The sequence below is a fragment of the Niallia sp. M35 genome (assembly GCF_050971705.1).
GTDB classification, from domain to species: Bacteria; Bacillota; Bacilli; order Bacillales; family Cytobacillaceae; genus Niallia; species Niallia circulans_A.
Genome location: NZ_JBPCEP010000004.1, coordinates 173,015 through 288,357 on the forward strand (window position 1 = coordinate 173,015; position 115,343 = coordinate 288,357).

Consider the following 115,343-nt stretch of genomic DNA (forward strand, 5'->3'; position numbering starts at 1 on the left):
GAATCCAGATAAGCAAATTCAAATTAAATTTACTGTCTATCCATATGCAGATATGCATACGAAACTAACTTTATCCGTCCAATCAGGAGAAGGGATTCCTGATTTAGCAGATGTAGAAATTGGCCAATTTCCTAACTATTTAGATGGAGAAGTTCCATGGCTGGCATTAAACAGTTATGTAGAACCGTATAAGGCTGATTTGGTGACATCTCGATTAGATGCTTATGAAAAAGATGGCAACTATTATGGAGTACCGACACATGTTGGGGCTACTGTCATGTACTACAATACAGAGATTCTCGAAAAACATGGAATTGATTATACCAAAATTAAAACATGGGATGACTTTGCAGCAGCTGGTGAGAAGTTAAAAGAGGCTACTAATGGAGAAGTTTATATGACCTCTGTTGATACTGGCGGTGCGGATTGGCTGACATTAGCAATGTCGGAACACGGAGAATCTTGGGTAAAAGATCCATCCAATGCAAATGTGAAGCTGGATTCATTAAACAATATGCTAACAATGCAGCAAGGCTGGTTAGAAAGCGGGATTGCCGAAGTAACTCCAGGGGGACAAATTGATACAGAACAAGGCTATGCGACAGTGGCAAAAGGTGAAGTGGCTGCCTTCCCTAAAGCTATTTGGTATATGTCTCGTTTTACAGATTATATGCCAGAGATGTCTGGCAAATTTGCTATTGCCCCAGCACCTGTGTTTGAGGAAGGTCAAAAACGTTCAAATGGTGCAGGTGGTACAGGTACAGTCGTATATAAAGACTCTGAAAATGCTGAGCTAGCAGCTGAATTTATGACTTGGGCAAAGTTAACGGAAGAAGGCGGGGAACAAATCTGGAATATTCTTGGTTTTGATCCGGTTAATACAAAGGTTTGGACTAATAAAGATATCACTCATAATCCAGACAATGAGTATGTAAAGTACTTTGTTAATAATCCATTTGATACATTATTGGAAATTCAAGATGAAGTAAATTTGATTAAAACGGTGCCAATTACGACTACTATCAATGAAGTATTTAATTTAACCACTTTAAATGAGGTTCTAGAGAATGGTGCAAATGTAAAGCAAGCTCTTGAAGATGCACAAGCGGAGGTCGACTTTGAGCAAGAATAAGTGACGTCTTTAAGATTACCTTTACGAGGTAGTCTTAAAGACACTGACGAAAAGGAGAGGAATGAATTTGAAGAAGATCCAGGCTTTTTTATTCTCTCAGAAAATAGCACCCTATGTGTTTATATTGCCGTTTATTGTTAGCTTGTCATTCTTCTGGATATATCCAATGTATTCGACTATAGAGATGAGTTTTCATAATATTGGGAACGGATATAGCGAATTTGTTGGACTTGCAAATTATGAAAAGTTGTTAGGCGATAAGGTATTTCATATCGCTGTTAGAAATAGTGTTATCTATACAATATTAACGTTAATCATTTTAATTCCGATCCCTATGCTCTGCGCATTTTTATTAAATTCAAAAAGTGTAGTAGGGAAAAGAGTCTATAAATCGATTATCTATTTGCCAGCATTAGTTTCAGTCGTAGTAGCAGGTATTTTATTTCGCTATATGTTTAGTGAAATGGATTCTGGTCTCATGAACCAAATCCTTCATTTTTTTGGACTGGAGTCAAAACAATGGCTGAAAAATTGGGGTACGGGCATGTTTGCACTCCTTTTATTAGCAACATGGAGATGGATGGGAGTAAATACTCTATATTTTGAGGCGGGACTAAGCTCAATTGATGAGGTTCTTTATGAATCGGCAAAAGTAGATGGCGCAAATGCTTGGCAAAGATTTTGGCATATCACTCTGCCGTTACTTAAGCCGACAAGAATTTATGTGACAACCATCAGTATATATGCCGGATTAGCCATGTTTCTTGAAAGCTTTATGATATATGGAAGCAATAATTCTCCCAAAAATATTGGGTTAACGATTGTTGGTTATTTGTATAGAAGGGGAATTGAAAAGAATGATTTAGGATATGCCTCTGCTGTTGGCTTAGTATTATTAATTGTTGCTTTATCCATTAGCATGGTGTACTTGCTTTCAAGCGGCATGTTTAAAAAGGAGGCCAAATAAGTATGGGTAAGAATAATCATTTAGCAAGCTCCTCATTAGAAATTAAAAAAGGGAAGAAAGAAGGCAAAAATCCTCTAGTAAAAGTTTTAATTAACGGCTTTTTTATTATTATGTGTGCTAGTGTTGCCATCCCCTTTATCTCAGGACTGTTTGCATCCTTTCGCCCAGGCCAAATGTTAATTAGAAACGGCTTAAATCTAAACTTAGATTTTGAAAATTGGTCATTTATCAACTATAGCTATCTGTTTGATGGAAGTACTGGGTACTTGGACTGGTATAAGAACAGTTTGATTATTACCATTGTTTCGGTAGTTTTAACATTAATTATCTGTTATTTTGTTGCCTATGGCTTTGCGATGTACCATTTTAAGTTTAAAAACTTATTGTTTTTCCTCGTTATAGCAACAATGATGGTTCCCTTTGAAATATTGATGCTGCCATTATATAAGCAAATGATCAGTTTTGGACTAATAGACACCTATGCTGGCGTTATCCTTCCTGGATTAGTACATGCTTCAACCATTTTTTTCTTTAGACAATATCTTTCAGGCATCCCAAAAGAATTATTAGATGCAGGAAGAATCGATGGCAGTAGCGAGTATGGAATTTGTGTGCGCATTGTTATGCCAATTTCAAAACCTGCTTTTTCAGCAATGGCAATTCTGAGTTCTATGGGGGCATGGAATAGTATGTTATGGCCATTAATTGTTTTACGGTCAGCAGAAAAATTTACATTACCTATCGGGTTAAATACATTATTAACTCCTTATGGAAATAATTATGATGTCCTAGTGGCTGGATCTATTTTCTCTATTCTGCCTTTATTTATTTTGTACTTGATATTTAATAAGTACTTTGTAGAAGGTATGACAGCAGGCGCAGTAAAAGGATAAAGGAGCGGAGATAAGGAGGCGAGAGCGATGAAAATTAAATATGATTCACCTTTTTGGGAACGGATGGGAAAGCTCTATTCTATTATTGCTTTAAACTTCTTCTGGATATTGTTTAGTCTTCCATTAATTACAATTGGTCCATCCACTGTCGCACTCCATCGGTGTATGTTTTCTCTAATTACTGGAAAAGAAACGAATGTTTTTACAGAATTTTACCAATCATTTAAGACGAATTTTGTTAGAAATATGATGGCTGGATTGATTGTTGTTGGTTTTGGAATGCTGTTACTATCTGTACGTAATTTTTATTTTGAAATGGCAGCAAATACATCACTAACCATTTACTACTTTTATATTCTCTTAGTTTTTCTTTTTGGTTTGTTCTTTGTTACTGTCTTTCCAGTTTTATTAACATTTGATGGGACGGTTTTAGAGCTATTACGAACCGCATTTTTTATAGCAATTAAAAATTTACCAATGAGCATCTTGATGGTAGTAGTAGCCTGCTTAATCATTTATTTTTGCCAAATGTTGATTCCATTAGCCTTAATCGGAGTTTCCCTAATCGTGTTTATCAACAGCCATATTTATTGGAGAAAAATTGATAATAATTTAGTTATTGATGAAGATAATTTTTGATGATATCAATAGCACTTGTTTATTTCTGAAAAAATTCATTTATGTAAATCAAAATACATCGGAAAAGGAATGAGAGAAGTATGACTGAAAATATCAAAACTGCAAAAATGGTAATCGATAAATCTTTTAAAATATCGGAAATAGATTCCCGTATTTATGGTTCGTTTATAGAGCATTTAGGACGGGCGGTTTATGGAGGTATTTATGAGCCTGGACACCCTTCTGCGGATAAGAATGGTTTTCGTCAAGATGTAATCGAGTTAGTTAAGCAATTACAAGTTCCTATTGTGCGATATCCGGGAGGGAATATGGTATCTGCTTATAATTGGGAAGATGGAGTAGGACCAAAGGAAAAACGCCCGCGAAAATTGGAACTAGCGTGGAATTCTATCGAAACCAATGAAGTAGGTACAAATGAATTTTTTGAATGGGCAAAACAAGTGAATTCGGAAGTAATGATGGCTGTAAATCTTGGAACGCGCGGCATTGATGCAGCCCGTAACCTTTTAGAATATTGCAATCTACCAGGAGGGACCTATTGGAGCGATTTGAGAAAAGAACATGGCTATAAAGACCCGCATAATATTAAAGTTTGGTGTTTAGGTAACGAAATGGATGGTCCATGGCAAATTGGTCATAAAACTGCCTATGAATATGGAAGACTAGCTGCCGAAACAGCAAAAGCAATGAAAATTGTAGATCCAAGCATTGAACTTGTAAGTTGCGGAAGCTCCAATACAGCGATGCCAACATTCCCTGAATGGGAAGCCACCTCATTGGATCAGACATATGATTACGTTGAGTATGTATCACTGCATACGTATTATGGTAATAGAGACAATGATACAGCGAATTTCCTCGCAAAATCATTAGATATGGATGATTTTATTAAAACAGTTATTGCAACCTGTGATTATATTAAAGCGAAGAAGAGAAGTAAGAAAAAACTTCATTTAAGCTTTGATGAATGGAATGTATGGTTTCACTCAAATGATCAAGATAAGCAAATAGAACCTTGGAGTGTAGCGCCACCACTTTTAGAAGATGTTTATAATTTTGAAGATGCATTGCTTGTAGGCAGTTTATTGAATTCTTTAATTAACCACTCAGATAGAGTTAAAATTGCTTGCCTTGCCCAATTAGTTAATGTTATTGCGCCAATAATGACGGAAACAGGTGGAGGGTCTTGGAAGCAGACTATTTTCTATCCATACTATTACACATCTGTTTATGGGCGTGGAACAGCAATCCAAGCGATTGTAGACTCACCAAAATATGATTCGACAGATTTTACAGATGTACCATATTTAGATCAGTCTATTGTCTATAATGAGGAGAAAGAGGAGCTTGTCATCTTTGCTGTTAATAGAAGCTTAGATAATCAATTAAATGTAGAGGTAGATATTAGGTCGTTTGAAGGATATTCCATTGTGGAGCATATAGTTCTTGCAAACGATGATCCTAAAGCAATTAATACACTTCACCAGGAAGCAGTTAAACCTGTTGCTTTTCAAGAATCTTATATGGAAAATGGCAATTTAATACTCATTCTGCCAAAAATGTCTTGGAATGTTATTCGGTTGGGAAGGAAGTAGTAAAAAAGGCAGGAAATTTAGAATTTTTAAAAAATAAAGTTGTGGTAATCAGCCTTAGACAGAAGAAACATCGCTTTCCAAGGGAGAGCGATGTTATTATTACTTCAAATTTCGACTCAAAAAAGCTTTTGTTCGAGGCGATTGTGGGTTTGTAAATAGGTTGATTGGCGGACCAGACTCTTCAATGACACCGTTGTCCATAAAGATGACTTTATTTGCTACTTCTTTGGCAAACCCCATTTCGTGGGTAACAACAACCATCGTCATTTTTTCTTTGGCTAAGTCTTTCATAACCTCCAATACTTCTCCAGTTAGTTCAGGATCTAATGCAGATGTCGGCTCGTCAAACAGTAAAATTTCTGGTTCCATCATTAATGCTCGAGCAATTGCCACACGTTGCTTTTGTCCTCCAGATAGTTTAGCAGGATAGACATTAGCAAAATTAGATAGACCAATTTTTTCGAGGATCGTCATACTTCTTTCTTGAAGGGAAGAAGCAGCTTCTTTCTTCACTAATTTTGGTGCAAGCTGAATATTGTCTTTTACAGTAAGATGTGGGAATAGATTAAAATGCTGAAAAACCATTCCCATTCTTGCTGTAATTTGTTTGACTTTTTGCTGCGGAGCATATATTCCATCTTTCACTAATTCGTCTCCAGAAACACGAATCGTTCCTCCATCGATTTTCTCTAAATCGACAAGACATCGGAGCATTGTGCTTTTTCCAGAACCAGAGGGACCAATAACAGCCACAACATCATTGTTATTGACATTAAAGGTAATCTCCTTCAACACTTCGACCTTATCGTATGATTTTTTTATATTCTCTATTTCAATGATTGCCATAAGTATCCGTCCTTCTTATTCAAATTTAAATCTGCGCTCCAGCCATTTAAATAATGCTGTTAATAGCAGGGTCATGATGAGATAAATAATTCCAGCAATGAAAAAGGGCATAATCGTAAAATCACGGTTTACTGCCGTTTGGGCAAAGTGCAGTAACTCAGGTACAGCAACAGCATAAAGCAAGGCTGTATCCTTCACTAGTGTGACAGATTCATTTGCTACAGCAGGAAGGGCAATTCGAAACATTTGTGGTAAAACAACGCGTGTGGTGGTTTGCCATTTACTTAAACCAAGCACTTGAGATGCTTCATACTGACCTTTATCAATTGCAAGTAAACCTCCACGGAAAATTTCGGCAAAATAGGCTGCATAATTCAAAATAAATCCTAAAGAGGCAGCGACAAAACGATCTAGGACTAAATATTCTCCAATTCCTGGAATCATTGGTAACCCAAAGCATATAAACAATAATTGCAGCAATAGCGGGGTACCGCGCATGATGTAAATATAACAGCTTGCCAGCCATGCGATTGGCTTGATGCTAGATCGGATGGCGAGTGTTAACAGGAAACCTAGTGGAATGGACACTACAATAGCAATAAGAAATAATAGGACGGTTGCTTGGGCTCCTTCTAACATTGGTTTTAGTATGGATATAATATAATCAACTGACATTTCTATTCCTCCAACAAAACAAAACAGGGTTTCGGAAAGAAATCCTGTTTTGTTTACGATTCATTTGCGATCTTAATTTAATACTTTATTTTCACCAAACCATTTTTCGGAAACTTCAGCGGCTGTGCCATCTTCATTCATCTCATCAAGTGCTTTTTGAAGCTTCTCTAATAATGCTTCGTTTCCTTTTTTAACCCCAATTCCGTACTCTTCTGGAGCAAGTGATTCATCAAGGATTTTAAAGGAATCTTGTTCTTTTGTCATATAGTAATCAATAACAACTTCATCAATGACAACTGCATCTAAACGACCTGACTTCAGATCATTTAATGCTAATACGTTATCGGAAAACTCGGTAACTTCCTTAATTTTTGATTTAATAGGACTACTATTTAATGCATCGGATGCAGAAGAAAGAGATTGGAGACCAACAACTTTTCCTTTTAAATCATCTAATTTGGTTATTTTTGAGTCCGCTAATGTTACAACAACTTGTGTATTTTTTAAATAGGGCTTTGTGAAAAGAACTTTTTCTTTCCGTTCATCAGTAATAGTATAGCCATTCCAAATTAAGTCAATCCGACCGCTGCTTAATTCTGACTCCTTTGTTTTCCAATCAATTGGTTGAAATTCAACTGACATATTCATTTTTTTTGCTGCAGCTTTTGCATAATCAATATCAAAGCCGACAATTTCATTATTGTCATCTCTAAACCCCATTGGAGCAAATTTATCATCAATACCAATAACTAATGTATCTTCCTTTTTATCTTTAGAATTGTTGGAACATGCTGTAAAAACGAAAAATACAGATGCCAAAATAACTAAATTAATTGCTAAACGTTTCATCTTGCGAAAGCCACCTTTATAAATTATGTTTTCAGTACAATAAATCTATAAAACTAAAAAATCCTTTAGTTCGATAATATATTAGAGTGATAAACTAATGTATAAAATTTACCATACCAAAAAAGAGGTTGTCAATAAAATAATTTAACATATTAGTAGAGTAAAGGATTTCGTGGTGAAATATGTAAAAAGTTCGTACGAGCTTTTGGAGTCTAATGGGAATTATAGAGATCAGATTTAAAGTTTAATAGAAGTAAAAGATTGCAGGAAGAGGAATGGAGAATATGAAGGAGTAGGAGCAATTAATAAAGACTGTAATGGCTCCTACTCCGCTAAACGATTGATTACGTATCAATCAAGTTCAATTGTCGGTTTTTTATAAAAGGGTGTATCTGTTATGTATTTTTTTGATGACATAAGCTTATCACCTTTTAAAATATAAGGATGAGTCTCGTGTAAGATAGTTTCTAAGGCATTTGGAATTTTCCATTCTTCATACGCACAAATTAATGGAAAGGAAATATGGTTGAAAGCGTTATCAACTATTTTCTCAAAATTTCCGATTAAATGAAAAGGCTCTTCCATCGTTGCCCATTCTACATGTGCCCATGAGCGAAAGGGAATACTTTGATCCAGATAAGGCTGAACCATTTTATTAAAATAATCTGTAATAGCTGATGGATGATAACTTCCACTTGAAAAGTAAAAATCTAAGCTATTTACATAATGAACCTGTTTTAATTGCGTGGATGTAAGTTTGGTTTTTAATTGTTCGAATATCCTTTTGAAATTTCGATCATTATCGATAAGGATTACATATTCTCTTGCTTCGATACCAGCATAAATAAAGGGAAGGACTTCTTCCATATAGTTTCGCATGCTTGTATAAAGGAATAAAACATGTAATCTTTCCTTCCCTTCAAGAAATTGCTTCTTTTTATTTTCCAATTATGCACCTCTTTATTAAAGAATAATTCCATTATAGAGGATTTTCATGGAAAGATACTGATTAAATAGGAAAAATAGTTAAATAAATGGATAAGATGAACATCTCACAGTTTGACAAAATTATCGTACTTTTTTCCACTTAAGAGAACCGCAGCCGTTATGAGGATGTGTGCTGGGATAAACTTTGTTTAATGTTTCTTTTAATTCAGGAATAGAGAGATTTTGTAGCATTTCAGAGGAGAGACCGCTACTGCAAACAATCTTTTGGATCAATATATTTTTAACGGTTTTCGATTTATCATAGTAAACCATTTTATATCCTCCTATTAATAAGTGAATTTGAGTGCACTAGAATAATAATTATTAAGTTTGCCGGAACTTTCTTTTATTATATAACAAATAATCGACTATTCATAGTGGTTAAGAAGGAATTAAAATAAACAATCGTATTTTTTTGTATGGCAAAATTTCTATTGAGGCGAGTGGAACCATTCGTTATAATAGGACAAAAGGATGAGAAGATTGAGAATTTTGAGTTTTTTCAGTATAGAAAAAGAGGTGTCTTAATGGGGGATTATCAAATAATATTATTTGACTTAGATGGTACGATTTCAGATCCTAAAGAAGGAATAACAAAATCTATTCAATATGCCCTACAAAAGCTTGGAAAAGAAGAATCTGATTTACGTAAACTAGAAAGATTTATTGGACCACCTCTACAAGAATCATTTATGGAATATTATGGTTATACTCAAACGATAACGGATCAAGCCATTTCCTATTATAGAGAGAGGTTTACGCAGTTAGGAATGTATGAAAATGAACTATATCCTGAAATTATTCCATTACTTGAAAGCTTAAGAGCAAAAGGCTGTATTATGATTGTGGCAACTTCAAAACCAACTATATTCACAGAAAAGATTTTGAAGTATTTTCAAATAGAAACGTACTTTACCCACATAATCGGAAGTAATCTGGATGGTACTAGATCTTCGAAAACAGAAATAATTCAATACATATTAGATTTGTATCCTGCGTATAAGCCTGAAGAGTTTGTGATGATAGGAGATCGGGAACATGATATTATTGGAGCGAACAATGCAGGAATAGATTCAATCGGTGTTACTTACGGCTATGGGTCCTATGACGAGCTGAACAAAGTACAGGCAACATTTATTGCAGGAAGTATTTCTTCCTTAAAGGGTATCTTAATAGATAGGAAGCGAAAAGAGCGGATAAGGCTTGTGACAGAAGAAGATGCTCCGATTGTTCATAGACTAATGCTAGAAGCATTTGAAGATTATCGTTATAGCGAGGTACCTTCTAGTGCACTAACGGAACCAGCTGACAAATTTCTTTATGCTCTTAAAAATGGAACAGAGCAAGCAATCATATGTTGGATAGATGATGTTCCCCTTGGTTCTTCTCGTCTGCAGCTTCAAGATGATTCTCTCTATTTTTCCAGACTTTCTGTCATTCCGTCAGCAAGAGGGAAAGGAATAGCTAAAAAACTGCTAGCTTGGATAGAAGAATATGCCATCCAAAATGGCAAGCAGAAAGTAGTATGCAAAGTAAGAGCGAATGTCCTGAAAAATATCCAATTATACGAAAAAATAGGATTTGTTATAACAAAAGAAGAGACAGCTCCTAATCCTAATGGGCTGTCAGTCAAAGCGGTAACGATGGAAAAAAGGATAACAAAGATCACTCCATCCAAAATATAATTTTCTTTATAAGGCTATTCTCTATAGAAGAGAATGGCTTTTATTTTGCCATTAATCACTATTATCTTAAAAAACAATATATTCAAGATTAGAACATTACTCTATAATAAATGAATATACTGAAAATTCCGCCTAATAGGAAGAGGGGAATAGACATAAGGAGGATAAAATGAATTATAAATTTGCTAATCGAATAGAAAGAGTAAAGCCATCAGCTATTCGCGAATTATTGAGATTAGGGGGAGATCCAGCAATTATTTCATTTGGGGGCGGATATCCGGACCCAGAAATTTTTCCTATTGAAAAATTAAGAAAGGTATATGATCAGGTTTTGCAAGAAGATGGAAAATTAGCGCTTCAATACACAGAAACAGAGGGGCTGACGTCATTAAGAGAAAAGCTCGTAAGTCGAGTAAAAAAGATTGGGATAAGCTGTAGTGTTGATAATCTTTTTATTATTCAAGGAGGTCAGCAAGGTTTAGATCTTGCAGCTAAAGCATTTATCGATAGAGGAGATATCATAATTACAGAGAATCCGACTTTTCTAGGAGCACTTGCTGCGTTTAATCCATATGAACCGGAATATGTAGGTGTTTCGATGGATGAAAATGGGATGCGCATGGACGAGCTTGAAGCAGCATTACAGAAGCATCCCAATGCAAAGCTTATTTATACGGTTCCTGAATTTCAGAATCCTACAGGTGTGACAATGAGCTTAGAGAGAAGAAAGGCCCTAGTAAGCTTAGCAAATAAATATAATGTGGTTATCGTAGAGGATAGTCCATATCGGGAATTACGTTATGAAGGGAAGGATTTGCCAGCGATTAAAAGTTTTGATACAGAAGGAAGAGTGATTCATATTGGCAGCTTCTCAAAAATTCTTAGTCCAGGTCTCCGTCTTGGTTGGTTAATTGCTAATCGTGATTTAGCGGAAAAACTAAGCCTATTGAAAATGGCTTCCGATACACAAAATTCAACCTTAAATATGTATGCAGTGAACCGATTTATGGATATGTATGATTTAGATGAACATATTGCCCATATTCGTGAAACGTATAAACAGAAAAAAGAAGTAATGTTCCAAACATTACATGAAACTTTTCCTCCTAGTATCATCTATACGAATCCACAAGGAGGATTGTTTACATGGCTTACTTTTCCAGAGCATATCGATACAAAAATACTCATGCAGGAACACAGTTTACCAATCGCTAAAGTGGCCTATGTTCCTGGAGAGAGCTTTTTCCCTAATAAGCAAGAGAAAAATCATTGCCGAATAAATTATTCTTATATGTCAGAAGAAAAGATTATAAAGGGAATTACAAATTTGGGGGAAATAGTCAGGGGCATTTGCTAGAACTTTTAATTAACACAAGGTACAAGTTAGTTACTTTTAATAACTTTTTGAATAATAGTAAGTGTTTTTGCTTGCAATTAAATAATCTCAGTATTAGGATAAAAAATGTAATAATATTTTAAAAATTTGGAGGTTAGATGATGAAAATTGGAATTATCTTAGGCAGCACTCGTCAAGGAAGAGTAAGTCCACAAGTTGGGGCATGGGTAAAGGAAATTGCTGACAAGCGTGGCGATGCCGAATATGAAATCGTTGATATTGCCGAATTTAACTTACCGTTTTTAGGTGCAGCTGAAGGACAAGAGAATGTTGCAGCATGGAATGAAAAATTAGCAAGCCTTGATGGTTTCGTATTTGTTGTAGCGGAATATAATCACAGTATTTCTGGCGCATTAAAAAATGCATTAGATTCTGCAAGAGAAGCTTGGAATAATAAAGCAGCAGGAATCGTAAGTTATGGATCCACAGGTGGTGCACGTGCAGCAGAACATTTAAGAGGAATTCTGGGCGAATTACATATTGCAGATGTTCGCGTTCATCCTACCCTTTCACTATTTACAGATTTTGAGAACTTTACAACCTTTAAACCAGCACCTCTACATTTAGAAAATATGAATGCGATGCTTGACCAAGTAGTCGCTTGGAGCACTGCATTAAAAACCATTCGTGGATAGTGCAGTACAGAGAGTAAGCCTTTTAAAGACTACTCTCTTTTTCGAGAAATATCGAAGAGGTAAAGCCTTGTAAAATTTTTTAGAAGTCATTTTAAGAATAAGACAAATGGGTAATATATAGAAGAAAAAAATTTTTTACTGGAGGAAAAAATGAGTGCATTTTTAGAAGCAATAAAAAATCGTCGTTCCTATTATGGTATAAGCAAAGAAGCTGTTGTGTCGGATGAAAAAATCCAAGAAATAGTAAATGAAGCTGTGCTACATACGCCTTCTTCCTTTAATTCTCAAAGTTCAAGAGTGGTGATTTTATTACAGGAACAGCATGATAAACTATGGGATATGACAGCAAGTGAGTTAGAAAAAATTGTTCCTGCCGAGAATTTCTCTTCTACAAAAGAAAAAATAAATTCTTTTAAAGCAGGATATGGAACGATTTTGTTCTTCGAAGATCAGGAAGTGATAGAAGGACTACAAAAACAATTTGCCCTATATGCTGAGAATTTTCCCGTTTGGGCTAATCAAACAAATGCCATGCACCAATTAGTCATTTGGACAGCTCTGGAGGAAGTGGGATTCGGAGCTTCTTTACAGCACTACAATCCACTTATTGATGAGGCAGTACAAGGGGAATGGTCGATACCGCCTTCTTGGAAGCTTGTCGCCCAAATGCCATTTGGCAAGCCATTAGCAGAACCAGGAGAAAAAGAATTCAAGCCATTAGAGGATCGTGTGAAAATATATAAATAAGCCTGAAGGACTCCTGTAACAGGAGTTTTTCTATTGGTAAGAGATGGGCTGTGTGACCTAAAGCAAAATAGAAGTAATATTTCTATTGGTGTGATAGGATTATAGGATCATTATGAAGAAGGTGAAAAGATGAAAATAGAAGTATGGTCAGACTTTGTGTGTCCATTTTGTTATATAGGAAAACGCCGTTTAGAGATTGCTTTAGAGCAATTTCCTTATAAAGATCAAGTAGAAGTTGAATTTAAGAGCTTTGAATTAGATCCAAATGCTGAAGTCTACACTGGTAAAAGTATTCATGAAGCACTTGCTGGTAAATACAGAATGAGTATCGAAGAAGCCAAAAATGCTAATAACAATGTTGGAAGTCAAGCTGCAAGCACAGGCTTGAAATATGACTTTGATAATATGAAACCAACCAATACATTTGATGCCCATCGACTAACAAAGTATGCGAAAACGCTTGGAAAAGATAAAGAGCTAACCGAGCAGTTATTGCATGCCTACTTTACAGAAGGAAAACTAATTAGTGATCCAGATACATTGGTGGAAATAGGGAAATCAGTAGGATTGGAAGAGGAAGCTCAAAGACAAGTATTGGCTGATTCCACAAGCTTTGCTAATGATGTTAGAATAGACGAAGCGCTTGCTAGCCAAATCGGAGTATCTGGGGTCCCGTTCTTTGTAATCAATCAAAAATACTCTGTTTCTGGTGCGCAGCCTACAGAGACTTTCGAACGAGTGCTTGAACAAGTGTGGCAGGAAGACCATCCAGTCCCTAAATTTCAAGATCTTTCAGGAACAGATGCTGAAGGTGCTATTTGTACAGATGACGGTTGCGAAATTCCGAAGAAATAACCGATATTCGATAAGAATAAAAATAGAGAAGAGCAAGGGATAGTCGTATAAGAGACGGCTATCTCTTTTTGCTGTTTTTGAAGGCATTTTGAAAATAAGTATACGTTTTATAAAAAATGTACTATACTATAAATAGATATACTAAGGGTTAGTTTTAAAAGTATAGACTTTTAAATATAAATGTTTATAATTAAAATGGCGAATAACATATTTAGAATTATTTCTTCTTAATTAAGGTGGCTCGTGTATGAACAAGTATGAAGCAATTGCAGTCGAAGTAAAACGTCGAATTAAAGAAAATTATTACCCATTAGATCATCCAATACCGGATGAAATATCATTATCTAAAGAGTTTTCTTGCAGTAGAATGACAATGAAAAGGGCATTGGATAAACTAGTGATGGAAGGGCTGCTCTATCGAAAAAGAGGGCATGGAACCTTTATTGTGCAATCGGCTTTGCATACTAGCAGAGTAAATGTGTTAACAAATGAAATAACTGGCCTCTCCAAGCTATTGGATGGCGAAAAGATCGATAGTAAAATTATTAAATTTGAAGTCCATTTTCCTTCAGAGGAGGTTGCAGCCCATTTAGCGATAGATATTAAAACACCTGTATATTATATAATCAGATTAAGATCTGTAAATAATGAACCATATGTTTTAGAAATTACTTATATGCCAACGACAGTTATTACGGGATTAAATGATGATGTGTTATATGGATCGGTTTATGAGCATATTACTAAAAGATTAGGGTTAACAATAGCAGGGTCACATCGCAAAATAAGAGCATGTAAATCAATAGAATTAGATCATGAACATCTGGAATGTGAATTAAATGATCCAATTCTGGAAGTAGAGCATGTAGGTTATTTAAACAATGGTGTACCATTTGAGTATTCCTTTTCCCGTCACCGTTATGATAAATTTGAAGTAACAACTGTAAATTTAAAAAGATAAATTGATGGCTAACACTATAGGGGGAAATTTATTTAATCCGTTTTAATATCATTGGATACAAACAAGGGGAATGACGAAATCCTTTTCTCTAACTAATTAAATGAAAGATTGATTGTCTTTAATCAAAAAAAGTAGTTATCCTTCTATGTGATAACTACTTTTTTGTTTAAGTATGAAAAAAACTATTTGCATTAACGTTACGTTAATCTTTTATGATGGAATCGTCAGGAGATGAAAAGATGGAATATACCGTACAGGCATTAGGAAAGTTAGCGGGAGTAAGCACAAGAACATTACGATATTATGATGAAATTGATCTTCTCAAGCCGGCGAGAATCAATTCATCAGGATATCGAATTTATGGGCAAAAAGAAGTAGATAGATTACAGCAAATTCTTTTTTATCGCGAATTAGATGTTCCATTAGAAACAATAAAAAAAATGATGGCTTCCCCTTCTTTTGACGTCAAAGAAGCGTTAAAGGAGCATCACGAAAAACTTCTGGCAAAGCAAAAACAGTTAATACAATTGATTGGAAATGTCGAGAAAACGATGAAAACACTGGAAGGGAGAATGACAATGTCTGATAAAGAAAAGTTCGAGGGCTTTAAGAGTAAGCTGGTTTCTGATAATGAAGCAAAGTATGGGACAGAAATACGAGAAAAGTATGGCGATGAAATTATCGACCAATCTAATGCGAAACTCATGAATATGACTGAGGAAGATTACCGCCATATGATAGAGATAGAAAATAAGCTTTTTTCCACTCTTAAAGAAGCGCTAAAAGAAGGAAATCCTGCTGGGAAAACTGCTCAGAATGCTGCTGATTTACATCGCCAATGGCTAACCTTCAATTGGCCAGAATACAAGAAAGAGGCACATGCGGGACTTGCTGATATGTATATTGCTGATGAACGATTTACGGCATATTACGATAAAGTGCAAGTAGGTGCGACAGCGTTTTTACGTGAAGCTATTTTAATTTATACCGGTATGGCTTTTGATTAATAGCTAGTTAATGAAAAAAGCTCTTTGAAAAAATCAAGGAGCTTTTTTACCAAGTTATCGATTAAGAAGCGTTTCGAACTTTTTTTTCATCCGCTTTGCGCGATGCAGTATATCTCCAGCCGGTGAGAAGCAAACCAATGAAGCAAAGGCTGCTGGATACAAGAAATACGACATGCATACCGCTAAGAAAAATATCAGGTCTACCAGGAATCAGGGCGGTTACTCGGTATCCTGCTTTCATGCTCATAACTGAGAATAATATGCTTGTGGCAAGAGAAATACCAACAACCATTCCTAAGTTTCGAACAAGTGAATTAATACTTCCAGCTATTCCTAACTGCTTTCGCTCAACGGTTGACATAATGAGCGAATTGTTAGGGGATTGGAAGAGACCCGAACTTGCTCCAAGCATAATGATCCACAAAGCAAGGTTAGTTATAGAACTTCCTTCATGAAGAAATGTTAGGCCAATTTGTGCAACAATCATTACTAATAATCCAGCAAAAGTAATGGCCTGTCCACTAATTTTGTCCGATAATGAGCCGCTAATTGGAGCTACAATGGCCATCGTAATCGGAAAGAGCATTAGAATATATCCGGAATGTAATGCAGACATCCCAAGAATGTCCTGTGTGTAAAATGGTGATAGGATATTAAAACAGAAGTTAGCAATGAAAACAATAAAGGCACAAAAAATACTAATAGAAAAAAGTGGATTTTTAAAGATCGAGAGCTCTAGCATTGGGCTTTCTCTTCGATATTCCACCATGACAAAACTGATGAATGCAATCAAACCGATTAGGATAGAAGCAATAATCATCCAGTTGTTGTAGCCATATTGCTGACCAAGCAGTAAGCCGCCGATAAGGAGAATAATCGCAAGGCTGAATAATATACTTCCAGCTACATCGATTTTTGTCTTAGTTAGTGTCATATCTTTAGGCAAGGTCTTCCATGCTAGCGATATAGCAATAATACCAATTGGGATGTTAATCCAGAATATGTATTCCCATCCTAAACTCGAAATAATAATTCCCCCTAAGCTTGGTCCAGTAATACTTCCTAGAGAGACAAAGGTACCAATAAGACCTAGGGCTTTTCCTCTTTCCTTAACTGGAAAAATTTCCGTCACAATCCCTTGGCTATTTGCCATTGTCATAGCTGAACCAATTGCTTGGATAATTCGAGAAAAGACTAAAAAAGCAAGCGAACCACTCAAGCCACAAAGAAAAGAACCAATAATAAACAGAACAGATCCCCATTTAAAAACTTTGATTTTCCCAAAGACGTCCCCCATTTTTCCGAAAAAAAGGATAACGGTACAAATGGTTAGTAAATAACTAATCACAATCCATTGAGAGTTAGCAAAAGCAAGGCCTAATTCTTTTGAGATAGTCGGAAGCGCAATATTAACAATACTCGCATCGAGCGTCCCCATAAATGTGAATATATTTAAAACAATAAAAATGAGCCATCGGCGTTGATGACCTTCGTTTTTATTTTCAGTTACAGAAGCATGCAAATAATCACCTCATTTATTTAGTTGCATAAGCAACTATTATTGCTCTATTTTAAAATAAGTTAGTTGCATAAGCAACTATTATTTTGTATGCTACAATCAGTGATTTTAGTGTTCGCTTTTCAAAGCGAAACTATCCGAGGGGGGAGGAACATAGTGAGCGATATACCAATTGGAAGGATTATATCGATGATTCACAGGCAGAATCAGAAATTCCTTTCGAAGGAATTAAAACCTTATGAAATAGGAAATGGTGGGCAGCAAGCTTTTTTGAAAACAATTATTGCAAAACCAGGAATTAATCAAGACGAACTTTCCACTGTTTTAAAATTTGATAAAGCAACAACAGCTAGAGCGGTAAAACATCTAGAAAGCGTGGGATATATTGTTAGGCATACAGATGATAACGATCGGCGTGCCAATAATTTATATCCAACTACAAAAGCAATGAACATTTTTCCAGAGATACAAAAAGTGCTAGAAAGATTAAATAAAGAGATGACGAAACATCTAACGGAAGAAGAGGAACAGCAATTACTTTCCTTACTAATGAAAATTTACCCAGAATTAAGGAGTAATATGGTGACGACGAAGAAAGAAAAAAATGTGGAAAAAGAGGGGGAATAAAAAATTCCCCAGCTACTTTCATTGTTCTGCTAAATATTCGACCAAGCTTAGCCAATTATTCTCGATTAAGGTTGGAAGCAGGGAGGTATTTCCCTTTTCTATACATGCAATAATCTCTTGATGCTGTTCGATCGATTTTTTCCCATCAATAGTATTAAACTTTAATAATTCTAATCGCCGAATTTTAGGAAGAAGTCGTTCTAGAGCGATAACTATTTCTGGATTTTGAGATGCCTCTAAAATAACGGCATGAAATTGGTCGTCTTTTTGGATAGCTTTATACTTATCCTCAGATTTGAGTGCCTCACTAAATTCGTTATTAATGACCTTCATTTTTTCGACCTCGGTGGAAGACAAAGTAATAGAAGCTAATTTAGCTGCTAATGCATGGAGGGCGGCAACGACTGTTAAGGCATGCATTGCTTGGTCTACTTCTATTAGGCTGACAATGGTTTCTGATCCTGGAGAAGTTACAATTAATCCTTCATCCTCCAATTTTTTGATTGCTTCTCGTACAGGGGTCCTGCTTACACCAAATTGTTCAGCCAGTGCCTTATCGTTAATTTTTTCCCCTGGTGTTAATTCAAGATGAATGATTGCTGATTTTAACTGTTCGTATACTTGATCTCTTAATGATTGACGTGGGATTTGCCTAATACTTTTCATAGCAATAATATATCATAATTTGGTTATATTAGAGAAAAAGAGTATTTTTCACTAATTTGTCATACTTTTTCGTTTACATTTATACTATACGGGGGTATGATATAAATATAAGATGAAATATGGAGGAAGGGGGTAGACTTATTGGAGAAGAATGAACAAGGAATGGACAATTGCCATATTACGAGTGACCGAAAAAGTCATCATTCAGATAAAGTAAAGCAAAATTTAGTCACTAGGCTAAATCGGATTGAAGGCCAGATCAGAGGCATAAAAGGGTTAATTGAAAAAGATACGTATTGTGATGATGTTATTACGCAAATTTCTGCGACTCAATCTGCTTTAAATAGTGTAGCAAAGATTTTATTAGAAGGACATTTAAAAAACTGTGTTGTGGAACGTATCCAAGAAGGCGACATGGAAGTAGTCGACGAGGTGTTAACAACTATTCAGAAATTAATGAAAAAATAAGGAGTGTTTTAAATGGAAAATGTAACATTAACAGTAGAGGGCATGTCTTGTAATCATTGTGTTAAAGCGGTAGAAGGAAGCGTAGGAGAGCTTAGTGGAGTTTCTGCTGTCAAAGTTCATTTAAAAGAAGGTCTAGTTGATGTTTCATACAATGAAAATGAAGTAACTCTCGACACGATTAAAGAAACAATTGATGAGCAAGGTTATGATGTAAAGTAATTTAAAGAGGAAATGTGCTGTTTTTTGCACATTTTTATTTTCAATAAAATATACCCTATATAGGTATAAGGAGTTTTGTGATATGGCGGAACAAAGTGTCATGAAAAGTAAAGAGCAAGTAAAGGAACAAACCTTTGAAATTACGGGAATGACTTGTGCTGCTTGTGCAACTCGTATTGAAAAAGGATTAAATAAAATGCAAGGTGTAGAGAATGCTACTGTAAATTTGGCGCTGGAAAAAGCGACAGTTAAATATAGGGAGGATGAACTCTCCCCAAGTGAAATTAAAGAAAAAGTGGAAGGGTTAGGTTATGGAATTGTTACGGAAAAAATTGAATTAGACATTTCAGGAATGACCTGCGCAGCATGTGCAACAAGAATTGAAAAAGGACTTAATAAAATGGCCGGGGTGAATAAAGCAACCGTTAATCTGGCTTTAGAAAATGCCACGATAGAATATAACCCAGCAACTGTTGTACCTGATGAACTAATTGGTAAAGTAACAAAGCTTGGTTATGGGGCAACGAAGAAAGAATCCAAACAAGCATCCATCAATCAAAAAGAAGCAGAATTTAAGAGACAAAAACGAAAATTTATCTTCTCGATGATTTTATCACTGCCTCTTTTATGGACAATGGTGGGCCACTTTTCCTTTACTTCGTTTCTGTATGTTCCAGATTTATTAATGAATCCATGGGTCCAAATGGCGCTGGCAACTCCTATTCAATTTTTTGTCGGGAAGCAGTTTTATGTAGGGGCATATAAAGCATTGAAAAATAAGAGTGCTAATATGGATGTTCTAGTTGCACTAGGAACTTCCGCAGCCTATTTTTATAGCGTTTATTTATCCTTTGAGACACTTGGACATTCTGGTCACCCTGTAGGGCTTTATTTTGAAACAAGTGCGATTTTGATTACCTTAATTCTATTAGGTAAATTATTTGAAACCAAAGCAAAAGGAAGATCTTCTGAGGCAATAAAAAAACTAATGGGGCTTCAAGCGAAAACAGCGGTTGTTATTCGCAATGGGGAACAAATGGAAATACCGCTTGAAGAAGTCGTGGCTGGTGAGATGCTACTTGTAAAACCAGGTGAAAAAATCCCTGTTGATGGAGAAATTATTGAAGGGCAGTCAGCCATTGATGAATCCATGTTAACGGGAGAGAGCATTCCAGTTGATAAACAGGCGGGGGACACCGTTATTGGTGCCACCATAAATAAAAATGGCTTTTTAAAAATAAAAGCAACAAAGGTTGGCAAAGAAACCGCGCTTGCACAAATCATTAAAGTGGTTGAAGAAGCACAAGGTTCTAAAGCGCCCATTCAGCGTTTGGCCGATCATATTTCTGGTATTTTTGTGCCTATTGTTGTGAGTCTTGCGCTGATTACTTTTCTTTTCTGGTATTTTATCATTACACCTGGTGATTTTGCGGAAAGTCTCGAAAAGCTAATCGCCGTTTTAGTTATTGCTTGCCCTTGTGCATTAGGGCTTGCGACTCCAACATCTATTATGGCTGGATCAGGAAGAGCGGCAGAATATGGGATATTATTTAAAGGTGGGGAACACCTAGAAATGACCCATAAAATTGATACGATTTTATTAGATAAGACAGGAACTGTAACAAATGGAAAGCCAATCTTAACAGATATAGTAACGGAATGGCAAGAAGAAGAATTACTTTCGTTAGTGGGAGCGGCGGAAAGCAAATCCGAACATCCCCTTGCAGAGGCGATAGTCAAAGGAATTACAGAGCGAGGGATTGTTCTGCGAGAAACTGCAGACTTTGAAGCAATCCCAGGCTACGGAATCCGTGCAAATGTGGATGGCCGTGAACTATTAATCGGAACACGCCGATTAATGGATCGTTACCGGATAAATGTCGGGAAAATTCTTCCGATGATGAAAGACCTGGAATCCCAAGGGAAAACAGCGATGCTTGTAAGTGTTAATGGCAAATATGCTGGACTTCTGGCTGTAGCCGATACGATTAAACAAACTTCTAAAAATGCCATTAAACGATTAAAACAGATGAACATTGATGTCATGATGATTACAGGAGATAACCAGCAAACAGCGGAAGCCATCGGACGACAGGCAGGAATTGACCATATTATTGCAGAGGTATTGCCAGATGGAAAAGCAGAAGCTGTGAAAAAACTACAGCAACAAGGAAAAAAAGTGGCAATGGTTGGAGATGGAATCAATGATGCTCCTGCACTAGCATTAGCGGATATCGGGATGGCAATTGGAACAGGAACTGATATTGCCATGGAGGCAGCTGATATTACACTTATCCGTGGAGATTTACAAGCTATTGCAGACAGTATCTTAATCAGTAGAAAAACGATAACAAATATTAAACAAAATTTATTCTGGGCTTTTGGCTACAATACGCTTGGCATACCAATTGCGGCAATTGGTCTGCTTGCGCCATGGCTGGCTGGTGCTGCAATGGCTTTTAGTTCCGTATCTGTTGTGCTAAATGCTCTTCGCTTGCAGCGTTTAAAACTGTAAGAGTAAAACAATTTTCTATTTGCTTCATAATCTTTGCCACTTTATCTCATACTAGAATAGTACGTAATTATTTCTAGCGGGAGGTAATGAATAATGGCGAAGCAAAAAAAGTCTGAAGTAAATAACCAATGGGCAACTGCTAATACAGAAGTTACAAATAAAAAGCAGCATAAAACAGCAACAGATAACCAGTGGGCTTCAACTAATAAAAAGCAATAAAATTTGATGAAAATAGGTTGGAACAAGTCTCTTTAAGTAAAAAAAGTGAAGTCGCCGGGTGTGATTTCACTTTTTTTACTTACTCTAAGAATTTTTTGCAAAATATTACCTCTTAATGAATAGCACGCAGCTATTAAAGGTTAGATCAGTTTTATTTTTAATATCTTTTCGTAAACAAGTAATTGCATTAAGTAAAGAGAGAATAAACTCTTATCTGGTATAATATTGAAGAATGATCCTATGAAGAATGGATATAGATCAAGCGAAGAAAATTTTTTAGATTCGTCTCATTAAATAATTTATCTAATCTTAAAACTTCCTATTTTTCCATATCTTAGATATAAATTTTTTTGAAATAATAAAAAATTTACATGATTAAGATTTTTAGTGGTGAATTTATAGAAAAAATTGTTTTTAAATGCACTTTTAGGTAAAGGAGAGGTATAGTTTTAATGATGTTAAACCCAGATGAAGAAAAAAACAAAAATTGAAAGAAATTGATCGACAACTACCTTGGTATTTAAGAAGTGGTTGGTCCATATTTTTTGGCTTGATATTTCCACCACTTTTATATATTTTTATATATTTAAATTTAAAAAAGTTAGATAAAGAAACATTAGAAGATCGTTTAATTTGGGCTACATTAATTCTTTCAATATGGTTTTTGAAATTATTACCAAGGGATAATGTTTTTTCAATTATCCTTATATTCATAGCTTTTGCTTTCTCAGCATTATTAATAGTTATTAAATTTAGTGGAGGGCATTTAAAGGATAAAAAGTAACTATAAAATGGAGTAATACATTGATAAAACGATTAGAGAGATTCTATTGTACGTAGAGATTATGAGTGAATAAATAGAAATATCATTTTATCTAAAGAACAGGTAGTTTTTTTGGGGGATATTTCCGTAAGAAATAAATAGAACTCCAATTGTTAAGAAGGGCATATGTGCTTCCTATACAATTGGAGTCTTTTTATGACTTTCACATCTGCTTTAAAGATATATTTTGTCTTATAAATTGATTCATAGATTCCAATGTAAAATAACTAACTATCTTCCAGTCATTGATTCTATTTACCATTTATTTTTTTGATTAAGACGAATTTCGTTCATATTCAGGTAAATTCCGTCTTTAGACGTTTAGGAAATAACGAGAAAAATAGCTTGATAAAGATAATTATTCAAATACTTTGTAGCTACTTCTGGAACCTATCCGTTTAGTATATTCTTTTTGTTCTTCCCATTTTTTATTCACTATTAGCTTATGATTCCCTTTTCTTTTTTTAAGTTAGGATAAAAATAAGGATAAAGGGAAAATTTAAAATTTTCTAGAAATAATTAGCGATTTAAATTTAAAAGAATTAATAAGCATAGAAAAACAGCTTCAAAAGGTAACTGTCTGTCTTCTTTATTTAAAAAATAATGAGGGAGGAATACATAATGATAAACTCAGGTAGTTTATATCAAATTAGTAGCAGTAAAGGTTACCATCCTAAGGTTACTGCTTATTACTTCAAAGAGTGGGATGGATTTTATATGGCCTATCATACGCATTCTTCTATGGAAATTATGTATGTTATATCTGGTGAATGCCGGGTGGAGGTAGAAAGGCAAGATTTTCAAATGAAAAAGCACCAATTTATATTTATTGATAGTGATGTACCCCACCGTTTGATTGTTGAAAAAAATAAGCCTTGTAGAATGTTGAATTTGGAATTCGCATTAACTGAAATGAATCGTACATTTCCTCCTATTAATGAGCTTGCAGAAGAAAGCAAAGAATTACAAGAATTACTAGTAATGAAAGAGGCCTATCATTTTTTGAAAGATAGAAACGGTGTTTTTCACTCATTAAGAAATCTAGTGTTGGAGTTAGACAGTCAGATGAATGATACAAGCGACAATTATTTAATGGTTCATATACTTTTTACCCAGTTATTATTACTTATTGCAAGAAATGTAGTACAAGCTAAAAATGAATCCACACAGCTATCGAATCCATATTTAAAAAAGGTAATTGAATATCTTCATGAGAATTATGATTATGATATAAGAATAGAGCAGCTGTCTGCTATTACTCACCTTCACCCTAACTATATCCATCGAATTTTTAAGAAGGCAATGGGATGTACCATCATTGATTACTTAACCAAGATTAGAATAGAGAAAGCAAAAATGCTTATTACACAAACGGATATACCGATCACGAAAGTTGCTAGTTTTATTGGGATGAATAGTAGTCAATATTTTAGCAAGGTATTTAAAAAGCATATTGGTATAACTCCTTCAGCGCTAAGAAAGAAGGGGATCATAGACTAAATTTTAACAGGTTAGAATAGTACACAAAAATCTAAAGAAGAGATGAGATTTTTTAAAGCGTTTACATTTTGCCGATGTTAACATAAATATAACGAAAAGGAGGGTTAAAATGGCATTTAAAGTTACATTTATAGGCGCTGGAAGCATTGGTTTTACTAGAGGTCTATTAAGAGATTTACTCTCTGTACCAGAGTTTAGAAACATGGAAGTATCTTTTACTGACATAAATCAAGATAATTTGGCTATGGTAACGCAACTATGCCAACGTGACATTAATGAAAATGGTTTGAAAATCACTATTCATTCTACCACTAATCGCAGAGAAGCGTTGTTGGGTGCAAAGTATATTTTTAATGTGGTTCGTATTGGAGGACTGTCTGCATTTCAAAAAGATATTGAGATACCATTGAAATACGGAATAGATCAATGCGTTGGTGATACATTAAGTGCTGGCGGAATTATGTATGGTCAACGAGGAATAGCTGAAATGTTAGAAATTTGCAAAGATATTAAAGAGGTGGCAGAAGAGGATTGTCTTCTATTAAACTATGCAAATCCGATGGCGATGATAACATGGGCTTGTAATAAATATGGTGGTATCCGAACTATTGGCTTATGTCATGGTGTACAAGGCGGGCATAGACAAATCGCCAATGTATTGGGAATAGACAAAAATGACCTTGATATTATTTGTGCTGGTATTAATCATCAAACTTGGTATATCAAGGTGAGCTATAAGGGACAGGATCAAACTAGTAAACTATTGACTGCTTTTGAAAATCATCCAGAATACAGCCAAACAGAAAAAGTAAGGATTGATATGCTACGCAGATTCGGTTATTACAGTACAGAGTCCAATGGGCATCTCAGTGAGTATGTTCCATGGTATCGAAAAAGACCAGAAGAAATAAGGGAATGGATTGATTTAGGGTCATGGATTAACGGAGAAACTGGAGGGTATTTAAGGGTTTGTACAGAAGGGCGCACTTGGTTTAAAACTGATTTTCCTAATTGGTTAAAGGATCCTGCTCTTGAATATAAACAAGAGAATAGAAGTGAAGAGCATGGTTCCTATATTTTAGAAGGACTTGAAACAGGGAGAGTGTATCGGGGCCACTTTAATATGGTTAACAATGGAGTTATTTCAAACCTTCCAGATGACGCAATTATCGAAGCACCAGGCTATGTAGATAGAAATGGTATTAATATGCCTCTAGTTGGAGAATTACCACTCGGATGTGCAGCAGTATGTAATGTGAGTATTTCGGTACAACGATTGGCAGTGGAAGCTGCAGTGAGTGGGGATGATCAATTATTACGTCAAGCGATGATGATGGATCCACTTATTGGCGCGGTTTGTAATCCGAAAGAAATATGGCAGATGGTTGATGAATTATTAGTTGCGCAAGAAGAATGGCTTTCTCAATATTCAGAAGCAATTGCAGAAGCGAAAATTAGATTAAAATCTGGTAATCTTTTACCAACAAAAGAATATCGAGGAGCCGCAAGATTAAAAGTAAAAACAATTGAAGAAATGGAGAAGGATAGGGAAGCTGCAAATAAAAATGCAGGGGAAGCAGATAAAGCAAAAGAACGCCCCGTAAGTAAGCAGATAAAGGAGTTATAGTTTAGTTAACGGTAACTATAAGTTGGGAGGTAACTAGATGAAAATTAGTAATCCAATTAAAAGTGGGATTTGGATACTTTTAGTTATGTTTATTGTAATCGGTTGCAGCAATAATAGTACTTCCAGTGGTAAAACCAGTTCAGGAAATGGAAAATCAATTCAATTAACGATGCAAGCATGGGGAAATCCTGCAGAATTAAAAGTTTATCAGAAAGCAATTGATGGGTTTATGGATAAAAACCCTAATATTAAGGTGAAACTAGTTCCAGTTTCAAGTGATCAGTATGATCAAAAGCTAATGACTTCTTTACAAGGGAGTAAGGGGCCAGATGTGTTTTATGCACATGAGCCAACTATGCCGCAAATGATAGAGGCAGATGTGGTACAACCATTGGATGATTTTTTTAATAGTGAAGCAAGTTATGTGAACTTAAAGGAGTTTCCTGAAGGATTATTTGGTCCAGCAAGACAAGACGGAATTACCTATGGAGTTGCTCCAGATGCAAACCCGATGGTTATCTATTATAATAAGACCATTTTTAAAGAGGCTGGTCTAAAAACGCCACAAGAATATTATGAGGAGGGCAATTGGAACTGGGATACATTTATTGAAGTTACTAGTAAGATTAAGGAATCCGGAAAAGAAGGATTGATTATGGAAAACTGGCAGGGGCATTGGTATAGCTGGATTTGGTCAAATGGAGGAAGAATCTTTGATCAAAAAGGTAATTTTGTATTACCAGAAAATGAGAAAGCGAAGGAAACCTTTCATTTTTTACATGATTTAGTTTCCAATGGAAATGCAGTATATGCAGGTTCGCTACCACAAGGTCAAGGGGTTGATGCCATGTTTATGTCTAATCAAGTAGGTATGGTAGCAGGTGGTCGCTGGTTTACTCCCCAATTCGATCAAAATCCTAGTTTAGATTACGATTATATCTATTTTCCGAGTAACACCAAAGAAAAACAAGAAATGGTAAGTGTACCAGTGGCATATATGTCAGTAAATAAGAAAAGTGAACATTTGGAAGAAGCGATGAAATTTGTATCTTATTATGTTGGTAAAGAAGGGCAAGAAGCAAGAACTGGTAAAGGCGGAAATGCACTCCCATCTCTTCCTGCCGCAGATGAAAATGCATTAGAAGGTAATAGTGAAAAACATATGGAGTATTTATTTGATGGGCGGAATAATGGTTTTACACATGGTTCAAACTTTGCACGTGATGCCCAATTTGCAGGATTAACGACTGAAATATCGGAGACAATTGACTTAATGTTCCTTGGTAAAGAAGACGCTGATACTACTATTGATAAGGTAATTAAGATAATTAATCAGTATGTGGATAAATAATTCTATCTTTCTAAAAAGAGAGAATATACCAAGAAGATAAACCTTCTTGGTATATTTTCCTAAAGGGGTGTGGGGCAGTTGGCTAGAAAAAATGCGAATTTATGGGGTTTTCTTTTTATTAGTCCTCAGTTATTAGGGTTGCTGTTTTTTTCGTTAGTTCCATTAATCTATGCCTTTTATTTAAGCTTTACAGACTGGAGTGGATTTGGGAGTAGCAGCTTTATTGGAATATCTAATTATATTAATCAAATAAATAACCCTGATTTTTGGAAGGCAATGGTTAATACAATCTATTATATGTTTTTAGTTGTACCTATTGGAATTGCGTTAGCGCTAATTTTAGCTGTTGCCCTTAATAAAGTAAAAGGTAAAGCAATCTACCGTGTCTTTTTCTTTATGCCTGTAGTAACAAGTTCAGTTTCTGTAGGGATAATATTTATGTGGATTCTAAATGGGGATTTCGGTATTTTAAACGAATTGTTATCCTATATTGGGATAACTGGACCTCATTGGTTAACTGATACTAAGTGGGTAATACCTTCCATTGCATTATTAAGTATATGGTGGGGACTTGGATATAACATGGTAATTTTCTTGGCAGGACTACAAGGCATATCAAGGAGCTATTATGAAGCTGCAGAAATGGATGGGGCAAATGCTATTCAGAAATTTAGGCACATAACGTTACCATTACTAACACCAACTACCTTTTTTGTAACAATCATGACCATCATTTCTTCCTTCCAAGTATTTGACCAAGCATTTGTTATGACAAATGGTGGACCTGCAAAGGCAAGTTATACCATTGTCTTCCACATTTATGATCAGGCATTTGTTGATTTTACGATGGGAAAGAGTGCCGCTGCTTCCATGATATTATTCGTTATTATTTTAATCTTTACACTTATCCAATTTAAATTTCAAAAAAGGTGGGTGTTTTATGGAGAATAAATATGAATTAAATACTGGTACTAACTTTGACATCCCAAAAGCACGTAAGAGACGAACATTTATGCCAAAATTAGTTCTGCATTTTGTATTAGGATTTGGTGCACTAGTGATGATATTCCCGTTTATTTGGACGATCCTTAGTTCCTTAAAGGATATGTCCCAAATATTTGTTATTCCGCCAAAATGGATTCCTGACCCTTTTGTTTGGAGTAATTTTCTTAATTCTTTACAGGCAATGCCCTTTAATTTAGCGTATTTTAATAGCTTTTATATTACTGTTATTATCGTGGGCTTTACATTATTCACTGCTTCAATGGCAGCTTATGCCTTTGCAAAAATTAATTTTAAAGGTGCCAATCTTCTTTTTATTTTATTTCTGGCTACGATGATGATACCAAAGCAGGTTACAATGATTCCTTTATATTTGGTAATGGATAAATTAGGTTGGTTAGATACTCATTTAACATTAATTGTACCAGGAGCACTATTTAATGCTTTTGCAGTATTTTTATTAAGACAATTTGTTATGGGGATTCCAAAAGAGTTAGAAGAGGCAGCTATTATGGACGGTGCAGGATATGTTCGAATATATTGGAATATCATATTGCCATTACTTCGACCTGCTTTAGCTGCCATTGGTATTTTTACTTTTATGCAATCTTGGAATAACTTTCTTGATCCTTTGATATATCTGAATTCTCCTGAGAACTTTACTGTGCCTTTATTATTAAATTCTTTCAAAGGGTTATATACAGCTGACTGGTCGTTAATGATGGCAGGTACAGTCATATCTATTATTCCAGTATTAATTGTGTATATTATTGCACAGCGTCATATTATTGAAGGAATATCCATAACAGGCATGAAGGGATAAGTATATGGGGTTAATAATTTGATTGTTTGTTTTAATATATCTTAAGCTCCTGCAAAATCTTTTCCTGATAAATGCACAGAACTATATTGTGTTTGGTAGAGTGGTAGGAGGTTATACGCCTCCTACCATTCTATAATAGACTAAATATAGGGACATTATTTTGAAGCAGCTTCCTGCATTGCTTTAAACCGTTCGATATCATCAGGATTCCCAAAGCTCCGTTCGTTTGTATCGAGGGAAGTAATGGTTTTTATATCTTCTGAATCAAGTGCAAAACCAAATAAATCAGCATTTTCTATAATACGATGCTCATGAACAGATTTAGGAATAATGATGGTATCACGTTCTAAATGCCATCTTAGAATTACTTGAGCAACTGTTTTATTGTGTTTTTTAGCAATCTCCGTTAAAGCTGGTAAATTGAATAATCCATTCTTACCTTGTCCAAGCGGAGCCCAAGCTTCATGTGCAATATTGTGTTGTGCTAAGTAATTTCTTAGTTCCACCTGTTGGAAAAGAGGATGTGTCTCAACTTGATTTAGCATAGGGGTAATTCTTGCTGTTTCCGCTAATTTTTCTAAATGATGGATTTGGAAGTTGCATACACCAATTGCGCGAACTAACCCTTCTTCATAAAGATCTTCCATTGCTCTCCATGTTTCTTCAAATCCTGGTGCAGCCCAGTGAATAAGATAAAGATCTAAATAATCTAACTGAAGCTTCTTTAAAGATTCATGAAATGCCTTCTTAGTTTCTTCATAACCAAAATCTGTTACCCACACTTTTGTGGTGATAAACAATTCCTCACGAGAGACACCAGCAGCTTTTATCGCATTGCCTACAAATTCTTCGTTTTCATATCTTGTAGCGGTATCAATGGAACGATAACCATTTTTTATGGCAGTAAGGACACTTTCTTCACATTCTTTTGGATCTTTTACTAAGAAAACGCCAAAACCTAAATACGGAATTTCTACGCCATTGATTAGTTTCTTTGTTGAATTGATTGATAATTCCATCTTTTCACCTCGTTAGAATATAGTTTTTCTATTTTAAGAGTAGCGCTTTCTTGAAGGATTATCAAATAATTGAGATGAAATGGATCGATTGTACGATGGGAAGTCGCAAGCAAAAAGCGGAAAGTCGCAAGCAAAAGGTTTGGAGTCGCAAGCAAAAAGCGGAAAGTCGCAAGCAAGAAGTTCGGAATCGCAAGTAAAAAGCGGAAAGTCGCAAGCAAGAGTTCGGAATCACAAGCAAAATGCCGAAACTCGCAATTATATGCCAAAAGCAGCAAGCATTAAGGCAAATGCCGCAATGAAAATAATTCCGACAAAATAACTGCTACAGATTTATCATAAAAATACGTTTGTGTCTAATTCAAAAGGGGTACTGTATCAACAAACAACAGGTTGTAATCTTTTTAGTGTTACAACCTCCTCCAAATAGAAAAGAAAAACCCTCAAAAAAGAGGGTTTTTCGCCAATTATTATTATTTTACTGTTTCGGGAACACTTAGACCCAAGCCTTCAGCAACTTTTGTGCCGTATTCAGGATCTGCTTTGTAGAAGTGACCGATTTGACGAAGCTTGATTTCTTCTAATGCTACAGGCTTCATTGCACCAACAATGTTTGCGACTAATCTTTCGCGTTCTTCTGTAGTCATTAGACGATATAAATCTCCTGCTTGTGTGTAGTGATCATTATGATCATATGCTGCACTTTCGGCTACTCCAGATACTGCAAATGGCGTTGTTTTGTTTTCAGGTGTTTCTTTTGGACCACTAAAGCTATTTGGCTCATAATAAACAGAACCGCCGCCATTGCCATCAAAGCGCATTTGACCATCACGCTGATAGTTATTTACTTCGTTGCGAGGACGGTTAATTGGAAGGGCATTATGGTTTGCACCTACACGGTAGCGATGTGCGTCACTGTAAGCAAATAAACGGCCTTGTAGCATTTTGTCTGGTGACACTTCTACACCAGGTACTAATGTTCCAGGAGAGAATGTAGCTTGCTCCACTTCTGCAAAATAGTTTTCTGGGTTGCGATCAAGTACCATACGACCAACTTCGATTAACGGATAATCTTTTTGTGACCATACTTTTGTTACATCGAATGGATCAAAACGATACGTATCGGCATCCTCTAATGGCATAATTTGCACATAAAGTGTCCAAGCAGGAAAATCTCCTTTTTCTATTGCATTAAATAAATCTTCTGTATGATAATCAGGATTCTCTCCAGCAAGTTTAGCAGCTAAATTAACATCCAGGTTTTTAACCCCTTGTTCTGTTTTAAAATGATATTTAACCCAAACGCCTTCTCCCTCTTCATTTACCCATTTAAAAGTATGGCTTCCGAAACCATGCATATGACGTAATGTTGCTGGAATACCACGATCTGACATCAGGATAGTTACTTGATGTAAAGATTCAGGTGAATGAGACCAGAAATCCCATACAGCTGTTGGGTTTTTTAAATGTGTTTTTGGATCTCTTTTTTGTGTATGGATGAAATCAGGGAATTTAATGGCATCACGAATAAAGAATACAGGTGTATTATTACCAACGATATCATAATTTCCCTCTTCTGTATAAAACTTCACCGCAAATCCACGTGGATCACGAACAGTATCCGCAGAACCTAGCTCCCCTGCAACTGTTGAAAAACGGATAAACATTGGAGTTCTTTTTCCTACTTCAGATAAGAAGTTAGCTTTTGTGTATTTCGTTAAGTCATTTGTCACTTCGAAGTATCCATGAGCTCCAGCCCCTTTAGCATGAACAACTCGCTCAGGTACACGTTCTCTATTAAAATGAGCTAATTTTTCAAGTAAATGTACATCTTGGATTAATGTTGGTCCACGATGGCCAGCAGTAATAGAATTTTGGTTGTCCCCAACTGGTGCTCCCCAGCTAGTCGTTAATCGATTATTTGACATATAAAAAATCACCTCATAATTTAGTTCTTTAGCATATGTATATTATAATATCATCTATAATTAAAAAATCAATATAATTTTATAATAATTATAAATAAGTTCTAAAATAGTAATTTACAAATTGCGTTTAACCATTAAAACTATGTAATACTTGATAGGATTAGAAAATTGAAAAAATAGCTAATAGAGAAAAGAGGTGTATGAATGAGAATATAGGTTAGAAGAAGAACGGATTTTTCGAAAGAAGCTAGCCTTTATCCACTGCATTATATGTGAGATGAAACAGATTTATTCCGATAATCTGCTAGGATATAGACTCGATTTCCCTTATAATGAAAAGAAAGATTTTGCCGGATATAGTTATAGGGGGCTTCATTTCATGCTGCAGAATGAATCAATGAAAGAGAAAAGTATTTTTTTAATAGGGTTTATGGGAGTCGGAAAAACGACGATCGGAAAAGAATTAGCGAAAAAGCTTCAGCGCGAATTTGCGGATGTTGATCATCAGATAGAAGAAAAGTATAACATGACCATTCCAGAAATTTTTAGCCATTATGGAGAAGCTTTTTTTCGAAAAAAAGAAAAAGAACTAATTAAGGCGTTATCGGAACAGAAGGGGAAAGTGATTTCGCTTGGAGGAGGAGCTTTTCTACAAGAAGATATTCGCAATGTTTGTCTAGAAAAGGGGATTGTTATATATATCGATATGTCCTTTGAGGCATGGAAAAAAAGAATCCCATTTATTATTGATAGTAGACCTGTACTGCAAGGAAAGACTGAAGATGAAATAAAGGTATTGTTTAATGCGAGAAAAGAAATTTATAGGAACCACCATCTGAAAGTCACAACCGATGGAAACAAGGTAGAGGAAACTGTTGATACTATTATAGATTCTTTGGATATTACTTAGAAGAAAGCTGTTGGAGGGGAAAATGGTGAGTAAAAGCATAAAGGTAAGAGAGGTTATTATTGGAGAAGGAATCCCCAAAATTTGTGTTTCTCTTATTGGTAGAACAAAAGAAGAGCTAAGGGAAGAAGCAGCAGCCTTAAAGGAGCTGAGGATAGATATCCTTGAATGGCGTGCAGATTATTTCACAGAAATAAATAATAAAAAAAGGGTAATAGAAATGCTGCAGCAAGTAAGAGAAATAATTGGCAATATTCCTTTACTATTTACATTTCGTACAGCAAAAGAGGGGGGCGAAAGACAAATAGAGGAGCAAGAATATTTCTCGTTATACAAAAGTGTGCTAGAAACAGGACTGATTGATTTACTAGACATAGAGTTATTCATGGAGGCGGAAGCCATTAAAGAAGTTGTAAATATGGCCCATTCTAAACAAATTGCCGTTGTCGTATCTAATCATGATTTTGACAAAACACCATCTAAGGAAGAAATTGTTTCACGCCTACAAATGGCGCGCCAGCTAGGTGCTGATATTCCCAAAATTGCGGTCATGCCAAAATCAGTTAAGGATGTTATAGCATTATTAGATGCGACTGTTACGATGAAGGAAGAAGCCCCCAATCAACCGATTGTCACGATGTCAATGGGAGGAAAAGGAGCTGTGAGCAGGATGGCAGGAGAAGTATTTGGGTCTGCAATTACATTTGCTGCAGCAAATAAGGCATCTGCACCAGGACAAATTCCATTAGAAGAGTTGAGAACTATTTTAAATGTTCTACATAAAAGCTTATAACAAGGATTTCGTGTAAGAAACCTCATTCTTATACGAAATCCTTGTTGTTATTTTTTAACTGTGTTTTTTTAAACTTGCTTATAGGAAGAATTACTTGATACACTCATCATTAAAATAATACCCATTAAGGGAGCGTAAATAGAAAATGGAAGTAAATCAAAGATTAGAACAAACAAATTCATTCTTTTCGACGCAAGCAACATTGCCCCTTGCTTTTCGAATAGAACAGCTGGAAAAATTAAAAAATGCTATTTTAGAAAAAGAACCTCTTCTTATAAAGGCATTGCAGAAAGACTTGGGAAAGCATCCTTTTGAATCCTATGCCTCTGAAATTGGCTTTGTACTTCAGAGTATTCGTCATACAAAGAGACACTTAAAGAGATGGATGAAGCCCCAAAAAGCAAAAAGTACATGGAGTCTATTTCCTTCAAGGGGGAAAACTGTATATGAGCCATATGGAACGGTGCTTATTATCGGTCCATTTAACTATCCTTTTCAATTATTAATCGAGCCTTTAATTGGGGCCATCGCCGCAGGAAATTGTGCGATCTTAAAGCCTTCAGAGCTTGTACCAACAGTTTCAGCTGTTGTAACAGACATGATAAATAATATCTTTGAGCCTGCCTATATTAGTGCGGTAGAAGGGGGGATAGAAACGAATCAAGCATTGATACAGGCTAATTTTGATTATATTTTCTTTACAGGCAGTACGAAGGTAGGGAAAATTGTGATGGAAGCAGCGTCTCAGCACTTAACACCTGTAACGCTTGAATTAGGTGGGAAAAGTCCAGTAATCATCGATGAGACTGCAAATTTAAATATAGCGGCCAAACGTATTATTTGGGGAAAAACGTTAAATGCCGGACAAACATGTGTAGCACCAGATTATATTATGGTACATGAGTCAGTTAAAGAACCCTTGATTGCTGAAATGAAAAAGACACTAGGGAACTATTTTGGAGAAGAGATTGAAGATAAAGAAGACTTTGGCCGAATTGTGAGTGATCGACATTTTCAGCGTTTAATAGCAATGCTAGAAGCTGATCGGAAGACCATCCTTTTTGGCGGGAAGAACAATCGAGATACACGTTTTATTGAACCCACGCTACTGGATGCTACGTGGGATTCCGCAACAATGCAAGAAGAAATCTTTGGACCGCTTTTGCCTATTTTAACTTATACAAATCTAGATGAAGCAATGAAGTCGATTAGGAAGCTGGATAAACCGTTAGCACTCTACCTTTTTACAAACAATAAGGAAACAGAAGCAAAAGTGATTCGTTGCCTATCATCAGGAGGTGTTTGTATTAATGATGTGTTAACCCACATTGTCCCGCCTAGTCTGCCTTTTGGCGGTGTAGGCGCCTCGGGAATGGGAGCTTATCACGGTAAATACAGTTTTAAAACATTCTCTCATCAAAAAAGTATCCTTAGGAAAAGTACTAAAGTAGATATTCCGTTTCTTTTTCCACCATACACGAAAAGGAAAGAGAAGGTAATTCGCAAAGTACTTAAATAATAATGAAGTGAAGAACCCCAATGACATGTATATAAAAAACTGAAAGAGAGTGGAACTTCTTAAAGATTAGTTCCCTCTAAATTCAGTAATTCCAAAAGTCTGCTCATAATTATAGCCATTAAAATAAATATCTAAATCGTGGAAGTAGCGATGCAGATTCCGCATGGCGACACGATCATCTTTCTCTGCCACTATTTGAGCATTTGTGCTAATATCACTAATATCCTGCTTAATTTGCTCATTGTTAACCTTTATATTCTTTATAGCCTCAAGGATGGCTAAAGCTGCTTCTTTTTGTTTATCATAGTTTGTTGTTTCCAGTCTGCCCCAACCTAATGTTTCATTATAAAAATTATGCCATTTAGAAATAAAGGTGTGTCCACTTGTACCATCTGCCAGAACAACCACTTCCTCATTGACTGGTGTATTGACCTGTTCTTTATCAAAGCTTTCTTCTGTCTCCGATGAAGCTTGTTTTACAACTGGACGGTCGTTTTCTTTCTGCATGGGGGATTTGCTGTCAAATAATGATTGGAAAATAAAATAGGAAGAAACTCCTATTGCGGTAACAGATAGTAAAATTATAATAGTCCAAGTCCAAAATTTCATATGTAAAATTTTGCCTCCCTAAGTAATATTCAACTATCAGTCTATCATTTGCGAAAAGGGAATACAATCATGCAAAACCCTTTGAATGATTATCTTGCTTGTATAAATTCATTAAAGCTGGACAAGGTAACAAAAAAAGGGAGTGTTGGTATGGAAGGAGACAACCATTTACCTAATGAGTTTAATCAGGAGATGCATCAATTATTGGAGGATTTAGAGGCGGAACTTAGCGAACTAAAAAATACGCTGGATGAAAAAGATTGCTGTATTTTAAACGATTTTGAGGAAGTAAATAAGTTATTTAAAAGTATTCATCATCGTGCAGCTACATTTTATTTACAATTATATTTAAAGCCATATACTAAGAATTTAGAAATCCTTACTGCTAGCGCCCAAGCTCTTTCTGATAAACGACATGGAGCGTTAATAGCTATTAAGCGTAAGGATTCTTTAGACAGATTGATTCATTCTGGAATCCCCTTACACGCAAAATTATCTGCTTCTTTACTAGAAGCAATTTTTTATCCTGGAAACCCATTGCACGATGGGGGAGTGTTAATCGAAGAGGATTCGATTATTTCTGCAGGCAATATATTTCCAACTGCAAGTAAATTTAACGGTAAGGATAAATTAGGAACAAGACATAGAGCAGCCATTGGGTTAAGTGAAATATCAGATGCATTAGTGATTGTTGTATCAGAGGAAACTGGGAGAATATCGTTTACATTGGATGGAGTATTATATCCCATTCAGCCAGGTGAGATAAATATAACCTAGCAGTATAGGAGTAGAATTAAAAAATTTGCATGGGGAAATACCATTCAAAAATAAAGAAACCTAAATACACGGTCGCCCTCCATAGAAGCTGTTAGAATGTCCGAATCCTTTTAGTATGAAGCGAACTAGCCTTCGCCTCTTAGGAAGCAAGGTGTATTCAGGTTGAAGAGTTGAATTTCAACTTATATTCAGATTACTATTTACAGATGATTACTATCTACAGTATTTTCAATAGAAACCTTAAAGAATATTCTTTAAGGTTTCTTGGAGGGTGCCTCTAGTTTCAGCATTTTTTTCAAAATGAATACCGGCATGCACCATTTTTTTTACTAACTCTGGTCTTAGTCCAGTAAGGATGGCATTACAACCCATCATAGAAATACCAGCTAATACTTTTTCAAAATAATCAATTACATCCATTTCCATTTTTGCTGTACCTGAAAGATCTATTACTAATGTTTGGATTTTTGAATCTGATATATCGTTTAAAACTTTCTCCTCAATTACTTTAATTCTATACGAGTCAATGGTACCGATTAATGGTAAGACGGAAATAGACTGTTTAATAGGAATAATGGGAACAGATAAATGTTCAACCATTTTTCTTTGTTTATTCAGCATCTCATCTTTATAATGCGTATAGCTAAGGAAAAAATTATTTAAAAATTGATCTATCTTTTCATTAAATAATTTTTCCATGCCATAATAATCCTCGCGATTATGAATGATATCCTTATCCTCATCAATCATTCTAATAAAATGCCATAATGTTCTTCTGATGGCTTGAACCCATTCTAGCTTTAACTCTAAGGTCAAAGAGTGTTTAGCCCATGCAATTCCTTCTACTTTGGCAAAAGAAATTAAATCTGCCTCTTGTTGATCTACTGTGTAAAATATCAATTTTTTGGCGTTTTTTAATAAATCAATATTGCCTTTATTTAATATATCAGTAATTTTTATCGATACGTTTGTTGCTTCTGTCAGTAATTTTTGATTGAAGGTGTTCCCATTCTCATTAATGAAATTTTTTAATTCGTCCTTTATGTACATTATTGTGTTCATTTTCGTTACTCCCATGGATTCAATTTAAGTATGAAAAATACTAAACTACACAAATAATAGTTTTTAATAAAACATCTTTACCCTATTATAAACATATTTAAACCTCAAATATTAAAATATTGATTTAAAGTTTAAAAAAGAAGGAGATAAGCTGACTATATCACTTATCTCCTTTTTTTATTTATTTTACTAATTCTAATGATTGGTCTAATTTTTCTTTATCATGCTCTAATTGTTTATCCACATCATAGGCATAGTACATATTATTTTTAATCATATAGTTGGCGATTTTAGCATGATTGTCAATCGCTTCATTGAGTTGTTTCTTAAGGATTTCTCTTACTTGTGGAGAAGCTGTCTCTGTTAAGGCAACGGCGTACGTTCTTACCGTTGCTTTAGCAGAAACCAGTAGCTCCGTAGCAATTAACTCATCACTCATTTTTCCAGTGGCCTTTAATTTATCCATGAAACTCATTCTAATCACCTTCCCTTTATTGTTTTAGAATTTGCTGCAGTTCTTTGATTGCTTTCTCTGAACTGGATACATCATTATCTAGAATTGCTTTTAAAGTATCATCTTCAACCAGGGATTGTAATGCATAGGATTTTACTAGACAACTCTGTTTTAACGTCAGTACTTCATGTAATTCTAACGTTTCATGTATTGCTAATTTAGTAGAAGCCATGTTTCCTCTTCCTCCTCCTGCTGGACTTGTCTTTTCTGTACTTGATATAGCCGCAATTGGATAGATTTAAACCAATTGCGTATCCGATAGGAGTGAAATGAGCCGGTTAATTATTTCTATAATTGGTATATTATAGAAATTTTTCGATTGATTTTCCTTATCTTTACACTAGGATATGTAAAGGCTTACAAAATTAGTGTACAATAGTTAAAAATATAATAAGGGAGATGGGAGATTGGTACACAGTTTAACAAATGGTGTCTATAAGTTTTGTGAATGGGTAACGCGACTAGCTTATGTAAATTTACTATGGATCTTCTTTACAGTTTTAGGATTGGGATTTTTTGGATGGATGCCAGCAAGTATTGCTCTGTTTTCCATTACAAAAAAATGGGTGAATGGGGAAAATGATATCCGCATTTTTCCTCTATTTTGGGCCAGCTATAAACAAGATTGGTGGAAAGGTAATATTCTTGGGATGATTTTCATGCTTATTTTTCTGTTGCTTTATTTGGATTTTCGGATTATTGGTATATTGGATGGCCCCACAACACTTCTTCTTTTTTTTATTTTTGGATTATTTCTTTTTTTTAGTACGACTTTTTTATATCTTCTACCAGTTTATACATACTACGATCTCAAGTTGTTACAGTGCATAAAATATGCATTTGTTATCGGATTTCTACGGCCTGCCCATACAGTAGGAATCTTTATGGCTGTATTTAGTATAGCTTTTCTGGCATCACTTCATATAACGCTTCTTCTATTCTTTAGTATTAGTACCCTTGCATTTGTTATTACCTGGCTGGCGTGCAAAGCTTTTGGCAGTATTGATCATCGTTTAAAGAAAGTGACCCAACAAAGGATTGGTTAAAAGGAAAAGGGGTTAACGATGAAACATTTCATTTTATCTATTTTAAATAAATACCGACAGTTAAAAATAAAGAAAAAGCTGACGTTAACCATTTTATTCATAATGGTTGGTTCTCTATCCTTTTTATTAATTGGATTTCAATATGCCTTTCATGTATATGATCAATTATATTATCAAAAGACAACAGAAGCATTGCATATGTCATCCAAGCAACTAGAAAAGGAATTAAAAAGTATTGAGGAAGTTTCCTTTTCCCTTATGACAGATAATAAAATTCAAACCATTTTATCGGAAATAAAGCTGGATTCCAATCCATATCAGCGATATCAGCTGGATAATCAGCTTTGGGATCTGCTGACAGAGTATGTAGGATCTTCAAAATATATACATTCGATTCATATATTTGATGCTAATGGGAGGGAATATCGAGCTGGCGGGTATACATCATCCATTATTTCGAACAAAAAGGAGAAATGGATCGAGATAGGAGAAAGAAAAAAAGGAGCTAATCAGTGGGTAACAGAGACAGACAGCAATAAGATCTTTGCTATTCGCAAAATCAGAACCCATCAGAACTTGAGTTTAGATAATTTAGGCACACTCCTTATTCAAGTCAATGTAGATAAAATTGTAGAAGACAGTGTATCAGAAAATAATAAAGTGACAAGTAATATGATGATTAGCGGAGAAGATAATCAATTCTTTTATAAAGGAATATTCAAAGAAATAGAAAATATCCCCTATTTGCCGAATCAGAAGGTCGGCTATGAAATTCAGTCAATAGGCGGTCAGAAATACTTTATTACCCATACTTCTTCCTCCTATGTTAACTGGGTTTATTGGAATATTGTGTCATTTGATTCGATTATTGCAAAAGTGCAAACAACAAAATACACTATGCTGGCGATTTTCTTTTTGCTGAACTTAGTTGTTTTATTTATGGCAATCGTTTTTTCTAGTAAACTGACAAAGCCGATAGAACAGTTAGTGTCTGCGATGAAAAATGTCCAAAAAGGAGATTTGTCCATAAAAAATACATTGCAGCCTATGCAAGCGAAAGATGAGATCGGCATTCTTACTGATCATTTTATCTTGATGATTGAACGTATTAATACATTAATCAAAGAAAACTATGAGAAACAATTATTAATTAAGGATACAGAATTTAAAGCATTACAGGCACAAATAAACCCCCATTTTTTATACAACACATTGGAATCGATTAATTGGCAGGCAAAGATGAATCGGCAAACTGATATTTCCAGTATGGTGGAGTCATTGGGTTACTTATTGCGGAATGCCATTAGTGCAAAAAATGATGCAGTTCTGTTAGAAGAGGAGATATTTATTGTAGATCATTATATAAGAATACAAAAATATCGATATGGTGACCGCTTAATTTTTCATAAAATGATACCTCCAGAGACGAAGAATTGCTATATACCTAAATTGATGATTCAGCCGCTCGTAGAAAATGCTATTCATTATGCACTCGAACAGATGATAGAGCCTTGCAAAATAACGGTCCATGCTGTTCTTAGAGAAAATAATTTGCATATTACAGTAGAGGATAATGGACCAGGAATGGAGGAGGAATTATTAGCAAAAGTTAGAAAGCAGGAAGTAAGAACAAGAGGAACTGGAATCGGCCTCTATAATATTGATTCACGGATAAAGCTTCTATACGGTGAGGAATTTGGTTTAATAATTAAAAGTAAACGAGGAACAGGAACACAAGTACATCTAATTATTCCAAATAAATGGCGGTGAGAACATGTATAGGGTAATTCTAGTAGATGATGAAAAAATCATTTTAGATGGCATTTCTAGTATTATTGACTGGGATATGTTACATACAAGGCTCGTGGGTAAGGCTGCCAATGGGATAGAAGCCTATCAATTAATTAAAAATTTACAGCCTCATATTGTTATTAGTGATATAAAGATGCCGGGATTAAATGGCATTGAGTTAGTTTCTAAAATTAAAAAGGAATATCCTTCTATCCATTTTATCCTTCTATCTGGATTTTCCGAATTTCATTTTGCGAAAAAAGCAATGGAGTATGGAGTTAAACATTATTTATTAAAGCCTTGTAACGAAAAGCAAATTATGGAAGCGATCCAACAGACGATTAGTGAAATTCGGATTAAAGAAAAAAGAAAGCGTTACTTGCTAGAAATGAAAAAGAAAATGGATACTGTGCAGCCTTTTGTAAAAAAGCAATTGCTGACAGAGCTTGTTACTAGTAAAAAATCAGAAAAAAACGTTTTAGCCTATTATCAGAGAATTTTTCATACTAGATTAGAAGATAAGAAAGTTTGTGTTGTGCTGTTTCATCTCGAAGGAGATTTTAACTATGAACATTTATTTATGTTAGAGAATGTTGGAAGCGACATTTTTGGATCACCCATTTTTTCGTCTAATATCGGAGAATATATATTGTTTCTAGTAGATGAAAATAATGGACAGGAAGAATTACAAGAGAGAATTGAAGAGATCCGTAAAAATTTCTATGCTGTCTACGAAATGGATATGACGGTTGCCGTGAGTGGAGCAGGTCCTATTACATTAACGCGAAAACTTTATCAAGAAGCGCTTGAATGTCTAAGTCATCGTTTTTATTTAGGAGAGGGAAGCATAATAACAAAAAAAGATATTCAGCAGGAACAGGAAATAAATAACTTGGAATTTGGGGATTTACCATTGTTTTTAGAAATAAAATCAGGAAATTGGAACAAAGTAAAGCAAGAGATGGACGATATATTCCAGCAAATTGCGGTTAAAAGAGATCCAATTCATTTGACAAGAACCTATGTTATTCAACTTTTTCTCACCATGATCCAAGCATGCTGTGCAAAAAGCCTGTCTGACTATATGGGGAAAATCACCTATTTACTAGAAGTGGATAGTATTCAGGCCATGAAGGAGTTTCTACTCCATCATACAAAGGAAATCACCTTTATCTATTATGAAAAACATAAATCTTCTCAGTCGCATATAATCGAGCAAATGAAAGAAATAATTAATAGTGAATTAAGCAATCCAGCCCTTTCCTTAAAGTGGGTTGCCAAACAGGTTTATATGAATGCAGATTATTTAGGCAAATTATTTAAGCAAGAAACAGGGGAAAAGTTTTCGACATATGTGACGAAAATGAGAGTGAATAAGGCAATGGAAGAAATTCAGAAGACGGATGATGTAAAAATACTAACACTGGCAGAAATGATTGGATTCGGCGATAATCCGCAATACTTTAGCCAGGTATTTAAAAAACATACTGGCTATACTCCTTCTGAATATAAGAACGCACGGTAGAAAAGCTCCTCATCTCTTTGAGAAAGAAGAGATGAGGAGCTTTTTTACTGATGGATTTTCTAAAATGAATACCTCTGTTTTTTAAACAGGATTTCTCTATTTTTTATATTCCATCATGTGATAATAACAATTAGAATCATAATGAAAGCACTTACAATAAAGAAGGAAGAGGGGGATTTGGTGAGGAAGATTCTCATTTTAGCCTTAAGTCTGTTTGTGGTAACAGCATTTAGCGGTTGTAGTGCATCTAGCAGTAACGAATCAGATGGAAAAAATGGCAGCGACAAGATTACCATCCGGTTTGCGTGGTGGGGTGGACAGCCTCGTCATGATTACACAACAAAAGTTATTGAGATGTATGAGAAGGAAAATCCTAACGTGAACATCGAGCCAGAGTTTGCTAACTGGGATGATTATTGGAAAAAGCTAGCTCCGCAGGCTGCAGCAAACCAATTACCTGATGTAATTCAAATGGATATGGCCTATTTATCTCAGTATGGAGAAAAAGGACAATTGGAAGATTTAACACCTTATCTTGAAAATGGAACAATAGATACAGCAAATATTCCTGAAAATAATATTTCAGGAGGAAAAATTGATGATAGCCTTTATGGGTTACCTGCAGGTGTGAACGTATTATCTGTTATTTCAAATGATCGCTTATTAAAAGAGGCTGGAATTGAGTTTGACAGCCAAACTTGGTCATGGGATGACTACGAAAAAACAGCCTTGCAGCTACAAGAAAAACTAGGAATCTATGGTTCGAATGGGATGCATCCCCCAGATGTATTCTTCCCATATTATTTAAGAACACAAGGGGAGCGTTTTTATAAGGAAGATGGTACAGGGTTAGCTTACAAGGATGATCAATTATTTATTGATTACTTTGAAAGACAATTGCGCTTAATCGAGGCAGATGCATCGCCAACTCCAGATGAACAAGCACAAATAAAAGGGATGGAAGATGACTTTATTGTAAAAGGTGCTACTGGATTTACATGGAATTACTCTAATCAATACTTAGCATTTTCTCAATTAACCGATGATTCACTTACTATTAACTTCCCTCCAGCACAAGAAAGTGCCTTATTCTTAAAACCAAGTATGTTATTCTCTATTCCGAAAAGTTCGAAGGTAAAAGAAGAGGCAGCAAAATTTATTGATTACTTTGTGAATAATGTGGAAGCAAATAAATTGATTAAAGGAGAAAGAGGGGTACCAGTTTCTACTGAAGTATCTGAGGCAATCAAGCCAGAGTTAAGCGAGTCAGAAACAAAAATTGTCGAATATGTGGAAGCTGCGGCACAGCATGCAACCGAGGCAGATCCGCCAGATCCAATTGGAAGCGCAGAAGTAATTAAATCACTGAAAGATGTTTCTGATCAAATATTATTTAAACAAATTAAGCCAGCAGAAGGGGCAAAGAAATTTAGAGAACAAGCAAATGAAATTCTAGGAAGAAATAAATAGGGAGCTGCTTAACCACACTATTGAAGCACATAATTTCGTTAAATCATAATATGTAAAACTTGAACTAGGCAAAAAACATATGCACGAAAAGTTCTATTTTGAATGATTCGTGCTTTATTTCTGATTAGAAAGGAGTTGGATTCGAAATGAAATCACGTGCATTAAAAGATAATTTATCCGGATACGCTTTTATATCACCATTTATTATTGGATTTACGACATTTACCGTTGTGCCGATGCTTATTTCCTTATACTTATCCTTTACTAATTATGATTTATTTACAACCCCGACATGGATAGGGCTTGGTAATTATAAAGAAATGTTCTTTGGAGATGAAAAGTTTTGGAAATCATTAAGTGTTACTTTTTATTATGTACTTGCAGGCGTTCCTCTTCGTTTAATGTTTGCTTTATTTGTAGCGATGCTTTTAAACCAAAACATGAAAGGAATAGGGATTTACCGCGTACTTTTTTATCTTCCATCGATTATCGGAGGTAGTGTGGCAGTTGCGATTATGTGGCGTAATATTTTTGGAAACGAAGGAGTAATCAATGCGTTATTGTTCTTTATGGGGATTGATAAGAAAATTCTGTGGTATCAAGATCCTACAAGCGCGTTATGGACATTGATTCTACTTGCTGTATGGCAGTTTGGTTCTTCCATGCTTATCTTCCTGGCAGGGCTAAAAAATATTCCGCCAACATACTATGAAGCGGCAAGTGTAGATGGCGCAAATGCCATTCGCAAATTTTTCAAAATCACATTACCACTCTTAAGCCCCATTATTTTCTTTAATTTAGTCATGCAAACAATATCTGCCTTTATGACTTTTACACCAGCTTATATTATTTCAAAAGGGGAGGGTGGTCCTTTAGATGGTACTTTACTATACCCGCTTTATTTATTCCAAAAAGCATTTAACTTTTTCCAAATGGGATATGCATCTGCCATGGCCTGGGTAATGTTGATTATCGTAGGTCTCACCACACTCATTCTATTTAAAACATCATCCTTATGGGTTTATTACGAGTCAAAGGAGGATTAATAAAGGTGGAGACAATTAAACAAGCAACAAATAATGTTATCGAACCAGACATCAGGCCAACAATAGAAAAGAAAAGGAAAAAAATCAGACCGAAAAAAATACTTTTTCATCTGATTACTAGCATCATTGCTATTATCATGCTCTATCCTGTCATATGGTTAATTGTGAGCTCCTTTAAAGAAAGTTCTTCTATCTTTGTTACTGCTCATTCGCTTATTCCGGAAAAATTTATTTGGACCAACTATGCAGATGGATGGCAGGGAATTGCTGGACAGTCCTTTGGTACTTTTATTAAAAACTCCTTGATTATTGTTGGACTTTCCACCATTGGTGCGGTAGTTTCGTCTGCGCTAATCGCTTATGGATTCGCGAGAATTCAGTTTAAAGGCAAAAGCTTTTGGTTTGCATGCATGATGGTGACGATGATGCTTCCACATGAAGTATTAATGATTCCTCAATATATCATCTTTGCCAAAATAGGCTGGATAAATAGTTTTAAACCAATCGTTGTTCCACAGTTTTTTGGGCATGCCTTTTTCATCTTTTTAATTGTCCAGTTTATTCGTACCATCCCTGTAGAGTTAGATGAAGCAGCTAGAATAGATGGATGCGGCCGCTTTAGTATCTTCTTTCGCATCATATTACCTTTGATAACACCGGCGTTAGCTACCTCTGCTATTTTTTCGTTTTATTGGAAATGGGAAGATTTAATCAATCCGGTTTTATATTTAAATAAAGCAGAATTATATCCAGTTTCCCTAGCTTTAAAATTATTTTTAGATACAGAATCAGCATCAAATTGGGGAGCAATGTTTGCCATGTCTGTTGTCTCATTATTACCAGTTATTTTGATATTTTTCTTATTCCAAAAGTATATTGTGGAAGGTATCAGTACAAGTGGCTTGAAATAGCACTGGGAAAAGAAATCTTTATAACTGAACATTTTCTTTATTCTTTACATGGAGGGAAAGAGATGGTTGATACAGGACTTTTGTTAGAAAAACAAAAAGTGGTTGGTTCGATAGAAAAGTTGATGGAGAATTTAGCGAGTATTAAAGATCAAACAGGTGAGTACTTACTACATTTTGATGGAGTTGTGGTGGATGATAAAAGCTGGGAAGTATGGAATTGGCCACAGGGTGTAGGCTTATATGGAATCTATAATTATTGGAAAATCTCGAATGATCAAAAGGCAAAGCAAATAATCACAGAATGGTATTACCGAAGATTAAAAGAGGGAGTTCCACCTAAAAATGTCAATACGATGGCGCCTCTGCTTACCTTGGCATACCTCTATGAAGATACAAGGGATCAAACGTATTTACCTTATTTAGAGAAGTGGGCTGACTGGGTGCTATATGAAATGCCAAGGACAAAAGAAGATGGACTTCAGCACATGACCTATGGACCTGAAAATAAAAATCAGCTATGGGATGATACACTAATGATGACTGTTTTACCTCTTGCAAAAATTGGAAAACTGCTTCGTAACCAAATGTATATAGAAGAAGCGAAAAAGCAGTTTCTTATTCATACAAAATATCTTTGTGATCGAAAAACAGGATTATGGTTCCATGGCTGGACGTTTGAGGGGGATCACCATTTTGCAGAGGCTCTATGGGCACGAGGTAATTGCTGGATTACCATTGCTATTCCTGAAATAATCGATTTGCTTGAACTGCCAAAGGGAGATTTCTTTCGTGAATATTTATTAGAGACACTAACTAGGCAGATAGAGACATTAAAAGAATATCAACATGAAACAGGTATGTGGCATACCTTGATTACCGACCGATCCTCCTATTTAGAGGCATCCGCCACGGCTGGCTTTGCGTACGGAATATTGAAAGCAGTTCACAAAAGGTACATTGGCTCGGAATATAAAGAGATTGCTTTAAAGGCAGTACAGGCAATTATCCAAGAAATAAATGAACAAGGTGCTTTACAAAAAGTATCAATAGGAACTGGAATGGGAGAAACACTGGAATTTTATCGCCAAATTCCGATGACTACGATGCCATATGGACAGTCATTAGCTATTTTATGTCTATCCGAATTTTTATACACTTATTGTTAGCAGACAGTTATAAAGAGGAGGAAATAAATTTGCAAAAGCTATATCATGGTGCGGCTTTCTATCCTGAGCTATGGGATCAAAAAATTATAGAAGAAGACATCCAACTAATGAAAGAAGTAGGAATTAATGTGGTGCGTATAGGTGAATTTATTTGGTCCTTTATCGAGAAAGAAGAAGGAAATGTGAATGTATCTTTTTTGAAAGAAGTGATTAAGAAATTGAAAGATAATGGTATTGATACTATCCTCTGCACACCGACTGCAACACCACCAATTTGGATGTCCTATCAACATCCAGAACGTATGCATGTAGATAAAAATGGTACTATTATGAGCCATGGAGCAAGGCAGCACGTTTGTACAAATAATGGCTATTTTCGTGAAAAGGCAGCCATTATTACGGAGACACTGGCAAAGGAGTTAGGAGAGTTGCCTGGTATCATTGCCTGGCAGTTAGATAACGAATTTAAATGTCATGTTGGAGAGTGCTTTTGTGATACTTGTAAATCTGAATGGCATCGTTGGCTAAAACAAAAGTATGAAACGATTGAAAATTTAAATGTAGCATGGGGCACACAAATATGGAGCCAATACTATCAAACATTTGAACAAATTCCACAGCCTAAACAAACACCTTTCTTGCATAACGCATCTTTATCAACAATGTATAAATTATTCACACATGAGAAAATAGCAGAGTTTGCAACAGAGCAAGCAGCTATTATTCGTCAACATTCAAATGCGCCTATTACACATAATGCAACAGTCTTTTTTGATCTGGATCAAGCATTGTTGTTTGAAACTCTAGATTTTGCCTCTTTTGATACATATGCGGTCCAGGAAAATGCTAGTTCCTTTATGATGCTGTGTGATTTGTATAGAAAAATAAAGAAAGATAGACCATTTTGGCTGATGGAAACAAGTACTTCTTTTAGTGCCTCACTGGAAAGATATGCAAACCCACATTTAGATGGTTATTTGCAGGCAGAAGCAGCATATGCTTATGCTGCAGGAGCTGAAGGTTTTTGCTACTGGCTTTGGAGGCAACAGCGAAGCGGTTGTGAGATTTCTCATAGTTCTGTTATTAGTGCTTGGGGAAAACCAACAATTGGTTATAAAAATGTATTAGAAGTAGAACGAATTCGAAAAGAATTAGAACCGCTTCTGCTTCGGACGAAGCCAAAGCAAGCAGAGGTGGCGATTTGCTATTCGGACCGGGCTAAAGCCTATTTTCAAACAGAGCCATTTAATGGAGTTCAATATAAACAGATGTTAACGAGTTTTTATGAACGCTTCCTTTCTTTAGGGATTCAACGTGACTTGATTATGGAAAAAACAGACTTAGACGATTATAAACTATTGTTTACCCCATTTATTCCTTATCTTTCAACAGAGTATATAAAAAGAGCTGAAACATTTGTTGAAAAAGGAGGAATATGGATTGTCGGCCCCCTTACCGCAGGACGTACGAGTGAACATACTATCCATACGAATTGTGCACTTGGCGAGCTCGAAAAGGCAGCAGGTACGGAGGCTTTATTTACAAATCCATTAGATGGAACGAATACAATAGGGGAAGCGTTTGGAATCACGGCAGAGTTAGGCTTATGGAGCTCAATTTTTAATACTGATAAAGGAGGAAATATTGGCTTAATCAAAGAAGGACTTGGTGCTGGAAGGGCATTTATCAAAGAGACTAAAAGGGGCAAAGGGAAAATAGTCATGCTTGGCAGTTTGCCACTTGGCAAATCAGGAGAAGAAATGCTTGAGGCATTAATTCAACATTATGCAGAAACAGCAGCTATTAAAAGGGAAATAAAAGCCACTCCTGGAACGGTTCTTATCCCGAGAGTTGGAGGGAATGCCACCTACTGGTTTGCGATAAATATGGATGGAGGAACTGGTGAAATAACCGTACCAGAAAATAGTTGGGAATGGGAAAGTAAGAAAAAGTTAGAGGAGGGAACATATAAAATTCCGGCATATAGCTACAAAATAATAAAGTCCTAAATATGATGATTATAGCTCCTAATAACCAAGTAGTATTAGGAGCTAGCAATTTAACTATGTTGTATTTTTTTTTAAGGATATGACAAAAGGATACTTTTAGAAGATTGATATTTAGGGATAGTTCCTTTATAATCAAAATAACAACGTTGTTATTTTGGTTATTCTCTCTATTTTTTGATATCCTCAATTGTAGATGGTGCACATCAGATAGCTTCATTATTTATCTATAAAATGTAATCGTTTTCTTTGTGTGTGTTCCGTATATGCAAAGTTTCTGATGATTATTGATGTGGCTAAAAACAAAAAAGAGTTCATTTAGTTTATGTTAGGCAATAAGCAAAATGGTTAAACAATAAGGAGGAAAAATCATGAAGAAGAAAACATATGCATTAGTTGGTACAGGTGGACGGGCAGAATTTTTTTATGGAGCAATAGCGCGGGATTTTCGAGATACGGCCGATTTAGTAGGTTTTTGTGATTTAAATCAAACGAGAATGGCTTATGCCAACCATCTATTAGAATCAAAGTATAATTATAAAAAGGTACCAACATATACAGCAGATCAATTTGAACAAATGCTGAAAGACCAAACCCCAGATTACTGCATTGTTACAACAATGGATCGCACCCATCATACATATATTATAAAGGCGATGGAATTGGGATGTGACGTTATTACAGAAAAGCCATTGACGATTGATGAAGAAAAGGCACAGTCTATTTTAGATGCAGTGAAACGTACAAATAGAAAACTACGAGTAACTTTTAACTATCGCTATGCTCCCCATAATACCAAAATTAGAGAATTAATTGAAGATGGAGTAATTGGAGATGTGCATGCTGTACATTTTGAATGGCTACTGAATACAGAGCATGGAGCAGATTATTTTAGAAGATGGCATCGAGATAAACGGAATAGTGGCGGCTTGCTTGTTCATAAATCAACCCATCATTTTGATCTTGTTAATTTCTGGCTGCAGTCCTATCCAGATACTGTTTTAGCAATGGGGGACTTGATGTTTTATGGAAGAGAAAATGCGGAGAAACGTGGGGAAACTAAGTTTTATCAAAGAGCTTATGGCAGTAAATATGCAATATCGGATCATTTTGCCTTACACTTAGAAAAAAATGAACACTTAAAGGAAATGTATCTGAATGCCGAAAAAGAAGATGGGTATCAGCGAGATCAAAGTGTGTTTGGAGATGGCATTAGCACCGAAGACACATTAGGATTAATAGCTAAGTTTAAAAACAAAGCAATTCTTACGTACTCTTTACATGCTTATGCACCGTGGGAAGGGTTTAATGTTGCCTTTAATGGAACAAAAGGAAGAATTGAAATGAAAGTAATCGAAAAATCGTATGTTAATTCTGGTGGGAATAAAGAGGAGGAAGGGGCGCTATCCTCCATGAGTATAACTGTTCATCCAATGCTAGGAAAGCCTTATGAGGTAGAGATTAATGAGGGGGAAGGGGGGCATGGCGGTGGAGATCCTGTTTTACTTCGAGACATTTTTGGGGAACCAATCGAGGATCGGTTTCATCGTGCCGCCACCCATATTGACGGCGTGAAATCTATCTTAACAGGAATTGCCGGAAATATTTCTATAAAAACTGGCATGCCGGTAAAACTAGATTCATTGGTGAGATTTTAGATAAAGTGATAGTTTGTAAGAGGAAATTTCTAATTTCATAGAAGTCTCCTCTTTTTATCTAGGATAATTTGTGCAGGAATTTGTAATTTTTAATTCTGGTTCCATAAAAATTTTAGTTTCTACTTCTTCGTCATTAATCACTTTCATCAATATTTCAATCGTTTTTTTACTAATTTTGTCTAATGGAACTCCGACTGTCGATAAGGGCATATCAAAATGCTCTAGTGCTGGAAAGTTATCATAACTAATAATAGAAATATCATTTGGTATGGATAGTTTAGATTCAGAAATAGCTTGAAGAGCACCGCGCGCAAGATCATAACTTCCTGTAAGAATGGCAGTTGGCCGTTTAGGTAAAGTAAGTAATTGCTTAGCAGCCTCATAACCGTCATATTGATCAAAATTATTCACTCGTATTTTTTGAAAAGAAAAAGTCGGTAATTCTAACTCTAAAATCGCCTCTTCAAAACCCTTGACCTTTTCTTTTTGCAGTTCATCACTTTCTACATCTCCAATATAGCTAATATAATGATGACCAATCTTATGAAGATATTGTACCGCATGATAAGTTGCTTTTTGGCGATTTACATCAATAACAGGATAAGGCGTTTGCTTATTTGCTAGTCCATGCATAACAATAGGAACAGCTGAATGAGAAGAAACAATGGATTGACTAGTATCAAATGCTAGTATGGCATCTACTTGATAGCGGCTGAAGATTTTTAAAGCAGACTCTACTTCATTTATAGATATCAATGTTGTATAAGAAAGCTCCTCCAATTCCTTGTTAATAGTTGTAATAAGCTTTGAGAGAACGGTTTGTTCAATGGTAGGCCAAACAACACCAATAGTAAAAGATTTTTTGGAAACGAGGCTTCTTGCTGCAATATTGGGTTGGTAACCTAATTCCTTAGCAACTGCCATAATGAGATCCTTCGTAGGTTTTTTTACTAATGGACTATCGCGAAGTGCCTTTGAAACAGTGGAATAGCTTACTCCCGCGCTTTTAGCTATATCTTTAATGGTGACACTCATCTTCACCCCTCCGATTCATTCATAAATAAAAATAACAACGTTGTTTTCATATTATTATATCGACTGCTTTGCCTTTTAACAAGAAGGCATCTTCGATAGAAAGATACTTGATAAATTAGTGAATATTATTTTGATTCGAAGTTTACTGATTTTTCTTGTGAAGTATGTCTGATAAAGGTATAATAAATTTATCATACAAAGAAAAGAGGTGGGAAAGGATGTTAAGTTCAACCGTTTTAGTGCAAGGTTATATGATGGAAAGTCTCTATATTAACCGTGCGAAATTTGCGATTGTAGTTGTTAACGGGATAAGTGTGCCCTTTTTTAAACAACTAAATAGCAAATTAAAACGGTGAAAACATCTCTTACCCACATCTATATGGACGGTAAAAGGAGTGCATTTTCATGCGCTCCTTTTTGCATGGATTTTCGAAAATCAGAAGTCTTTAGAAAAGTACATGGAAATTTTTTATAGCCATAGATGTAGCAGGTTATATGGATAGAAAAGAGGATAGGTCTTTTCTATAGCAGATAAGTCATGGAGAAATTGTTTTTCCATGGCTTTTTGTGTTGCTTTAAATGGACTGGAATCGTCCGTTTAGAGGTTGGGAAAAGAGATAATCATAACAAAGGAGAGCGGTAAAATGATTATTTGCAGCGTAAATAAGATAGCGAAAATGTATGGAGGAAACACGATATTTGAAGATATTTCTATAGAGATCAAGGATAAGGAAAAAGTAGGTCTTGTTGGCAGAAACGGAAGTGGCAAGACAACCTTGTTTAGGCTTCTAGCTGGGAAGGAAACACCAGATGCTGGGCAAATACATTGGAAAAAAGGCATGAAAATTGGGTATTTAGAACAAATACCAGAATTTAAACCAGAATGGATGGCAAAAGATGTTTTAAAGCAAGCATTTTCAAATCTAGTTATCATCGAAGAGAAGATGAAACAGATGGAGCAGGAAATGGCGAAGGACAACTCTCCAAGCCAATTACAGCTTTTAATCGAGGAGTATGGAAAACTGCAAGAATTTTTTACAAATGCTGGCGGGTATGAGATGGATGCCAAGATTGAAAAGATTGTAAACGGGTTAAATATTCAGCATTTAGTAAACAAAAAATATGGAGATTTAAGTGGAGGAGAACGAACTAAAATTGGTTTAGCCATGATTCTTCTGGAAGAACCAGATTTCCTTTTATTAGATGAGCCGACAAACCATTTAGATTTAATGGCAGTGGAGTGGCTAGGAAGGTTTCTTCAAGATTATAGTGGAACCATTTTACTTATTTCACATGATCGCTACTTTTTAGATGAAGTAATTCAAAAAGTTATCGATTTAGAGGATGGAGAAGTAACGACCTATCATACTAATTTCACTAATTTTACGAAGGAAAAGGAAGAAAGGCTTTTAAGAGAATTTCAAGCATACGAGGAACAGCAAAAGAAAATCAAGAAAATGAGGGAAGCGATTAAACGCTTGCGCGAATGGGCCAATCGTGCCAACCCGCCTAATGAAGGACTTCATAAGCGTGCGCGAAACATGGAACGGGCTTTAGAGAGGATGGAAAAATTAGCCCGCCCAATTATTAATAGAAAGAAAATGAATTTTGAAATGGAATCAAGTGATCGAAGTGGGAAGGACGTAATTCAACTTCGCAATGTTTCAAAAAGTTTTGGAGGGCAAATCCTATTTAAAGATGTACAGATAAAGATTAACTACAAGGATAGGGCAGCTATTATTGGAGAGAATGGTACAGGGAAATCAACTTTATTAAAAATGATTCTTCAGCAAATCAAGGCAGATGAAGGAGAAATCAAGATTGGAAGTAATGTTAAAATCGGTTATCTTTCTCAGCATACCTTAACAGAAATGGAAGGAGAAACAGTTATCGAGGCTTTTCGAAATGCAGTATCTGTGACAGAAGGGGAGGCACGACATATTTTAGCGCAATTTCTCTTTTATGGATATTCTGTTTTTCGAAAGACTGCCAATTTAAGTGGCGGAGAAAGAATGAGGCTACGATTAGCCCAGCTGATGCATCAAGAAATTAATCTGCTTGTTTTAGATGAACCAACGAATCATTTAGATATTGATTCTCGTGAAGTATTGGAAGACGCTCTTGAGAATTTTGATGGTACTATACTGGCTGTTTCCCATGATCGCTATTTTTTAAATAAGCTTTTTCAGAAGATTTATTGGATTGAGTCACAAGAGATTCAATGCTATGAAGGAAATTATACGTATGCACGAGAAAAGTCACAGGAAAGGAAAAGGACACAAGTGCATATAGACGAAACAATAACATCGAAAAAAAAGATGCAGCCGATTAAGAAAAGCCAAAGAACCGAATCAGCCGTTAATCTAGTGGATTTGGCAAATGAACTGGAAGAATTGGAGAAGGAGATATCAGAAGTAGAGAGAAGAATAGAAACAGAGACGGAATGGGAGAGCTTAGCACAATTTTTATCGGAAAAGGAAGGGCTGGAAAGAAGATGGGAAGAACTATATAGCCTTATGAATAGCAAATAAAAAGGAGAAAGGCTGCCAATAATCAGCCTTTCTCCTTTTATTTCACATTAATTATTTTGCACAACGCTTACGAATATATCCTTTATCTTTATGATAGAGAACTAATGCAATAATTAAAATGATGGCAGATATCCAGATAGCTTTAGTGCCAAATTGAGAGGTTGTAAATGTTCCTAGTAACGCTCCGAAAATAAAAGAGCCGATTATAAGGGAAAACTCTTTAAATTGGGTTCTTGCCTCTTGACTTTGCTTGATAAAAGCAGCATAAGCCGCTTGCGTCGCAGTTCGTAAATTACCTGTAGTCATTGTAGAATTATAGGCCCATTTATCGAGTTTATTAAAAGTAGATATTTGTAAGGATGATACAAAGGAAATACTTGTTGTCACAATAATGTTTGGTACAGATGCCGGCAAGAAGCCGACGATAATTAAGACAATACATTCCAATATTAGAATCGACCGTCTATAGCTGTATAAGATCTCTCTTAAAGAAGGAATCTTCACAATTTCTGAGACTAGCACTCCTAAAACAAAAGCTATTAATGGGGGAATATAATGAAGGGATTCTCTCCATTCGCCAGTTGCTGCGTTCACTGCAAACAAAACAATATTCCCTGTTTGCGCATTGGCGAATACGCCGTCCCTGCTAATAAAAGTATACGCATCTAAAAAGCCGCCAACCATTCCCAATAAAGCGGCTAAGAATACGGAATTAGAAGATAAAGAGGGAATTGGTTTTAATTTATCAATCATGGTATTACGCTCCTTGCAAGATAATTCTTTCCTGAAATCTATAAGGAAAAACATTACTATCTTAACATAAAACATTTCAAGAGGAATTGGATAAAAACCGAATTTTTTATGGATTTATATATTAAACGCTTTCTCTGTGTTTTAAACAAAGTAAAAAATGTCAATTATTCTTTTAAAAATTAAATGTAAATTTTTCGTAAACGATATTAATTTCATGTAAATAATATTCAAGGATAGTGTAAATTCTTGTCGAGTGTTGTTATGATAACTTGGTATCTGTCTTAACAGTATAAGGATTTAGGGGGGGACAAACATTTGGAAATAAATTATCAAGAGATGATCTTCCAGTTTCTTGGAGGGTTAGGGGTATTTCTTTTTGGTATTAAATATATGGGAGATGGTTTGCAGAATGCTGCAGGTGATCGTCTTCAAGAAATTTTAGACCGGTTTACGACAAACCCGTTTATGGGAGTATTGGCTGGGATTTTTGTAACGGTCTTAATTCAGTCCAGCTCAGGAACAACAGCCATAACGGTAGGATTAGTAAGTGCTGGCTTCATGACCTTACGCCAAGCCATTGGGGTTATTATGGGGGCAAATATAGGTACGACGGTTACGGCTTTTATTATTGGAATTGATATTGGAGCATATGCCTTACCAATTATTGCAGCGGGTGCTGTTCTTTTATTCTTCTTTAAAAATACAAAAATTACTTCATTAGGACAAGTTGTATTTGGTTTTGGAGCATTGTTTTATGGATTAGAATTAATGAGTACAGGCATGAAGCCGTTACGTTCTTTAGAAGCATTTCATGAATTAACAGTAAATATGAGTAACAATCCAATTTTAGGAGTAGTAGTTGGAACAGTCTTAACATTAATTGTTCAAAGTTCTAGTGCCACTATTGGAATTTTACAAGAGTTATTTGCAACCGATGCTATATCGCTGAAAGCCTCTTTACCAGTATTATTTGGAGATAATATCGGAACAACAATTACAGCAATTCTTGCTGCCATTGGTGCTTCTGTAGCTGCAAAAAGAGCGGCGATGGTGCATGTACTCTTTAACATTATTGGGACAGTGATATTTGTAATAATTTTGGTGCCATTTACGCATTTTATTTCGTATTTACAGGGTGTTCTTGGATTAAATGAACCAATGACAATTGCCTTTGCGCATGGGATATTCAATGTATCCAATACAATTATTCAATTTCCTTTTATCTTTGCACTAGCTTGGCTTGTGACAAAGTTAATTCCTGGAGACGATGGAGCAATTATTACGAAGCCTCAGCACTTAAATACAACATTTATTGAGCATTCTCCTTCGATTGCTTTAGGACAAGCAAAGGAAGAGCTAGAGAGAATGAAGGAATTCTCGATAAAAGGTTTAGAAGAAACATTTAAATATTTGCAGACTGGAGAAAAGAAATATAAAGAAAAAGCACTGCAATACGAACAAGGGATAAATAATTTAGATAAAGAAATTACCAAATATTTAGTCGAACTTTCATCTAAAGCTCTTACACCTCATGAAAGTGAAGAATTTTCTATTTTAGTTGATTCTATTAGAGATATTGAAAGAATCGGGGATCATATGGAAAATATCGTAGAGCTTGTAGAGTATAAAATCAATAAAAAAGTAGAATTTTCAGCAGATGCAAAAGTAGAATTAGAAGAAATGTATGATTTTACAGTGGAAACGCTAAAAACTTCATATGAAAGCTTTTTTGCAAATGATAAGGAGCTTGCTAAAAAAGCTATTACGAATGAAGAAGAGATTGATAAAATGGAGAAAAGATATCGAAAAAAGCATATCAGTCGCTTGAATGAACGAAAATGTAGTGGGGATGCAGGAATTGTTTTTGTCGATATCATTAGCAATCTAGAAAGAGTAGGAGATCACGCTGCAAATATAGCAGAAGCGATAGCTGTTTCTAAATAAAGATAGTATTGGATCACATCGTTCATTTACATGTGGTCCTTTTTTTAATAGACATTAATAGATTACGAAATTCTCTATTTCAATTGATAAATTTACAATTGACTAATATAAATTTCACATGATTAAGTTATCTTTAGTATAAGTAATTACCATTTATACAATAGTAGAGAAGGAAAGCTATTGCCAGATACTGTAACAATAGCTTACAATTTAATCAAAGTAGCAATAGTATTGTTCGTAATAAGAAATAGTTGTTTTAATAAACTATAAAAGAAAGGCATAGGATGATATGAAGTGGACTAGATGGTTATCCCTCCTGCTTATATTAGGTGGAGTACTTTTTATTGGATATGGCGTTTGGAATATTATGGATACGAAAGCGCAAACTAAGAATTCTTTATCCGAAGCTAAGGCAGCCATTAACAAAGGGAATGAAAAGTGGGTGGATAAAGAAAGTAAACGTTTTGTCCCATCTATTGGAGATGCTGTTGGACTATTAAAGATCGACAAAATTGATGGGGAATTACCAATTGTAGAAGGAACAGATCCAGATGATTTGGAAAAAGGGGTTGGACATTATAAAGGCAGCTTCTATCCAGATGAAAATGGACAAATCGTCTTATCGGGCCATCGTGATACGGTCTTTAGGAGAGCAGGAGAATTAGAAATAGGCGACGAGCTTAAAATTGTTTTACCATATGGAGAATTCTCTTATCAAATCACTGCCACTAAAATAGTCGAGGCCGATGATCAATCAATTATTACACTAGATGATACACAAGAAGAACTTATCCTGACAACATGCTATCCATTTCGCTTTGTTGGCAATGCACCGCAGCGCTATATTATTTATGCTAAAAGAATAGAGTGATTATACCAATTCTTAATTCCCATAACAAGGGAATTAAGAATTTACACATATTATTTTATGCGTACACCACTTAGCCATTAGTGGTGTATTTTTTATAAGCTTCTAGTTAAATGTTTTAATATTAATAAAATATTAAAAAAATGTAAAGGCGGAACTTTACATAATAAAGTTCGTATTATTAATCTCTAATTTAATCTTTATAAATTAGATAATGCCGTTAATTGGAAGGGGAGAGATGAGATGGCATGGCTGCTTCTACTTACCGTTATTATGATTTGGATTATTCTATTTTTGCGCACAAGACTCACCTTTAAATTTGGCGCATCTCCTAAAGTATTAGAGATTCAGCCAATTAAAGGATTAAAAAAACTAAGTGATGACCTAGAACAATCTCTTACTAGAAGTTATATGGAAAATGTAGAAGAACGAGTAAGGAGAGAGAACAAGTTAAGAGAAAATGAGTATGAATGGCGCTTACTTGATTTAAAACGATATTTTGTTTTAACCTCTCTTTTAAAAGAATCTCCTATGTTTAGTGTGAAAGTTGATGAATTATGGCATCAGATGCTCATGTTTACCCGAGAATATAAGGATTTCTCCCATAAATACTTAGGCTCAACTCTCCATCACAGTCCTAATGTAAAAGGGAAATCTAATCCTGATTTACGAGGATTTTTTGATTGGGTTTATGCAGAACTTTTTCTTATAAGAAAAGAGAATATCTATTTATATAAGGGATTTTTTCGATATCCTGTTCATCCAACTATTATCGAAGACTTTAAAAACTTATCTGAAGACGAATTATTTAATCGATATTTTAAAACGGATACGAAATATCATACTACTATTTATGCGCTGATTACCGCTATGAAAAAATCGGTAAAGAAGGTTAGAGATTATCAAAAAAGTACCATCTATGACAAAATGAAAAAAAGTAAAAGGGAACAAAAATTCAATTCCATGCTTGTTCCTTATTTATCTGTATCTTATTTTCATTACGCAGAATTTTCCAGTTATATGAAAATGAGTAGTGATAGTTCCGCAAGCTGCACAAGCTGTGGAACTGGATCGGTATTCTGTTCATCAGACAGCTCTTGCTCCTCTGATAGCTCCTGTTCAAGCTGTGGTGGAGGTTCTGATTAGTAAAAGAAAAAGGATAGATTTAGCATATGAAGGATGCTTTATCTATCCTTTTCTTTTTTAGGAAAAATCTATTCTAAATTAGCATGCTTCCCATACATTTTACTGGAATCTAATTCTTTTATTTCCATGTATTTTAAAATTACACTATCCAAGACGATAAGGAGTAACTGTTCGAATAAGGAACCCATTGGCTGAATACTTTTCGCTTCATTATTTCCTCGATCTTTTGGTGAACCAGGCATTTTAATAACTTGATCAACCAGCTTCCCAATAGTAGAATCAGGAGAAATAGTTAGGGCTGTAATATTTCCACCAATACTTTTTGCTTTTTCTACGATGGTTATAATACTTTTTGTTTCACCAGAACCGGTTCCTACAATGAGAAGATCATCCTTTTCATAAGTAGCAGTAACCGTTTCTCCAACAACGTAAGCATCAATTCCCATGTGCATCATTCGCATCGCAAATGATTTAAGCATAAACCCAGAACGGCCAGCTCCATAAACGAAAACTTTTTTTGATTGAAGAATACGTTCGACAAGCTTTTCTAAGTCCTCATTTGCAATAAGTGCTCCTGCCTCCGTTAATTCTTGAATGACTTGGTCAAGATAATCGCTTGTTTTCATTTACTTATCCTTGAGCAATTAGTTCTTTAAATTTAGATGCAGCTTCACTTAAGTTCTCTTGGCTAGTAATTCCTCCGCCAACTATAACTAAATCTGGTTGAGCAGCAATCACTTCTGGCAATGTTTCTAGTTTAATGCCACCTGCAACTGCAGTTTTAGCATTTTTGACAACACTCTTAATTGCTTTTAAATCTTCAAAAGAGTTTTTACCAACTGCTTGTAAGTCATATCCAGTATGAACACAAATGTAATCAACACCAAACTCATCAAGTTGTTGTGCGCGTGTTTTAATATCTTTAACAGCGATCATATCGACAAGAATTTCTTTACCAAGCTTTTTCGCTTCAGCAACAGCACCTTTAATGGATTCGTCTTCAGCCACAGCTAAAATAGTGACAAGGTCAGCACCAGCATTAACCGCTTGGCTTACTTCATAACCAGCTGCATCCATAATTTTCAAGTCCGCTAATACAGACAAATTAGGAAAAGCTTCTTTTAATTGCTTAACAGCGTGAAGACCTTCATTTATTACTACAGGTGTACCAATCTCAACGATATCAACATATTGTTCAACCTGAGAAACAACCTCGATTGCTTGTGGTATATTAACTAAATCTAATGCTAATTGTAATTTCATTTTGATTAGCTCCTTTTCTTTTTTTCGTTTTATCTTGCACAAAGAAGACTGAAATATGTCTAATTTCTGTACAACCGTTATTATACGTTTTATAATCCATTTAAGTAAGTACGCACTTTTTTTTTATATAGTGTCTAAAAGTATACTAAGTATCATTTAAGGAAAGAGGAATGATGATGGAACGAATGGCAGGCAAAGAATTTAATTGTGAGAAAGAACTAACCTTAAGCATAATAGGCGGAAAATGGAAAATGCTAATCCTTTGGCATTTGGGTAAAGAAGGAACAAAGCGATTTGGTGAACTAAAAGCTTTAATTCCCGGAATTACACAGCGTATGCTTGTCAACCAATTGCGTGAGTTAGAAAATGACTATATAGTAAAACGAGTTGTCTATCCAGTTGTCCCTCCAAAAGTAGAATATTCCTTAACAGATGAAGGGAAATCGCTTATGCCCATTTTAGATGCTATGTATAGCTGGGGACGAAATTATATGGATACGGTACTTGAAAATCCTCCGATGATAAAGGAATTAGAATCGATAGACAAATAATGTTAGGATAATAAATTGACTGATTTTTTTCTAGAGAGTCAATAATGAATGAGAATATATGTGACAACATAGGCACAGAGAGTGATTCTCTGTGCCTATACTGTAAAAAAAGGGAATATAAATCCTGTCATCTAAATATTTTTTATTGATATAAAGCTCTTCCTATGGTATATTCTACATATGTTAGTGCAATCGTTTGCACAAAAGGTGAATGATAAAACAATTTTTTTAATATAAAATGATAGCGTTTACCATTGTAGTGCTGAAAATAACGGAGGGGAAAGTATGGCAGTAACCATTAAAGATGTTGGTAAATTAGCAAATGTTTCTCCATCCACTGTTTCAAGGGTACTGGCGAATCATCCGAAAATAAGTGATGAAACGAAGCGCAAAGTACGGGAAGCAATGGAGGAATTAGGATATCATCCGAACCTTCAAGCAAGAAGCTTAGTAGTTAAGAGTACGAAAACAATCGGAATTGTCATGCCACACTCGACAGAGAGAGTGCTAGAAAATCCATTTTTTCCAGAAGTTTTAAGAGGTATCAGCTTGGAAGCAAGAAAAAGTCAGTTTGGCATTTATTTAACAACTGGGGCATCAGAAGAGGAAATATTGCAGGAAGTAATCGAGATGGTACAGGGAAAAAGGGTAGATGGCATTATTCTATTATATAGTAAAATGAATGACAAAATTATGGATTATCTTTTACTAAATAAATTTCCATTTACTGTTATTGGGAGACCCTATCAAAATGCTGAAAGAATTACATTTGTGGATAATGATAATGTGTTTATTACGAAACAAATTACCGAGTACTTAATTCAATTAGGTCACCAGAAAATTGCCTTTATTGGAGCCAATATGGAAATGGTTTTTACGATTGATCGTTTGAAAGGTTTTAAGCAAGCATTAAAGGAAAATGGAATTGCTTATCAAAAAGAATTAATTATTTATGATAAGGAATTAGTGGATCGAACAAAAGAGAAGCTTATGGAGATTTTGAATTTGGAGAGTCGACCGACAGCGTTTGTTGTCTCAGATGATTTTATTGCGATTGAATTAATTAGCTATGCAGAGGAACTTTCCATATCTATTCCAGAAGATTTATCCATTGTCGCATTTAATAATATTTCAACTGGTAAGTATATGAAGCCTTCCTTAACAAGTGTCGATATTAATATTTTTCAGCTTGGTGTTGAAGCAACCAAATGCTTACTAGATGATATTAAATATCCTAATGCTGTAACTAAGCGAATTACCGTACCTGCGAAAATGGTGGAAAGAAACTCTTGTTGTCGAGTAGCGGAATAAAACAACCTTTAATGTGGTAATAAAACAGAAATTAGATGTAGAAAGGGAGAAATTATAGTGACTCAAAAGTGGTGGAAAGAGGCAGTAGCTTATCAGATTTATCCTAGAAGTTTCATGGATTCAAATGGAGATGGAATAGGGGATTTAAAGGGAATTATAACTAAATTAGATTATTTAAAAGAACTTGGGATTGATTGTATTTGGATTTGTCCAATGTATAAATCGCCAAATGATGATAATGGCTATGATATTAGTGATTATCAAGATATTATGGATGAGTTTGGAACAATGGATGATTTTGACTTGCTTCTATATGAAGTACATCAACGTGACATGAAGTTAATTATTGATTTAGTAATTAATCATACAAGTGATGAGCATGAATGGTTTGTAGAATCTCGGTCTTCCTTAAATAATCCGAAAAGAGACTGGTATATTTGGAGAGATGGAGTAGATGGGAAGGAGCCGAACAACTGGGAAAGTATATTTGGAGGCTCTGCTTGGAAACTGGATGAGGCAACTGGACAATATTTTATGCATATTTTTTCAACAAAACAGCCAGATTTAAATTGGGAAAATGAAGAAGTAAGAAAAGCTCTATACAATATGATTAATTGGTGGCTTGACAAAGGTATTGACGGTTTCCGAATTGACGCCATCAGTCATATTAAAAAAGAAGAAGGATTAAAAGATATGGATAATCCACTAGGCTTAGACTATGTCCCATCTTTTGATAAGCATATGAATGTAGAAGGAATTCAACCATTTTTAGAAGAGTTAAAGAATGAGACATTTGCTAAATATGATATTATGACGGTCGGAGAAGCCAATGGTGTAAAGGTGGAAGAAGCAGAGCTATGGGTGGGAGAAACAAAAGGGAAATTTAATATGGTTTTCCAATTTGAACATTTAGATTTATGGGATAACGAAAAAAATTATGGCGTCGATGTTATGGAATTGAAACAGGTTTTAAATAAATGGCAAAAGGGTTTAGAAAACAAGGGATGGAATGCTTTGTTTATTGAAAACCATGACAAAGCAAGATCTGTTTCTACATGGGGAAACGATAAGGAATATTGGAAAGAAAGTGCCAAGGCGTTAGGAATGATGTATTTCTTTATGCAAGGAACTCCATTCATTTATCAAGGGCAAGAAATAGGAATGACAAATGTTCAATTTCCTACGATAGAGGAATATGATGACGTGGCAACGAAAAACCTGTATAAATTGAAACGGGAAGAAGGATTTAGTCATAAGGAAGTAATGGAGATTATTTGGTCTACTAGCCGTGATAATTCCAGAACTCCAATGCAATGGTCAAGTGATGAATATGCTGGTTTTTCTGATCATACACCTTGGATGGGAATGAATCCAAACTATTTAGATATCAATGTGGAAAGTCAAAAGCAAGATCCAGATTCTATCTATCATTTTTATAAGAAGATGATAGAGTTGAAAAAATCAGGTCCAATTTTAACATATGGAACTTTTGATTTAGTGGATGAAGAGAATAAACAGGTTTTTGCTTATACTCGGACCCTAGATGATAAGAAGATGGTGATCATTTCTAATTTATCAGCAGAAGAGGCAGTGTTTGAAAATCGTGTCGTCGAATTGGAGCATGAAAATCTACTGTTAGCAAATTACCCAGTTGAAGAACATGAGCCAACTACTTCTATTTCATTGAAACCGTATGAAGCAAGATTGTATACTTGTAAATAAGATATAGATAAGAGAAAAGTGCACGTAAAAATCAATTTGCTGATTTTTACGTGCACTTTTTGTGTTGATTGGAAAAATAAGTGCTGAATGGGGGGAGAAAATTGAAGAAATCAGCCAAAGAGAGGGAGGAATCAGCCAAAGTGAGTGGGGAATCAGCCAAAAGGAAGAGAGAATCAGCCAAAGAGCCGAAATATCAGCCAAAAGGAGGGAGGAATCAGCCAAAGAGCCGAAATATCAGCCAAAAGGAAGAGAGAATCAGCCAAAGTGAGTGGGGAATCAGCCAAAAGGAAGAGAGAATCAGCCAAAGTGCCGAAATATCAGCCAAAAGGAGGGAGGAATCAGCCAAAGAGCCGAAATATCAGCCAAAAGGAAGAGAGAATCAGCCAAAGAGCCGAAATATCAGCCAAAAGGAGGGAGGAATCAGCCAAACTCCTGAAATATCAGCCAAAGAGAGGGAGGAATCAGCCAAAGAGCCGAAATATCAGCCAAAAGGAAGAGAGAATCAGCCAAACTCCCGAAATATCAGCCAAAGAGAGGGAGGAATCAGCCAAAGAGCCGAAATATCAGCCAAAAGGAAGAGAGAATCAGCCAAACTCCCGAAATATCAGCCAAAAGGAAGAGAGAATCAGCCAAAGAGCCGAAATATCAGCCAAAGAGAGGGAGGAATCAGCCAAAGAGCCGAAATATCAGCCAAAGAGAGGGAGGAATCAGCCAAAGAGCCGAAATATCAGCCAAAAGGAAGAGAGAATCAGCCAAAGAGCCGAAATATCAGCCAAAAGGAAGAGAGAATCAGCCAAAGAGCCGAAATATCAGCCAAAGGGAGTGGGGAATCAGCCAAACTCCCGAAATATCAGTCAAAAGGAGGGAGGAATCAGCCAAAGTGCCGAAATATCAGCCAAACTCCCGAAATATCAGCCAAAAGGAAGAGAGAATCAGCCAAACTCCCGAAATATCAGCCAAAGGGAGGGAGGAATCAGCCAACCGCCCACAAATATCAACTAAAATGAAATTTCACCTCCCAATTCCTTAAAACAACCTATTTCTCTAAAGAAATTACTGCCAGCGTACACCGTGAGATGCATATTAATTCCTTTTTATCATTCGCTAATTTAATTTCGTAAACCATACTGGATTTTCCTTGATGAATAACTGTAGCAGTTGCGGTTACAAGACCTTCTTTTACCGAGCGAATATGGTTTGCGTTTATTTCTTGGCCAAACACCGCTTGTTTTTTGGGATCAATTAGACTAGCTGCCCCAATGCTTGCAGCAGTTTCTGCTAAAGCTACGGAAGCTCCGCCGTGTAGATAGCCGAAAGGTTGTTTTGTTCGTTCATCTACTGGCATCGTCGCAATGCATACCCCATTTTTTACTTCAACAATATTGATTCCTAGACTTTCCATAAGTGTATTTTTCATTGAGATATTTGTAAACATATTCTTATTCTCCATTAATTTTTTACTTATTATAGCATAATCAATTAATGGAGGAAGTATTGCATTCTTAGTGCTATTGTTATTTCTTTTTTGGCATGAAAATTTTGTATTGACATAAAAATAAAAATAAAGTTAAAATGTTTAATAGTTAAACCCTTTAACTAAATAGATGTGGGGTGAATATTATTAATCGAGCAGAGATAAATCAGATTATTGATCGATATGTAAGTATAAATTTTTCTGTTAATCGTAAATTTGATCAGTTAATTAGACAAGAAATAGGAGATGTTCTAACAACAGAACAGCATTTTACAATGCGCCATATCAACAATGTGGAAGTATGTACATCTACAGAGCTTGCGATTGTATTTGGGGTGAAAAAAAGTGCCATTACTCCGATCATTAACCGCTTAGTTGAAAAGGGATGGGTTGAGAGAACAAGAGATGAAAAGGATAGGCGTGTGATTTATTTAACTTTAACTCCAGCAGGAAAAGTGATATTTGGCGAGATGGAGAAAAAAATTCAAAGTGTGATTGTGTCTGTTATTTCACAATTTGATCAAGCTGAAATTCAAAACTTTATAGACACGTATGCCAAGCTAGATAGATTAATTGAAGAGAAATAAAGAATAGAAGCTGGAGGGGAATAAAGTTGAATGCTATTTTAAAAGGAAAATGGTTTATCCTTGGAGCGTGGATTATCGCTATAGTCGGCTTATTTATAATAGCTCCAAATATGGGAGATTTAGTGAAGGAAAAAGGGCAGATTACCATTCCTGATGAGTATTCTTCTTCTGAAGCTGGAAAAATTCTTGATGAGATTCAGAATCAGAAAAATGCAGGAGAACAGTCAACAGTGGCATTAGTTTTTCATAATGATAAGAAGTTGACGGAAAAAGATATTGCGGAAGCGAAAAAAGCAGTGGATGCATTAGAAGCCAATAAGAAAAAGTTAGGAATTACAGATATACTTTCCTCGTTTGAAAAGGAGGAATTAAAGGACCAATTGGTTTCAGATGATGGAAAAACCATCCTCACATCATTGACTATTAGTTGGAACGATAGAGAAGCGGAAGAGGTTAGCAACGCATTATATAAAACAATTGAAAAATATGATGTGGATCACTATTATACCAGCAACTGGATGATTGATCAGGATTTAGTAAATAGTTCTCAAGAGGGATTAAAGAAGACAGAAGGAATCACGGTTGTCTTCATTCTGGCTGTATTGTTAATTGTTTTTAGATCGGTAGTTGCGCCATTTATTCCTTTAATTACAGTAGGACTTACATACTTAGCGTCCCAATCTATTGTATCTATTCTAGTAGATAAATTTAATTTCCCACTTTCTACGTATACTCAAATTTTCTTGGTTGCTGTTCTCTTTGGAATAGGGACGGATTATTGTATTCTACTATTAAGTAGGTTTAAAGAGGAAATGATACATCGGGAAAGTATTTGGGAATCGATAGTAGAAACATACAAAAATGCAGGAAGAACGGTCTTTTTTAGCGGTGTTGCAGTAATGATTGGTTTTGCCGCGATAGGATTTTCTAAATTTGTGCTTTACCAATCTGCCTCAGCCGTAGCAGTAGGGGTAGCTATTTTACTCATCGCCTTATTTACGGTTGTACCAATTTTTATGCTGTTATTAGGGAAGAAATTATTTTGGCCATCTAAAGGGTCGGCAGAGCATGGAGACAGCAAAATTTGGGAAATAGCAGGTAATTTCTCTATAAAAAGACCGCTGCTATCTTTATTGGTTGTAGCATGTATTTGTGTTCCATTCCTTGTTACTTATGATGGTGATATTTCTTTTAATTCTTTAGAAGAAATTGGGGATGATTATTCTTCGATAAAAGCATTTAATGCAATTGCGGACAGCTTTGGACCAGGAGAGTCCATGACAACAACGGTTATTTTAAAAAATGATGACGAATTAGATACAATAGAGTATTTATCTTTAGCAGATACGATTACAAATGAATTAGCTAAAGTAGATTTAGTCGATAAAGTTCGGTCTGTAACGAGACCAATGGGAGACTCCATTGAAGATCTTTATATTTCTAATCAAGCGAAATCCTTGGAAGAAGGTTTGGGCCAAGGAAAAGAAGGAATTGATCAAATAAGTAAGGGGCTTCACAGTGCCGGAGATGAACTGCAAAAGTCAGGACCACAGTTGAATGATGCAGCAGATGGGATTAATGGGCTCATTAAAGGCACAAATGATGTGAAATCTGGTTTGGGAGAAATTCAAACTAATTTAGAAAAAATTGAACAAGGCATTCGCCAAGGGTCTGCTGGTTCTGATCAAATAAAGTCAGGATTACAACAGGCAAAAACAGGGGCAGAAGCACTGTTGAATGAGCATAATAAATTACAAGCTGGATATAAAGAGGCAGAGAAGGGTCTATCCGCTATTCTAGGGGAATATCAAAAAATCAGTTCAGGTTTAGAGCAATTAGCACAAGGCCTAAATAAGGTCCCAAAAGAATCATTTGGTTCCTTAGAAGGAACTTATGCTGGAATAGCTGATAACCCAGCATATAAAGGAATTAAAGCAGGATTTTTAGGAGCACAACAACAATTACCCGTAATTAGTGCTGGTATCGATCAATTAAATTCAGAGTTAGCTAAATTACAAACAGGCATAAGTAAAGCGAATGCAGGCTATACAGAAATATTAAAAAATCAAGCAAATATTTCGACTGGACTGCAGCAATTACTAGATGGCATTGACCAACAGCAAAAGGGATTAGACCAATTAGCAGATGGTCAAGGGCAGATCGTGAACAATATGCCTAAATTAACGAATGGATTAAGTAGTATTAATGATGGGCAAAAGCAATTACTAGATGGCTTTAATAATATAGGTGGTCAGATTGGCCAATTAACGGATGGATTATCACAAAGTGCTGAAGGATTAGATCAAGTATCAGATGGCTTAGGTTCTGCTACGGATTATTTATCTGGATTATCTAAAAACGAAACAAACAGTTTCTACATTCCAGATGAAGTATTAGCGAGTGATGAATTTAAAGGGGCTTTAGATACGTACCTATCCCCAAATCGCAAAATCATGACATTTGATGTTGTATTCTCCGACAATCCATATTCAAATGAAGCAATTGATCAAATTGATAGGATAAAAGATAGGGTTGATCAAGTAACAAAGGGAACTAAGCTTGAAAATGCGGAAGTTGCTGTTTCTGGTATTACTAGTACCAACGCAGATCTTCGCACTATGTCCAATGGCGATTACACAAATACTGTTATTTGGATGATGATTGGGATTTCGATTGTTTTAATCTTTTTATTCCGGTCTATCATTATGCCAGCTTATATTATTGGATCGTTAATTTTAACATTCTATACAACACTTGGAATAAATGAGGCAATCTACGTGAATCTGCTTGGTTATTCTGGGATCAGTTGGGCAGTACCATTCTTTGGATTTGTTATTTTAGTAGCTTTAGGTGTGGATTATAGTATTTTCCTTATGGATCGATTTAATGAATATAAGAATTTAACGATAAAAGATGCGATGTTAGAAGCAATGAAGAAGATGGGAACAGTCATCATTTCTGCGGCTATCATCTTAGGGGGAACATTTGCAGCGATGATGCCATCAGGAATGTTATCTTTATTACAGATAGCGAGCATTGTATTAGTTGGATTATTCCTATATGCATTTATCATCTTGCCATTGCTTATACCTGTTCTTGTAAAGAATTTTGGAGAAGCAAACTGGTGGCCATTTAAACGAGTAAAGGATTAATAAGCAAGAGGAAGGCATTTAGGGGGATAACCTTAAAGCCTTTCTTTTCATATGGACTGTGATTTTGTTGCAATTGGAAATTGGATAAAGCAGAATGGATTAAATGGAAATTTTTCTTTAGATAATGGAATTGAAATTAATCTGTGAAAAAACAAACATTTTTTCTTGTTATTTTTCATTTTTGGATTAATAATAAAGGATAAAGAAAGGAAATTTTATTGTAGTTAGGTATTTTAAATCGTCAGGAGTCTTATGCATGGAGATGTTGCTTCATTTTTTTCAAAAAAAAGCAGTAAAAAGATTTTTAATTTTGTTTTTAATTGGTTTGATCCTTTACTTTGTACGTAGTATGGTAAATCTCATTTTATTTACTTTTATATTTTCTTACTTAATGGATCGACTTGTTCAGTTTTTTACAAGCAAATTTGCGATAAAACGAACGATTGCAGTTATTTTGCTATATTTTACTGTGTTATTTTTGCTCATATATGGGATTTCCACCTATTTACCTGTTGTCATCCAGCAAATCTCGATTTTGGTTATCCAAATCACAGACTTTTATATGCAGCCACATGACAATGCAGTCTTGAATTTTATAGTTAATACAATAAATAATCTTAGTGTAACGACCTATTTACATCAGGGCTTTACCTTTATATTTAAGTATTTTACAAATATATGGGGAAATCTGCTTCAAGTGTTTATGGCGATAGTATTAAGCCTATTCTTTTTGTTGGAAAAAGAAAGATTACGGGTGTTTGCTACTCGTTTTCATACAAGTAAAATAGCATCCATTTATTTTGAATGTAAATATTTCTGTAAGAAATTTGTGGCAACCTTTGGAAAAGTAATAGAAGCACAATTTATAATCGCTCTTATTAATTGTGTGTTAACGACCACTGCTTTGTATTTCTTAGGCTTTCCTCAATTATTTGGATTAGGTATTATGATTTTCTTACTAGGTCTAATACCAGTTGCCGGGGTTATTATTTCCTCTATCCCATTATGTATTATCGGTTACACGGTCGGAGGAATATCACATGTCATTTCAATTGTTATCTTAATTGTGGTAATTCATGCGCTTGAAGCATATATATTAAATCCTAAATTAATGTCTTCTAAGACCGATTTACCAGTTTTTTTCACATTTATTGTTTTAATATTTTCCGAACACTTCTTTGGAGTATGGGGATTAATTGTAGGCATTCCGATTTTTATATTCTTGTTAGATATATTAGAAGTGAAGAGTGAAAAACAACGAAAAGAATCTATAAAGAAAAATAGGTGGACATAAACAAAAAGTCATCTCAGAGGAGATGACTTTTTGTTTATAAATATTATTAAATAAACACAACAATGATAATGATAGCAAGCACAATACGATAAATCGCAAATGGTGTTAATTTAATTCGATCGATTAGCTTTAAGAAGAATCGTATAGAAATTAATGCGAAAATAAACGCACTGATAAATCCAACGATAAAGAATGGGAGAGCAGCAGATGTGATGTATTCCCAATTTTTTAGTAAAGAGATAAAGCTTGCACCAGCCATAATCGGTACTGCCATGATAAAGGTAAAGTCAGCTGCTACCCGGTGGCTTAGCCCCATCAGTACACCGCCAGATATCGTTGATCCAGATCTTGAAAAGCCTGGCCATAGGGCGATACATTGAAATAAACCAATAAAAAATGCTTGCTTATTTGTAATTTGATCCAACGAAGTCGTGGTTGGTTTCTTCTTCTTTTGCGTAAAGTCTGCGATAATCATTAGGATTGCACCCACAATTAAAGCATATATAACCGTTTTAAAATTAAATAGATGTTCATCTATGTAATCATTAAAAAGAAGTCCTAAAACAGCAGCTGGAATTAACCCAATAATAACTTGTACTAAGCTTAATTTATGTCCGACTACTTTTTCACCATTAATTGTTTTTTTCAAACCAAGAATATTTAAGAAACGATCTTTAAAGATGATTACTACTGCCAAAATCGATCCTAATTGAATAACAACTTTAAAGGTATTAGCTACTTCAGGTGAAAAAATTTCCCCTGACTTTAACCATAAATCATCGACTAGTATCATATGTCCAGTTGATGATACAGGTGCAAATTCCGTCAAACCTTCTACTATGCCCAAAATAAAGGCAACTATTAAATCCCATAAATTATCCAACATTTTTTCACTCCTATTTTATCCATTCATTCCCAAATTATATTCTTACTCGAAAACATACGCCTATCTATCATATCAAAATTTTAGCAAAAGCTGAATGATATATTGAATATAAAATTAGACTTAGTTGTAAATTCCATTTTTTTGATGAAAAAATACATAAAGTATAACGTAGAAAGAAATACAGAAGTTTCATTAATTAATATTAGCGAAAGAAATAAAAGAAGATATACTAGAAAGATAGAAAAAGATAGAGAGGAAGAATCACGAAATGGAACGAAAAGGAATCCTGTCTCTTGGCGATGCGTTTATCGATTATGTTTCACAATCGAGTGATAATAATTGTTTTGAAAGAAGTTTAGGGGGAGCTTCTGTGAATGTTGCAGTACATATCAGTAGATTTGCTATTCCCAGTTTTTATCTTACGAAACTAGGAAGTGGAGAAGATAGCCAATTTGTCGAAAAGGAAATGTTAAAAGAAAAAATAAATCTTAAAGACAGCGTTCGTACACCAACCAAGCAAATATCGAAAGTATATGTTCATTTAGATGCATCTGGAGAGAGAGAGTTTCATAAATATGAAAATGAAACGCCGAATGAAGTGGTATTAGAATCAGATCTTAAGGAATCATCTTTTGAAAATAAATCGATCTTTTATTTTGGTTCTGGGACACTCTTTCATCCAAGTGCAAGAGTAGCAACAAAGAAGGCGATTGAAATCGCAAAGGAAAAAGGCTTAATCATTGCTTTTGATGCAAATATTCGGATTAAAAGATGGAATAATGAAGAGGAATGTAGACAAGTGATCATGGAATTTTTGTCTTTTGTAGATATCCTAAAAATGTCAAAAGAAGAACTTCTCTTTTTATTAGAGATTCAATCGGTAGAGAAAGGCTTAGCAAATTTGGAGAAGTTCCAAATACCTTTCAAGTTAATTACTTTGGGTGAGAAAGGGGCAATTGGACAATTATACGAGGAAAAAGTCCAAATGGCTGGAAAGGTGATAAAGGCAATAGATACGAATGGTTCAGGCGATGCGTTTATGGCAACGATTCTTGCTTGTATTTATGAAAAGGGATTTCCAGCTTGTAAAAAAGAGATGGAGTCTTATATAGATCAAGCCAATAGGTTGGGGGCAATAGTAGCAACAAAGGTTGGTTCCTTGCCGATTCTTCCAGATTACCAAATGATTATGGGAAGAGCTGAATCACCATTACTCAATGAGAACGAAGTATAGGGAAATTGTGGTTACACAGATACTGTGCTAGAGTTGAAAACTGGCAAAGAAAGCATGATTTTTTAAATAAGGCACACTTACTTATAGAGAATTATTATCTTTCTAAGTAAGTATGCTTTTTATGTAACTTTTTTAAGTCTAAAGACGTAGATAAAAATAATACAAGAGTTTGTTTCCAGTCGGCGGTTAACTCTATATGATATCAAAGAGGAGTCTTAAAGATTATAACTTTTGCTTAAAAGTGTTTACAAAGGAAGCAGCTATTTCGATAAGAAAATTATAATGTGAAGGAGGGGTGTTTGTGTGACTGAAAGAAATGTATATATTATTTTAACGGATACAGGCACTTTATTTACACGTTGTATTAAATTTTTTACAAGAAAGCCCCATAATCATGCATCTATTTCTTTTGATCCGCAATTAAATGAAGTTTATAGTTTTGGAAGAAGAAAGCCAAGCAATCCATTTATCGGGGGATTTGTGAAGGAAAATGTGCAGCATAGTTTTTTTCGAAACAGTAGGTGTATTATTTATTCCATTTCTGTGACGCAAACACAATATGAAAAAATGAAGAATAAAATTGAGCAGATGGAGAAAGAACAAAGCAATTATCGATACAATTTACTTGGGCTTTTATTTATTTTACTAAAAATCCCATATAATCGTAAAAATGCTTATTTTTGTTCGCAATTTGTTGCATCGATTTTGCATGACAGTGGTGTTCTATTTTTTAATAAGCCTCCATGTTTAATGACCCCTTATGATTTATTAGATGAATACAAAATGCAAAAAGTCTATGAAGGGAAATTACATCAATACCCACTCGTTTTTCAAATAGCAGTAGCTTAATCCATTATTATTTATTATCATTTTCTAATGTAAGTGAATGTTTAATGGGACCGGATAGTTGTAAGAGTGCTGAGAAGAGGCAGCACTCTTTTTTTGCACTTATTTCTAAGATACAACACTTTGGTAAAACGACTTTAAGCAGAAAAAATATGAAAGAAAACTCAATCCTAGTTGTGAAGTCTCAATCAATAAAGGATTTATTAGCAAGGAGCTGTATGTTGGCAAAAAAGTGATGAATCCTCACTAAAAAGGCTCTTTCTTTAGATTCACTTCTTATATTTATATAAAGGAGCTCAAAAGAATGCAGTCTTTTAAGCAAAAGAAAAAAACTAATATCTTTTTCGTTTAGATGAACTTGGAATTCCCATTTCAACGCGATACTTTGTAACAGTACGACGAGCGAGGAGGATCCCTTCGTTCTCTAGTAATCTAACTATTTGCTGATCTGAAAAAGGTTTTTGTTTATTTTCTTCTCTAATGAGTTTTTCCATTTTTTTCTTAATGTCAAAGGATGATTCTGATTCGCTGTTTAAACCATCAATGCCTGTTGTAAATAAGTTTTTTAATAAATATAGTCCGTGGTTAGTTTTAATAAATTTATTACTTGTCACTCTACTGATTGTTGATTCATGAAAACCAGTTTTCTCTGCGATATCTTTCAATTTCATAGGCCTCAAGCGACCTAACCCAAATTGAAAGAACTCATTTTGTATTTCGATAATGGCATTGCTGACTTGGAAAAGGGTTTGTTTTCTATGGGTAAGACTGTTAAGCAAGAGCATAGCATCTTGATATTTCTTCTTTAGATACTCACTGGACTCATGATTATTTAAACTATTTTTATAATACTCGTTGATTGATACAGTAGGTAAGAATGTATCGTTGATTTTAATAATTAATTTGCCATTAACATTTTCAATAATTATGTCAGGTATAACATATTGTGTGAGATTTTTACATTCAAAAAATTGTCTACACGGTTTTGGGTCAAGAGTAGCTATGTAATCTGCGGCGTTTTGAATTTCATTTACGCTGACATGTAGTATCTTGGCCAACTTAGGATAGCGTTTGGCAGCTAAATCTTCTAAGTGATTTTCTACAATAGAATAAGCTAGTGATTGGTTTTGTTTATTTGCTCTCATTTGAATTAATAAGCAGTCCATCAGATTTCTTGCCCCCACACCAATAGGTTCAAGTGTTTGTAAAAGGTTAATTATCCTATTTACTTCATTTTCGCTTACAGATAAATAATAAGAGGCATCAGCTGAATTGATTTCTAAGTAGCCATCTGTATTCAAATTTCCAATAAGAAATTTGAATATTTTTATTTGAAGAGGGGATAAATTTTTTAATAACATAATTTGTTCGATTAAATATTCCTCTAATGAGATTCTTGTATCTGAATAAAAATCAAAAGGATCATATTCTGTATCTTTGTTGTAAGAATAATTGGAAGGGGTGTGATGACAGTTGAATATATTTTCAATTGAACTTTCTGATATTTCTAAGATGGGATTCTCAATAGTCTTCAATTGAATAAAATCAACTAACTCCTGTGATGAGTACTGCAATATGTCAATTGCTTGTTTAAGTTCAGGTGTTAATTTAAGTTTCAATGTTTGAGATTGGGATAAATCAAATCCTATTTGCATAGTTTTCACCTATTCAAAAAAATTTTTATCACTTATCTGTAACCGTTAAAAAATATTGAATAATCTGACTTTTGTTTTCAAAAAAATGCTCTTGAAAAGAGAAATTGCTTTTAAATTTTGAATTTCTTATAAATAAATATCACCGTAATCGGATTGGAAATTTTATAATTTAATTTTCTAGTATATTGGTTAATCGGCCTATTCCGTATAAATATTTCTATCAATATAACTGAAATAATTAAAATTTTCAAGAGTAATATTATTTTGTTTTATTATTTTAATATTCTATTTAAGTACAATAGCAGTTACATTATTTTTAATGAAACCATGGCTTAATGTGTTTTAAATGCAAGTGTTGAATTTGCTTCTTATTGTTAATAGGGAGAGAACAAAACATTTTATATGATTGTTTAGTTTTTTCTTCCGTTTCATCTTTTCCTAAAATCTTTTGAGTGCCTGTTCATTGGCCAACTTTGCTTTGTTGGTGTCTTTTTCGCATATGAAACAACAGAAAAAGCATGAGGATATCCAAAATAAATGTGCACCAACTACAAAGACAAATTTACTTTCTTCTTTATAGTTCCTCTCAAAAATAATCGATGCAGCATTTTCGTTGTTATCTGATCCAAAAGAAATTTGTCTTAGTTGATATCATTTTTCTCATGGTTGACATAAGTGCTTTTCAAGCATGAGAAAGAGTAATAAAACTGCCAATGAAATATCTAGTTCTACTGGGAATTTAAAAAAATAAAAATTTAAAAATATTGGCACGGATATTGCAAGGATAATTAATGAAAGGAGATTAATATATGAATTGGAAAGATTGCACAACCTTAATTCACGGTCAGCCAGATCATAAGAAAACAGGTCCTATTGTAACGAAGATTATTCCTGCTGTTGGGTATTCCTTTCCTGATACAGAAACTGCAATAGCAACTGTTTCAGGTGAAATTAAAGGAACCTATTACGGAAGATATGGAAATCCAACAACAAATAATCTCCAAAAAAAAATTGCCTCTTTGGAAAGGGGGGAGGCGGCTCTTGGGGTTAGTAGTGGGATGGCGGCGATATCAAGCACCTTATTAGCATTTCTTCAATGTGGGGACCATGTAATTTGCACGAAAGATGTTTATGGAGGAAGTTATAAGTTTCTAAGAACTTTGGCTCCAAGATTTGGTATAGAAACAGATTTTGTTGACTGTACTAATTTACGAGAAGTCGAGCAGGCAATAAAGATTAACACAAAAGTTTTATTTATCGAAACACCATCAAACCCTTGTCTCACAATCTTAAATATTCGTGAATTAGCTGATCTCGCACACTCATATAATATTAAAGTCATTATTGATAATACTTTTATGACTCCCTATTTACAACAGCCTTTGAAAATGGGAGCAGATTTGGTTGTTCATAGTGCTACTAAGTATTTGAATGGCCATGGAGATGTAATTGCAGGTTTTATAATTGGAGATTTAGAGTCCATCCAATTTATTCATCAAAATATAGTTGGAGATTTAGGTCAAGTATTGAATTCCTGGGACTCCTTTCTTATTGATAGAGGTTTGAAAACACTAGGCGTAAGAATGAAGCAGCATTGCCAAAGTGCAATGATGATTGCAAAATTCCTGGAAACTCATCCTTCTATTGAAAAAGTATATTATCCTGGATTAACTTCACATCCACAACATGCACTTGCTAAAGCGCAAATGAAAGATATGGGGGGAATGTTATCGTTTGAAGTGAAAGGGGGATATTGTGCGGCAAAGAAATTTATTGATTCTTTGCAATTGGCACTAATTTCTTTTAGTTTAGGTGATCCTGAAACACTTGTTCAACATCCAGCCTCTATGACTCATGCTTCTATGCCGCAGATGGAGAAATTAAAATGTAATATTACTGACGGCTTAATTCGATTATCTACTGGTTTAGAGGAGACAGAAGATATAATTTCTGATTTACACCAAGCACTATCACAGATATAGTATTTTACAAGTAGTTAAATACTAAAGGGGTGTGAAAAGGTGAAATTAGAAAGACTTTCGCATTTAATAAATATTGTAAAGAACGTTGAGTATGAAGTCAGACACGAAATGGGATTTGACGAAATGGTACAGAAATTCTCTGAATCTCTGAAATTTGATGTAGTGGTGCATGATGAAAATGGCGAAATAATAAGCGGAACAGGGCGCTATCAAAATAGTTTTGGTGATGGAAGAAATAATGTAGTAGTTCAAAGAGTTTTGAATAATCTAGAGCCTTATGTTATTTATGATTCAAAGATTAGTGAACTTGGCTGTAAAAATTGCAAATATAATAATGAATGTGTTGGATATGGAGCGATTGCCTATCCCATAAAAGATCAAGATAGTGTGATAGGAGTTATTAGCATTATAGGTTTTTCAAATGAACACAAAGAAAAAATAAGATTGAATCTTGAAAATTACATGTGCGAATTAATCGATTTCAGCAAGGAACTGGCAACAAAATTAAATATGCTACAAGCACCTTATCATAATAGACTAATAAATAGTGATGAAGTTAACTTTAGAAGTATTATTGGTAATGAAACAGGCCTAAAGAATCTAATTCAAAAAGCTAAGAAAGTAAGTAACAGCCTTTCCACTGTATTAATCAGAGGAGAGAGCGGTACTGGAAAGGAATTAATAGCACGTGCCATTCATAATGAAAGCTATAGGAAGAATCATCAATTTATAGCAATAAATTGTGCTGCAATTCCAGAAACCTTGCTTGAAAGTGAATTGTTTGGTTATGAAGGAGGCTCCTTTACAGGTTCGAAAAAAGAAGGAAAAAAGGGAAAGTTTGAACTGGCGGACAAGGGGACAATATTCTTAGATGAAATAGGGGATATGCCAATTTCTTTACAGCCAAAGTTATTACGTGTCTTACAAGAAAGAAAAATTGAACGTATTGGTGGAAAGTCCTCAATACCAATAGATGTAAGAGTCATTGCAGCAACACATCGAAATTTGGAAGGCATGCTACAAGAAGGAAGATTCAGAGAAGATTTGTATTACCGTTTGAATGTTATTCCATTATATACGATGCCACTCCGTGAGAGACAATCAGACATTACTCTATTTTGTAAATATTTTATTCGGAAACATTGTCAGCTTTTAAACAAGGAACAAATGAAGCTCGATCCTAATTTAGAGAAATGGTTCCTTCAATATGAATGGCCAGGGAATATAAGACAATTGGAAAATGCCATAGAATATATGGTCAATATGGCCGAATCGGATATCATTGGTTTTCATGATTTACCAGATTATCTTCAAGAAACAGCTGGTATGCAAAATGTGCGATTAAGTTTGGAACAAATGATTGCTCAATATGAGAAAAAGATACTACAAAGTTATTTTGTTTTAGAAGATTATAAGAAAGATAAAGGGAAAGTGGCAGAGGAATTACAAATTTCCCTTGCGACATTATACAGAAAACTAGATAAATATGATTTTTGTTTTGATGATTCGAAATAAAGTGAATTTATCATTTTACGATAGTTTCATTCTTACTAATAGATTGAAACCTTCGAAAAACTTATAAGGATGTGTTGATTTTTGTTTAGATCAAAAATAATTAAAGTTGAAGATTTCAGAACAATTGAAATATTTGATTTACCTACACAAGCACTTGAGGTAAAGAACAAAATTATCCAATCTTTATCTAAAGTAGTTAATAAGTATTCAGAATATGAAGAAGTAGCTGATTATGTAAAAAAAGGAGATCTAGTTACGTTAAATTTGGCAAGTGCTACTGAAAAATTCAATAAGAAAAGTCTCCCAGTGGTAGTAGGGTCCAATTTATTTAATAGCTCGTTTGAAGAGCAAATTGTCAATATGATTCCTAATCAGATGGAGTTAATTAAATTAAACGGAGATATTATTGAAACAATAGTAACGAAGATTGAAAGAAAAAAAATACCAGAGTTAACAGATGAATTAATCAGAGAAGAGAATATTGACGGCGTTTTAACTGTAGAAGATTACAAAGATTATTTATTTGACACAATCGTAAGTCAGCAGGTGTCTGAAGTAGCTGAAAAAGTTATCGATAGGGTAATGGAAATTTCAGAGTTCGAAATTAGCAAAGAGGACATCAATCGACTATTTGAAGGCGATGTTTCTAAGATGACTTTTCTTAGTCAAGAAGAAGGGAAAGTTTTAGAGGAAATGACGGAGATGGAAATTGGGCAAAGAATTGGCGAGCCCTCATTGGCAGCATTTGAGGTAGAATATAAAAATAATAGATACCCAAATTACCTTAAAAGAGCGCTAATAGGGTTGTCGATTGCACAAGATGATAATGTAACTTTCAATGAATCTACCTATGAATCATCATTTGAAAGCAGCGAATATTATAAAAACTATTCTTTAAGTGAATCAAAGAAGTTATTCCCATATTTCAACTATTTAACCTATTCCTATTCAGCTTATGCACATGAAAAGATAGCTGGCTTTTTTAAAGAAGCTTTTGAACAAAATAAATTATTAGTAAAATAAAAGTGAAAATGGAGGGACGATTATGGCAATCAGAAAAGGAAATAATAACAATTTTGATCAATTAACTAGTGAGGGATTTGCGTTAGTTGATTTTTATTCAGATACATGTAATCCATGTAAGATTTTAGCAGTGATTTTAGAGGAAGTGGATAAAGATTTACCTTTTATTAATACTGTTAAAGTTAATATTACTGATGAAAAAGAAATGAGTGAGAAATTTGGCATTATGGCAGTACCTACTATCGTCTTCATGAAAGATGGGGAAGAGGTAGAACGTCATATAGGAGTATTGAGAGAGGAAGAAATAAAAGAAAAAATCTCAAAATACTACTACTAAAGTTGTATTGTTTAGTTGTTAATAGATATAGGAGTACGAGTTATTTTAGCAGTTCATGTGGTCGCTGCGCTTGTAAATATTCGAAAATCCCAACTTGAATAAGTTTTTAATCAATTATTCGAGTTATTTATACAGTGATATACTGCACCCAAAATGTTAGAGAAGAAAGTCTAACTTTTTGGGTGTTTTATTTTAAGAATAAGCAATAAAACCACCGCTTAATTCGGAATATGTATTCATTATTAAAGCTTCTAATTTCAGTATTTCTCATAATTGATAATCACTTCTTTCATGGTTGAGAAAGTGACAGCTGAATTTTTTATAGCTTTACAAAATTTACTTAAAAAACACATAGGTAATATTAAATACATATAATCATCAAGGTGTAATATTGAGAATTTTTTGTTTATTATAAAATTTGGCACAATTATTGCATTGATATATTAATAAAGAGGTAGTAATTTACAAGGAGGAGGAAGTATCTAAAGGAATCGACGAATAGCTTTGCAGTAGCTATTACCTTCGTCATGAAGTAATGTTGGAAAAGTTATAACGGGTTTAGGAGTAGAAGGCGGTAAATTAAAACAGAGTAAAAATATTATTAGAGAATCTCTTTTGAAGTGCAGATGTCTTTTTAATCAATAATCACTGGAAAAATTAGAAGAAAATGGAGTTATTTCTTTGATCTTTGGCCACTCCTTACAGCAAGGAATGAAACTGTAAAAAAATAATTTTTAATTCATCTTCTAAAATGCTTTTTTGGTAAAGTTGGGGGGATAATCGAGTGTCAGTACCTTTAAAGACGAATAAAAAGATGGCTATAGTTACTGGAGAAAAGCCGGGGAATTTAGATAAAGGAATTTGGAAAAGGTTTATAAAGCTAATCTGGAAATCACACCTTCCGTATGTATGGATACTTGCCTATATCCTTATCATGATGTTTGCAGTAAAAATTGGCATTATGGTGCCCTCATATACTGCAGAATTATTTAACGGCAATGTTAGTGTTACCCTTGTTACGTCGTTAGTGTCCGCGACGATTCTTTCAAGCTTGATTGGGCAGCTGTCTAGTATAGCACAAGGAATTGCTGAGGCCAAAATTGATATGAATCTAAGAAAAATGCTTTGGAAAAAAATGTTGTGCCTTCCAGTCGAGTTTTTTGATAAAAGTAAACCAAGAGAGATGGTAAGCCGTATTACAACTGATACAGGAATAATAAGCAGTTTAGTTATGCAGACGTTGATTGGAGAAATTACAACACTTTATCTCACCTATGAAACGGCAAAACAGCTTGCCAATTATGACATTAAATTGATGTATTCGATATTAGTAGTTATACCAATTCTAATTATAATTAGCATCGTTTTTGGAAGATTACAATTTAAAACAAAAAGAAAAGAGCAGTATAGAGTATCCAGACTAACCCAAGTGCTAGCTGAATTAGTGTCAAATGTACCGCTGATTAAATCTTTTGCTAAAGAAAACAAAGAAAATGAGCGGGGAAAAGCTGCAATTGATCAATTATATAAGGCGAGTATATCCAATGGGATGATTGGCATACTTTTTACTCCAGCACTTTCCCTTGTCACATTGGGACAGACAGTGTTGATTGTAGTAATTGGGATAACCCTTTTGAATAATGGTGAGATTACTACGACAATGTGGACAGCGTATTTTCTCTATGTGGGAAATTTAACGACTATTATTAATTCGAAAGCAGGAATTTGGACGCAGATTAAAACAGCACAAGGAGCCACAGATAGAATCAGCAGACTTTTAGAGCAAGCAGAAGAAGAATATTATACAGGAAAAGATGATGATCTGCTTCAGGGAGATATTATGCTTCATAATGTTTCCTTCAATTTTGGAGAACAGCAAGTCTTAAAAGATATTTCATGCAATTTTAAAGCAGGAAATATAACGGCATTAGTTGGTTTAAGCGGTTGTGGAAAAACAACCATTTTAAATCTTATAGATAGGTTTTATGCTCCTTTAGAGGGTGAGATAACACTAGGAAACCAAAATATTAATAGCTTTTCTCTCAAACATTATCGTCAATCCATTGCATATGTTTCCCAAGATAGTGGGATCATGTCCGGTACGATAAGAGAAAACCTTCTTTATGGAATCAAACGTGAAATAAGGGAGGAGGAAATTATTCAAGCCGCAAAACTCGGAAATGCCTATGAATTTATTGAAAAGTTAGAGAGTGGCTTGGATACTGAGGTAGGAACTATGGGGAATAATCTTTCGGGAGGGCAAAAACAACGGCTTGCAATTGCGAGAGCTATTTTGAAAGACCCGAAATATCTTTTGCTGGATGAAGCAACTGCAAATTTGGATGCTAATACAGCAGACCAGGTTTTAACTGGACTGAAAAATTTAATGAAGGGGAGAACTGTCATCATGGTCACTCATGATTCAAAGTCCTTGCAAGTTGCTGATGAAATAATAGTTTTAGAAAGTGGAAGAGTTTCTGCTTTCGGTACGCATGAAGAATTGATAGAAGCAAATGCCTATTATCGCGCAATGATGGAGAAGCATGGAGAGGAGTGAGATGATGAGTAGTTCTAAAACAACGTTAAAAATGAAGTGGAAACCATTTTTGAAGATATTTGCAAAAATAAAAATACCATGGATTTTATATATTTTATCATTTTTATCGGGATTATCCCTAACATGGATAGCTTTAAAACTAGCTCCAATTCAAACTAAAATACAAATAGGCAAATTTTTTGAAGATAATGCAATTTATGTTTTTGTCGGACTGACAATTGCCACTATTTTGGCGAGAATGGTTCAAAGTGGAGCAGAACTTTTTGGAAATGAAAAAGTAAATCGTAGTTTAAGATTTGTTCTTTTAAACAAAATTCTAAAAACAACGATGAAGGTGGTTAACGAGAAAAAGCAGGGCGGCTTGGTTTCAAGAATAACGAACGATGCAGCTACTGCAAGTGATGCAACAAGTATCGTAACTCGTATTTTTGCTTCTCTATATAGTTTTCTCGGAGCTTTAGTCGGTATGTATTCATTAAATCCAACCCTTACATTTACGTATGCATTAATGATTCCTTTGGTATTTTTCATATTTTGGCTTATCGGTCGTCTTCAATTTAATATCCAATATAAGATCTTTCATACCTATGGTGTAATGACAGATTACTTTTCAGAACATCTTATTAATATGAAGCATATAAAAGCTCAAGCTACAGAGGATGAGGAGCTGAATGATGGAATTGAAGCAATAAAAACGAGGTATAGGGCAGATCTATATAAAACCTTTATGGGGGGAATTCAAGCAGTAGTTGGGAACCTAATAACTACATTCTCTATGATTATTATTTTTGCAGTAGGAGCCTATTATGTTAGGAATGGGACGTTTAAAACGAGTGATTTAGTTACTTTTAACAATCTATCAATGATTATGCTGCCAGGCTTATATGAACTATTGTCGCAATTTCAGACAATTAAGGGAGCACAAGGCGCCACTGCAAACATTGCAAATCTCATGGAAGCAGAGGAAGAACAGGTCAAGAGAAAAATCGCAATTGGACCAAGCGAAGAAGATATTATTTTTAAAAATGTGGCCTTCGGCTATAATGAGCACCAAATCTTACATGATGTAAGCTTTACTGTTCCAAAAGGAAAGGTAACTGCCATTTTAGGTGGGAATGGTGCTGGAAAATCAACCATATTCAATCTCATTACCAGATATTATGAACCGACAGCAGGATCAATTATGTTCGGCTCGCAGGACGTAAAAGATATCCATCTAGATGAATGGAGAAGGACAATGGTGTATGTTTCACAAAGTAGTCCTATTCTATCTGGTACTATTAGGGACAATATCCTTTATGGAGCTAGAAGAGAAGTATCCGAGAAGGAACTGATCAGAGCTGCAACACTTGCAAATGCCTATGAATTTATTCAAAGCTGTCCAAGTGGTTTTGATACAGATGTTGGGGAAGCAGGAAGCAGGCTGTCGGGTGGTCAAAAGCAGAGGATTGCTATTGCAAGAGCTCTCATTCTCAACCCTGATTATTTACTTTTAGACGAGGCAACTAGCAATTTAGATACAAAATCTGAACGATACATCAATGAAGCGCTAGCTAATTTAATGGATGGGAAGACGATTATTAAGATAGCACATAACTTACAATCCGTTCAAGGTGCAGATAACATTGTCATTATTGATAACGGCCATGTTGTAGCAGAGGGAACACATAATGATTTGTGTGAGAAAAATGCCTATTATAAAGGCTTTGTTGATTTGCATAAGTGAAGTGGATAGTTTGATAGATAAAGAATTTTAGAAAAAAAAAGACTTAATAAGAACTATGGATTATTGCAGGTGGAATAACTTTATTATTTAAGAACAAGTGAATTCTAGATACAAGTGGACGTATGGAAATTAGACTTTATAACAACTGGAGGGCTAACATTGGAGGAATATAACGGTTTTCGTATAGAACAGAAAGAATATATACAAGAAATTAACGGAAATGTCTATATAATGACGCATGTAGGAACTGGCGCAAAGGTAATATGGGTAAATAATGATGATGAGCATCAGGGATTTTCGATTGGTTTCCGTACACCAGCAATGGATGATACAGGTGTTTTTCATATTTTGGAGCATTGTGTACTTAGTGGTTCGAAGAAATATCCAGTTAAAGAACCTATAGTTGAATTGATGAAAGGATCGATGAAAACATATTTAAATGCTTCTACTTATCCTGATAAAACACTGTTTTCTCTTGCAAGTGTAAATAAGAAAGATTTTTCGAATATGATGGATGTATTTTTAGATGCGGTTTTTTTTCCGAAGTTACATGAACAAAAGGAAATTTTCCTTCAAGAGGGATGGCATTTAGCTTATAGTGAGGAAACGAATGAGCTTATATACAAAGGAATTGTTTATAACGAAATGAAAGGTACCTTATCTTCACCACAGCAACGTTTTATACACACCTTATTTAAAGCTTTATATCCTTCTTTTCCTCATGCCAATTTTTCTGGCGGAGATCCGAAGGAGATTACAAACTTAACTTATGAAAAGCTTTTGGAAGCTCATCGAGATTATTATCATCCTTCCAATAGTCTTCTTTATCTTTATGGGGCTATGGACATTGAAGAGAGACTACAGCAGCTGAATGAAGTGCTTGGTCAATTTGAAAGGAAAGAGAATAAGCCTTTAGCACTTGATAAGATCTTCGAAGGAGAACGGAAAGAATTTACTAGCGAGTATCCGATTTCTGAAAAGGAGATAGAAGAAGAAAATACCTTCTTAGCTTTTGCGTGTAAGGTGGAGGAAAAAGCTGATGAAAATTTGGGTATCACTCTAAATGTTTTAAATAAAATTTTGCTGGAAGGAAATTCAGCAATTTTAAGAAAAAAATTACTGGAAGAAAAACTAGGAAAGGATGCCTTTGGTTTAGTTGATTCTTCCCTTAAATATCCGCTTTTTGCTATTTGCTGCAGTAATGGGGATGCCGAAAACAAAGACATGTTTATCAAGATTGTCCAGGATACTTTGCGAGAATTAGTGGAGAAGGGGATAGATAAAAAGTTAATCGAAGCTGCTATACTATCAACTGAATTTGAGTTAAGAGAAGCAGACTATGGTACCTTTCCAGAAGGGTTATTTCATGGCATTAACGCCGCATCCAATTGGGCTGCAGGTAAACCACTTATTAAAGCCTTCCAATATGAAGATAGTTTGGAAACAGTAAAATCTGCATTGAGCGAGCCATATTTTGAAAGGTTTATTGAAAATTACTTATTAAATGGGAAGCAATCTGCTATCGTAGTATGCAAGCCGTCAAAGCAACTTTCTAATATAGAATATTTACAGGAACAAGTAAAATTGAAGAGGATTAAAGATGGTATGAAAGAAGCAGATTTACAAGCCTTAATTCAAGAGAATGCTGAACTGAATAAATTTCAATCTATATCTGATAGTGATGAAGCAAAAGAGACATTGCCTACTCTGCTGTTGTCAGACATTGACCCAAAACCAGCTGATCTGCCTTTGCAGGAAATAGAATGCAACGGTTCTAAGGTTTTATTCCATGATATTTATACAAAAAAAGTAGTTTACTATAATCTCTATTTCGATGCAATAAATGGAAAAGATGATATTTCCTACTATAGATTATTTACTGAATTGTTAGGAAAATTAGGAACTTCAGAATATACTAGTGAGGCGCTGGCAAGCGAAATTGCAATGAAAATTGGGATAGTCTCATTCGAAAACTATTTGTACTCTAGCAGCGTTGATACCTGCCTTCATAAAGTAGCGGTTAAAGTCAGAACAATGGAAAAAAATATGGAAAAATCTCTGAAACTTGTTCATCATATTCTAACTGAAACCGAATTTGATAATAAGAAAAAAGTGAAAGAGCTTATCGGCAATCTAGTGAGCAATATGAAAATACAATTAAATAGTAATGGTAATATGTTTGCGGCTATTCGAGTTAATAGTAGTTTAACGGCATTAGGTTATATCAATGAACACTTAAGAGGAATTTCTTTCTATCAATTTCTCGTAAAATTGGAAAAGGATTTTGAACAAAGGTATGACTCATTTATTCAAAAAATGAAGGGAATTGCTAATAACCTATTTTGTCGAAAAAATTTAGTTGTTGGATTAACCGGTGATTTGGATGCGATGAAAGTGTTTTCTAATGCCTTTTTAAACTTCGATTTACCAGATGGGAACAAAGTAGAGACTTTTGAATTTCAGATAAATAATGATATCAGCAAGGAAGCATTTACGAATAGTAATTCCATCTTATATGTAGTACAGGGCGGTAATCTAAAAAAAATGGGTTATGAATTTTCCGGGCAGATGCTGGTGCTAGCAAAAATACTGAATTTAACCTATTTATGGAGAAATTTGCGAGTTTTAGGTGGTGCATATGGTGGAGGGATAAACATCTATATGAATGGTAATATATTTTTTTATTCTTATCGCGACCCCAATTTGCTTGAGACAGTAGATATTTATAATACAACAAGTGATTTTATAATGGATTTAGATTTACCAAGATCAGAATTGCAGAGGTATATTATCGGCACAATAGCAGATCTAGATAACCCGATGAATGCAAGGATAAAGGGAGAACAGGCAGAAACAAATTATTTTATAAATAATACTTATGAACAACGACTAAAAGTAAGACAGGAGGTTATAAATACTACAATTGATGATTTAAGATCTTTAAGTGAAATGTTTAAAGCTCTTCTGGGAAAACAATCATTATGTGTAGTTGGGAATGAAAGAAAGATCGCAGAAAATAATCAATTATTTGATTATTCATATCCTTTGTTTTCCTAATCCCATTGAAGATAATCAAAGTAGAATGAACAAAGAGAATGATAGTAAAAGTCCTTCAAGCAGTCGAAACGCTAAATTTTTTTAGCTAATGCAATGGAGCACTGCTTTTCGAGGAAAACATTACTTCTATCTTAATCAGAGAGGCTATTTTGAGAAAAAATAAAGAATATTCATTCTTTCTATATCATGCAGCTACAGTCAGTCGTAAAGAAGTTTAGTGATATTAATAACGAGTTTATAAAGTAACAAACAAATTTACAAGTTAAGAGATATGGAGGCAGATTATGAAGAGGAAAAAGAAATTTAACCTAACGTTTCTAGTATTTTGTTTAATTCTAGTACTTGCAGCCTGCAGTTCACAAAATAAAGCGGGAAGTAATACTACTGATAAAGCACCTGTTGCAAAAGATAAATCGACGGAGGAGGTTACTAAAGATAACGTTAGTGATCCAGCGTCTATAGATTCGGAGTCTAACGGGAAGGATGCACAAACGAAGCCACTTGCAGATATGACGCTTGACGATTTAACGGAATATTTCAAAAAAGTAAATTTAATCAAAGAAAACAGCGAAACTTCTAAATTATGTTGTATTGGTTCAGATACAATTAATTATAAAGATGTAGGCGTTGAGGTATATTGGTATGATTTAAAGAACATGAATGAAACACTTCAAAAGGAATATGAAGGTGCGAAAAAAGATGGCTACGTTACACTAGGAAATAGTCAAGTTTTAGTGCAAGTACATGGACCATTTGCAGTAAATGCCAGTGCTTCTACAAAGGCTGAAGAATTTGTAAATGCAGTTAAGGAGCTTAAATAGCATAATAAAGTAACAGAGCAATCATTTTCTGTTTAATCCCCCCAGCTAGATATATTGGGGGGCTATTGTTATCTCCGTTTAGCGCATTATTATTGCTGATTGAAGCTTGAATTAACTTTTGAATCATTTTAATAGGTATTCCTTTAACACAACCTCGACAATTCCTCACACTGAAATCACATAAAAAAACTCCAAATAATTCCGACTTCGAATTTCACTTTGATTCCTAATCTTATCAGTAGTTTGAGAATGTACTACTGTAGTTATTGATCCGTCTTGCTATGTTTAATTTCTCTCTCTAAAAATTACGATCAACTTCATACAATTACTCATATTTTAGGAAGCATTTCACTATAATATCCTTTTAAATGCTTTACTAACTAGAAACTATTAAATGCTTAATGAATAAAAAAATGTAATTTAAAAACAAAGTTGACTGGAGGGATAAGAACGAGGTTTCCCTGTTTTTTTTGGTATCAAATGGATATAATCCACATGGTTAATGTCAGAACTTTTGGTGAAAATAAAAAGGAGAATCAATGCTTTGACAAATGGTAATCCCCTATACTATGATAGCTATTGCTGACAAGTCTTATCGGAATAAGGAGGAATAATATGAGAAAATTTAGTATATTGTTAAGTTTATTAGTAAGTCTTACCATTGTATTAGCTGCTTGTGGTAGCAATTCAGATAAGGGATCAAAAGATTCTGCAGATAAAAAAGCTGATAGCAACGCAGATTTATTGGCACAAATTAAAGATAAGGGCACATTAATAGTTGGTACGGAAGGTACATACCCTCCCTTTACTTTTCATGATAATTCTGGGAAGCTAACTGGATTTGATGTGGAAATTGCACAAGAAGTGGCAAAACGTTTAGGAGTGAAAGCAGAATTTAAGGAAACACAATGGGATGCCATGTTTGCAGGCCTTGATGCAAAGCGCTTTGATATGATTGCAAACCAAGTAGGGATTAATGATGAAAGAAAAGCAAAGTATGCATTTTCTGATCCTTATATTTCTTCTGCTGCTGTTCTTATCACAAGAGAAGATTCAGATGTGAAGAGTTTTAAAGATATGAAGGGATTAAAGTCAGCACAATCATTAACAAGTAATTATGCGGAAATCGCCAAAACGAATGGCGCAGAGCTAGTTGGAGTGGATGGGTTTAATCAAGCGATTGAACTTCTTAATGCCAAACGAGTAGATGTTACCGTTAATGATAAATTATCTTTCTTAGATTTTAAAAAGCAAAAACCTGATGTAAAAGTTAAAATTGTCGATACTGCTGATGATGTAGCGCATAGTGGTTTAATGTTTAGACAAGGAAATGATACGTTAGTTGAAGCGGTAAATAAAGCACTTAAAGAAATGGTTGATGATGGTACGTATAAATCAATATCTGAGAAATGGTTCGGAGAAGATGTACTTAAATAGCATTTTTACTGACCCAGAAGCATTCCAACGATATTATGATATAGCAGTTAGTTCCCTTCTCCCTTTGGTGAAGGGGGCTATTTTATATACGCTACCACTATCCATTATATCCTTTATTATTGGGATAATTTTAGCTGTATTAACCGCTTTAGCTAGATTATCCAGTATAAAAATTTTTAAAGTGATTGCTGGAATCTATGTTTCCATCATTCGCGGAACACCATTACTCGTACAGCTTTTCATTATTTTTTACGGGTTGCCCAATGTTGGTATTACGCTCGAACCTTTTGTAGCAGCTATTATAGGTTTTTCATTAAGTGTTGGAGCGTATGGATCGGAAATTGTGAGAGGATCCATTTTAAGTATCCCTAATGGGCAATGGGAAGCTGGCTATTCCATTGGGATGAGCTATGTTCAAAATTTAAAAAGAATTATTTTGCCACAGGCTGCACGTGTTTCGATTCCACCATTATCTAATACATTTATCAGTTTAATTAAAGATTCGTCTCTAGCAGCCTTAATTCTAGTAACAGAAATGTTTCGAAAGGCACAGGAAATCGCAAGTACGAATTATGAGTTCTTATTGCTATATTCAGAGGTAGCCCTATTGTATTGGCTTATTTGTTTCCCTCTTTCTATTATCCAGCAAGGACTGGAAAATCGATTCGGCCGTCACTTGAGTAAATAAAAAAGCTTCTATTAGGCAGGAAGACTAAAATAATCGATAGAAGAAGGAGCGAGCATCATGATTTCAATTAAAGGGTTGTCCAAGCATTTTGGCGATTTACAAGTATTAAAGGACATAAATTTAGAAGTGGAAAAAGGGAAAGTCATTGTTGTTATTGGTCCTTCAGGATCAGGAAAAACGACGATGCTTCGATGTTTAAACATATTAGAAATACCAACTAGTGGTCATATTACAATAGAAAATAAGCAATTGGATTTCTCGACGAAAGTAACGAAAAAGGCTATAACAGATTTTCGGAAATTAACAGGTATGGTTTTTCAAAGCTACAATCTTTTTCCCCATAAAACTGCCATTGAGAATGTGATGGAAGGTCCCATCACGGTGAAAAAGCAATCAAAAGAAAAGACAAGAATGAAAGCGGCAGATTTACTAAATAAAGTAGGACTGGGGGATAAAATCGACTTTTACCCATTTCAACTGTCAGGCGGGCAGCAGCAGCGAGTTGGCATTGCCAGAGCGCTTGCGATGGAACCAGAAGTAATGTTATTCGATGAACCAACATCTGCGTTGGATCCAGAGCTTGTTGGAGAAGTTTTAAAAGTAATAAAACAACTTGCAAATGAAGGCATGACGATGATTATCGTTACACATGAAATGAAATTTGCGAAAGAAGTTGCGGACGAAGTGATTTTCATGGATGGTGGCTATATTGTAGAGAAAGGTAGCCCGCATGAAATCTTTTCTGAGCCAAAAGAAGCAAGGACGCGACAATTTCTTCAATTAATTCAATAAAAAAAAGAGCTGATCAGGAATATCTCAAAAGCGAGAATTAATCTGAAACAGCTCTAAACAAAAGGGGGAATTACACTTTGTAGTATCATTGTGGACCCCTTTTTCTTTTTTTATACATAAAAGAGTAAATTATTTTAAAAAAAATAAAGTCAATGTTCATCATGGATTTTCTTATGGATGACCTCTTCTTCTAATAAACTAATGAAGGCTACTAACACCCCTGAAATCAAGGAGGCAATAGTAAAAACGGATAAACCAGTCAGTATATAAAAAAGAGTCGTCGCAAAGACAGTCAACAAACAACAATGGATGATGGAGTTTACATATAAGGTGTTTTTCATTTAGAACCTTCTTTCCGCTAATCTTTATAATGTAGTATATGTCCGAATGATGAAATATACTACCGCTAAAAACGCAAAAGGATGATTGCCCTTTTTTATCGATAAAGGGGATAAGCCCTCACTGATTTTATAAAAAAGCATATCTAATAAGTATAAAGAATAGCTTGTATCACCTTCTTAGAAGCTGAATGCACAGCATATTCTTTATACCGTAACCCCATAACCTCCTCTCACTTTGGGTATAGCCGTACGTTTGGCTATACTCCTTTTTTTTTAGAAAAGGATAAAAATTGCTTAAATACACTATTTTTTGTAAAATGGGTATAAACAACTATTTTTTGTTTGTGATATCTATGTATATAGATCTTATTACATAATTTATAGGGTTTTACGCGATATAAGAACAGGTATATATAACTATTAAATTAGAAGGGGAACTCATATGAAGAAACGAAGTATTTTTCGCAGTTTACGTACAAAAATGATTGTCATTATCTTTTTTGCTACATTATTTAGCACCATGATATCCTTTAAGCTTAATGAGATGATTCTGGAAGCCGGCGTCTTCCCACAAGAATTCAGTATTTTTGTTAATACTGTCATTAATTTAATTTTTGTAACAGTGATTGTTGCATTATTTACACGAAGAATCATAATTTCTCCTCTTAAGAAATTATTGTATTCAATAAAGAAAATTACAGAAGGCGAATTAGAGATTGAAATTCATAAAACTTCTAATGATGAAATTGGCCAACTAACAGATGCGTTTATTTTGATGAAAGAGTTTATTCGCAACTTAGTACAAAAAGTGAATGAAACATCTGAACACATAAATGCTTCTGCCGAAAAGCTGACTGCTAATACAGTAGAAACAAACCATGTATCAGAGCAGATTTCAGCTGCCATTCAAAGTGTTGCTGCTGGTTCTGAAGAGCAGACAAAAGGAATGGATTTCATTGTTGATTCGGTTGCTGTTGTGAATAATGAAATTAAAGATATTGCGAAGAATACAGAAGATATGGTGAAAAGCACCCATAATACTGTATTGAAAGCTAAAGAAGGACAAGCAGTTGTTGATAATACTGTAACGCAAATGAGTTTAATTCAAAATTCAGTGCAAGAATCGAATGACTCTATTGTATTATTGCAAGAGCGTTCCCAGGAGATTGGTCAATTCTTAAATGTTATAACAGAAATTGCTGATCAGACAAATTTATTGGCATTAAATGCAGCCATCGAAGCTGCTAGGGCTGGTGAAGCAGGAAAAGGCTTTGCAGTAGTAGCAGAAGAAGTAAGGAAATTGGCAGAACAGTCCAATCAGTCCGCTAAGCAAATCGCAGTTCTAGTGAGTGAAATTCAAAAAGATACTCTATCTTCTGTTAAAACAATGAAACGAGTGACAGAGGAAGTAAAAGACGGCATTAATATTACCAACGATACTAAAGAAAAGTTTACGATAATTTCGGAATCAATGTTATCCATGAGTCAGCAAATGGAAAGTATTTTAGAGGCTGCACATAATATTTCTACGAATATAGTTGAGGTTGCAGGTTCGGTGGATCAAGTTAGTGGCATTGCTAAGGAAAACAGTCAAAATTCAATGAACGTGTCAGAAGCCTCTCAGGAACAATTGGCGGCAATGGAAGAAATTACTTCTTCTACTAAATCATTAGCTAAAATCGCAGACGATTTAGTGGAGTTGACGAAAACGATACATGTAGAAGCTTAAATAAGAGAGTGGTCAAAGTAGTAGTTAACATCCCAGAATATTTTTCTAGGAGTGGAGCTATTTTGATCATTCTCTTTTTTTGGGGGAAAATAAAAAGAGTAAGTTATATGACATTTTAAACAGTTTTTTATTAATTTGGTTAAAGTTAGAAATCAAAATAAATAATTTTATAAAAATGATTGTCGAAAGTTGTTATTTCATGCAAATACAAATATAATGGAGAATTGTAAATGTGTGTGTGACCCTATTCATTTGGGGGTAAATATAAAATGGTAAAAAATGATTATTTATGAATTGAAGAATGATAACCTGTTAAAAGTTTTACTGAACAAGGAGCAATGACAATATGTCCCCAAAAAATTCATCGAAAATAGATTATACACTTGTTCTAATATTAATGCTTCTATGTTTAACTAGCCTTATTGCTATATATGGAGCAAACTCATCCTATGTGTTAAAGCAAGTTATGTATTATGTAGTTGGTATAGGTATTATTATTGGAGTAATTCGTTTAGATTCGGATCAGTTGAAGAAACTGACCTGGTATCTGTATGCTTTTGGTCTTTTCTTATTGGTATTGCTTATATTAGCACCGCCCAGTATTGCCCGAGAAATTAATGGTGCAAAAAGTTGGTTCACTTTACCTGGTTTTTCTCTGCAGCCTTCTGAGTTTGTAAAGGTATTTTTAGTACTGGCACTATCGAGAATCATTGTAGATCATCAGGAAAAGTATATAGTAAAGACGATACAAAGTGACTTTTTTCTCTTATTTAAAATTGGAGCTGTAACAGCATTTCCGCTTCTTCTTGTCATGAAGCAGCCTGATTTGGGAACCTCCTTAGTTTTTCTTGCTATTATGCTGGGGATGATTTTTATATCTGGTATTTCGTGGAAGATCTTGACGCCGATTTTTTCTAGTTTTGCTGTGATTGCAACAGCTGTCCTATACCTTGTTATTTGGCATCCAGATTGGATCACCATGTATTTTGGAGTGAAGGAGTATCAGATGGGAAGAATTTATTCCTGGTTAGATCCCTATACATACCAAAGTACAACGGGTTACCACTTAACCCAGTCTTTGCTTGCAATTGGTTCGGGCCAGACAACAGGAAAGGGTGTTGGCACAAGTGAAGTAGTGCTTCCAGAAAATCACACTGATTTTATTTTTAGTGTAGTCGGCGAGGAATTTGGCTTCATTGGAGCAAGTATTATCATTAGTTTATTTTTCTTGCTTATTTATCACATAACAAAAGTGGCCTTAGAAACAAAAAATACTTTTTATACATGTATGAGTGTAGGGATTATTAGTATGCTTTGTTTCCATGTTTTCCAAAATATTGGGATGACGGTAGGGATTCTTCCTATTACCGGGATACCACTTCCTTTTATAAGCTATGGAGGTAGTTCTTTGATGGGAAATATGCTTTCGATGGGATTGATTTTTTCCATTCGATATCATTATAAAAAATATATGTTTTCTAGTGATGAATAACGGTTTTTATGTAACGACAAAAAGAGGCTGACAGGGAAGCAGCCTCTTTTTGTGTATTCTTTCTCGATTCTTTAAATGAGGGGGAAAGAAAAGGAAAGAATATTAATTATGGGAAGTTAATGATATTGATAATCATTATCATTAGGTGTACTCTTATAATAAAACAATTCCATCATGTTGTCAATGAAAATAGAAGGGAGAGAAGAAAATTGGACGAGAAATTTCAAGAGGAATTTGACTCCTTGTTGAGTAATTATACGGAATTACTTCTTGGAGAAGAAAATGAGGAATTAAAGGAAAAAGTGCAAGTATGGATGCTCTATACTTATATGTCCAAAAATATGCCAGGCTTAGTAAAGCATTGGAATGCTAAATTCCCTGATGGGAAACAAACAATTGTTCAAATTGTATCAGAAATTAAAAAAATGAATGAGATAAGAAAACAAAATCAAAAATAAAACATATGCTATAAAGAAAGCTGGACAAAGCGTAAAAATACCACCCATAACGATGTCGTTTTGGGTGGATAAAATGAGGGTTTTACTGAATAGTGGTGTTTCCATATGGAAATTGGTTACTGTATCCTTTGAATTGTTGATAAGATTGCTGGATTTTTTGTTGCTCAGCAGCTTCAAGCTTATACCATCCTTTTTGAAACATTAAATCATACAATTCTCTTTGCATATTTTGTGTTTCGGTAAAAATGGATAATAAATCTTGATAAAATGTTTCATTACTTGCTTCATTTAAAGCTGTTGAATAAGCATCCGTCATGTATTTTTCTGTTGAAAGCATGTCGTTTGTAAAATCGCGATCATTCATTTGCGGTGTTTTTGGAACCTGTGACTCAGGATTTTGAATTGGTTTTTGTTGATCCATTTTCTTTTTCCTCCCTCATAAAATCATTGTTTTAGTAAGATGATTGCTTATTCAAAGTCCTTTAAGAAGAATAGGTGCTCATTCTACAAAAGGCAGAGTCAACTTAAAAAGGTTTGGCAATCTCTTTAGCAGAATGAGCAAATTGAATAAACAATCACTAATTTTTTCGTTACAATCTATTGCTGTTGCTGTGCCATTGGCTGACTGTTAGCATCTAAGTGACTAAGTATTCTTTCATAGTGATGCTGATGCATTTGTCCACATTTTTCAAGCTGTGATTTAATCGTTGGATCTTGGGCATGTTGAGCAAAAAAATGCGCTTTTTTCATTGCTAGTAAATTCCAAGAAAGCATATCTGTTAAGTAAAGGGAATCTTTGACTGTTACCATAACAGGTGGTTTCATCATCATCCCGTTAGGTTGAGTCATATTATTTTGTTGTTGCTGCATCAAAATCTACCTCCTGTTAAACTATTGCTTTTTATATTGATTATTTTGACTGTTTACTTTTCCGCCACCATCTGTTTCAACTGTTGGACCAGCGTTGCCTTTTACACTTGCCGCACTAACTCCTGCTTTAGAAGGGTTCTTCTTAAGACGAGCCATTTATTTATACACCTCCCTTTACTCATTCCTTACTAGCATTTCCTATTTTTTTTATTTAATGAGTACACAGCATGGAGAAAAAACGAATAATTTGCCACAATTTTTGTTAAAAATTACGTCACTTGGACGTACAAAGAGTAATGGTGTGTTTTAGAGCCATTTGAATTCCATCAAATTTTAATACATTTTTTCAAGGAGGATGCATGGTGAAAGAGATAAAATCAGCTGCGGTTATTGGTTCTGGAGTTATGGGGGCAGCGATTGCAGCACAATTTCTTAATGCAGGAATTTCTACGGTTCTGCTGGATATTGTACCAACTAAGTTACTATCCGAAGAAATAGAAGCAGGACTGACATTAAAAGATGAGGTTGTGAGGAATCGATTTGGCAGGCTTGCTATTGAAAGAATGAAGTTAGAATCCCCAAGCCCGCTTACATCTTTAAATAATTTAGCGCAACTAACAATTGGGAATCTAGAAGATGATTTTGACTTATTAAGAGAATCGGATTGGATTGTAGAAGCAATTATTGAAGATATGCAAATAAAGAAGGAGCTCTTTAAAAAGATAGATCAATACCGTAAAAAAGGATCTATTATCAGTAGCAATACTTCTGGTATATCGATTAACCAGATGAAAGAAAATCTTTCTCCAGATTTTCAAGCACATTTTTTAGGTACACACTTTTTTAATCCACCCCGTTATATTAAATTACTTGAAATCATTCCTACTAAAGTTACCGCCCCAAATGTTGTAAAAACCATCAGTCAATTTGCGGAAGAAGAATTAGGAAAGGTAGTAGTAAAAGCGAATGATACTCCTAACTTCATTGCAAATAGGATTGGCTCCTTTGCTTTTTTAAATATTGTGAAAGAAATGATAAAGGAAGATTTAACAATCGAAGAAGTTGATCAATTAACAGGTCCACTAATTGGTCGTCCGAAAAGTGCCACCTTTCATACATTAGATATGGTTGGTTTAGATACTTTTTATCAAGTAATTCATAATATGCAAGGGAAAATGAATGATACAGAAGAAATAGAGATGTATCAAATTCCTGCTTTATTAGAAGAAATGCTCAAGAAAAAAATGTTGGGCAGAAAGGTGCAAAAGGGATTTTACCGAAAAACGGAAGAAGGGCTGCAAGTTCTTGATTATCATACGTGGACATACAAAAATTTGACTGGAACAAAAAAGAAAGCAGATCATCGATCGCTTCCTCTATTCTTAGAAGAAAAAAATCCAAAAGCACAATTTCTCTGGAAAGGAATAGCCCCATTTTTACTATATTCAGCCAAAATGGTTGGGGAGATTTCCGATTCTATTTATGAGATAGATCAAGCTGTTCAGTCTGGATTTAATTGGAGAAATGGGCCGTTTCGTTTATGGGATGAACTAGCACTAAAAGCTACAGTAGAACGAATGGAAAAAGATTCACGGGAGATACCTGGATGGATTAAAGAAATGTTGGATCAAGGATTTGAATCTTTTTATAAAGTGATTAATGGAGTAGAACATTATTACCATCAAGGAAAATATCTGCCAATTCCAAAAAGCGTGGACCAAATATGCATACAAGAATGGAAGAAGCAAAGAGGCGTGCTTCTTTCCAATGATGGAGCAAGTTTAATGGATATTGGAGACGGAGTATTATTACTGGAATTACACAGCTCCAATATGAGCATTGGAATGGACATTCTTGTGATGATTGATAAGGCGATCGAAAAAGTAGAGTTAGAAGCATATAAAGGACTGGTTATTGGCAGTGAAAAAAAGAACTTTAGTCTTGGGGCTAATTTAGCTTTAATGCTATTAGAAGCTCAAAATGAGGATAATGTAGAGCTGCAGATAGCCGTCCGCCGTTTTCAGCAAGCAATGAAGCGCATAAAATATTGCCAGAAGCCAGTTGTAGCTGCCCCTTATCAAAGAACATTAGGAGGAGGAGCAGAAATTTGTCTGGCGGCAAATAAGGTGCAAGCATCGTTAGAAACGTATCTTGGACTAGTAGAAACAGGGGTAGGCCTTATCCCTGGCGGTGGAGGAACAACAGCCTTATATTGCAATAAATGGAAGGAAAATCAACAACTTTTACCAGAAGAAATGCTGCAGCTTACTGCAGAAGTATTTCAGACCATTTTGACTGCTAAGGTAGCTACCTCTGCCGTTCAAGCGAAAGAACTAGGCTTCTTAACAGAGAGAGATGGGATAACTAATAATGATCGATTTTTATTAAGAGATGCTAAAAAAGCGGTTCTACAATTAGCGGATGAAAAGTTTCAAGCGGCTAAAAAAGAAAAGATTATGGTTACAGGTAAATTGGGTTATGACTTCTTAATGCAAGAAGTTGATAAGCTCAAAAAAATAGGTTTTATCTCCGAATATGATGCCGAGATTGCCAGCAATCTTGCTATAGTTCTTACTGGTGGCAGTGTAGAATTTGGTGCATTAGTGGAAGAGGACTATTTATTAAATTTAGAGAGAGAAGCGTTTATCCAATTAATACAACAGCAGGAGACGCAAAAAAGAATGCTCTATCTATTGCAAACAGGAAAACCATTAACGACGAAAAAGGAATAACATTTTTATCATAAAAATTAAGTGGTGGAGAAAGGAAGGATAGGATTACTATGCAAAAGGGTGGGAGTTTTTTAACGGAACAGGTCACCGCAGACGCAATTTTTACCCCAGAGGATTTTACAGAAGAGCATGAGATGATTGCAGAAATGACAAGTGAGTTTGTTCAGAAAAAAGTACTACCTCATTTGGCAGAGATGGAAAATCATCAATTTACAATAACAAAACAGCTGATGGAAGAGGCAGGGGAACTGGGTCTGTTAAGTTCAGATATCCCAGAACCATATGGCGGTTTGGGTTTAGATAAAATCAGTACAGCCATTATTTCAGAAAAAATGGCTGTTGCAGGCGGATTTTCTGTAACCCATGGGGCTCATATAGGGATTGGTTCATTACCAATTGTTTTATTTGGTAATAAGAAGCAGAAGGAAAAATATTTACCGGATTTAGCCGTTGGTAAAAAAATCGCCTCCTATGCGTTAACGGAGCCTTCAGCGGGATCCGATGCTCTTAGTATAAAAACAACAGCAGTTTTAAATAAGGAAGGGACACACTATTCACTTACTGGCGAAAAACAGTGGATTACCAATTCAGGAATTGCCGATATCTTTATCGTCTATGCAAAAGTAAACACAGAACATTTTACTGCATTTATTGTAGAAAAAGACTTTCCAGGTATTTCAATAGGGAAAGAAGAAAATAAATTAGGAATCAAGAGTTCTTCCACCTGCGCCGTTCGTTTTGATCAAGTAGAAGTACCAGTGGAAAATGTGTTAGGAGAGATTGGAAAAGGTCATTTAATCGCATTAAATATTTTAAATATTGGTCGCTATAAGCTTGGTCTGGGAGCAATTGGTGCTAGTAAAGAAGCATTAAAAAAGACGATTGCTTACACGGATAAGCGAGTGCAGTTTTCTGTTCCATTATCTCATTTTCCGCTTACGCTTGAAAAGTATGCAACAATGGCCTCCTATATTTATGCGGCAGAAAGCACTGTCTATCGTACAGCAGGATTACTGTCTACAGCAATGGATGAAGTAGATGCAGATATAGAATGGACGATAATGGCGAAAATCATAAATGAATATGTTATAGAGTGTAGCTTAAATAAAATTTTTGCATCGGAAGTATTAGATATGGTAGTAGATGAATGTGTGCAGCTACATGGTGGCAATGGATTTATGGAAGATTTTGATATCGCTAGAATGTATCGTGATTCACGTATCAACCGCATTTTTGAAGGAACAAATGAGATTAATCGCTTATTAATCCCTCCTACCTTGGCTAAAAAGAGTGTCAAAGGAGAAATCCCGTTATTGGCACTAGCAAAAATGACGGAAAAGGAAATGCTCTCCTTTCTACCGGAAGAGCCAGATGATAAGTTATTATCCCAAGAAAAGATGCTTCTTTCCAATACTAGAAAAATCAGTTACCTACTATTTGGAATGATGCTGAAAAAATATAAAGAAAAATTGGAAGAGCAGCAAGAGATAATGGTTAATCTAGCAAATATTTTTAATGCGGTATTTGCGATGGATTCTTGTATTCTAAGAACGGAAAAGGCAATGGGGAAAAATGAGCAAGAAGAAAAACAAAAAATATTATATACCGAAATATATTGCCAAGAGGCTTTTCAGCAAGTAATCACAGAGGCGATAGATACGTTAGCCTATATGCTAAGCGGTGATGAACTAAGATTAGCACTATCTGTATTAAAGAAATATACTAGATACACACCAAAGCCAATCATTGCAAGGAAAAGAGAGGCTGCCAAACATTTATTAACAGCTGGAGAGTATCTTGGGTAAGGCGTAATCATAAATAGTCAAACAGGTTCTTCTGAAATAAACGAATCAGAAGAACCTTCTTTTTAGTCAATCGAATGAGGGATTCACCTAGTTTGATTCTGTCGTAATCTATCCTACTTAAAGAAATAGCTGAAAAATGCAAGAAAGGAAATAACAGTTGGCACAAGTGGGCACTGATTGAAGTTTTACTTTATATCAAATTGTGATAATATTTAGTTGAATGTTTCAAAATACATAGATTATGGGTGATGGAATGAAAGTTACTTTTTATTGGTATCCAAAATGCTCAACTTGTCGCAAGGCGAAAAAGTGGCTGGATGAAAATCATGTGTCATATGAAGAAGTACATATTGTGGACAATCCTCCTTCTCGTGCGTTATTAGAGGATTTGTATAAAAAAAGTGGCCTTGAAATAAAGAAATTCTTCAATACTTCAGGTCAGAAATACAGAGATCTTGGATTAAAGGATAAAATAAAGGAAGCGTCGGATGAGGAATTATTAGATTTGCTTGCTTCTGATGGCATGTTAATTAAACGCCCTTTAACTACAGATGGAAATAAAGTAACATTAGGCTTTAAAGAAGAGATGTTTAAAGAAAGTTGGGCTTAAGCGACCTGCTTTTTTTAATAGTAACTCTGTTTAACAGAGTAAAAATGATAAATACGGAGGGGTTATAATGGCAGTACCAAAGGATTTGCGATATTCAAAAGAACATGAATGGGTAAAAGTTGAAGGAGATAACGCACGTGTAGGTATTACATATTTTGCACAATCTGAATTAGGCGATATCGTATTTGTTGAACTACCAGAAGTAGGCGATGAAGTAACAGCAAATGAACCTTTTGGAAGTGTGGAATCTGTTAAGACAGTTTCTGAATTATATGCTCCTATCAGCGGAAAAGTTGTTGAAGTTAACGAAGAGCTTAGTGACAATCCGGAATTTGTGAACGAATCTCCTTACGAAAAAGCATGGATGGTTGTTATTGAGCCAAGTGATAAAGCAGATATTGAGGAGCTTATGTCAGCAGAGCAATATGAAGAAATGACAAATGAAGGCTAATTGAATAGTATAGGATGGGATATAGATATTCCAACCATTTATAAATCCAAACAGGTATATGGAGATGTTAAAAAAAATTTCCGTATACTTGTTTGGTTTTTTTATTGTTAGGAGAATATATAGGGCAATATGTCTTTCCTATCACCGATATATACCAGAAAACCTACTTCTTTCTCTTCCTGTTTGAATATGTTAAAGTAAATGAAATAACTCCTTTAGGTGATCAATATGAAAAAAGTAATCATTGTGGAAGGTAAATCAGACAAACAAAAAGTAGAGAAGATTGTGCGTGAACCAGTCGATATTATTTGCACGAATGGAACAATTGGAGTTTCAAAGCTGGATGAATTACTAGACGAGCTAATGGATAAAGATGTGTATATCTTAGTGGATGCTGATAAGTCAGGAGATAAGATAAGAAAACAGTTTAAACGAGAACTTCCGGAAGCAGAATTCCTTTATATAGATCGCAAATATAAAGAAGTTGCTGCCTCTCCTGAATGTCACTTAGCAACCCTATTATTACAAGCTGATATTGAGATTGAAGCAAAATATTTAGATACAAGGATGAATGGATTATGATAGATTGGAACCTCGATCAATGGGAGAAGCAAGTAAAGGATACAGACGCTGCCTTTCTTTACTTGTATACTCCTCTTTGCGGTACGTGTATGGTTGCATCAAAAATGTTGACAGTATTGCATACAATGAAGCCAGAGTTGAATTTAGGAAAAATGGATTTAAATTATGCCCCCGGTTTAGCAGCAAAATATGAGGTAGAAAGTGTTCCCTGTCTAGTTATTATGGAAAAGGGGGAGTTAAAAGAAAAAGTATATCGCTTTGAATCAGTCCCTCATTTAGTAGAAGTTATCCAAAACTATATAAAATAGGCAGGACATGGACATTTTCATGAAAGGGCTATATTAGTGTGCCAATTCCATAAACGGATGCTGCCCTTAAAAAGCTAGCATGGTTAAAAGCATCAATCGCCTTTTTTATAAAGATTACTTTTAAAAAAGGTTTTTTTCTGCTGCTGCAAGAATAAGTAATATAAGATTGTTCGGCAGAAAGTAGGAGATGCTTTTGCAGGATTGGATGAAATGTTTTGTAGAAAAGCTGAATCGGAAAGAATCGTTAAAACCATTATTACGAAACGCTTCGCTTTCCTTAGTGTTAACATGTCAAAATGAGTCCTATTATATGGAGCTTAATAACAATCGCTTTTCATGGAGAAGGATGAAGGGGGAGGATAATCCAGATATATGGTTAACGGGGGATATGACTAGTATTAGCCTCGTTATGGAAGGCGAGATTCTTCTTAGAGAAGCGAAAAAGAATGGATCTATTCAATTAGAAGGCTCCTTAAGGAAAATCCTCTTACTTGAATCTGTGTTTTTCTTAAGCCATTCACGTTCAGTTCCCCACACTGGATAAAAGGAAGGGAATAGTTTTGTTGTTTACCTGGAATCCGCCTTTGCTAACAAAAAGTGAAGTGTATTTCGGGTTATTTTTTTGAAGGGATTTGCCCCAAATTCGATTTAAATCCAAGTTTTCTCATTGAATTAATTATGTCAGAAAATCTTCCTTTTTTAATTGAAAATTCAGAAAAGAAATTATGTTAAAAAAGGTGTTGACAGTCATTTCGGGAAGTGGTAAATTACATCTATCATATTAACGATTTTTACATTTCATATAAATAATGAACTCTTATCAAGAGAGGTGGAGGGATGTGCCCTATGAAACCCGGCAACCGTCAGTATACTGAAACGGTGCCAATTCACACAAAGCGTTAGGCTTTGATAGATGAGAGAAAGGGATATTATTCATAATAAAAACCTTTCTGCTCTTCTTGCAGAAAGGTTTTTTTGTTATCTGGAATGATATGATATGCTTTGTTAAAAGCTATTTTAATATAGTGAACGATAGAGTGATTTTAAAAAAGAAGTAGGTGAACACATTGATTAATGTAAACTCAGTAAAAAAGATATACTCCTCAAGAAGTGGGAAGGTCACTGCGGTTGATCACGTGGATTTAACCATCGATTCAGGAGAGATATTTGGGATAATCGGATATAGTGGTGCAGGTAAAAGTACATTAATCAGAATGTTGAACGGATTGGAGATTCCTACTGCTGGAAGTGTGTCGGTTGCAGGTCATGAAGTTTCTACAATAAAAGGAAGTAAACTTCGTAAGGCGAGACAAGAAATCAGTATGATATTTCAACATTTTAATCTGCTATGGTCAAGAACCGTAAAAGAAAATATTGCTTTTCCTTTAGAAATAGCAGGCGTAAAAAAATCAGCAAGAGATAAGAAGGTATTAGAGCTCATCAAGCTGGTTGGATTAGAAGGACGAGAAGATGCTTATCCTTCTCAATTAAGTGGTGGGCAGAAACAGCGGGTTGGGATAGCAAGAGCACTTGCTAGTGATCCGAAAGTACTTCTCTGTGATGAAGCAACCTCAGCATTGGATCCACAAACAACAGATGCCATCTTAGATTTATTAGTAGACATTAATAAACGTCTTGGTCTAACAATTGTATTGATTACCCATGAAATGCACGTTATTCGCAAGATTTGTCATCGAGTGGCAGTGATGGAAGACGGGAAAGTAGTAGAAACAGGACCGGTGATTGATGTCTTTAAGCAGCCAAAGAAAGAAATTACGAAACGGTTTGTTCAACAAGTAATTGAACCAGAAGAGGCGAAAGATACGATTGAACACTTAATAGCGCAATATAAAACAGGCAGCATTGTCATGCTGGGATTTGTCGGCGAAAGTGCTGAACAGCCTGTCATCACTAATCTCATTCGGACTTTTGCGGTTTCTGTGAATATCATTCAAGGGAAAATTTCCCCGACACAGCATGGATCCTATGGAACATTATATATTCATTTAGATGGAGAGAAGCAAGAAATAGAAAAAGCTATTCAATATCTTCATGCGCAAGAAATTAGTGTGGAGGTGATTGAAGGATGATGGAAAGATTATTGCCAAATGTAGATTGGGAAATAATGTGGAATGCCACGAAAGAGACCTTATTTATGACTGGATTCTCGATTATTTTTACTTTTATACTTGGAATTATACTTGGAATTACGCTGTTTTTAACAGATAAAGGGAATATGTGGAATAATGTATTTTTAAATAGAATCATCAGTGCAGTCGTGAATATTTTCCGATCCATTCCTTTTATTATTTTATTAGTTCTATTAATCCCGCTAACGACTTTGCTAATCGGAACAATGATTGGACCGAAAGCGGCGTTGCCTTCCTTAATCATAGGTGCTGCTCCGTTTTATGCAAGACTTGTGGAAATTGGTCTTCGAGAAGTGGATAAAGGTGTTATTGAAGCGGCAAAGTCAATGGGAGCAAAACCAACCACTATTATCTTTAAAGTTCTTTTGCCTGAATCTATGCCAGCACTTGTTTCAGGAATTACGGTAACTACCATTGCACTAGTAGGATCAACCGCAATGGCTGGAATAATTGGTGCCGGAGGGCTTGGGAATTTAGCTTATTTACAAGGATTTCAACGGGGTAATGGTGATGTGACGCTTGTTTCAACTGTTATTATTTTAATCATTGTTTTTATTATCCAATTTATTGGTGATTTTATAACAAAAAAAATAGACAAAAGATAAGGAGAAAAACACATGAAAAAATTATTGTCTTTACTGATTGCATTAACATTTATATTTGTTCTTGCGGCATGCGGCAGCTCTAATGATGATAGCAAGGAAAACGGCGGTTCTAACACTGACAAAGGATCAACTAAATTAGTAGTAGGTGCTTCCAATGTACCACATGCTGAAATTTTGGAAAAAGCAAAACCAATTTTGAAAGAAAAGGGAATTGATTTAGAGATCAAAACGTTCCAAGATTATGTATTGCCAAATAAAGCTTTAGAATCAAAAGAAATTGACGCAAACTATTTTCAGCATATTCCATACTTGAACCAACAAATTAAAGAAAATGGTTATGATTTTGTAAATGCTGGTGGAATTCATATTGAGCCGATGGCTGTTTTCTCTAAGAAATATAAGAGTTTAGATGAGCTTCCGGATGGAGCAACCATTATTTTTAGTAACTCTGTTGCTGAACATGGCCGTGTACTGTCTCTTTTAGAAAAAGGTGGATTAATTAAGCTTAAAGATGGAATTGATAAAGTAAATGCAAAGATTGAAGATATTGCGGAAAATCCGAAAAATGTTAAATTAAAAGCAGATTATGAGCCAGCGTTACTTCCACAAATTTTTAATAATAATGAAGGGGATGCAGTTGTTATTAATGCCAACTATGCATTAGATGCTGGCTTAAACCCTGTGAAAGATTCTATTGAAATCGAAGGAAGCGAATCTCCATATGCGAATATCATTACTGTTCGTAAAGGAGACGAAAAGCGTGAAGATATTAAAACTTTAGTAGAAGTACTGCATTCTAAAGAAATTCAAGATTTCATTAATAAAGAGTATAAAGGTGCAGTTGTACCAGTTAGTGAATAATAAGTAAGAAGATGTTCCTATAAAAGATTAAACATATAGTATATATCCAATTGAGAATTAAGTTGATTCTAGTAATAATGGATATAGCATGTGTAGAAGTCTTTATAGGAACATTTTTTATTTTTGTATGATCAAATAATATTTAGCGGAATCGTCTTCCAATAAGTACTAGGGCTAAATTTATTTCGTGTATAAATACTAAAACGAAACTATTCAAGTGAATATATTTTTGAGTCTATCGTTATCGTTTATGCCAGTGAATTGTTCGGGACCGTAATAAGGAGAGAAATTATTTTAAAGAAAGCAAACTCATGCGAAATTATAAGGAATCAAGCGTATTTATTTGTTTCATGCGAATTTTCCTTATTGAACGGGAAGCAATAGGTTGCTATCAGATTTTATTTGTTATAAGATTAGAATGATAATAAATTGATAATGAAGTTTCGACAATTTTGTGAACAAAACTTCTTTTTACTATGGAGGTATATAATATGAGTCAACCTAAATTAGTCATTAATGATTTACATGTTTCAATCGAAGAAAAAGAAATTATTAAAGGTCTTAACTTAGAAATAAAGGGTGGAGAAATTCACGCAATCATGGGGCCAAACGGAACGGGTAAATCAACATTATCTTCTGCAATCATGGGTCACCCAAAGTATGAAGTAACAAGCGGTGATGTAAGTCTTGATGACGAAGATGTATTAGAAATGGAAGTAGATGAGCGCGCGCGTGCAGGTCTATTTTTAGCTATGCAATACCCAAGTGAAATTAGTGGTGTAACAAATGCTGACTTCTTACGTTCTGCTTTAAACAGCCGTTTAGGTGAAGGGAATGAAATTTCCTTAATGAAATTTATCCGTAAAATGGATGATAACATGGATTACCTAGAAATGGATCCAGATATGGCACAACGTTACCTAAATGAAGGCTTCTCTGGCGGGGAGAAGAAACGTAATGAAATTCTTCAATTAATGATGTTGAATCCAAAAATTGCGATCTTAGATGAAATCGATTCTGGTTTGGATATCGATGCATTGAAAGTTGTTTCAAAAGGAATTAACAAAATGCGTGAAGAGCGTAAAGAAGAGTTCGGCTGCTTAATTATCACTCACTACCAACGTTTATTAAACTACATTACTCCTGACTACGTTCATGTAATGATGCAAGGTCGTATTGTTAAATCTGGTGGACCTGAGCTTGCTCAACGCTTAGAAGCAGAAGGATATGACTGGATTAAAAAAGAGCTTGGTATTGAAGACGAAACTGTTGAACAAGAAGCGTAATTGTTAGGAGGATTGACCAATGACAACGGATATTAAATTACCATTTGACCAAGAGTATCTTTCCTCTTTTTCGAAAGATATGAATGAACCTTCTTGGCTGACAGAGCTGCGTGTAAATGCTTTACAACAAGCAGACGCTCTTCCAATGCCAAGACCGGACAAAACCAATATTAAAAACTGGAACTTTACCCAATTTGAAAAGCATATTGTAAGCAGTGAAGATTTTTCAGATGTAAGTGATTTACCGGAACAAGTAAAAGCACTAATCGATTTAGAAAAAAATAAAACACTTTATATCCAAAGAAATAACCGTCCAACTTTCTTAGCTGTTTCTAATGAATTAAAAGAAAGCGGCGTTATTTTCACTGATATTTTTACAGCTGCAAGAGAATATAGTGACTTACTGCAAAAATACTTTATGAAAGATGCTGTAAAGATAGATGAGCATAAATTAACGGCTTTACATGCGGCTCTTTTAAATGGTGGAGTATTCTTATATGTTCCTAAGAACGTAGTAGTGGAAGAACCAATTCAATCCATTTTCTTACATGATGACAAAGAAGCGAACCTTTTTAACCATGTTATTGTAGTGGCTGAAGATAATAGCTCTGTTGTTTATGTAGAAAACTATGTTTCTACTGTGGATCCTGAAGAAGCAGTATTCAATATTGTGACAGAAGTAATTGCCAATGCCAATGCAAAAGTTCAATATGGTGCTGTTGATAATCTAGCGCATGGTGTTACTACGTATGTAAATCGCCGTGGTGTTGCAGGTCGTGATGCTAAAATTGAATGGGCATTAGGCTTCATGAATGACGGTAATACGATTTCTGATAATACAACATACTTGATGGGTGATGGCTCATATGGCGATACGAAGTCTGTAGTAGTTGGACGAGGCGATCAAAAACAAAACTTCACTACGAAAGTAGTTCATTATGGTAAGAGCTCTGAAGGTTATATCTTAAAGCATGGTGTAATGAAGGATAAAGCTTCTTCCATCTTTAACGGAATTGGTAAAATTGAGCATGGTGCAACGAAAGCAAACGCGGAGCAAGAATCTCGTGTTCTAATGTTAAGCGAAAAGGCTAGAGGCGATGCGAACCCAATTCTATTAATTGATGAAGATGATGTAACGGCAGGACATGCAGCATCAGTTGGTAGAGTAGATCCTTTACAATTGTATTACTTAATGAGCCGTGGTATTCCACAACATGAAGCAGAAAGATTAGTTATTCATGGTTTCTTAGCTCCTGTGGTAGAACAATTGCCAATTGAAGGTGTGAAAAAGCAATTAGTTGAGGTAATTGAAAGGAAAGTAAGATAATGGATAGCAAACATATTCGTTCTTACTTCCCAATTTTAAACCAAGAAGTCAACGGACATCCATTGGTTTATCTTGATAGTGCAGCTACCTCTCAAAAGCCAGTTCAGGTAATTGAAACAATCGAGAACTACTATCGAGAATATAATTCCAATGTTCATCGTGGTGTTCATACCTTAGGCACTAGAGCGACAGATGCTTATGAAGGAGCAAGGGAAAAGGTGAGAAAGTTTATCTCTGCTTCTTCCATCGAGGAAATTATTTTTACTCGTGGTACGACAACGGCGCTGAATACAGTTGCACAAAGCTATGCGATGGAAAATGTAAAAGAGGGGGATGAAATAGTCATTACCCCGATGGAGCATCATAGTAATATTATTCCTTGGCAGCAAGTTGCCAAAAAAACAGGAGCAACACTTAAATATTTGCCACTGCAAGCAGATGGAACAATTGCCCTTGTTGATGTTGAAAATACAATCACCCCAGCTACAAAAGTAGTTTCCATTGCCTATGTTTCAAATGTTCTAGGGGTTATCAATCCAATAAAGGAAATAGCAGCTATTGCTCATAAAAATGGAGCTGTGCTCGTTGTAGATGCTGCACAAGGAGCTCCACATGTAAAAATCGATGTGCAAGATTTGGATTGTGATTTCCTTGGATTCTCTGGACATAAAATGTGTGGTCCAACAGGAATTGGGGTACTTTATGGAAAGAAACAACTTTTAGAAAATATGGAGCCAATTGAATTTGGTGGAGAAATGATTGATTTCGTCGGATTATATGAGTCAACTTGGAAAGAACTCCCATGGAAGTTTGAAGCTGGAACACCAATCATTGCAGGGGCCATCGGTTTAGGTGCAGCCATTGATTTTCTCGAAGAAATTGGCTTGGAGAATATAACCGAACATGAGCATAAATTGGCAGCATATGCGATGGAGAAAATGTCTTCTATTAATGGTTTAACTATTTATGGACCGCAAAACGCAAATAACCGCGCTGGCGTGATCACCTTTAATATTGAAGATGTTCATCCACATGATGTTGCAACAGTATTAGATGCTGAAGGAATTGCCGTACGTGCAGGACATCACTGTGCACAACCATTAATGAAATGGCTAAATGTTTCTGCAACCGCTCGAGCAAGCTTTTATCTTTATAATTCAGAAGAAGATGTAGATAAGCTTGTGGAAGGGATTGGCAAGACAAAGGAGTATTTTAGCGATGTCTTTTAATAACTTAGATTCACTTTATAGAAGTGTAATTATGGATCACTATAAAAACCCTCGGAACAAAGGAGTTCTTGAAGGCAGTTTGACTGTCAACATGAATAACCCTACTTGCGGGGACCGCATCCTTCTTACAATGAAAATTGAAGATGGAATTGTCGCAGACACAAAATTCGATGGAGAAGGTTGTTCCATCAGCATGTCTTCTGCATCCATGATGACACAAGCGATTAAAGGGAAAACAGTCGAACAAGCGTTAAAAATGTCTGAGTCATTCTCTGAAATGATTCAAGGCAAAGACTACCCAGATGATATGGACTTGGGGGATATTGAGGCACTTCAAGGTGTTAGTAAATTCCCAGCAAGAATTAAATGTGCAACATTAGCTTGGAAGGCTATGGAAAAAGGCGTAAATGAAGGATTAGATTCATAATTTACTACCAAGGTTGCATGTAGAATGGAGGAAAATGAAATGGCAAAAAAGATGCCCGAAATTGGGGATTATAAATATGGATTTTCAGATAAAGACGTTTCTATCTTTCGTTCTAAACGTGGATTAACGAAAGAAATCGTTGAAGAAATTTCAAAAATGAAGGCTGAACCACAATGGATGCTAGACTTCCGTTTGAAAGCGTTAGAGCATTTTTATAAAATGCCAATGCCACAATGGGGCGGTGATCTGTCTGCTTTAAACTTTGATGAAATTACGTATTATGTAAAGCCATCAGAGAAAACTGAAAGATCTTGGGATGAAGTTCCAGATGAAATCAAACAAACATTTGATAAGCTTGGTATTCCAGAAGCTGAGCAAAAATACTTAGCAGGTGTATCTGCTCAGTATGAATCTGAGGTTGTTTATCATAATATGCAGGAAGATCTTGAGAAAATGGGAATTGTCTTCAAAGATACAGACTCTGCATTAAGAGAAAATGAAGATATTTTCCGTGAGCATTGGGCAACTGTTATTCCACCTACGGATAATAAGTTTGCTGCTTTAAACTCAGCTGTATGGTCTGGTGGATCTTTCATTTATGTTCCCAAAGGAATTAAAGTAGACACACCATTACAAGCATATTTCCGTATTAACTCTGAAAATATGGGACAATTTGAAAGAACGTTAATCATCGTGGATGAGGGCGCAAGTGTACATTATGTAGAAGGTTGTACAGCACCAGTTTATACTACGAACTCTCTTCATAGTGCGGTTGTTGAAATCATTATAAAAAAAGATGCATATTGCCGTTATACAACGATTCAAAACTGGGCAAACAATGTATACAATCTAGTAACAAAGCGTGCAGTTTGTGATGCGAATGCTACCATGGAATGGATCGATGGAAATATTGGTTCTAAATTAACAATGAAATACCCTGCTGTCATCTTAAGAGGTGAGGGAGCAAGAGGAATGACGTTATCTATCGCTCTTGCTGGTAAGGGACAACACCAAGATGCTGGAGCAAAAATGCTTCACTTAGCTCCAAATACATCATCTACAATTGTTTCTAAGTCTATTTCGAAACAAGGCGGAAAAGTAACATATCGCGGTATCGTTCACTTTGGACGTAAAGCAGACGGTGCTCGTTCTAATATCGAATGCGATACATTAATTATGGATAATAAATCTACTTCTGATACAATTCCTTATAATGAAATTTTAAATGATAATATTTCATTAGAGCACGAAGCAAAAGTTTCAAAAGTATCAGAAGAACAATTATTCTACTTAATGAGTAGAGGTATTTCAGAAGAAGAAGCAACAGAAATGATCGTAATGGGCTTTATCGAGCCATTTACAAAAGAATTACCAATGGAATATGCAGTAGAGATGAACCGTTTGATCAAGTTCGAAATGGAAGGCTCTATCGGTTAATATATCCAGTTAAGAAGGCGAACCATTGAGGTTCGTCTTTTTTTATTTTTGTTAGGAAGAAAACGTTTTTAGCTGCATAAAAACTATATTGCATTCCCAAAAGTAGTGTGTTATATTAGCCTCAAGCACTTATTAAAGTAGTTTAATAAGTTTTATTTTGTTCACTTATTAAATATCTTTAATAAGTTGAATCGAAAGGAGGGGAATAAAGTGGATGCAACTCCCAAATCTATGAAAATTATTATCCAACAAAATATTCGTCAATTTCTTTTAGCCCATGGAAGTGCTACGAAGGTGGAGCTGAGTGATAAATTAGGAATTAGTTTTCCTACTATTAGCAAATTTACGGCACAGATGGAAGAGGATGGAGAATTACTATCAGCGGGTTTAGATGATTCGAGTGGCGGCAGACGAGCAAAGCGGTATACATATAATCCTGAATATATGTTAGGGTTAGCCATTTTTTTAGAGAAGACCGAAACCAATTATATTGTGTTTAACTGCCTGGGAGAAGAGAAGGAGACTGGTAAAATTTCCAGTGCGTTAAAGGATGACAATGTAAAATTACTGATCGAGTATGTGGAAGCGTTACAAATGCAATATCCAAAGATTAGCTCTATTTCTATTGGGGTGCCTGGTTCGGTTGATAATGGACGAATCATTTACAGTCCTGATTATGAATATCTTCATGATTTTGATTTAAAGGGATACTTAGAAAATTATTTTTCGATCCCCGTGGTCATTGAAAATGATATGAATGCAGCAGTATTAGGTTATCAAGATCAGCAGGAGAAAAAGAACGATAAATCACTTGTTTATCTCTATTCTGGCCAAAATGGTCCAGGAGCTGGAATTATCGTAAATGGAAAGATTGTACGAGGGAGTACTAATTTTGCAGGGGAAGTATCCTTTGTACCGCAATATAATAACCGAAACTTTGGACAGACCTTTACAAATGGAAAAGTATTCTTTTCAAAGGAAGATGAAGTTGATGCCATAAGTAGACTAATTGCTTCCTTTGTGGCAATTATTAACCCGCATGCGGTTATTTTCTGTGATGATGAAGTCACTCAAACCACAATAAACCATATCAAACAACAAAGCTCCACCTATATTCCGGCAGAACATCTTCCTGAATTTAGAATGAGTGACTGGAAGCAAGATTATTTATATGGATTACAACGACTTGGACTCGATTTAATCATTACAGGAATAAGTAGTAAAACAAATGAATAGTTTGCAAAATGCTTACAGAGTGGGGGTTAACTATTGGCGACATTTTTTTTAGTAATCATCTATTTGGCTTTTATCAGTTTAGGTTTGCCAGATTCTTTATTGGGAGTGTCATGGTCTTTAATGCAAGTGGAATTTAAGGCACCCCTTGAAACTGCAGGAGTACTTTTTATGACAATTGCAGGGGGGACGATCATATCCAGCTTTATTAGCGGTACGGTGCTGAAAAAATTTGGAACTGGAATGGTTACATTTGTAAGCTGCTTTATGACAGCGGGAGCTCTATTAGGGTTTCATTTCGCGCCATCGATTGTATGGCTGTTCATTTTTGCCATCCCGCTGGGCTTAGGTGCAGGTGCTGTAGATACAGGTTTAAACAACTATGTAGCAAGCCATTACAAGGCGCATCATATGAGTTGGCTTCATTGTTTTTGGGGAGTTGGAGCTACGCTTGGACCAATTATTGTGGCTCAGTTTATATCTAGAGATAATTCTTGGCGAAGTGGTTATTTTGCCATCGCAAGCATTCAATTTATTCTAGTTGTCATTTTGCTTTTCACACTTCCCTTATGGAAAAAGATAGAAAAAGTCCCTAAACAGGTGCACGAAAATAAAATAGAAGAGTCCACTAGTACATTGGATGAAGCATATTTGGAAAATCAAAAACCTTGGCAAATAAGAGGGGTTAAGCTAGCTTTACTTGCATTTTTATTTTACTGCGGGGCGGAAGCAGCAGTTGGGCTTTGGGGAAGCAGCTTCCTCGTAAATGTTAAAAATTTATCGATAGATGTAGCAGCCAAATGGGTTTCCGTGTTTTATGCAGGAATAACCATTGGAAGATTTATTACAGGCTTTATTACATTAAAAATGAGTAATCAAAGATTGATAAGATGGGGACAAATAATTGCGTTAGTTGGGGCCATTCTATTATTTTTGCCATTCCCTGTTCTTTTTTCACTGGCAGGCTTTATTATGATTGGTTTAGGTTTAGCACCGATATTTCCATGTATGCTGCATGAAACACCACTACGTTTTGGACAGAAGCATTCCCAAACCATAATGGGGTATCAAATGGCTATTGCCTATACAGGCAGTACCTTTCTTCCTCCCATTCTCGGATATGCTGCAGCCAAATCAACAATAGGAATTTTCCCTTTTGTTATTGCAGGATTTATTGCCATTATGCTATGGGGATCGGAAAGGTTAAATGGAGTATTGCATAAAAAAGAGATAAAAAGGGATACAGCCCGTGTAATTTAAGCTAATTAAAGAAGGAGTGACAGGAACATGAAAATAGAACATGTTGCAATATGGGTGAAAGATTTAGAAGGAATGAAGACATTTTATACAACCTATTTTGGTGGGAGAGCAAATTCGAAATATCAAAATAGAGAAAAGAAATTTGAATCCTATTTTATATCGTTCAAGGAAGGAGCTCGCTTAGAACTTATGCGGAAAGCTGGGATCGATAAGGATGATTCAAATGATAGAGTTGGCTGGGCGCATATTGCTATTTCATTAGGAAGTGAAGAAGCAGTTAATCAACTGACGGAACGATTGCAAAAGGATGGTTATTTGTTAGTTAATGGGCCTCGTCTAACAGGGGACGGCTATTATGAAAGTGTGATAGAAGATCCGGAAGGAAACCTTTTAGAGTTGACGGTTTAATGTGGATAGAAAGGAATGAAAAAGTGAAAACAGAAAAAGAAAAAATGGTAAATGGAGACTTCTATAATCCAGCAGATCCAGAATTAATAAAGGATAGAAATAATGCGCGAAAGCTAACAAGAATATTTAATGAATCCATTGAAACAGAAGACAATATTCGGTCCGTCCTATTAAAACAATTATTTGGTTCCACAGGAACTAATATATTCATAGAACCAACCTTTCGTTGTGACTATGGATATAACATCCATGTAGGGGAAAACTTCTTTGCTAATTTTGATTGTGTGTTTTTGGATGTTTGTGAGATTAGAATTGGGGATAATTGCTTCATCGCCCCAGGAGTACATATTTATACAGCGACACATCCTTTAAATGCTCAAGAAAGAATAGCAGGAATTGAGTACGGAAAACCGGTGAATATCGGAAATAATGTCTGGATGGGAGGAAGAGCAGTTATCAATCCAGGGGTAAGCATTGGAAATAATGTGGTGGTTGCATCTGGTGCAGTTGTAACAAAGGACGTACCAGATAATGTTGTTATTGGTGGAAATCCAGCAAGAATTTTAAAAAAAATAGTTGAGTA

108 protein-coding genes and 1 riboswitch (2 of these 109 running past the window's edge) are annotated in these 115,343 nt (G+C 35.0%); of the genes, 84 read left to right on the top strand and 24 right to left on the bottom strand.

Translation table 11 applies throughout. From position 1 onward, the window contains the following. From NiCM35_RS06525 to arfA, 5 genes are all read left to right on the top strand, one after another. On the top strand, positions 1-1,132 hold the 3' portion of the coding sequence (locus NiCM35_RS06525) for an ABC transporter substrate-binding protein (RefSeq protein WP_164463697.1). Its footprint begins 224 nt before the window's first position; the window shows 1,132 of its 1,356 coding nt (coding positions 225-1,356); its start codon lies beyond the left edge, outside the window; it ends in the stop codon at positions 1,130-1,132. A 61-nt stretch (positions 1,133-1,193) separates the two neighbouring features. Continuing rightward, positions 1,194-2,099 (top strand): carbohydrate ABC transporter permease, encoded by a 906-nt coding sequence (locus NiCM35_RS06530; protein WP_095330395.1) that lies wholly within the window; start codon positions 1,194-1,196, stop codon positions 2,097-2,099. Between the two features lie 2 nt (positions 2,100-2,101). Beyond that, positions 2,102-2,992 carry a carbohydrate ABC transporter permease gene (locus NiCM35_RS06535; protein ID WP_171509911.1) on the top strand — a complete coding sequence of 297 codons (891 nt, stop codon included), beginning with the start codon at positions 2,102-2,104 and terminating at the stop codon, positions 2,990-2,992. A 27-nt stretch (positions 2,993-3,019) separates the two neighbouring features. Further along, complete coding sequence (locus NiCM35_RS06540; RefSeq protein ID WP_095330396.1) at positions 3,020-3,631, top strand: YesL family protein; 612 nt, start codon at positions 3,020-3,022, stop codon at positions 3,629-3,631. 80 nt (positions 3,632-3,711) lie between these two features. After that, positions 3,712-5,226, top strand: a complete 1,515-nt coding sequence (gene arfA / locus NiCM35_RS06545) for an arabinosylfuranosidase ArfA (RefSeq protein ID WP_095330397.1) — start codon at positions 3,712-3,714, stop codon at positions 5,224-5,226. Positions 5,227-5,325: 99 nt separating this feature from the next. Here arfA and NiCM35_RS06550 read toward each other — a convergent pair whose 3' ends face one another. From NiCM35_RS06550 to NiCM35_RS06570, 5 genes are all read right to left on the bottom strand, one after another. Continuing rightward, entirely contained in the window at positions 5,326-6,072 is a 747-nt protein-coding gene (locus NiCM35_RS06550; RefSeq protein WP_095330398.1) for an amino acid ABC transporter ATP-binding protein, read from the bottom strand. 15 nt (positions 6,073-6,087) lie between these two features. Next, entirely contained in the window at positions 6,088-6,747 is a 660-nt protein-coding gene (locus NiCM35_RS06555; RefSeq protein WP_095330399.1) for an amino acid ABC transporter permease, read from the bottom strand. Between the two features lie 72 nt (positions 6,748-6,819). Further along, entirely contained in the window at positions 6,820-7,596 is a 777-nt protein-coding gene (locus NiCM35_RS06560; protein WP_123258189.1) for an amino acid ABC transporter substrate-binding protein, read from the bottom strand. A 351-nt stretch (positions 7,597-7,947) separates the two neighbouring features. Beyond that, positions 7,948-8,544: an MEDS domain-containing protein gene (locus tag NiCM35_RS06565; RefSeq protein WP_123258188.1), complete on the bottom strand. Its 597-nt coding sequence runs from the start codon at positions 8,542-8,544 to the stop codon at positions 7,948-7,950. Positions 8,545-8,664: 120 nt separating this feature from the next. Further along, on the bottom strand, positions 8,665-8,856 hold the full coding sequence (locus NiCM35_RS06570; RefSeq protein WP_095330402.1) for a hypothetical protein: 192 nt from the start codon (positions 8,854-8,856) through the stop codon (positions 8,665-8,667). A gap of 254 nt (positions 8,857-9,110) precedes the next feature. Between NiCM35_RS06570 and NiCM35_RS06575 the strand changes: the two genes are divergently transcribed. The 7 genes from NiCM35_RS06575 to NiCM35_RS06605 all read left to right on the top strand — a co-directional run bounded on the left by NiCM35_RS06575 (position 9,111) and on the right by NiCM35_RS06605 (position 15,869). Then, entirely contained in the window at positions 9,111-10,268 is a 1,158-nt protein-coding gene (locus tag NiCM35_RS06575; RefSeq protein ID WP_095330403.1) for a GNAT family N-acetyltransferase, read from the top strand. 169 nt (positions 10,269-10,437) lie between these two features. Continuing rightward, on the top strand, positions 10,438-11,625 hold the full coding sequence (locus NiCM35_RS06580) for an aminotransferase-like domain-containing protein (RefSeq protein WP_123258186.1): 1,188 nt from the start codon (positions 10,438-10,440) through the stop codon (positions 11,623-11,625). Positions 11,626-11,765: 140 nt separating this feature from the next. Beyond that, a complete protein-coding gene (locus tag NiCM35_RS06585; RefSeq protein WP_095258633.1) occupies positions 11,766-12,299 on the top strand; it encodes an NADPH-dependent FMN reductase in 534 nt (177 codons plus the stop codon). Between the two features lie 150 nt (positions 12,300-12,449). Beyond that, positions 12,450-13,046, top strand: coding sequence for a nitroreductase family protein (locus tag NiCM35_RS06590; RefSeq protein WP_095330405.1), 597 nt, complete (start codon positions 12,450-12,452; stop codon positions 13,044-13,046). A 129-nt stretch (positions 13,047-13,175) separates the two neighbouring features. Further along, positions 13,176-13,901, top strand: a complete 726-nt coding sequence (locus NiCM35_RS06595; protein WP_095330406.1) for a DsbA family oxidoreductase — start codon at positions 13,176-13,178, stop codon at positions 13,899-13,901. A gap of 247 nt (positions 13,902-14,148) precedes the next feature. Further along, positions 14,149-14,862: a GntR family transcriptional regulator gene (locus NiCM35_RS06600; RefSeq protein ID WP_123258185.1), complete on the top strand. Its 714-nt coding sequence runs from the start codon at positions 14,149-14,151 to the stop codon at positions 14,860-14,862. Positions 14,863-15,101: 239 nt separating this feature from the next. Beyond that, complete coding sequence (locus tag NiCM35_RS06605; RefSeq protein ID WP_163187845.1) at positions 15,102-15,869, top strand: MerR family transcriptional regulator; 768 nt, start codon at positions 15,102-15,104, stop codon at positions 15,867-15,869. A gap of 61 nt (positions 15,870-15,930) precedes the next feature. Here NiCM35_RS06605 and NiCM35_RS06610 read toward each other — a convergent pair whose 3' ends face one another. Then, positions 15,931-17,391, bottom strand: a complete 1,461-nt coding sequence (locus tag NiCM35_RS06610) for an MFS transporter (RefSeq protein WP_235973355.1) — start codon at positions 17,389-17,391, stop codon at positions 15,931-15,933. Between the two features lie 153 nt (positions 17,392-17,544). Here NiCM35_RS06610 and NiCM35_RS06615 point away from each other — a divergent pair, with 153 nt between their 5' ends. After that, on the top strand, positions 17,545-18,015 hold the full coding sequence (locus NiCM35_RS06615) for a MarR family winged helix-turn-helix transcriptional regulator (protein ID WP_095330409.1): 471 nt from the start codon (positions 17,545-17,547) through the stop codon (positions 18,013-18,015). Positions 18,016-18,033: 18 nt separating this feature from the next. Here the strand turns inward: NiCM35_RS06615 and NiCM35_RS06620 are convergent, their stop codons facing one another. Beyond that, on the bottom strand, positions 18,034-18,681 hold the full coding sequence (locus NiCM35_RS06620; RefSeq protein WP_171509910.1) for a GntR family transcriptional regulator: 648 nt from the start codon (positions 18,679-18,681) through the stop codon (positions 18,034-18,036). A 162-nt stretch (positions 18,682-18,843) separates the two neighbouring features. Here NiCM35_RS06620 and NiCM35_RS06625 point away from each other — a divergent pair, with 162 nt between their 5' ends. From NiCM35_RS06625 to NiCM35_RS06670, 10 genes are all read left to right on the top strand, one after another. Next, positions 18,844-19,149 carry a metal-sensitive transcriptional regulator gene (locus NiCM35_RS06625; RefSeq protein ID WP_095330414.1) on the top strand — a complete coding sequence of 102 codons (306 nt, stop codon included), beginning with the start codon at positions 18,844-18,846 and terminating at the stop codon, positions 19,147-19,149. A 12-nt stretch (positions 19,150-19,161) separates the two neighbouring features. Then, a complete protein-coding gene (copZ, locus tag NiCM35_RS06630) occupies positions 19,162-19,368 on the top strand; it encodes a copper chaperone CopZ (protein ID WP_095330411.1) in 207 nt (68 codons plus the stop codon). An 82-nt stretch (positions 19,369-19,450) separates the two neighbouring features. Next, complete coding sequence (locus NiCM35_RS06635) at positions 19,451-21,883, top strand: heavy metal translocating P-type ATPase (protein WP_171509909.1); 2,433 nt, start codon at positions 19,451-19,453, stop codon at positions 21,881-21,883. Positions 21,884-21,976: 93 nt separating this feature from the next. Next, positions 21,977-22,102 (top strand): hypothetical protein, encoded by a 126-nt coding sequence (locus NiCM35_RS06640; protein WP_095330412.1) that lies wholly within the window; start codon positions 21,977-21,979, stop codon positions 22,100-22,102. A gap of 487 nt (positions 22,103-22,589) precedes the next feature. Continuing rightward, a complete protein-coding gene (locus NiCM35_RS06645) occupies positions 22,590-22,886 on the top strand; it encodes a hypothetical protein (RefSeq protein ID WP_433778993.1) in 297 nt (98 codons plus the stop codon). Positions 22,887-23,546: 660 nt separating this feature from the next. Beyond that, positions 23,547-24,425 (top strand): AraC family transcriptional regulator, encoded by an 879-nt coding sequence (locus NiCM35_RS06650; RefSeq protein WP_163187841.1) that lies wholly within the window; start codon positions 23,547-23,549, stop codon positions 24,423-24,425. 109 nt (positions 24,426-24,534) lie between these two features. Further along, positions 24,535-26,052 carry an alpha-glucosidase/alpha-galactosidase gene (locus NiCM35_RS06655; RefSeq protein ID WP_123258181.1) on the top strand — a complete coding sequence of 506 codons (1,518 nt, stop codon included), beginning with the start codon at positions 24,535-24,537 and terminating at the stop codon, positions 26,050-26,052. Between the two features lie 37 nt (positions 26,053-26,089). Then, the gene (locus NiCM35_RS06660) at positions 26,090-27,403 is read left to right on the top strand and encodes an ABC transporter substrate-binding protein (RefSeq protein ID WP_235850281.1); all 1,314 of its coding nucleotides are present in this window, start codon (positions 26,090-26,092) and stop codon (positions 27,401-27,403) included. A 78-nt stretch (positions 27,404-27,481) separates the two neighbouring features. Further along, the gene (locus tag NiCM35_RS06665; protein ID WP_095330419.1) at positions 27,482-28,354 is read left to right on the top strand and encodes a carbohydrate ABC transporter permease; all 873 of its coding nucleotides are present in this window, start codon (positions 27,482-27,484) and stop codon (positions 28,352-28,354) included. A gap of 61 nt (positions 28,355-28,415) precedes the next feature. After that, entirely contained in the window at positions 28,416-29,228 is an 813-nt protein-coding gene (locus NiCM35_RS06670) for a carbohydrate ABC transporter permease (protein WP_206426436.1), read from the top strand. 155 nt (positions 29,229-29,383) lie between these two features. On the opposite strand, the gene NiCM35_RS06675 is transcribed toward NiCM35_RS06670, so the two are convergent. Then, complete coding sequence (locus tag NiCM35_RS06675; RefSeq protein WP_433778996.1) at positions 29,384-30,247, bottom strand: aldo/keto reductase; 864 nt, start codon at positions 30,245-30,247, stop codon at positions 29,384-29,386. 79 nt (positions 30,248-30,326) lie between these two features. Between NiCM35_RS06675 and NiCM35_RS06680 the strand changes: the two genes are divergently transcribed. Then, a complete protein-coding gene (locus tag NiCM35_RS06680) occupies positions 30,327-30,566 on the top strand; it encodes a hypothetical protein (protein WP_433778998.1) in 240 nt (79 codons plus the stop codon). Positions 30,567-30,717: 151 nt separating this feature from the next. On the opposite strand, the gene katA is transcribed toward NiCM35_RS06680, so the two are convergent. Next, positions 30,718-32,172, bottom strand: coding sequence for a catalase KatA (gene katA, locus NiCM35_RS06685; protein WP_095330423.1), 1,455 nt, complete (start codon positions 32,170-32,172; stop codon positions 30,718-30,720). Positions 32,173-32,551: 379 nt separating this feature from the next. Between katA and NiCM35_RS06690 the strand changes: the two genes are divergently transcribed. The 3 genes from NiCM35_RS06690 to NiCM35_RS06700 all read left to right on the top strand — a co-directional run bounded on the left by NiCM35_RS06690 (position 32,552) and on the right by NiCM35_RS06700 (position 35,391). Beyond that, a complete protein-coding gene (locus NiCM35_RS06690) occupies positions 32,552-33,082 on the top strand; it encodes a shikimate kinase (RefSeq protein WP_095330424.1) in 531 nt (176 codons plus the stop codon). Between the two features lie 25 nt (positions 33,083-33,107). Then, on the top strand, positions 33,108-33,872 hold the full coding sequence (gene aroD, locus NiCM35_RS06695; protein ID WP_095330450.1) for a type I 3-dehydroquinate dehydratase: 765 nt from the start codon (positions 33,108-33,110) through the stop codon (positions 33,870-33,872). A 145-nt stretch (positions 33,873-34,017) separates the two neighbouring features. Continuing rightward, positions 34,018-35,391, top strand: coding sequence for an aldehyde dehydrogenase (locus NiCM35_RS06700; protein WP_095330425.1), 1,374 nt, complete (start codon positions 34,018-34,020; stop codon positions 35,389-35,391). A 66-nt stretch (positions 35,392-35,457) separates the two neighbouring features. Here NiCM35_RS06700 and NiCM35_RS06705 read toward each other — a convergent pair whose 3' ends face one another. Next, positions 35,458-36,000, bottom strand: coding sequence for a hypothetical protein (locus NiCM35_RS06705; RefSeq protein WP_095330426.1), 543 nt, complete (start codon positions 35,998-36,000; stop codon positions 35,458-35,460). 150 nt (positions 36,001-36,150) lie between these two features. On the opposite strand from NiCM35_RS06705, the gene cdaS reads away from it, so the two are divergent. Beyond that, the gene (gene cdaS / locus NiCM35_RS06710; protein ID WP_095330451.1) at positions 36,151-36,777 is read left to right on the top strand and encodes a sporulation-specific diadenylate cyclase CdaS; all 627 of its coding nucleotides are present in this window, start codon (positions 36,151-36,153) and stop codon (positions 36,775-36,777) included. A gap of 240 nt (positions 36,778-37,017) precedes the next feature. Here cdaS and NiCM35_RS06715 read toward each other — a convergent pair whose 3' ends face one another. The 3 genes from NiCM35_RS06715 to NiCM35_RS06725 form a co-directional block, all read right to left on the bottom strand. Continuing rightward, positions 37,018-37,839: an STAS domain-containing protein gene (locus tag NiCM35_RS06715; RefSeq protein ID WP_095330427.1), complete on the bottom strand. Its 822-nt coding sequence runs from the start codon at positions 37,837-37,839 to the stop codon at positions 37,018-37,020. Positions 37,840-38,020: 181 nt separating this feature from the next. Beyond that, positions 38,021-38,314: a spore coat protein gene (locus NiCM35_RS06720; RefSeq protein WP_235850282.1), complete on the bottom strand. Its 294-nt coding sequence runs from the start codon at positions 38,312-38,314 to the stop codon at positions 38,021-38,023. A gap of 16 nt (positions 38,315-38,330) precedes the next feature. Beyond that, on the bottom strand, positions 38,331-38,525 hold the full coding sequence (locus NiCM35_RS06725; RefSeq protein WP_095330428.1) for a spore coat protein: 195 nt from the start codon (positions 38,523-38,525) through the stop codon (positions 38,331-38,333). Between the two features lie 235 nt (positions 38,526-38,760). Here NiCM35_RS06725 and NiCM35_RS06730 point away from each other — a divergent pair, with 235 nt between their 5' ends. From NiCM35_RS06730 to NiCM35_RS06770, 9 genes are all read left to right on the top strand, one after another. Next, positions 38,761-39,399, top strand: a complete 639-nt coding sequence (locus NiCM35_RS06730; protein WP_095330429.1) for a YesL family protein — start codon at positions 38,761-38,763, stop codon at positions 39,397-39,399. Positions 39,400-39,417: 18 nt separating this feature from the next. Then, complete coding sequence (locus tag NiCM35_RS06735; protein WP_123260627.1) at positions 39,418-41,169, top strand: sensor histidine kinase; 1,752 nt, start codon at positions 39,418-39,420, stop codon at positions 41,167-41,169. A 4-nt stretch (positions 41,170-41,173) separates the two neighbouring features. Further along, positions 41,174-42,715 (top strand): response regulator transcription factor, encoded by a 1,542-nt coding sequence (locus NiCM35_RS06740; protein WP_123258175.1) that lies wholly within the window; start codon positions 41,174-41,176, stop codon positions 42,713-42,715. 180 nt (positions 42,716-42,895) lie between these two features. After that, positions 42,896-44,185: an ABC transporter substrate-binding protein gene (locus tag NiCM35_RS06745; protein ID WP_095330433.1), complete on the top strand. Its 1,290-nt coding sequence runs from the start codon at positions 42,896-42,898 to the stop codon at positions 44,183-44,185. Positions 44,186-44,331: 146 nt separating this feature from the next. Further along, positions 44,332-45,231, top strand: a complete 900-nt coding sequence (locus tag NiCM35_RS06750; RefSeq protein ID WP_095330434.1) for a carbohydrate ABC transporter permease — start codon at positions 44,332-44,334, stop codon at positions 45,229-45,231. A 38-nt stretch (positions 45,232-45,269) separates the two neighbouring features. Next, complete coding sequence (locus NiCM35_RS06755; protein ID WP_235850283.1) at positions 45,270-46,142, top strand: carbohydrate ABC transporter permease; 873 nt, start codon at positions 45,270-45,272, stop codon at positions 46,140-46,142. 62 nt (positions 46,143-46,204) lie between these two features. Beyond that, positions 46,205-47,308, top strand: a complete 1,104-nt coding sequence (gene bglB, locus NiCM35_RS06760; protein ID WP_163187833.1) for a beta-galactosidase BglB — start codon at positions 46,205-46,207, stop codon at positions 47,306-47,308. 29 nt (positions 47,309-47,337) lie between these two features. Next, positions 47,338-49,317, top strand: a complete 1,980-nt coding sequence (locus NiCM35_RS06765) for a beta-galactosidase (protein ID WP_433779005.1) — start codon at positions 47,338-47,340, stop codon at positions 49,315-49,317. Positions 49,318-49,685: 368 nt separating this feature from the next. Further along, positions 49,686-50,972, top strand: coding sequence for a Gfo/Idh/MocA family oxidoreductase (locus NiCM35_RS06770; protein ID WP_123258172.1), 1,287 nt, complete (start codon positions 49,686-49,688; stop codon positions 50,970-50,972). A gap of 54 nt (positions 50,973-51,026) precedes the next feature. Here NiCM35_RS06770 and NiCM35_RS06775 read toward each other — a convergent pair whose 3' ends face one another. Beyond that, a complete protein-coding gene (locus NiCM35_RS06775) occupies positions 51,027-52,007 on the bottom strand; it encodes a LacI family DNA-binding transcriptional regulator (RefSeq protein WP_095330439.1) in 981 nt (326 codons plus the stop codon). Between the two features lie 218 nt (positions 52,008-52,225). Between NiCM35_RS06775 and NiCM35_RS06780 the strand changes: the two genes are divergently transcribed. Continuing rightward, a complete protein-coding gene (locus tag NiCM35_RS06780) occupies positions 52,226-52,363 on the top strand; it encodes an RAxF-45 family protein (RefSeq protein ID WP_164463690.1) in 138 nt (45 codons plus the stop codon). A gap of 288 nt (positions 52,364-52,651) precedes the next feature. Then, positions 52,652-54,538 carry a ribosomal protection-like ABC-F family protein gene (gene abc-f / locus NiCM35_RS06785; protein ID WP_163187827.1) on the top strand — a complete coding sequence of 629 codons (1,887 nt, stop codon included), beginning with the start codon at positions 52,652-52,654 and terminating at the stop codon, positions 54,536-54,538. Between the two features lie 51 nt (positions 54,539-54,589). On the opposite strand, the gene NiCM35_RS06790 is transcribed toward abc-f, so the two are convergent. Beyond that, positions 54,590-55,291 (bottom strand): YoaK family protein, encoded by a 702-nt coding sequence (locus NiCM35_RS06790; protein ID WP_095330441.1) that lies wholly within the window; start codon positions 55,289-55,291, stop codon positions 54,590-54,592. A 315-nt stretch (positions 55,292-55,606) separates the two neighbouring features. On the opposite strand from NiCM35_RS06790, the gene NiCM35_RS06795 reads away from it, so the two are divergent. From NiCM35_RS06795 to NiCM35_RS06805, 3 genes are all read left to right on the top strand, one after another. Then, on the top strand, positions 55,607-57,235 hold the full coding sequence (locus NiCM35_RS06795) for a Na/Pi cotransporter family protein (protein WP_171509906.1): 1,629 nt from the start codon (positions 55,607-55,609) through the stop codon (positions 57,233-57,235). Between the two features lie 289 nt (positions 57,236-57,524). Next, positions 57,525-58,106: a class D sortase gene (locus tag NiCM35_RS06800; protein WP_095330442.1), complete on the top strand. Its 582-nt coding sequence runs from the start codon at positions 57,525-57,527 to the stop codon at positions 58,104-58,106. 240 nt (positions 58,107-58,346) lie between these two features. After that, positions 58,347-59,249, top strand: a complete 903-nt coding sequence (locus NiCM35_RS06805; protein WP_095330443.1) for a UCP032817 domain-containing protein — start codon at positions 58,347-58,349, stop codon at positions 59,247-59,249. Between the two features lie 68 nt (positions 59,250-59,317). Here the strand turns inward: NiCM35_RS06805 and hxlB are convergent, their stop codons facing one another. Further along, on the bottom strand, positions 59,318-59,875 hold the full coding sequence (gene hxlB, locus NiCM35_RS06810; protein WP_163187823.1) for a 6-phospho-3-hexuloisomerase: 558 nt from the start codon (positions 59,873-59,875) through the stop codon (positions 59,318-59,320). Between the two features lie 4 nt (positions 59,876-59,879). Then, a complete protein-coding gene (hxlA, locus tag NiCM35_RS06815; protein ID WP_123258169.1) occupies positions 59,880-60,512 on the bottom strand; it encodes a 3-hexulose-6-phosphate synthase in 633 nt (210 codons plus the stop codon). Between the two features lie 176 nt (positions 60,513-60,688). Here hxlA and hxlR point away from each other — a divergent pair, with 176 nt between their 5' ends. The 4 genes from hxlR (at position 60,689) to NiCM35_RS06835 (ending at position 65,103) form a co-directional block, all read left to right on the top strand. Then, positions 60,689-61,063, top strand: a complete 375-nt coding sequence (hxlR, locus tag NiCM35_RS06820; RefSeq protein ID WP_095330446.1) for a transcriptional activator HxlR — start codon at positions 60,689-60,691, stop codon at positions 61,061-61,063. 285 nt (positions 61,064-61,348) lie between these two features. After that, positions 61,349-62,374, top strand: a complete 1,026-nt coding sequence (locus NiCM35_RS06825) for a LacI family DNA-binding transcriptional regulator (protein WP_163187821.1) — start codon at positions 61,349-61,351, stop codon at positions 62,372-62,374. Positions 62,375-62,431: 57 nt separating this feature from the next. After that, positions 62,432-64,096, top strand: coding sequence for a glycoside hydrolase family 13 protein (locus NiCM35_RS06830; protein WP_433779009.1), 1,665 nt, complete (start codon positions 62,432-62,434; stop codon positions 64,094-64,096). Between the two features lie 101 nt (positions 64,097-64,197). After that, the gene (locus NiCM35_RS06835) at positions 64,198-65,103 is read left to right on the top strand and encodes a hypothetical protein (RefSeq protein ID WP_433779011.1); all 906 of its coding nucleotides are present in this window, start codon (positions 64,198-64,200) and stop codon (positions 65,101-65,103) included. Positions 65,104-65,132: 29 nt separating this feature from the next. Here NiCM35_RS06835 and NiCM35_RS06840 read toward each other — a convergent pair whose 3' ends face one another. Beyond that, positions 65,133-65,531 carry a hotdog fold thioesterase gene (locus tag NiCM35_RS06840; RefSeq protein WP_171509903.1) on the bottom strand — a complete coding sequence of 133 codons (399 nt, stop codon included), beginning with the start codon at positions 65,529-65,531 and terminating at the stop codon, positions 65,133-65,135. A 176-nt stretch (positions 65,532-65,707) separates the two neighbouring features. Here NiCM35_RS06840 and NiCM35_RS06845 point away from each other — a divergent pair, with 176 nt between their 5' ends. The 3 genes from NiCM35_RS06845 (at position 65,708) to NiCM35_RS06855 (ending at position 70,603) form a co-directional block, all read left to right on the top strand. Then, complete coding sequence (locus NiCM35_RS06845) at positions 65,708-66,157, top strand: MarR family winged helix-turn-helix transcriptional regulator (protein ID WP_123258165.1); 450 nt, start codon at positions 65,708-65,710, stop codon at positions 66,155-66,157. Positions 66,158-66,183: 26 nt separating this feature from the next. Beyond that, a complete protein-coding gene (locus tag NiCM35_RS06850; RefSeq protein ID WP_433779013.1) occupies positions 66,184-69,309 on the top strand; it encodes an MMPL family transporter in 3,126 nt (1,041 codons plus the stop codon). Between the two features lie 256 nt (positions 69,310-69,565). Then, a complete protein-coding gene (locus NiCM35_RS06855) occupies positions 69,566-70,603 on the top strand; it encodes an AI-2E family transporter (RefSeq protein ID WP_095330456.1) in 1,038 nt (345 codons plus the stop codon). Positions 70,604-70,649: 46 nt separating this feature from the next. Here NiCM35_RS06855 and NiCM35_RS06860 read toward each other — a convergent pair whose 3' ends face one another. Next, positions 70,650-71,489, bottom strand: coding sequence for an undecaprenyl-diphosphate phosphatase (locus NiCM35_RS06860; protein WP_171509900.1), 840 nt, complete (start codon positions 71,487-71,489; stop codon positions 70,650-70,652). A 268-nt stretch (positions 71,490-71,757) separates the two neighbouring features. Here NiCM35_RS06860 and NiCM35_RS06865 point away from each other — a divergent pair, with 268 nt between their 5' ends. Both NiCM35_RS06865 and NiCM35_RS06870 read left to right on the top strand, forming a co-directional pair. Beyond that, entirely contained in the window at positions 71,758-72,723 is a 966-nt protein-coding gene (locus NiCM35_RS06865; protein WP_123260635.1) for a carbohydrate kinase family protein, read from the top strand. A gap of 303 nt (positions 72,724-73,026) precedes the next feature. Then, positions 73,027-73,572 (top strand): hypothetical protein, encoded by a 546-nt coding sequence (locus NiCM35_RS06870; RefSeq protein WP_095330459.1) that lies wholly within the window; start codon positions 73,027-73,029, stop codon positions 73,570-73,572. Positions 73,573-73,901: 329 nt separating this feature from the next. Here the strand turns inward: NiCM35_RS06870 and rpoN are convergent, their stop codons facing one another. Then, positions 73,902-75,224, bottom strand: coding sequence for an RNA polymerase factor sigma-54 (gene rpoN, locus NiCM35_RS06875; RefSeq protein WP_095330461.1), 1,323 nt, complete (start codon positions 75,222-75,224; stop codon positions 73,902-73,904). An 809-nt stretch (positions 75,225-76,033) separates the two neighbouring features. On the opposite strand from rpoN, the gene NiCM35_RS06880 reads away from it, so the two are divergent. The 11 genes from NiCM35_RS06880 (at position 76,034) to NiCM35_RS06930 (ending at position 91,159) form a co-directional block, all read left to right on the top strand. Then, the gene (locus tag NiCM35_RS06880) at positions 76,034-77,206 is read left to right on the top strand and encodes a trans-sulfuration enzyme family protein (RefSeq protein ID WP_095330463.1); all 1,173 of its coding nucleotides are present in this window, start codon (positions 76,034-76,036) and stop codon (positions 77,204-77,206) included. Positions 77,207-77,245: 39 nt separating this feature from the next. Further along, positions 77,246-78,721, top strand: a complete 1,476-nt coding sequence (locus NiCM35_RS06885; RefSeq protein WP_235850284.1) for a sigma-54 interaction domain-containing protein — start codon at positions 77,246-77,248, stop codon at positions 78,719-78,721. 81 nt (positions 78,722-78,802) lie between these two features. Beyond that, a complete protein-coding gene (locus NiCM35_RS06890) occupies positions 78,803-79,744 on the top strand; it encodes a trigger factor (RefSeq protein ID WP_095330464.1) in 942 nt (313 codons plus the stop codon). A gap of 22 nt (positions 79,745-79,766) precedes the next feature. After that, the gene (locus NiCM35_RS06895) at positions 79,767-80,081 is read left to right on the top strand and encodes a thioredoxin family protein (RefSeq protein ID WP_123258160.1); all 315 of its coding nucleotides are present in this window, start codon (positions 79,767-79,769) and stop codon (positions 80,079-80,081) included. Positions 80,082-80,865: 784 nt separating this feature from the next. Further along, positions 80,866-82,638 carry an ABC transporter ATP-binding protein gene (locus NiCM35_RS06900; RefSeq protein ID WP_095330466.1) on the top strand — a complete coding sequence of 591 codons (1,773 nt, stop codon included), beginning with the start codon at positions 80,866-80,868 and terminating at the stop codon, positions 82,636-82,638. A 1-nt stretch (position 82,639) separates the two neighbouring features. Further along, positions 82,640-84,364 carry an ABC transporter ATP-binding protein gene (locus NiCM35_RS06905; RefSeq protein WP_164464110.1) on the top strand — a complete coding sequence of 575 codons (1,725 nt, stop codon included), beginning with the start codon at positions 82,640-82,642 and terminating at the stop codon, positions 84,362-84,364. 159 nt (positions 84,365-84,523) lie between these two features. Continuing rightward, entirely contained in the window at positions 84,524-87,421 is a 2,898-nt protein-coding gene (locus NiCM35_RS06910) for an insulinase family protein (protein ID WP_433779018.1), read from the top strand. A 284-nt stretch (positions 87,422-87,705) separates the two neighbouring features. Beyond that, positions 87,706-88,242 (top strand): hypothetical protein, encoded by a 537-nt coding sequence (locus tag NiCM35_RS06915; protein ID WP_123260637.1) that lies wholly within the window; start codon positions 87,706-87,708, stop codon positions 88,240-88,242. A gap of 615 nt (positions 88,243-88,857) precedes the next feature. Next, complete coding sequence (locus NiCM35_RS06920) at positions 88,858-89,679, top strand: amino acid ABC transporter substrate-binding protein (protein ID WP_433779020.1); 822 nt, start codon at positions 88,858-88,860, stop codon at positions 89,677-89,679. Further along, on the top strand, positions 89,666-90,367 hold the full coding sequence (locus tag NiCM35_RS06925; RefSeq protein ID WP_433779022.1) for an amino acid ABC transporter permease: 702 nt from the start codon (positions 89,666-89,668) through the stop codon (positions 90,365-90,367). Before NiCM35_RS06920 ends, NiCM35_RS06925 begins: the two co-directional genes overlap by 14 nt. A gap of 57 nt (positions 90,368-90,424) precedes the next feature. Further along, a complete protein-coding gene (locus NiCM35_RS06930) occupies positions 90,425-91,159 on the top strand; it encodes an amino acid ABC transporter ATP-binding protein (protein ID WP_095330473.1) in 735 nt (244 codons plus the stop codon). A gap of 149 nt (positions 91,160-91,308) precedes the next feature. Here NiCM35_RS06930 and NiCM35_RS06935 read toward each other — a convergent pair whose 3' ends face one another. Continuing rightward, positions 91,309-91,500, bottom strand: coding sequence for a hypothetical protein (locus NiCM35_RS06935; RefSeq protein ID WP_123260638.1), 192 nt, complete (start codon positions 91,498-91,500; stop codon positions 91,309-91,311). 442 nt (positions 91,501-91,942) lie between these two features. On the opposite strand from NiCM35_RS06935, the gene NiCM35_RS06940 reads away from it, so the two are divergent. The 3 genes from NiCM35_RS06940 (at position 91,943) to NiCM35_RS06950 (ending at position 95,179) form a co-directional block, all read left to right on the top strand. Beyond that, complete coding sequence (locus NiCM35_RS06940; protein WP_095330474.1) at positions 91,943-93,229, top strand: methyl-accepting chemotaxis protein; 1,287 nt, start codon at positions 91,943-91,945, stop codon at positions 93,227-93,229. A 346-nt stretch (positions 93,230-93,575) separates the two neighbouring features. Continuing rightward, the gene (gene rodA, locus NiCM35_RS06945; protein WP_095330475.1) at positions 93,576-94,721 is read left to right on the top strand and encodes a rod shape-determining protein RodA; all 1,146 of its coding nucleotides are present in this window, start codon (positions 93,576-93,578) and stop codon (positions 94,719-94,721) included. Positions 94,722-94,930: 209 nt separating this feature from the next. Next, positions 94,931-95,179 (top strand): DUF2573 family protein, encoded by a 249-nt coding sequence (locus NiCM35_RS06950; protein WP_095330476.1) that lies wholly within the window; start codon positions 94,931-94,933, stop codon positions 95,177-95,179. Positions 95,180-95,261: 82 nt separating this feature from the next. Here NiCM35_RS06950 and NiCM35_RS06955 read toward each other — a convergent pair whose 3' ends face one another. The 3 genes from NiCM35_RS06955 to NiCM35_RS06965 all read right to left on the bottom strand — a co-directional run bounded on the left by NiCM35_RS06955 (position 95,262) and on the right by NiCM35_RS06965 (position 96,205). Beyond that, positions 95,262-95,600, bottom strand: a complete 339-nt coding sequence (locus NiCM35_RS06955; protein WP_095330477.1) for a spore coat protein — start codon at positions 95,598-95,600, stop codon at positions 95,262-95,264. A gap of 176 nt (positions 95,601-95,776) precedes the next feature. Then, positions 95,777-96,049: a hypothetical protein gene (locus NiCM35_RS06960; protein ID WP_095330478.1), complete on the bottom strand. Its 273-nt coding sequence runs from the start codon at positions 96,047-96,049 to the stop codon at positions 95,777-95,779. Positions 96,050-96,070: 21 nt separating this feature from the next. Further along, entirely contained in the window at positions 96,071-96,205 is a 135-nt protein-coding gene (locus NiCM35_RS06965; RefSeq protein ID WP_082138326.1) for a YuzL family protein, read from the bottom strand. A 203-nt stretch (positions 96,206-96,408) separates the two neighbouring features. On the opposite strand from NiCM35_RS06965, the gene NiCM35_RS06970 reads away from it, so the two are divergent. From NiCM35_RS06970 to NiCM35_RS07060, 19 genes are all read left to right on the top strand, one after another. Further along, positions 96,409-98,781: a 3-hydroxyacyl-CoA dehydrogenase/enoyl-CoA hydratase family protein gene (locus NiCM35_RS06970; protein WP_163187805.1), complete on the top strand. Its 2,373-nt coding sequence runs from the start codon at positions 96,409-96,411 to the stop codon at positions 98,779-98,781. A 50-nt stretch (positions 98,782-98,831) separates the two neighbouring features. Continuing rightward, entirely contained in the window at positions 98,832-100,586 is a 1,755-nt protein-coding gene (locus NiCM35_RS06975) for an acyl-CoA dehydrogenase FadE (protein WP_095330480.1), read from the top strand. Positions 100,587-100,839: 253 nt separating this feature from the next. Further along, positions 100,840-101,196, top strand: coding sequence for an arsenate reductase family protein (locus tag NiCM35_RS06980; protein ID WP_095330481.1), 357 nt, complete (start codon positions 100,840-100,842; stop codon positions 101,194-101,196). A gap of 67 nt (positions 101,197-101,263) precedes the next feature. Further along, a complete protein-coding gene (gene gcvH, locus NiCM35_RS06985; RefSeq protein WP_095330482.1) occupies positions 101,264-101,647 on the top strand; it encodes a glycine cleavage system protein GcvH in 384 nt (127 codons plus the stop codon). 228 nt (positions 101,648-101,875) lie between these two features. After that, entirely contained in the window at positions 101,876-102,229 is a 354-nt protein-coding gene (locus NiCM35_RS06990) for a toprim domain-containing protein (RefSeq protein WP_082138325.1), read from the top strand. After that, complete coding sequence (locus tag NiCM35_RS06995; RefSeq protein WP_095330483.1) at positions 102,226-102,537, top strand: thioredoxin family protein; 312 nt, start codon at positions 102,226-102,228, stop codon at positions 102,535-102,537. The genes NiCM35_RS06990 and NiCM35_RS06995 overlap by 4 nt, the downstream gene beginning before the upstream one ends. 205 nt (positions 102,538-102,742) lie before the next feature. Further along, the gene (locus tag NiCM35_RS07000) at positions 102,743-103,081 is read left to right on the top strand and encodes an SCP2 sterol-binding domain-containing protein (protein WP_433779026.1); all 339 of its coding nucleotides are present in this window, start codon (positions 102,743-102,745) and stop codon (positions 103,079-103,081) included. 270 nt (positions 103,082-103,351) lie between these two features. Then, positions 103,352-103,457: riboswitch (SAM riboswitch) on the top strand. 147 nt (positions 103,458-103,604) lie between these two features. Beyond that, positions 103,605-104,627, top strand: a complete 1,023-nt coding sequence (locus tag NiCM35_RS07005) for a methionine ABC transporter ATP-binding protein (protein WP_095330485.1) — start codon at positions 103,605-103,607, stop codon at positions 104,625-104,627. Further along, positions 104,624-105,292 carry a methionine ABC transporter permease gene (locus NiCM35_RS07010; RefSeq protein WP_433779028.1) on the top strand — a complete coding sequence of 223 codons (669 nt, stop codon included), beginning with the start codon at positions 104,624-104,626 and terminating at the stop codon, positions 105,290-105,292. Before NiCM35_RS07005 ends, NiCM35_RS07010 begins: the two co-directional genes overlap by 4 nt. 12 nt (positions 105,293-105,304) lie before the next feature. Further along, the gene (locus NiCM35_RS07015; RefSeq protein ID WP_249877975.1) at positions 105,305-106,153 is read left to right on the top strand and encodes a MetQ/NlpA family ABC transporter substrate-binding protein; all 849 of its coding nucleotides are present in this window, start codon (positions 105,305-105,307) and stop codon (positions 106,151-106,153) included. A 491-nt stretch (positions 106,154-106,644) separates the two neighbouring features. Continuing rightward, on the top strand, positions 106,645-107,439 hold the full coding sequence (sufC, locus tag NiCM35_RS07020) for a Fe-S cluster assembly ATPase SufC (RefSeq protein WP_433779031.1): 795 nt from the start codon (positions 106,645-106,647) through the stop codon (positions 107,437-107,439). Positions 107,440-107,458: 19 nt separating this feature from the next. Continuing rightward, positions 107,459-108,766: a Fe-S cluster assembly protein SufD gene (gene sufD / locus NiCM35_RS07025; protein WP_095330488.1), complete on the top strand. Its 1,308-nt coding sequence runs from the start codon at positions 107,459-107,461 to the stop codon at positions 108,764-108,766. After that, positions 108,766-109,995: a cysteine desulfurase gene (locus tag NiCM35_RS07030; protein WP_095330489.1), complete on the top strand. Its 1,230-nt coding sequence runs from the start codon at positions 108,766-108,768 to the stop codon at positions 109,993-109,995. Before sufD ends, NiCM35_RS07030 begins: the two co-directional genes overlap by 1 nt. Beyond that, a complete protein-coding gene (sufU, locus tag NiCM35_RS07035; RefSeq protein ID WP_095330490.1) occupies positions 109,985-110,422 on the top strand; it encodes a Fe-S cluster assembly sulfur transfer protein SufU in 438 nt (145 codons plus the stop codon). The genes NiCM35_RS07030 and sufU overlap by 11 nt, the downstream gene beginning before the upstream one ends. A gap of 39 nt (positions 110,423-110,461) precedes the next feature. Next, positions 110,462-111,859 carry a Fe-S cluster assembly protein SufB gene (sufB, locus tag NiCM35_RS07040; protein WP_095330491.1) on the top strand — a complete coding sequence of 466 codons (1,398 nt, stop codon included), beginning with the start codon at positions 110,462-110,464 and terminating at the stop codon, positions 111,857-111,859. Positions 111,860-112,090: 231 nt separating this feature from the next. Next, positions 112,091-113,095 carry an ROK family transcriptional regulator gene (locus NiCM35_RS07045; protein ID WP_433779067.1) on the top strand — a complete coding sequence of 335 codons (1,005 nt, stop codon included), beginning with the start codon at positions 112,091-112,093 and terminating at the stop codon, positions 113,093-113,095. A gap of 33 nt (positions 113,096-113,128) precedes the next feature. Continuing rightward, positions 113,129-114,352, top strand: a complete 1,224-nt coding sequence (locus NiCM35_RS07050) for an MFS transporter (protein WP_433779034.1) — start codon at positions 113,129-113,131, stop codon at positions 114,350-114,352. 27 nt (positions 114,353-114,379) lie between these two features. Further along, on the top strand, positions 114,380-114,760 hold the full coding sequence (locus NiCM35_RS07055; protein ID WP_047942262.1) for a VOC family protein: 381 nt from the start codon (positions 114,380-114,382) through the stop codon (positions 114,758-114,760). 23 nt (positions 114,761-114,783) lie between these two features. Then, a protein-coding gene (locus NiCM35_RS07060) for a maltose acetyltransferase domain-containing protein (protein WP_433779036.1) crosses the window boundary here: on the top strand, positions 114,784-115,343 show its 5' portion. 1 nt of this gene lie beyond the right edge of the window; 560 of the gene's 561 nt are visible here — the first part of the coding sequence; the start codon lies at positions 114,784-114,786; the stop codon is cut by the window's right edge — 2 of its three bases fall inside, at positions 115,342-115,343.

What these genes read in the sequence shown, in the direction of transcription:
- NiCM35_RS06775 (WP_095330439.1), bottom strand. Translation starts at nt 52,007, where the DNA reads ATGAGTGTCACCATTAAAGATATAGCTAAAAGCGCGGGAGTAAGCTAT.
- NiCM35_RS06825 (WP_163187821.1), top strand. Translation starts at nt 61,349, where the DNA reads ATGGCAGTAACCATTAAAGATGTTGGTAAATTAGCAAATGTTTCTCCA.
- hxlB (WP_163187823.1), bottom strand. Translation starts at nt 59,875, where the DNA reads ATGAAAACAAGCGATTATCTTGACCAAGTCATTCAAGAATTAACGGAG.
- NiCM35_RS06640 (WP_095330412.1), top strand. Translation starts at nt 21,977, where the DNA reads ATGGCGAAGCAAAAAAAGTCTGAAGTAAATAACCAATGGGCAACTGCT.
- NiCM35_RS07015 (WP_249877975.1), top strand. Translation starts at nt 105,305, where the DNA reads ATGAAAAAATTATTGTCTTTACTGATTGCATTAACATTTATATTTGTT.
- NiCM35_RS06635 (WP_171509909.1), top strand. Translation starts at nt 19,451, where the DNA reads ATGGCGGAACAAAGTGTCATGAAAAGTAAAGAGCAAGTAAAGGAACAA.
- cdaS (WP_095330451.1), top strand. Translation starts at nt 36,151, where the DNA reads ATGGAAGGAGACAACCATTTACCTAATGAGTTTAATCAGGAGATGCAT.
- NiCM35_RS06865 (WP_123260635.1), top strand. Translation starts at nt 71,758, where the DNA reads ATGGAACGAAAAGGAATCCTGTCTCTTGGCGATGCGTTTATCGATTAT.
- NiCM35_RS06675 (WP_433778996.1), bottom strand. Translation starts at nt 30,247, where the DNA reads ATGGAATTATCAATCAATTCAACAAAGAAACTAATCAATGGCGTAGAA.
- NiCM35_RS06915 (WP_123260637.1), top strand. Translation starts at nt 87,706, where the DNA reads ATGAAGAGGAAAAAGAAATTTAACCTAACGTTTCTAGTATTTTGTTTA.
- NiCM35_RS06535 (WP_171509911.1), top strand. Translation starts at nt 2,102, where the DNA reads ATGGGTAAGAATAATCATTTAGCAAGCTCCTCATTAGAAATTAAAAAA.
- NiCM35_RS06840 (WP_171509903.1), bottom strand. Translation starts at nt 65,531, where the DNA reads ATGTTTACAAATATCTCAATGAAAAATACACTTATGGAAAGTCTAGGA.
- NiCM35_RS06990 (WP_082138325.1), top strand. Translation starts at nt 101,876, where the DNA reads ATGAAAAAAGTAATCATTGTGGAAGGTAAATCAGACAAACAAAAAGTA.
- NiCM35_RS06970 (WP_163187805.1), top strand. Translation starts at nt 96,409, where the DNA reads ATGGTGAAAGAGATAAAATCAGCTGCGGTTATTGGTTCTGGAGTTATG.
- NiCM35_RS06930 (WP_095330473.1), top strand. Translation starts at nt 90,425, where the DNA reads ATGATTTCAATTAAAGGGTTGTCCAAGCATTTTGGCGATTTACAAGTA.
- NiCM35_RS06680 (WP_433778998.1), top strand. Translation starts at nt 30,327, where the DNA reads ATGGATCGATTGTACGATGGGAAGTCGCAAGCAAAAAGCGGAAAGTCG.
- NiCM35_RS06600 (WP_123258185.1), top strand. Translation starts at nt 14,149, where the DNA reads ATGAACAAGTATGAAGCAATTGCAGTCGAAGTAAAACGTCGAATTAAA.
- rodA (WP_095330475.1), top strand. Translation starts at nt 93,576, where the DNA reads ATGTCCCCAAAAAATTCATCGAAAATAGATTATACACTTGTTCTAATA.
- NiCM35_RS06895 (WP_123258160.1), top strand. Translation starts at nt 79,767, where the DNA reads ATGGCAATCAGAAAAGGAAATAATAACAATTTTGATCAATTAACTAGT.
- NiCM35_RS06800 (WP_095330442.1), top strand. Translation starts at nt 57,525, where the DNA reads ATGAAGTGGACTAGATGGTTATCCCTCCTGCTTATATTAGGTGGAGTA.
- sufC (WP_433779031.1), top strand. Translation starts at nt 106,645, where the DNA reads ATGAGTCAACCTAAATTAGTCATTAATGATTTACATGTTTCAATCGAA.
- hxlR (WP_095330446.1), top strand. Translation starts at nt 60,689, where the DNA reads ATGGAACGAATGGCAGGCAAAGAATTTAATTGTGAGAAAGAACTAACC.
- sufB (WP_095330491.1), top strand. Translation starts at nt 110,462, where the DNA reads ATGGCAAAAAAGATGCCCGAAATTGGGGATTATAAATATGGATTTTCA.
- NiCM35_RS06975 (WP_095330480.1), top strand. Translation starts at nt 98,832, where the DNA reads ATGCAAAAGGGTGGGAGTTTTTTAACGGAACAGGTCACCGCAGACGCA.
- NiCM35_RS06725 (WP_095330428.1), bottom strand. Translation starts at nt 38,525, where the DNA reads ATGGCTTCTACTAAATTAGCAATACATGAAACGTTAGAATTACATGAA.
- NiCM35_RS06585 (WP_095258633.1), top strand. Translation starts at nt 11,766, where the DNA reads ATGAAAATTGGAATTATCTTAGGCAGCACTCGTCAAGGAAGAGTAAGT.
- bglB (WP_163187833.1), top strand. Translation starts at nt 46,205, where the DNA reads ATGGTTGATACAGGACTTTTGTTAGAAAAACAAAAAGTGGTTGGTTCG.
- NiCM35_RS06605 (WP_163187845.1), top strand. Translation starts at nt 15,102, where the DNA reads ATGGAATATACCGTACAGGCATTAGGAAAGTTAGCGGGAGTAAGCACA.
- NiCM35_RS06690 (WP_095330424.1), top strand. Translation starts at nt 32,552, where the DNA reads ATGCTGCAGAATGAATCAATGAAAGAGAAAAGTATTTTTTTAATAGGG.
- NiCM35_RS06805 (WP_095330443.1), top strand. Translation starts at nt 58,347, where the DNA reads ATGGCATGGCTGCTTCTACTTACCGTTATTATGATTTGGATTATTCTA.
- NiCM35_RS06905 (WP_164464110.1), top strand. Translation starts at nt 82,640, where the DNA reads ATGATGAGTAGTTCTAAAACAACGTTAAAAATGAAGTGGAAACCATTT.
- NiCM35_RS06925 (WP_433779022.1), top strand. Translation starts at nt 89,666, where the DNA reads ATGTACTTAAATAGCATTTTTACTGACCCAGAAGCATTCCAACGATAT.
- hxlA (WP_123258169.1), bottom strand. Translation starts at nt 60,512, where the DNA reads ATGAAATTACAATTAGCATTAGATTTAGTTAATATACCACAAGCAATC.
- NiCM35_RS06715 (WP_095330427.1), bottom strand. Translation starts at nt 37,839, where the DNA reads ATGAACACAATAATGTACATAAAGGACGAATTAAAAAATTTCATTAAT.
- NiCM35_RS06780 (WP_164463690.1), top strand. Translation starts at nt 52,226, where the DNA reads ATGTTAAGTTCAACCGTTTTAGTGCAAGGTTATATGATGGAAAGTCTC.
- arfA (WP_095330397.1), top strand. Translation starts at nt 3,712, where the DNA reads ATGACTGAAAATATCAAAACTGCAAAAATGGTAATCGATAAATCTTTT.
- NiCM35_RS06555 (WP_095330399.1), bottom strand. Translation starts at nt 6,747, where the DNA reads ATGTCAGTTGATTATATTATATCCATACTAAAACCAATGTTAGAAGGA.
- NiCM35_RS06670 (WP_206426436.1), top strand. Translation starts at nt 28,416, where the DNA reads ATGCCAAAATTAGTTCTGCATTTTGTATTAGGATTTGGTGCACTAGTG.
- rpoN (WP_095330461.1), bottom strand. Translation starts at nt 75,224, where the DNA reads ATGCAAATAGGATTTGATTTATCCCAATCTCAAACATTGAAACTTAAA.
- NiCM35_RS06920 (WP_433779020.1), top strand. Translation starts at nt 88,858, where the DNA reads ATGAGAAAATTTAGTATATTGTTAAGTTTATTAGTAAGTCTTACCATT.
- NiCM35_RS06940 (WP_095330474.1), top strand. Translation starts at nt 91,943, where the DNA reads ATGAAGAAACGAAGTATTTTTCGCAGTTTACGTACAAAAATGATTGTC.
- NiCM35_RS06575 (WP_095330403.1), top strand. Translation starts at nt 9,111, where the DNA reads ATGGGGGATTATCAAATAATATTATTTGACTTAGATGGTACGATTTCA.
- NiCM35_RS07045 (WP_433779067.1), top strand. Translation starts at nt 112,091, where the DNA reads ATGAAAATTATTATCCAACAAAATATTCGTCAATTTCTTTTAGCCCAT.
- NiCM35_RS06660 (WP_235850281.1), top strand. Translation starts at nt 26,090, where the DNA reads ATGAAAATTAGTAATCCAATTAAAAGTGGGATTTGGATACTTTTAGTT.
- NiCM35_RS06550 (WP_095330398.1), bottom strand. Translation starts at nt 6,072, where the DNA reads ATGGCAATCATTGAAATAGAGAATATAAAAAAATCATACGATAAGGTC.
- NiCM35_RS07010 (WP_433779028.1), top strand. Translation starts at nt 104,624, where the DNA reads ATGATGGAAAGATTATTGCCAAATGTAGATTGGGAAATAATGTGGAAT.
- NiCM35_RS06625 (WP_095330414.1), top strand. Translation starts at nt 18,844, where the DNA reads ATGGACAATTGCCATATTACGAGTGACCGAAAAAGTCATCATTCAGAT.
- NiCM35_RS06560 (WP_123258189.1), bottom strand. Translation starts at nt 7,596, where the DNA reads ATGAAACGTTTAGCAATTAATTTAGTTATTTTGGCATCTGTATTTTTC.
- NiCM35_RS06580 (WP_123258186.1), top strand. Translation starts at nt 10,438, where the DNA reads ATGAATTATAAATTTGCTAATCGAATAGAAAGAGTAAAGCCATCAGCT.
- NiCM35_RS06995 (WP_095330483.1), top strand. Translation starts at nt 102,226, where the DNA reads ATGATAGATTGGAACCTCGATCAATGGGAGAAGCAAGTAAAGGATACA.
- NiCM35_RS07030 (WP_095330489.1), top strand. Translation starts at nt 108,766, where the DNA reads ATGGATAGCAAACATATTCGTTCTTACTTCCCAATTTTAAACCAAGAA.
- NiCM35_RS06530 (WP_095330395.1), top strand. Translation starts at nt 1,194, where the DNA reads ATGAATTTGAAGAAGATCCAGGCTTTTTTATTCTCTCAGAAAATAGCA.
- NiCM35_RS06965 (WP_082138326.1), bottom strand. Translation starts at nt 96,205, where the DNA reads ATGGCTCGTCTTAAGAAGAACCCTTCTAAAGCAGGAGTTAGTGCGGCA.
- NiCM35_RS06880 (WP_095330463.1), top strand. Translation starts at nt 76,034, where the DNA reads ATGAATTGGAAAGATTGCACAACCTTAATTCACGGTCAGCCAGATCAT.
- NiCM35_RS07000 (WP_433779026.1), top strand. Translation starts at nt 102,743, where the DNA reads ATGAAATGTTTTGTAGAAAAGCTGAATCGGAAAGAATCGTTAAAACCA.
- NiCM35_RS06655 (WP_123258181.1), top strand. Translation starts at nt 24,535, where the DNA reads ATGGCATTTAAAGTTACATTTATAGGCGCTGGAAGCATTGGTTTTACT.
- sufU (WP_095330490.1), top strand. Translation starts at nt 109,985, where the DNA reads ATGTCTTTTAATAACTTAGATTCACTTTATAGAAGTGTAATTATGGAT.
- NiCM35_RS06595 (WP_095330406.1), top strand. Translation starts at nt 13,176, where the DNA reads ATGAAAATAGAAGTATGGTCAGACTTTGTGTGTCCATTTTGTTATATA.
- NiCM35_RS06650 (WP_163187841.1), top strand. Translation starts at nt 23,547, where the DNA reads ATGATAAACTCAGGTAGTTTATATCAAATTAGTAGCAGTAAAGGTTAC.
- sufD (WP_095330488.1), top strand. Translation starts at nt 107,459, where the DNA reads ATGACAACGGATATTAAATTACCATTTGACCAAGAGTATCTTTCCTCT.
- NiCM35_RS06770 (WP_123258172.1), top strand. Translation starts at nt 49,686, where the DNA reads ATGAAGAAGAAAACATATGCATTAGTTGGTACAGGTGGACGGGCAGAA.
- NiCM35_RS06750 (WP_095330434.1), top strand. Translation starts at nt 44,332, where the DNA reads ATGAAATCACGTGCATTAAAAGATAATTTATCCGGATACGCTTTTATA.
- katA (WP_095330423.1), bottom strand. Translation starts at nt 32,172, where the DNA reads ATGTCAAATAATCGATTAACGACTAGCTGGGGAGCACCAGTTGGGGAC.
- NiCM35_RS06720 (WP_235850282.1), bottom strand. Translation starts at nt 38,314, where the DNA reads ATGAGTTTCATGGATAAATTAAAGGCCACTGGAAAAATGAGTGATGAG.
- NiCM35_RS06855 (WP_095330456.1), top strand. Translation starts at nt 69,566, where the DNA reads ATGGAGATGTTGCTTCATTTTTTTCAAAAAAAAGCAGTAAAAAGATTT.
- NiCM35_RS06980 (WP_095330481.1), top strand. Translation starts at nt 100,840, where the DNA reads ATGAAAGTTACTTTTTATTGGTATCCAAAATGCTCAACTTGTCGCAAG.
- NiCM35_RS06620 (WP_171509910.1), bottom strand. Translation starts at nt 18,681, where the DNA reads ATGAAAAGTATTAGGCAAATCCCACGTCAATCATTAAGAGATCAAGTA.
- NiCM35_RS06740 (WP_123258175.1), top strand. Translation starts at nt 41,174, where the DNA reads ATGTATAGGGTAATTCTAGTAGATGATGAAAAAATCATTTTAGATGGC.
- NiCM35_RS06700 (WP_095330425.1), top strand. Translation starts at nt 34,018, where the DNA reads ATGGAAGTAAATCAAAGATTAGAACAAACAAATTCATTCTTTTCGACG.
- NiCM35_RS07055 (WP_047942262.1), top strand. Translation starts at nt 114,380, where the DNA reads ATGAAAATAGAACATGTTGCAATATGGGTGAAAGATTTAGAAGGAATG.
- copZ (WP_095330411.1), top strand. Translation starts at nt 19,162, where the DNA reads ATGGAAAATGTAACATTAACAGTAGAGGGCATGTCTTGTAATCATTGT.
- NiCM35_RS06860 (WP_171509900.1), bottom strand. Translation starts at nt 71,489, where the DNA reads ATGTTGGATAATTTATGGGATTTAATAGTTGCCTTTATTTTGGGCATA.
- gcvH (WP_095330482.1), top strand. Translation starts at nt 101,264, where the DNA reads ATGGCAGTACCAAAGGATTTGCGATATTCAAAAGAACATGAATGGGTA.
- NiCM35_RS06570 (WP_095330402.1), bottom strand. Translation starts at nt 8,856, where the DNA reads ATGGTTTACTATGATAAATCGAAAACCGTTAAAAATATATTGATCCAA.
- NiCM35_RS06705 (WP_095330426.1), bottom strand. Translation starts at nt 36,000, where the DNA reads ATGAAATTTTGGACTTGGACTATTATAATTTTACTATCTGTTACCGCA.
- NiCM35_RS06790 (WP_095330441.1), bottom strand. Translation starts at nt 55,291, where the DNA reads ATGATTGATAAATTAAAACCAATTCCCTCTTTATCTTCTAATTCCGTA.
- NiCM35_RS06960 (WP_095330478.1), bottom strand. Translation starts at nt 96,049, where the DNA reads ATGCAGCAACAACAAAATAATATGACTCAACCTAACGGGATGATGATG.
- NiCM35_RS06540 (WP_095330396.1), top strand. Translation starts at nt 3,020, where the DNA reads ATGAAAATTAAATATGATTCACCTTTTTGGGAACGGATGGGAAAGCTC.
- NiCM35_RS06935 (WP_123260638.1), bottom strand. Translation starts at nt 91,500, where the DNA reads ATGAAAAACACCTTATATGTAAACTCCATCATCCATTGTTGTTTGTTG.
- NiCM35_RS06590 (WP_095330405.1), top strand. Translation starts at nt 12,450, where the DNA reads ATGAGTGCATTTTTAGAAGCAATAAAAAATCGTCGTTCCTATTATGGT.
- abc-f (WP_163187827.1), top strand. Translation starts at nt 52,652, where the DNA reads ATGATTATTTGCAGCGTAAATAAGATAGCGAAAATGTATGGAGGAAAC.
- NiCM35_RS06735 (WP_123260627.1), top strand. Translation starts at nt 39,418, where the DNA reads ATGAAACATTTCATTTTATCTATTTTAAATAAATACCGACAGTTAAAA.
- NiCM35_RS06955 (WP_095330477.1), bottom strand. Translation starts at nt 95,600, where the DNA reads ATGGATCAACAAAAACCAATTCAAAATCCTGAGTCACAGGTTCCAAAA.